This window comes from Actinacidiphila epipremni (assembly GCF_012034175.1).
Lineage (GTDB): Bacteria > Actinomycetota > Actinomycetes > Streptomycetales > Streptomycetaceae > Actinacidiphila > Actinacidiphila epipremni.
On sequence record NZ_JAATEJ010000001.1, the window covers coordinates 228,623 to 343,965 of the forward strand.

88 protein-coding genes and 3 tRNA genes (1 of these 91 cut by a window edge) are annotated in these 115,343 nt (G+C 73.8%); 51 read left to right on the forward strand and 40 right to left on the reverse strand.

Going from position 1 to position 115,343, the window contains the following annotated elements; all coding sequences use genetic code 11:
• Positions 1-35: 35 nt before the first annotated feature.
• From HCN08_RS00910 to HCN08_RS00925, 4 genes are all read right to left on the reverse strand, one after another.
• Positions 36-938 (reverse strand): LysR family transcriptional regulator, encoded by a 903-nt coding sequence (locus HCN08_RS00910; protein ID WP_167980851.1) that lies wholly within the window; start codon positions 936-938, stop codon positions 36-38.
• A 52-nt stretch (positions 939-990) separates the two neighbouring features.
• A complete protein-coding gene (locus tag HCN08_RS00915; RefSeq protein ID WP_167980852.1) occupies positions 991-1,788 on the reverse strand; it encodes a sugar phosphate isomerase/epimerase family protein in 798 nt (265 codons plus the stop codon).
• Positions 1,789-2,126: 338 nt separating this feature from the next.
• Positions 2,127-3,062 carry a bifunctional helix-turn-helix transcriptional regulator/GNAT family N-acetyltransferase gene (locus HCN08_RS00920; protein ID WP_167980853.1) on the reverse strand — a complete coding sequence of 312 codons (936 nt, stop codon included), beginning with the start codon at positions 3,060-3,062 and terminating at the stop codon, positions 2,127-2,129.
• 108 nt (positions 3,063-3,170) lie between these two features.
• Positions 3,171-4,316, reverse strand: coding sequence for a LacI family DNA-binding transcriptional regulator (locus HCN08_RS00925; protein WP_167980854.1), 1,146 nt, complete (start codon positions 4,314-4,316; stop codon positions 3,171-3,173).
• Positions 4,317-4,637: 321 nt separating this feature from the next.
• On the opposite strand from HCN08_RS00925, the gene HCN08_RS00930 reads away from it, so the two are divergent.
• The 7 genes from HCN08_RS00930 (at position 4,638) to HCN08_RS00960 (ending at position 13,932) form a co-directional block, all read left to right on the forward strand.
• Positions 4,638-5,789 (forward strand): Gfo/Idh/MocA family protein, encoded by a 1,152-nt coding sequence (locus HCN08_RS00930; RefSeq protein WP_167980855.1) that lies wholly within the window; start codon positions 4,638-4,640, stop codon positions 5,787-5,789.
• Positions 5,786-6,940 (forward strand): dihydrodipicolinate synthase family protein, encoded by a 1,155-nt coding sequence (locus HCN08_RS00935; RefSeq protein WP_167980856.1) that lies wholly within the window; start codon positions 5,786-5,788, stop codon positions 6,938-6,940. Before HCN08_RS00930 ends, HCN08_RS00935 begins: the two co-directional genes overlap by 4 nt.
• The gene (locus HCN08_RS00940) at positions 6,937-7,782 is read left to right on the forward strand and encodes a sugar phosphate isomerase/epimerase family protein (protein ID WP_167980857.1); all 846 of its coding nucleotides are present in this window, start codon (positions 6,937-6,939) and stop codon (positions 7,780-7,782) included. Before HCN08_RS00935 ends, HCN08_RS00940 begins: the two co-directional genes overlap by 4 nt.
• Before the next feature lie 307 nt (positions 7,783-8,089).
• Positions 8,090-10,309, forward strand: a complete 2,220-nt coding sequence (gene recD2, locus HCN08_RS00945; RefSeq protein WP_167980858.1) for an SF1B family DNA helicase RecD2 — start codon at positions 8,090-8,092, stop codon at positions 10,307-10,309.
• Positions 10,310-10,433: 124 nt separating this feature from the next.
• Positions 10,434-11,723, forward strand: coding sequence for a citrate synthase (locus tag HCN08_RS00950; RefSeq protein WP_167980859.1), 1,290 nt, complete (start codon positions 10,434-10,436; stop codon positions 11,721-11,723).
• A 424-nt stretch (positions 11,724-12,147) separates the two neighbouring features.
• Positions 12,148-12,897 carry an SDR family NAD(P)-dependent oxidoreductase gene (locus HCN08_RS00955; protein ID WP_167980860.1) on the forward strand — a complete coding sequence of 250 codons (750 nt, stop codon included), beginning with the start codon at positions 12,148-12,150 and terminating at the stop codon, positions 12,895-12,897.
• A 216-nt stretch (positions 12,898-13,113) separates the two neighbouring features.
• Positions 13,114-13,932, forward strand: a complete 819-nt coding sequence (locus tag HCN08_RS00960; RefSeq protein ID WP_167980861.1) for a DedA family protein — start codon at positions 13,114-13,116, stop codon at positions 13,930-13,932.
• Here HCN08_RS00960 and HCN08_RS00965 read toward each other — a convergent pair.
• A complete protein-coding gene (locus tag HCN08_RS00965) occupies positions 13,901-14,659 on the reverse strand; it encodes a TetR/AcrR family transcriptional regulator (RefSeq protein ID WP_322974161.1) in 759 nt (252 codons plus the stop codon). The genes HCN08_RS00960 and HCN08_RS00965 overlap by 32 nt on opposite strands.
• Positions 14,660-14,772: 113 nt before the next feature.
• On the opposite strand from HCN08_RS00965, the gene HCN08_RS00970 reads away from it, so the two are divergent.
• Positions 14,773-17,010, forward strand: coding sequence for an MMPL family transporter (locus HCN08_RS00970; RefSeq protein ID WP_167980863.1), 2,238 nt, complete (start codon positions 14,773-14,775; stop codon positions 17,008-17,010).
• Positions 17,011-17,013: 3 nt separating this feature from the next.
• Here the strand turns inward: HCN08_RS00970 and HCN08_RS00975 are convergent, their stop codons facing one another.
• The 3 genes from HCN08_RS00975 to HCN08_RS00985 all read right to left on the reverse strand — a co-directional run bounded on the left by HCN08_RS00975 (position 17,014) and on the right by HCN08_RS00985 (position 19,263).
• Positions 17,014-17,214 carry a MarR family transcriptional regulator gene (locus HCN08_RS00975; RefSeq protein WP_167980864.1) on the reverse strand — a complete coding sequence of 67 codons (201 nt, stop codon included), beginning with the start codon at positions 17,212-17,214 and terminating at the stop codon, positions 17,014-17,016.
• Positions 17,215-17,419: 205 nt separating this feature from the next.
• Complete coding sequence (locus HCN08_RS00980; RefSeq protein WP_167980865.1) at positions 17,420-18,271, reverse strand: class II fructose-bisphosphate aldolase; 852 nt, start codon at positions 18,269-18,271, stop codon at positions 17,420-17,422.
• Positions 18,272-18,372: 101 nt separating this feature from the next.
• Positions 18,373-19,263 (reverse strand): SIS domain-containing protein, encoded by an 891-nt coding sequence (locus HCN08_RS00985; RefSeq protein WP_167980866.1) that lies wholly within the window; start codon positions 19,261-19,263, stop codon positions 18,373-18,375.
• A gap of 319 nt (positions 19,264-19,582) precedes the next feature.
• Here HCN08_RS00985 and HCN08_RS00990 point away from each other — a divergent pair, with 319 nt between their 5' ends.
• Complete coding sequence (locus tag HCN08_RS00990) at positions 19,583-20,440, forward strand: dienelactone hydrolase family protein (RefSeq protein ID WP_167980867.1); 858 nt, start codon at positions 19,583-19,585, stop codon at positions 20,438-20,440.
• On the opposite strand, the gene HCN08_RS00995 is transcribed toward HCN08_RS00990, so the two are convergent.
• The 3 genes from HCN08_RS00995 to HCN08_RS01005 all read right to left on the reverse strand — a co-directional run bounded on the left by HCN08_RS00995 (position 20,421) and on the right by HCN08_RS01005 (position 22,493).
• Positions 20,421-21,350 carry a sigma factor-like helix-turn-helix DNA-binding protein gene (locus tag HCN08_RS00995; protein ID WP_167980868.1) on the reverse strand — a complete coding sequence of 310 codons (930 nt, stop codon included), beginning with the start codon at positions 21,348-21,350 and terminating at the stop codon, positions 20,421-20,423. The genes HCN08_RS00990 and HCN08_RS00995 overlap by 20 nt on opposite strands.
• A 146-nt stretch (positions 21,351-21,496) precedes the next feature.
• Positions 21,497-21,997 (reverse strand): MarR family transcriptional regulator, encoded by a 501-nt coding sequence (locus tag HCN08_RS01000; protein ID WP_167980869.1) that lies wholly within the window; start codon positions 21,995-21,997, stop codon positions 21,497-21,499.
• 423 nt (positions 21,998-22,420) lie between these two features.
• Positions 22,421-22,493, reverse strand: a tRNA-Arg gene (locus tag HCN08_RS01005).
• Positions 22,494-22,937: 444 nt separating this feature from the next.
• On the opposite strand from HCN08_RS01005, the gene HCN08_RS01010 reads away from it, so the two are divergent.
• From HCN08_RS01010 to HCN08_RS01035, 6 genes are all read left to right on the forward strand, one after another.
• The gene (locus HCN08_RS01010; protein WP_167980870.1) at positions 22,938-24,563 is read left to right on the forward strand and encodes a dynamin family protein; all 1,626 of its coding nucleotides are present in this window, start codon (positions 22,938-22,940) and stop codon (positions 24,561-24,563) included.
• Positions 24,564-24,567: 4 nt separating this feature from the next.
• Positions 24,568-26,559: a P-loop NTPase family protein gene (locus HCN08_RS01015; protein ID WP_167980871.1), complete on the forward strand. Its 1,992-nt coding sequence runs from the start codon at positions 24,568-24,570 to the stop codon at positions 26,557-26,559.
• 142 nt (positions 26,560-26,701) lie between these two features.
• Positions 26,702-27,124, forward strand: a complete 423-nt coding sequence (gene ssb / locus HCN08_RS01020; RefSeq protein ID WP_167980872.1) for a single-stranded DNA-binding protein — start codon at positions 26,702-26,704, stop codon at positions 27,122-27,124.
• A gap of 285 nt (positions 27,125-27,409) precedes the next feature.
• Positions 27,410-29,074 (forward strand): energy-dependent translational throttle protein EttA, encoded by a 1,665-nt coding sequence (gene ettA / locus HCN08_RS01025; protein WP_167980873.1) that lies wholly within the window; start codon positions 27,410-27,412, stop codon positions 29,072-29,074.
• Positions 29,074-29,499 (forward strand): acyl-CoA thioesterase, encoded by a 426-nt coding sequence (locus HCN08_RS01030; RefSeq protein WP_167980874.1) that lies wholly within the window; start codon positions 29,074-29,076, stop codon positions 29,497-29,499. The genes ettA and HCN08_RS01030 overlap by 1 nt, the downstream gene beginning before the upstream one ends.
• A complete protein-coding gene (locus HCN08_RS01035; RefSeq protein WP_167980875.1) occupies positions 29,496-30,194 on the forward strand; it encodes a hypothetical protein in 699 nt (232 codons plus the stop codon). Before HCN08_RS01030 ends, HCN08_RS01035 begins: the two co-directional genes overlap by 4 nt.
• Positions 30,195-30,342: 148 nt before the next feature.
• Here HCN08_RS01035 and HCN08_RS01040 read toward each other — a convergent pair whose 3' ends face one another.
• From HCN08_RS01040 to HCN08_RS01055, 4 genes are all read right to left on the reverse strand, one after another.
• A complete protein-coding gene (locus tag HCN08_RS01040; protein ID WP_167980876.1) occupies positions 30,343-31,437 on the reverse strand; it encodes an ABC transporter ATP-binding protein in 1,095 nt (364 codons plus the stop codon).
• Positions 31,434-34,220 (reverse strand): ABC transporter permease, encoded by a 2,787-nt coding sequence (locus HCN08_RS01045; protein ID WP_167980877.1) that lies wholly within the window; start codon positions 34,218-34,220, stop codon positions 31,434-31,436. The genes HCN08_RS01040 and HCN08_RS01045 overlap by 4 nt, the downstream gene beginning before the upstream one ends.
• Positions 34,221-34,491: 271 nt before the next feature.
• Positions 34,492-37,854 (reverse strand): FtsX-like permease family protein, encoded by a 3,363-nt coding sequence (locus HCN08_RS01050; protein ID WP_167980878.1) that lies wholly within the window; start codon positions 37,852-37,854, stop codon positions 34,492-34,494.
• A gap of 248 nt (positions 37,855-38,102) precedes the next feature.
• Positions 38,103-38,507 carry a globin gene (locus HCN08_RS01055; RefSeq protein ID WP_167980879.1) on the reverse strand — a complete coding sequence of 135 codons (405 nt, stop codon included), beginning with the start codon at positions 38,505-38,507 and terminating at the stop codon, positions 38,103-38,105.
• A gap of 220 nt (positions 38,508-38,727) precedes the next feature.
• On the opposite strand from HCN08_RS01055, the gene HCN08_RS01060 reads away from it, so the two are divergent.
• The gene (locus tag HCN08_RS01060) at positions 38,728-39,648 is read left to right on the forward strand and encodes a methyltransferase domain-containing protein (RefSeq protein WP_167980880.1); all 921 of its coding nucleotides are present in this window, start codon (positions 38,728-38,730) and stop codon (positions 39,646-39,648) included.
• Between the two features lie 13 nt (positions 39,649-39,661).
• On the opposite strand, the gene HCN08_RS01065 is transcribed toward HCN08_RS01060, so the two are convergent.
• From HCN08_RS01065 to HCN08_RS01130, 14 genes are all read right to left on the reverse strand, one after another.
• Positions 39,662-40,684: an FHA domain-containing protein gene (locus HCN08_RS01065; RefSeq protein ID WP_167980881.1), complete on the reverse strand. Its 1,023-nt coding sequence runs from the start codon at positions 40,682-40,684 to the stop codon at positions 39,662-39,664.
• An 87-nt stretch (positions 40,685-40,771) separates the two neighbouring features.
• A complete protein-coding gene (locus HCN08_RS01070; RefSeq protein ID WP_167980882.1) occupies positions 40,772-42,124 on the reverse strand; it encodes a vWA domain-containing protein in 1,353 nt (450 codons plus the stop codon).
• A gap of 79 nt (positions 42,125-42,203) precedes the next feature.
• Positions 42,204-43,580 carry a protein phosphatase 2C domain-containing protein gene (locus HCN08_RS01075; protein ID WP_167980883.1) on the reverse strand — a complete coding sequence of 459 codons (1,377 nt, stop codon included), beginning with the start codon at positions 43,578-43,580 and terminating at the stop codon, positions 42,204-42,206.
• A gap of 4 nt (positions 43,581-43,584) precedes the next feature.
• The gene (locus tag HCN08_RS01080) at positions 43,585-46,383 is read right to left on the reverse strand and encodes a serine/threonine-protein kinase (RefSeq protein ID WP_167980884.1); all 2,799 of its coding nucleotides are present in this window, start codon (positions 46,381-46,383) and stop codon (positions 43,585-43,587) included.
• A gap of 176 nt (positions 46,384-46,559) precedes the next feature.
• Entirely contained in the window at positions 46,560-47,849 is a 1,290-nt protein-coding gene (locus HCN08_RS01085) for a hypothetical protein (protein WP_167981219.1), read from the reverse strand.
• A gap of 28 nt (positions 47,850-47,877) precedes the next feature.
• Entirely contained in the window at positions 47,878-48,798 is a 921-nt protein-coding gene (locus HCN08_RS01090) for a glutamate ABC transporter substrate-binding protein (protein ID WP_167981220.1), read from the reverse strand.
• Positions 48,799-48,866: 68 nt separating this feature from the next.
• Positions 48,867-50,318, reverse strand: coding sequence for a hypothetical protein (locus HCN08_RS01095; protein WP_322974163.1), 1,452 nt, complete (start codon positions 50,316-50,318; stop codon positions 48,867-48,869).
• 343 nt (positions 50,319-50,661) lie between these two features.
• On the reverse strand, positions 50,662-51,645 hold the full coding sequence (locus HCN08_RS01100; protein ID WP_167981222.1) for an N-acetylglucosamine kinase: 984 nt from the start codon (positions 51,643-51,645) through the stop codon (positions 50,662-50,664).
• Positions 51,646-51,728: 83 nt separating this feature from the next.
• Positions 51,729-52,997, reverse strand: coding sequence for a 6-phospho-beta-glucosidase (locus HCN08_RS01105; protein ID WP_167980885.1), 1,269 nt, complete (start codon positions 52,995-52,997; stop codon positions 51,729-51,731).
• Complete coding sequence (locus HCN08_RS01110; protein WP_167980886.1) at positions 52,994-53,899, reverse strand: carbohydrate ABC transporter permease; 906 nt, start codon at positions 53,897-53,899, stop codon at positions 52,994-52,996. Before HCN08_RS01110 ends, HCN08_RS01105 begins: the two co-directional genes overlap by 4 nt.
• Positions 53,900-53,990: 91 nt before the next feature.
• Entirely contained in the window at positions 53,991-54,944 is a 954-nt protein-coding gene (locus HCN08_RS01115; protein ID WP_167980887.1) for a carbohydrate ABC transporter permease, read from the reverse strand.
• A complete protein-coding gene (locus HCN08_RS01120; protein WP_167980888.1) occupies positions 54,944-56,275 on the reverse strand; it encodes an ABC transporter substrate-binding protein in 1,332 nt (443 codons plus the stop codon). Before HCN08_RS01120 ends, HCN08_RS01115 begins: the two co-directional genes overlap by 1 nt.
• Before the next feature lie 147 nt (positions 56,276-56,422).
• A complete protein-coding gene (locus HCN08_RS01125) occupies positions 56,423-57,649 on the reverse strand; it encodes an ROK family transcriptional regulator (protein WP_167980889.1) in 1,227 nt (408 codons plus the stop codon).
• 246 nt (positions 57,650-57,895) lie between these two features.
• Positions 57,896-58,978 (reverse strand): mechanosensitive ion channel family protein, encoded by a 1,083-nt coding sequence (locus HCN08_RS01130; protein ID WP_167980890.1) that lies wholly within the window; start codon positions 58,976-58,978, stop codon positions 57,896-57,898.
• A gap of 269 nt (positions 58,979-59,247) precedes the next feature.
• Here HCN08_RS01130 and HCN08_RS01135 point away from each other — a divergent pair, with 269 nt between their 5' ends.
• The 4 genes from HCN08_RS01135 to pepN (HCN08_RS01150) all read left to right on the forward strand — a co-directional run bounded on the left by HCN08_RS01135 (position 59,248) and on the right by pepN (HCN08_RS01150) (position 64,093).
• Positions 59,248-59,784 (forward strand): HNH endonuclease, encoded by a 537-nt coding sequence (locus HCN08_RS01135; protein ID WP_073493871.1) that lies wholly within the window; start codon positions 59,248-59,250, stop codon positions 59,782-59,784.
• Positions 59,785-59,965: 181 nt separating this feature from the next.
• On the forward strand, positions 59,966-60,559 hold the full coding sequence (locus HCN08_RS01140) for a TetR/AcrR family transcriptional regulator (RefSeq protein ID WP_167980891.1): 594 nt from the start codon (positions 59,966-59,968) through the stop codon (positions 60,557-60,559).
• Positions 60,556-61,428: an alpha/beta fold hydrolase gene (locus tag HCN08_RS01145; protein WP_167980892.1), complete on the forward strand. Its 873-nt coding sequence runs from the start codon at positions 60,556-60,558 to the stop codon at positions 61,426-61,428. The genes HCN08_RS01140 and HCN08_RS01145 overlap by 4 nt, the downstream gene beginning before the upstream one ends.
• Positions 61,429-61,516: 88 nt before the next feature.
• The gene (gene pepN, locus HCN08_RS01150; RefSeq protein WP_167981223.1) at positions 61,517-64,093 is read left to right on the forward strand and encodes an aminopeptidase N; all 2,577 of its coding nucleotides are present in this window, start codon (positions 61,517-61,519) and stop codon (positions 64,091-64,093) included.
• A gap of 83 nt (positions 64,094-64,176) precedes the next feature.
• Here pepN (HCN08_RS01150) and HCN08_RS01155 read toward each other — a convergent pair whose 3' ends face one another.
• Positions 64,177-65,871 carry an MFS transporter gene (locus tag HCN08_RS01155; RefSeq protein WP_167980893.1) on the reverse strand — a complete coding sequence of 565 codons (1,695 nt, stop codon included), beginning with the start codon at positions 65,869-65,871 and terminating at the stop codon, positions 64,177-64,179.
• Positions 65,872-66,055: 184 nt separating this feature from the next.
• Here HCN08_RS01155 and HCN08_RS01160 point away from each other — a divergent pair, with 184 nt between their 5' ends.
• Positions 66,056-66,592 carry a MarR family winged helix-turn-helix transcriptional regulator gene (locus tag HCN08_RS01160; protein ID WP_167980894.1) on the forward strand — a complete coding sequence of 179 codons (537 nt, stop codon included), beginning with the start codon at positions 66,056-66,058 and terminating at the stop codon, positions 66,590-66,592.
• A gap of 113 nt (positions 66,593-66,705) precedes the next feature.
• Here HCN08_RS01160 and HCN08_RS01165 read toward each other — a convergent pair whose 3' ends face one another.
• Together HCN08_RS01165 and malQ are read right to left on the reverse strand one after the other, a co-directional pair.
• Positions 66,706-66,942: a hypothetical protein gene (locus tag HCN08_RS01165; protein WP_407648639.1), complete on the reverse strand. Its 237-nt coding sequence runs from the start codon at positions 66,940-66,942 to the stop codon at positions 66,706-66,708.
• A 49-nt stretch (positions 66,943-66,991) separates the two neighbouring features.
• The gene (gene malQ / locus HCN08_RS01170; RefSeq protein ID WP_167980895.1) at positions 66,992-69,190 is read right to left on the reverse strand and encodes a 4-alpha-glucanotransferase; all 2,199 of its coding nucleotides are present in this window, start codon (positions 69,188-69,190) and stop codon (positions 66,992-66,994) included.
• A gap of 180 nt (positions 69,191-69,370) precedes the next feature.
• Between malQ and HCN08_RS01175 the strand changes: the two genes are divergently transcribed.
• Both HCN08_RS01175 and HCN08_RS01180 read left to right on the forward strand, forming a co-directional pair.
• Complete coding sequence (locus tag HCN08_RS01175) at positions 69,371-70,228, forward strand: ABC transporter ATP-binding protein (protein ID WP_167980896.1); 858 nt, start codon at positions 69,371-69,373, stop codon at positions 70,226-70,228.
• A 166-nt stretch (positions 70,229-70,394) separates the two neighbouring features.
• Positions 70,395-72,902 carry an FtsX-like permease family protein gene (locus tag HCN08_RS01180; RefSeq protein ID WP_167980897.1) on the forward strand — a complete coding sequence of 836 codons (2,508 nt, stop codon included), beginning with the start codon at positions 70,395-70,397 and terminating at the stop codon, positions 72,900-72,902.
• Between the two features lie 241 nt (positions 72,903-73,143).
• On the opposite strand, the gene HCN08_RS01185 is transcribed toward HCN08_RS01180, so the two are convergent.
• The 3 genes from HCN08_RS01185 to pepN (HCN08_RS01195) form a co-directional block, all read right to left on the reverse strand.
• Positions 73,144-76,503 (reverse strand): S8 family serine peptidase, encoded by a 3,360-nt coding sequence (locus tag HCN08_RS01185; protein ID WP_167980898.1) that lies wholly within the window; start codon positions 76,501-76,503, stop codon positions 73,144-73,146.
• 190 nt (positions 76,504-76,693) lie between these two features.
• On the reverse strand, positions 76,694-77,734 hold the full coding sequence (locus tag HCN08_RS01190) for a hypothetical protein (RefSeq protein ID WP_167980899.1): 1,041 nt from the start codon (positions 77,732-77,734) through the stop codon (positions 76,694-76,696).
• Positions 77,735-77,927: 193 nt separating this feature from the next.
• Positions 77,928-80,555, reverse strand: a complete 2,628-nt coding sequence (pepN, locus tag HCN08_RS01195) for an aminopeptidase N (RefSeq protein WP_167980900.1) — start codon at positions 80,553-80,555, stop codon at positions 77,928-77,930.
• A gap of 272 nt (positions 80,556-80,827) precedes the next feature.
• Between pepN (HCN08_RS01195) and HCN08_RS01200 the strand changes: the two genes are divergently transcribed.
• The 7 genes from HCN08_RS01200 (at position 80,828) to HCN08_RS01230 (ending at position 85,815) form a co-directional block, all read left to right on the forward strand.
• Entirely contained in the window at positions 80,828-81,502 is a 675-nt protein-coding gene (locus tag HCN08_RS01200; RefSeq protein WP_167980901.1) for a mycothiol-dependent nitroreductase Rv2466c family protein, read from the forward strand.
• Positions 81,503-81,517: 15 nt separating this feature from the next.
• The gene (locus tag HCN08_RS01205) at positions 81,518-81,904 is read left to right on the forward strand and encodes a VOC family protein (RefSeq protein ID WP_167980902.1); all 387 of its coding nucleotides are present in this window, start codon (positions 81,518-81,520) and stop codon (positions 81,902-81,904) included.
• Positions 81,905-82,172: 268 nt separating this feature from the next.
• Positions 82,173-82,769, forward strand: a complete 597-nt coding sequence (locus HCN08_RS01210; protein ID WP_167980903.1) for a biotin transporter BioY — start codon at positions 82,173-82,175, stop codon at positions 82,767-82,769.
• A 102-nt stretch (positions 82,770-82,871) separates the two neighbouring features.
• A complete protein-coding gene (locus HCN08_RS01215; RefSeq protein WP_167980904.1) occupies positions 82,872-83,360 on the forward strand; it encodes a ribose-5-phosphate isomerase in 489 nt (162 codons plus the stop codon).
• A 9-nt stretch (positions 83,361-83,369) separates the two neighbouring features.
• Positions 83,370-84,176: an Fpg/Nei family DNA glycosylase gene (locus tag HCN08_RS01220; RefSeq protein ID WP_167980905.1), complete on the forward strand. Its 807-nt coding sequence runs from the start codon at positions 83,370-83,372 to the stop codon at positions 84,174-84,176.
• Between the two features lie 160 nt (positions 84,177-84,336).
• Entirely contained in the window at positions 84,337-85,479 is a 1,143-nt protein-coding gene (locus tag HCN08_RS01225; protein WP_167980906.1) for a PP2C family protein-serine/threonine phosphatase, read from the forward strand.
• A gap of 141 nt (positions 85,480-85,620) precedes the next feature.
• Entirely contained in the window at positions 85,621-85,815 is a 195-nt protein-coding gene (locus tag HCN08_RS01230) for a hypothetical protein (protein WP_167980907.1), read from the forward strand.
• On the opposite strand, the gene HCN08_RS01235 is transcribed toward HCN08_RS01230, so the two are convergent.
• Positions 85,780-86,823 (reverse strand): asparaginase, encoded by a 1,044-nt coding sequence (locus tag HCN08_RS01235; protein WP_167980908.1) that lies wholly within the window; start codon positions 86,821-86,823, stop codon positions 85,780-85,782. The genes HCN08_RS01230 and HCN08_RS01235 overlap by 36 nt on opposite strands.
• A 114-nt stretch (positions 86,824-86,937) precedes the next feature.
• Here HCN08_RS01235 and HCN08_RS01240 point away from each other — a divergent pair, with 114 nt between their 5' ends.
• Positions 86,938-87,390 carry an Lrp/AsnC family transcriptional regulator gene (locus HCN08_RS01240; protein WP_167980909.1) on the forward strand — a complete coding sequence of 151 codons (453 nt, stop codon included), beginning with the start codon at positions 86,938-86,940 and terminating at the stop codon, positions 87,388-87,390.
• Between the two features lie 56 nt (positions 87,391-87,446).
• On the opposite strand, the gene HCN08_RS01245 is transcribed toward HCN08_RS01240, so the two are convergent.
• A tRNA-Gly gene (locus HCN08_RS01245) sits at positions 87,447-87,520 on the reverse strand.
• Positions 87,521-87,641: 121 nt separating this feature from the next.
• On the opposite strand from HCN08_RS01245, the gene HCN08_RS01250 reads away from it, so the two are divergent.
• The 5 genes from HCN08_RS01250 (at position 87,642) to clpX (ending at position 92,466) form a co-directional block, all read left to right on the forward strand.
• Positions 87,642-87,718, forward strand: a tRNA-Pro gene (locus HCN08_RS01250).
• Between the two features lie 194 nt (positions 87,719-87,912).
• Entirely contained in the window at positions 87,913-89,310 is a 1,398-nt protein-coding gene (gene tig, locus HCN08_RS01255) for a trigger factor (RefSeq protein WP_167980910.1), read from the forward strand.
• A gap of 254 nt (positions 89,311-89,564) precedes the next feature.
• Positions 89,565-90,179, forward strand: coding sequence for an ATP-dependent Clp protease proteolytic subunit (locus tag HCN08_RS01260; RefSeq protein ID WP_167981225.1), 615 nt, complete (start codon positions 89,565-89,567; stop codon positions 90,177-90,179).
• A gap of 130 nt (positions 90,180-90,309) precedes the next feature.
• Positions 90,310-90,993, forward strand: coding sequence for an ATP-dependent Clp protease proteolytic subunit (locus tag HCN08_RS01265; RefSeq protein ID WP_407648642.1), 684 nt, complete (start codon positions 90,310-90,312; stop codon positions 90,991-90,993).
• Between the two features lie 189 nt (positions 90,994-91,182).
• Positions 91,183-92,466, forward strand: coding sequence for an ATP-dependent Clp protease ATP-binding subunit ClpX (clpX, locus tag HCN08_RS01270; RefSeq protein ID WP_167980912.1), 1,284 nt, complete (start codon positions 91,183-91,185; stop codon positions 92,464-92,466).
• Between the two features lie 131 nt (positions 92,467-92,597).
• On the opposite strand, the gene HCN08_RS01275 is transcribed toward clpX, so the two are convergent.
• Positions 92,598-93,623, reverse strand: coding sequence for a hypothetical protein (locus HCN08_RS01275; RefSeq protein WP_167980913.1), 1,026 nt, complete (start codon positions 93,621-93,623; stop codon positions 92,598-92,600).
• A gap of 191 nt (positions 93,624-93,814) precedes the next feature.
• On the opposite strand from HCN08_RS01275, the gene HCN08_RS01280 reads away from it, so the two are divergent.
• The 12 genes from HCN08_RS01280 (at position 93,815) to HCN08_RS01335 (ending at position 109,590) form a co-directional block, all read left to right on the forward strand.
• Entirely contained in the window at positions 93,815-96,445 is a 2,631-nt protein-coding gene (locus HCN08_RS01280; protein WP_167980914.1) for a valine--tRNA ligase, read from the forward strand.
• Between the two features lie 55 nt (positions 96,446-96,500).
• Positions 96,501-98,114, forward strand: a complete 1,614-nt coding sequence (gene folC, locus HCN08_RS01285) for a bifunctional tetrahydrofolate synthase/dihydrofolate synthase (protein ID WP_322974164.1) — start codon at positions 96,501-96,503, stop codon at positions 98,112-98,114.
• Positions 98,115-98,134: 20 nt separating this feature from the next.
• Positions 98,135-98,470, forward strand: coding sequence for a DUF4233 domain-containing protein (locus HCN08_RS01290; RefSeq protein ID WP_167980915.1), 336 nt, complete (start codon positions 98,135-98,137; stop codon positions 98,468-98,470).
• A 67-nt stretch (positions 98,471-98,537) separates the two neighbouring features.
• Positions 98,538-98,951 (forward strand): nucleoside-diphosphate kinase, encoded by a 414-nt coding sequence (gene ndk, locus HCN08_RS01295; protein ID WP_167980916.1) that lies wholly within the window; start codon positions 98,538-98,540, stop codon positions 98,949-98,951.
• A 198-nt stretch (positions 98,952-99,149) separates the two neighbouring features.
• Positions 99,150-100,172: a rod shape-determining protein gene (locus tag HCN08_RS01300; protein ID WP_167981227.1), complete on the forward strand. Its 1,023-nt coding sequence runs from the start codon at positions 99,150-99,152 to the stop codon at positions 100,170-100,172.
• Between the two features lie 89 nt (positions 100,173-100,261).
• The gene (mreC, locus tag HCN08_RS01305; protein WP_167980917.1) at positions 100,262-101,260 is read left to right on the forward strand and encodes a rod shape-determining protein MreC; all 999 of its coding nucleotides are present in this window, start codon (positions 100,262-100,264) and stop codon (positions 101,258-101,260) included.
• A gap of 6 nt (positions 101,261-101,266) precedes the next feature.
• A complete protein-coding gene (mreD, locus tag HCN08_RS01310; RefSeq protein WP_167980918.1) occupies positions 101,267-101,917 on the forward strand; it encodes a rod shape-determining protein MreD in 651 nt (216 codons plus the stop codon).
• Complete coding sequence (gene mrdA / locus HCN08_RS01315; RefSeq protein ID WP_167980919.1) at positions 101,914-104,157, forward strand: penicillin-binding protein 2; 2,244 nt, start codon at positions 101,914-101,916, stop codon at positions 104,155-104,157. Before mreD ends, mrdA begins: the two co-directional genes overlap by 4 nt.
• Complete coding sequence (gene rodA / locus HCN08_RS01320; RefSeq protein ID WP_167980920.1) at positions 104,154-105,353, forward strand: rod shape-determining protein RodA; 1,200 nt, start codon at positions 104,154-104,156, stop codon at positions 105,351-105,353. The genes mrdA and rodA overlap by 4 nt, the downstream gene beginning before the upstream one ends.
• A gap of 37 nt (positions 105,354-105,390) precedes the next feature.
• The gene (locus HCN08_RS01325; RefSeq protein ID WP_167980921.1) at positions 105,391-106,887 is read left to right on the forward strand and encodes a CYTH and CHAD domain-containing protein; all 1,497 of its coding nucleotides are present in this window, start codon (positions 105,391-105,393) and stop codon (positions 106,885-106,887) included.
• A gap of 233 nt (positions 106,888-107,120) precedes the next feature.
• Positions 107,121-109,061 carry a TIGR03960 family B12-binding radical SAM protein gene (locus HCN08_RS01330; protein WP_167980922.1) on the forward strand — a complete coding sequence of 647 codons (1,941 nt, stop codon included), beginning with the start codon at positions 107,121-107,123 and terminating at the stop codon, positions 109,059-109,061.
• Positions 109,062-109,170: 109 nt separating this feature from the next.
• Positions 109,171-109,590: a hypothetical protein gene (locus HCN08_RS01335; RefSeq protein ID WP_167980923.1), complete on the forward strand. Its 420-nt coding sequence runs from the start codon at positions 109,171-109,173 to the stop codon at positions 109,588-109,590.
• A 39-nt stretch (positions 109,591-109,629) separates the two neighbouring features.
• On the opposite strand, the gene HCN08_RS01340 is transcribed toward HCN08_RS01335, so the two are convergent.
• A complete protein-coding gene (locus HCN08_RS01340) occupies positions 109,630-110,583 on the reverse strand; it encodes a collagen-like triple helix repeat-containing protein (protein WP_167980924.1) in 954 nt (317 codons plus the stop codon).
• Between the two features lie 78 nt (positions 110,584-110,661).
• A complete protein-coding gene (locus tag HCN08_RS01345; RefSeq protein ID WP_167980925.1) occupies positions 110,662-111,285 on the reverse strand; it encodes a LysE family translocator in 624 nt (207 codons plus the stop codon).
• Between the two features lie 179 nt (positions 111,286-111,464).
• Between HCN08_RS01345 and HCN08_RS01350 the strand changes: the two genes are divergently transcribed.
• The 3 genes from HCN08_RS01350 to HCN08_RS01360 form a co-directional block, all read left to right on the forward strand.
• A complete protein-coding gene (locus HCN08_RS01350; RefSeq protein WP_240969702.1) occupies positions 111,465-113,066 on the forward strand; it encodes an aminotransferase-like domain-containing protein in 1,602 nt (533 codons plus the stop codon).
• Positions 113,067-113,145: 79 nt separating this feature from the next.
• The gene (locus tag HCN08_RS01355) at positions 113,146-114,429 is read left to right on the forward strand and encodes a hypothetical protein (protein WP_167980927.1); all 1,284 of its coding nucleotides are present in this window, start codon (positions 113,146-113,148) and stop codon (positions 114,427-114,429) included.
• A gap of 140 nt (positions 114,430-114,569) precedes the next feature.
• Positions 114,570-115,343: the 5' portion of a TIGR03936 family radical SAM-associated protein gene (locus tag HCN08_RS01360; RefSeq protein WP_167980928.1), read on the forward strand. 21 nt of this gene lie beyond the right edge of the window; 774 of the gene's 795 nt are visible here — the first part of the coding sequence; its start codon is at positions 114,570-114,572; its stop codon lies beyond the right edge, outside the window.

Below are 115,343 nucleotides of genomic sequence, written 5' to 3' on the forward strand. Positions count from 1 at the left end.
CCCCACCGGTTCCGCCCAGGGGCAGCCCTCAGGCCTCAGCCGGCCGCCGGCCAGTGCGCCCGCAGGGTCTCCACGGCCACCCCGATCGCCGGCCGGCGTGACGCCCCCGCACGCCACAGCGCGTACAGCCGCCGCACCGGCGCCGGATCCAGCCGCAGCACCCGCACCCCCTCCGGTATCTCCCCGCGCCCGAGCCTGGGCACCAGCGCGATCCCCAGCCCGGCCGCCACCAGCGCCACCTGCGTGCGGTACTCACCCACCTGATACGCCATGTCCGGCTCCGTCCCCGCCTCGCGCAGCGTCCTGACCAGCCAGTCGTGGCACACCGAGCCGGCCGGCTGGCAGATCCACCGCTCCGCCGCCACGTCCGACCGCAGCAACCGCCCGCGACCCGCCAGCCGATGCCCCTCCGGCACCAGCACATCGCACGGGTCCTCCCCGATCAGCGAGCGCTCCACCCCTTCCGGCGCCGGCAGCGGCGCGATGTCCCAGTCGTGCGCCACCGCCAGGTCCACCACCCCGCGCGCCACCAGATCCACCGACAGGTGCGCGTCCACCTCCGTCAGCCGCAACTCCACCGCCGGATGCGTCGCCGCCAACTCCGCCAGCACACCCGGCAGCAGCCCGTACGCCGCGGTCGGGAACGCCGCCACCGTGAGTCGCCCGGACGGCTTGCCCCGCCGCTCCTCCAGCGCCACCTCCGCCTGCTCCACCAGCGACATCAACTGCTCGGCGGTCGACACCAGCAGCCGCGCCGCGTCCGTCAGCGTCACCCCGCGGCCCTGCCGCTCCAGCAGCACCGTCCGCGTCTCCCGCTCCAGCTTCGAGATCTGCTGCGACACCGCCGAGGGCGTATAGCCGAGCGCCGTCGCCGCGGCCCCGATGGAACCGTGCGCATGCACTGCGTGCAGCGCCTTCAACCGCCCCAGGTCAAGCACTCCGCCCTCCTTCCCGCCCGCCGGCCCGGGCCTCAGCCTCGCCCGGCCCGGCTCAGGCGGACTCGGTCAGCAGCCGCGTCAGATGCTCCCGCGCCGGCCCCAGCAGGCCCGGCAGCTCCGCCGCCTGCGGATACCACCGCTTCTCGTACTCCCAGCACAGCCAGCCGTCCCACTCCGCACGGCTCAGCACCTCCACCGTCTCCGCCAGCGGCAGCACACCCGCGCCCAACGGCAGCGGCGTGGTGTCGGACGCCGACGCGATGTCCTTGACCTGCACATAGCCGAGGTAGGGCGCCAGCGCCGCGAAACTCGTCGCCGGCTGCTCGCCCGCCAGCCATGTGTGCATCACGTCCCACAGCCCGCCGGCGCCCACATGCCCGACCGCACCGAGCACCCGCGCCACGTCCGCGCCGCCGCGGTGCGAGTCATGGGTCTCCAGCAGCACCCTGACCCCCTGGTCCGCGGCGACCGGCGCCGCCGCGGCGAGCCGCCGTGCCGCGAGCGCGTCGGCCTCCTCCGCCGGCAGGTCCGCCCCACCGGGGAAGACCCGCACGAAGGACGCCCCCAGGTCGTGCGCCAGTGTCACGGCCGCGGCGATCTCGTCGAGCACCGGCTCGTCGTCCCCGGCGGCAGCCACCTTGGCGTACGCGGCGACCGTCAGGATCTGGACGCCGGCCTTGCCGAACTGCGCCGCCACATCGGCCCGTTCGTCGGCCGACAGGCCCGTGTGCACCGGGCCCTCCGGGCTGGCACGCAACTCGACGCCGTGGAAGCCGTTGTCCGCAGCGAGCCGGGCGACCTGATCGGCGGGCAGTTCAGGGACACCGAGTGTGGAGAAGGCGAGTCTCATTCGCCGGACACTAGGCACCCGATCGACCCTGGTCAACCGCCTTCCGCGGCACACACGAGCCCCGCACCCGCCCGCCACCCCGTCGCTACGAACGTCGCACCCGCCTGCCATCCGGCTGCCGCGAACGCCGCACCCGCCCGCCGGGAACCCCGCACCCGCCTGCCATCTCGCTACGACGGGCCCCGCGCCCGCCCGCCGTTCGGCTGCCGCGAACGCCGCACCGCCCACCGTCCTCGCTGCGACCGGCCCCGCGCCCGCCCCGCTCTCCCACCGCTCCGCGCCCGTGCCGGCCGGCGACGGCACGGCCGGCGGCTCAGGCTGCGCCACCGTTCGGCGGACTACAGCTCCAGGTGCCAGTCCTGGCCCACCAGGTCCTTGCCGAAGCTGTGGTGCGGCTGCTCGGCGACCAGTTCGAAGCCGGCGCGCTGGTAGATCGAGCGGGCGTGGCCGAGGACGTCGTTGGTCCACAGAACGAGGTCGCGGTATTCGGCCGACCGGGCGAAGGCTATGCACTGCTCCACCAGCCGCCTGCCGATCCCGTGCCCGCGCGCCGGAGGGTCGACGAGCAGCAGCCGCAGCCGTGCCGTGCCCGGCTCCTTGTCGCGCACGCAGAAGACGCAGCCGGCCCGCCGCCCGTCCAACTCGGCGATCCACATCGCCTCGCGCTCCGGATCACGGGTGGCGGCGAAGTCCGCCACGATGCGCGCGACCAGCGTCTCGTACTCCTCGTTCCACCCGTATTCCTCGGCGTACACCGCCGCGTTGCGCTCCACCGACCAGCCCAGGTCGCCCGGCCCGGGCCCGCGCAGGGTGACGCGCTCCGCGGGACCGTCCGCCCTGGCGGTGCCCGCCACGCCGCTGTGCAGGACTTCCTGTACCGTCCGCAGCGCCTCGGTCAGCCGCGGGCGGTCCTCCGGCGCTATCCGGTCGACAAGGGTGCCCACCGCCTCCTGCGAGCGCTCCTCCAGCAGGCTCGCCGCCTCCCGCCCCCGCGCCGTCAGCTCTATCCGCTGCCGCCTGGCGTCCTCCGCGGACGGACCGCGCGTCACCAACTGCCGCTCCTCGAACCGGCCGAGCATCCGGCTGAGATACCCGGCGTCGAGCGAGAGCTCGAGCCGCAGGTCCGCCGCGTCCGTGCGCGGCGCGTGCGCGAGCTCGTACAGCACGCGCGCCTCGGTGAGAGTGAACGGTGTGTGCAGGTGGCGGCTGTAGTCGAGCGCGCCGATGAGGTTGGTGTAGAAGCGGTTGAACTCGCGGATCTCCTTGATGGCCATGATCCGTCCCCCGTTCCGTTGCTGCGAGTCGATCGTTCCTTGACTGAGTCAAAGGTAGGCCCGCGGAGGACCCGGAGGGAAGGGGGGTGTTCAGCCTGTGGATAACTTTCAGGAGCGGTCGGCCGACGGGGGCGCCGTCGACCCGCGGACCATCAGATCCGTCGCGATCGTGGCCACCCCGCCGGGCGGCGGCGCGAGCCGCCCCATCACGAGCCGCCCGGCCCGGGCGCCCGCGTCCTGCAAGGGGATCCGCACGGTCGTCAGGGCCGGCGAGGCGTCCGCGCTGAAGGGCAGGTCGTCGAAACCGGCCACCGACACGTCGGCCGGGATGCGCAGGCCGCGGTTCCGCAGCGCCGCGCACACGCCGAGCGCGACCGTGTCGTTGGCCGCCACGATCGCGGTCACGCCCGCGTCCCGCCGCAGCAGTTCGAGCGTCGCGTCGTAGCCGGCGTCCCGGTCGTAGCCGCCGTGCACGGTCAGCGGATCGCCGCCCGCGGCCGGGACCGGGACCGTGCCGTCCTTATTGTCTTGACGGCCTCCGCCCCCGCCCCCGGCGCCCGCGCCGCCCCGCGGCCACAGCCCGTGCGCCGCCAGCGCCGCGCGGTGCCCGGCCAGCCGGTCGCCGGTGGTGCTGCGCTCGGCCGGCCCCGTCACGTAACCGATCCTGCGGTGCCCCAGGGAGATCAGATGCTCCGTGAGCCGCCGGGCCCCGCCGAAGTTGTCGAAGGCCAGGGTGGTCAGCGGTCCGGGCGCGCCGGGCAGGGTGAGCGGGGGGCGCCCGCACAGCACGATGCGGGTGCCGGAGGCGGCGAGCCGGGACAGGCGCGCGGTGACCGAGTCGGTGTGGGCGGGGCTGTCCACGGCCCCGCCGGTGAGCACCACCCCCGCCGCACGCTGGCGCTCCAGCAGCGTCAGATAGGTGAGCTCGGCCTCGGGGGAGCCGCCGGTGTTGCAGACCACGGTCAGCTTCCCGCCCGGCTCGGCTGCGCCCACCCCGACCTCGGCCTGCAGGGCGCTGGCGATGATGCCGAAGAAGGGGTCGGCCACGTCGTTCACCAGCACGCCGACCAGATCCGAGGTGGCGGCGGCGAGCGCCCGCGCCTGGCCGTTGACGACGTAGTCGAGTTCGGCCACCGCGCGCTGCACGCGCTCGCGGGTGCTGCCGGCCACCGGGTAGTTGCCGTTGAGCACCCGGGAGACCGTCGCGGACGACACCCCGGCGCGTGCCGCCACGTCGGCCAGAGTCACTGCCATCGCGCTGCGGTCCTCCGTTCCCTGCGGATCCCGCTGCCGCGGAGCCCGGTGGATGTGGCGGGATCCCGACGTCCCCCCGCGGGTCATGTTCTCATCCCGCCCACCTCGGCGTCATGGTGAAGCGTGGTCCCGGCGAAGGCAGCAAGCGCTTTCCCCGCACATCCCCGACCCTTGCTCGACACGCGACCGAGGGGTTAGCGTGAGCAGGAGAGAAAGCGCTTGCTATGACGCGCACGCCTCGCTGCGGCGCTCGCCATCCGTTGCCGCCACACGGGCTCCGCACCGGCCGGGCCCGGCGAACCACCGAGAAGAGGACCCCACGTGACACGCAGGACCGTGCGGATCGCCATGAACGGCGTCACCGGGCGCATGGGATACCGCCAGCACCTGGTCCGCTCCATCCTCAGCCTGCAGGAGCAGGGCGGGCTCGACCTGGGCGACGGCAGCACGCTGTGGCCGGAGCCGGTACTGGTCGGCCGGCGCGAGCACGCGCTGCGCGCCATCGCCGAGGAGCACGGCATCGAGCACTGGACGACCGACCTCGACGCGGTGCTCGCCGACCCCTCGATCGACGTCTACTTCGACGCGCAGGTGACCGCGGCGCGCGAGGACGCCGTCAGGCAGGCCATCGCGGCCGGCAAGCACATCTACTGCGAGAAGCCCACCGCGACCTCGCTGGAGGGCGCGCTGGAACTGGCCAGACTCGCCACCGCCGCGGGCGTCAAGCACGGCGTGGTGCAGGACAAGATCTTCCTCCCCGGCCTGCTGAAGCTCAAACGCCTGGTCGACGGCGGGTTCTTCGGCCGCATCCTGTCCGTCCGCGGCGAGTTCGGCTACTGGGTCTTCGAGGGCGACTGGCAGAGCGCCCAGCGGCCCTCCTGGAACTACCGGGCCGAGGACGGCGGCGGCATCGTCGCGGACATGTTCCCGCACTGGGACTACGTCCTGCACGAGATCTTCGGCCGGGTGCGTACGGTCCAGGCGCTGACCGCCACCCACATCCCGCAGCGCTGGGACGAGCGCGGCAAGCCGTACGACGCCACCGCCGACGACGCCGCCTACGGCATCTTCGAGCTCGACGGCGGTGCCGTCGCGCAGATCAACTCCTCCTGGGCGGTCCGCGTCAACCGCGACGAACTGGTGGAGTTCCAGGTGGACGGCACGCACGGCTCGGCCGTCGCGGGCCTGCGCAACTGCCGGGTGCAGCACCGGTCGGCGACGCCCAAGCCGGTGTGGAACCCGGACCTGCCCGCCACCGAGGTGTTCCGCGAGCAGTGGCAGGAGGTGCCCGACAACGACGACTTCGGCAACGGCTTCAAGGCGCAGTGGGAGCTTTTCCTGCGCCATGTCGTCCTGGACGAGCCCTGGCGCTGGGACCTGCTGGCCGGCGCCCGCGGTGTGCAGCTCGCGGAGCTGGGCCTGCGCTCCTCCGCCGAGGGCCGCCGCTTCGACGTCCCGGAGCTGACGCTGTGACCATCCAGCTGCCCGACGCGTCCGGCGAAATGCGCGGCTATGTACCCCGGACCGAGCCGGTCGCACGCGCCGCCGACCTTCCGCTGCGCAGCCGGGTCGTCTACTCCGCCGCCCATGTGGTCGCCGATCCGCTGCGCGCTGCCGCGGACGCGCCCGCCGCGGTGGACTGGGAGGCGACCCTCGCTTTCCGGCGCCATTTGTGGGCGCACGGTCTCGGTGTCGCCGAGGCCATGGACACCGCGCAGCGCGGCATGGGCCTGGACTGGGCCGGTGCCGCCGAGCTGATCCGCCGTTCCGCGGCCGAGGCGCGGTCCGTCGGCGGCCGGATCGCCTGCGGGGTCGGCACCGACCAGCTCAGCGGGCCCGCGGCCACGCTGGAGGAGGTGGCCGCCGCCTACGAGGAGCAGTTGGCGCTGGTCGAGGCGGCCGGGGCGCAGGCCGTGCTGATGGCGTCGCGGGCGCTGGCCGCCGTCGCCAAGGGGCCCGAGGACTACCTGGAGGTGTACGGGCGGCTGCTGCGGCAGTCCGCCGACCGGGTGATCCTGCACTGGCTGGGCCCGATGTTCGACCCGGCGCTGGAGGGGTATTGGGGCAGCGCCGATCTCGACGCGGCCACGGAGACCTTCCTCGATGTGATCGCGGCGCACCCGGACAAGGTCGACGGCGTGAAGATCTCGCTGCTCGACGCCCGCCGCGAGGTGGAACTGCGCCGCAGGCTCCCCGACGGCGTGCGCTGCTACACCGGCGACGACTTCAACTACCCGGAGCTGATCGAGGGGGACGAGCGGGGCTTCAGCCACGCGCTGCTGGGCATCTTCGACCCGCTGGCGCCGCTGGCATCGGCTGCGGTCAGCACCCTGGACACCGGTGACACGGCGGGTTTCCGGCGGCTCCTGGACCCGACCGTGGAGCTGTCCCGGCATCTGTTCTGCGCCCCGACCCGCTTCTACAAGACCGGCGTCGTGCTGCTCGCCTGGCTGGCGGGACACCAGGACCACTTCACCATGGTGGGCGGCCTGCAGTCGGCGCGCTCGCTGCCGCACCTGGCCCGCGCGTACGAACTGGCCGACCGGGTCGGGCTCTTCCCCGATCCCGGGCTCGCCGAGGACCGGATGCGCCGGCTGCTGACCCTGCACGGAGTGGACGCATGACGGGCGCGGAGCCGTACGACCTGGCGCGACTGAGCATCAACCAGGAGACCGTCAAGCAGTGGTCGCTGCCCGAACTGGCCGCCGGCTGCGCGGCTGCGGGTATCAGCAAGGTCGGGCTGTGGCGCGCGCCCGTGCAGGAGTACGGCGTGGAACGCGCCGCGCGCCTGATGCGGGACAGCGGACTGACCGTCACGTCGCTGTGCCGCGGCGGGTTCTTCACCGCGGTGGACGCGGGGGAGCGGGCCGCGGCGCTGGACGACAACCGGGCGGCGATCGACGAGGCCGCGACGCTCGGCACGGGCACGCTCGTGCTGGTCTCCGGCGGTCTGCCGGCGGGCGACCGGGACATTGCCGCGGCCCGTGAGCGGGTCGCCGACGCGCTCGCGGTGCTCGCCCCTTATGCCGGCGAGCGCGGGGTGCGGCTGGCCATCGAGCCGCTGCATCCGATGTTCGCCTCAGACCGCTGTGTCGTCTCCACACTGGGTCAGGCTCTGGACATTGCCGAGCGTTTCCCCGCCGAGCAGGTGGGCGTCGTGGTCGACACGTACCACCTGTGGTGGGACGACCTCGCGCCGGCGCACATTGCGCGCGCCGGCGCGGCAGGCCGGATCGCCTGCTTCCAGGTGGCCGACTGGATCACCCCGCTGCCCGAGGGCGCCCTGCTGGGGCGCGGGCAGCTCGGCGACGGGTGCATCGACCTGCGCGGATGGCGGCGACGGGTGGAGGCGGCCGGTTACGACGGCCCGGTCGAGGTCGAGATCTTCAACCCGGCGCTGTGGGCGCGGGACGGCGCGGACGTCGTCGCGGAGCTCGCCGAGCGGTACGTACGGCACGTCAGCTGAAAAAATCTTGAGAAGTATGGCCCCCGTAGGACAACCCTTGGGGCGGGTGACCTGTCGTATAGGGCGTCACAGCTTCCGGAAAGGCTTACGGGAGCGGACGAGGTAATGCGCCCGAGGGGGGCTTCGGGGGTAGCAGGGGGGCACGAGAGGGGTCCGGCGACTGCCGGGCCCCTCTCGCGCATCTGCGGGTCTCGTGCGTCTGCGGGCGGCGCGCCGCGAGTTTTCCACAGGCCCGGAACGCCGTGTCCGTGCCGGCCGATACCGTCGGACCGATCGCATCGGATCGGCTCCGGGGAGGGAGGCCGGCATGACGGACAGGCCGCTCGCGGTGCTGGAGGGTGTCCTGGAAAGGATCACCTACGCCAACGAGGACAACGGGTACACGGTCGCCCGCGTGGACACCGGCCGCGGCTCCGGGGACCTGCTGACCGTCGTGGGCGCGCTGCTGGGTGCCCAGCCCGGCGAGTCCCTGCGCATGCACGGCCGTTGGGGCTCCCATCCGCAGTACGGCAAGCAGTTCACCGTCGAGAACTACACCACCGTGCTGCCGGCCACTGTGCAGGGCATACGGCGCTACCTCGGCTCGGGCCTGATCAAGGGCATCGGCCCGCGGATCGCCGAGCGGATCGTGGACCACTTCGGCGTCGCCACGCTCGACGTCATCGAGGGCGAGCCCAAGCGGCTGATCGAGGTGCCCGGCCTTGGCCCCAAGCGCACGAAGCGGATCGAGGCGGCGTGGGAGGAGCAGAAGGCGATCAAGGAGGTGATGGTCTTCCTCCAGGGCGTGGGCGTGTCCACCTCCATCGCGGTGCGCATCTACAAGTCGTACGGCGACGCGTCCGTCGACGTGGTGAAGGGCCAGCCGTACCGGCTGGCGGCCGAGGTGTGGGGCATCGGCTTCCTGACCGCCGACCGGATCGCCCAGGCCGTCGGGATCCCGCACGACAGCCCCGAAAGAGTGAAGGCCGGGCTGCAGTACGCGCTGTCGCAGGCCACCGACGGGGGGAACTGCTACCTGCCCCAGGAGCGGCTGATCGCCGACGCCGTGAAGCTGCTGCAGGTCGACACGGGCCTGGTGATCGACTGCCTGGGCGAGCTCGCCGCCGAGGAGGGCGTGGTGCGCGAGAGCGTGCCGGCGCCGGACGGTGACGGCGAGCCCGTCACGGCGGTGTATCTGGTGCCCTTCCACCGCGCCGAGATCTCGCTCGCCGCACAGGTGGTCCGGCTGCTGCGCGGCCCCGAGGAGCGGCTGCCGGCCTTCCGGGACGTGGACTGGGACAAGGCCCTCACCTGGCTCGCGGGCCACACCGGGGCCGACCTGGCAGCCGAGCAGCGCGAGGCGGTCCGGCTGGCGCTGACGGAGAAGGTCGCCGTGCTGACCGGCGGCCCGGGCTGCGGCAAGTCCTTCACGGTGCGGTCGGTGGTGGCGCTGGCCCGGGCCAAGAAGGCCAAGGTGGTGCTGGCGGCGCCCACCGGGCGGGCCGCGAAGCGGCTGTCGGAGCTGACCGGCGCCGAGGCGTCCACCGTGCACCGGCTGCTGGAGCTCAAGCCCGGCGGCGACGCCGCGTACGACCGCGACCGGCCGCTGGACGCCGACCTCGTGGTCGTCGACGAGGCGTCCATGCTGGACCTGCTGCTGGCCAACAAGCTGGTCAAGGCCGTCCCGCCCGGAGCGCACCTGCTCTTCGTGGGGGACGTCGACCAGTTGCCGAGCGTCGGCGCCGGCGAGGTGCTGCGCGACCTGCTGGCGCCGCAGAGCCCCGTGCCGGCCGTGCGGCTGACCCGGATCTTCCGGCAGGCCCAGCAGTCGGGGGTGGTCACCAACGCCCACCGCATCAATTCCGGGCTGCCCCCGGTGACGCAGGGGCTGCCGGACTTCTTCCTCTTCGCCGAGGAGGACTCCGAGGAGGCCGGCCGGCTCACCGTGGACGTGGTGGCCCGCCGGATCCCCGCCAGATTCGGCCTGGACCCCCGGCGCGACGTGCAGGTGCTCACCCCGATGCACCGCGGGCCCGCCGGAGCCGGCGCGCTCAACGGACTGCTCCAGCAGGCGGTGACGCCGGCCCGCCCGGACCTGCCCGAGCGCCGGTTCGGCGGCCGTACCTTCCGGGTCGGCGACAAGGTCACCCAGATCCGTAACAACTATGACAAAGGCGCCAACGGGGTCTTCAACGGCACGGTCGGCGTGGTCACCGCCCTGGATGCCGTCGAGCAGCGGCTCACAGTACGCACCGACGAGGACGAGGAGGTCGGCTACGACTTCGACGAGCTGGACGAGCTGGCGCACGCCTACGCCGTGACGATCCACCGCTCCCAGGGCAGCGAGTATCCGGCGGTGGTGATCCCCGTCACCACCGGTGCCTGGATGATGCTCCAGCGCAACCTGCTCTACACGGCCGTGACCAGGGCCAAACGCCTTGTGGTCCTGGTCGGCTCGCGGCGGGCGATCGGGCAGGCGGTGCGCACCGTCTCGGCGGGCCGACGCTTCACGGCTCTCGACCATCGGCTGTCCGGGGGCGCAAAATAGGCACTCCGTGCCACTTTTCGGCCCGATGGCCGACCCCGAGTGCACGCACCAGTGCCAAATGGGGGACAGTGGACGTAGTCAGGGCACCTCGAAGAAGAGGCAAAACCGTCGGTGAGGGAATGACGTGAGCGACAACTCTGTAGTACTGCGGTATGGGGACAGCGAGCACAGTTACCCGGTGGTTGACAGCACCGTCGGCGACAAGGGCTTCGACATCGGCAAGCTGCGCGCCGACACGGGTCTGGTCACGCTGGACAGCGGCTACGGCAACACCGCGGCCTACAAGTCCGCGATCACCTTTCTCGACGGCGAGCAGGGCATCCTGCGCTACCGCGGTTACCCGATCGAGCAGCTCGCCGAGCGCGGCACCTTCCTTGAGACCGCCTACCTGCTGATCAACGGCGAACTGCCGACGGTCGACGAGCTGGCGGAGTTCAAGGGGCAGATCACCCAGCACACCCTGCTCCACGAAGACGTCAAACGGTTCTACGACGGCTTCCCGCGCGACGCCCACCCGATGGCGATGCTGTCGTCGGTGGTCAGCGCGCTGTCGACGTTCTACCAGGACAGCCACAACCCGTTCGACCCCGAGCAGCGCTACCTGTCGACGATCCGGCTGCTCGCCAAGCTGCCGACGATCGCCGCCTACGCGTACAAGAAGTCCGTCGGCCAGCCGGTGGTCTACCCGCGCAACGACCTCGGCTACGTCGAGAACTTCCTGCGCATGACCTTCTCGGTGCCCGCCGAGGAGTACCAGCTCGACCCGGTCGTCGTCAGCGCGCTGGACAAGCTGTTCATCCTGCACGCCGACCACGAGCAGAACTGCTCGACCTCCACCGTGCGCCTGGTGGGCTCGTCGCAGGCGAACCTGTTCGCCTCGATCTCGGCCGGCATCAGCGCCCTGTGGGGCCCCCTGCACGGCGGCGCCAACCAGTCGGTGCTGGAGATGCTGGAGGGCATCCAGGCGGGCGGCGGCGACGTGGACTCCTTCATCCGCAAGGTGAAGAACAAGGAGGACGGCGTCAAGCTGATGGGCTTCGGCCACCGCGTCTACAAGAACTTCGACCCCCGGGCGAAGATCATCAAGGCGGCGGCGCACGACGTCCTGTCGGCCCTCGGCAAGTCCGACGAGCTGCTGGACATCGCCCTGAAGCTGGAGGAGCACGCGCTCAGCGACGACTACTTCGTCTCCCGCAAGCTCTACCCGAACGTCGACTTCTACACCGGCCTGATCTACCGCGCGATGGGCTTCCCGACCAGCATGTTCACCGTGCTGTTCGCCATCGGCCGGCTGCCGGGCTGGATCGCCCAGTGGCACGAGATGATCAAGGAGCCCGGTTCCCGGATCGGCCGCCCGCGGCAGATCTACACCGGCGTCGAGATCCGCGACTACGTCTCGGTCGAGGCCCGCTGACGCAGCAGGCGTCGTCCCCCGCGTAAAAGGAAGCGCCCCGCGCAGGATCCCCCCACGGGTCCGGCACGGGGCGCTCCCGTTCCCCGGAACGGATCCCCCCACGGGTCCGACCGGGCGTTTTTCGGCGGCTGTGCGCCGTTGCCGGGACGAAAACGGCCCGGGAGGGCCGCTCAAGCTCCCCGGGCGTCGCCCCGGCGACGCGTTCCGGACCGTCCCCCAAGACGGCCCGATCTACAGCCCCCCGACCGGCTCCGCCGGGAGCACGGTACTCAAGACATAAGACCCGCCAACCACTGTAATGGTTACGTTCTCCGCCGTGTGATCTACGTCTCTTCGCGAGGGCCGTTTTCGCAGGCTACCCCGCTCGCGGCCGGTTCGGGGGGATCCCGTAGCGTGCTGTCTCTCCTCGAGGGGCGGAAGTTTCATGGCACAGAGCGCTGCAGCGGTGCGCAACATCGTGGTGACCGGGGGCGGCACGGGCATCGGCCGGGCGGTCTCGGTGCGTTTCGCCGAGGACGGCCACCGGGTCACCATCGTCGGCCGCCGCCGCGAGGTCCTGCACGCCGCGGTCGAGGAGATCCGGGCCGAACGCGGACTGGACATCACCCCCGTGGTCTGCGACCTGGCCGACCCCGACGACGTCGAGGCCGCGCTGTCGCAGCTGCCCGAGCGGGTCGACGTCCTGGTCAACAACGCCGGCAGCCGGGAGCTGGCCGTGGGAGCGGGACCGCACGGGGTCCTGGCCCGCTGGCGCGGCGACTTCGAGCGCAACGTGCTCACCGCCGTCCTGCTCACCGAGTCGCTGCGCGACCGCTTCACCACCGACAGCGGCCGGGTGGTGACGGTGACGTCGGTGGCCGCGCTGCGCGGCGGCGGCTCGTACGGCGCCTCCAAGGCGGCCCTGCACGCGTGGAACCACTCGCTGGCCGCGCAGCTCGGCCCGCAGGGCGTGACGTGCAACATCGTGGCGCCCGGCACGGTCGCCGGCACCGAGTTCTTCGGCTCGCGGCTCAACGACGCCGAACTGACCCGGCGGGCGGGCCGCACCCTGGTCGGGCGGGTCGGCCGGCCGGCGGACGTCGCCTCGGCGGTGCTCTTTCTGGCCTCTCCCGAAGCGGGCTTCATCACCGGCGAGATCCTCCAGGTCAACGGCGGCGAACTGCTCGGCCGCTGAGACCCGCGCCGGTACGCGGCGGCGCCTGGCTGCCGCCGGCCTCGTGGATCCCCTGGGAGCAGTCCCTGACGGGCCCTACTACCTGAGGAGTACCCGGCCTGAAACCTCAGGATGAGCTTTCCTGGGAAACGGCTGAACCACGGGTAACCCGCTTGCCGAGGCCGCTCCGCGCTGTCAGCGTGGAGGCAGGGGAGCGGCGGGAAGAGGGGCGGCGGGATGGACGTTGCACTGAGTGTGTCGTCACTTGACTTCACCTCCGGACTCGCCGAGTACCTGCGCGGCGGGCACGTCATCTGGGCGTACCTGCTGCTGGCAGCGACGACGGCCCCGCCGTTGGTGCCCAACTCGGTGCTGCTGGTGACCGGCGGCGTCATGGCCGCCGAAGGCCATCTCAACCTCGCGCTGGTCCTGGCGGTCGTCGCCGGCAGCGCGGTCCTCGGCGACCTGGTGATGCACCGCACCGGGCGGGCGCTGAGCGGTCGGGTCGTGGAGCGCATGCACCGCAGGCCGCGCCGCGAGGCGCTGCTGCGCTGGGCGGCGCTGCGCATACAGCGGCACGGCATCCCCTTCGTGATCGGCGTGCGCTTCCTGCCCAGCGGCCGGGTGATCGGCGGCCTGGCGGCGGGCATCATGCGCTATCCGGTACGCCGTTACGCCGTCGGAGCGGGCGTGGCCGAGACGGTGTGGGCCTCGTATTCGGTGGGCGCCGGCTACGTGAGCGGGCGGGCCGCCTCGAACAGCTTCTACGCCCTCTCCCTGGGCCTGGGCATCTCCCTGCTGGTCGCCTCCGCCGGCGGCCTCGCGCAATGGGTCTCACGGGCCAGGGAGCGCCGTCAGCCGACCGGTACGGCACGCCCCTCCGCGGTCGTCGCGGCCTCGATCGCCCCGGCCGTCGAGGGGCCGCCGGGGCCGGACGCGCCCGGGACGCCGCCCGTGGCGGGCGGCGCCGTGATCATAGGACCGCCGGCCGGCTCCCCGGAGGACCGCGCGGCCAAGGGCACGTTCAGCTGCTCGTCGGCAGGGCGCCGGAAATAGGCGCGTCCGACGGCACGCCCATGCCCGTTTCGCCGTCGAACCACTGCGCGCCCTCGGCGGCGAGCGTGGCACGGGCCTGCGCCATCTCCTTCTCGCCGATCTCGACCGGGCCGGTGCCGACGTAGGGCGCGAGGTAGCGGTAGAGCATCGCCTTCAGCTCGCCCACATACCCGGCGCGCTCGGCTTCCCCGCTCTGCACCACGAGGTCGAGCGCGGCCTTGAACATCGCGAACGACATCTCGGCGATCAGCGTGCGCTCGACACGCGAGAGCGACGGGCTGCGCAGCGCCAGGACCCAGGTCACCCGGTCCAGCAGCGCGGCATGCAGCGTGTCGTGCTCCTCGGTGATCCTGCCCGGCGCGTCGGGGCCCTTGATCAGGGCGAGGAAGGCCGGGTTGGCGCAGTTGAACTCGACGAACGGGTCGGCGACCGCGTCGATCAGCCGGTCGAGCGGCAGCCGGGCGTTCTCCGCGGTGAAGACCCGGCCGTGGGTCTCCTCCATCTCCCTGATCAGCCGGCCCCCGAGCTCCACCGCGATGGCTTCCTTGTTCGGGAAGAACTGGTAGAGCGTGCCCGGTGACACGCCGGCCTCGCGCGCGATCGCGTTGGTGCTGGACGCCGTGTAGCCCACCGCGCAGAACACGCTGGCCGCCGCCTTGAGCAGCTGCGTGACGCGGCGCTCGCCGCGGGCCTGGCGCCGTCTCGGTCTCTCGTCCGCCTCGGACACGTGTACTCCCAGAGGGGATTGACAAACGCGAGCCATCGCTCGCATTCTAGTAATGCGAGCGATCATTCGTGTTTGCGATTCTAGTCGTTCTAGGGGGAGAGGACACCTCTGTCATGGCTGCTGTCAACCGTGCCGATCCGGTCGGGGGCTGGACGCGGCTGGTCACCGCCAGACCGCGGGTGACGCTGCTGCTCGCGCTGCTGTTCACCGCGCTCGCCGTGGTGGCCGGGAGCGGCGTGGGCGACCGGCTGTCCAGCGGGGGCTTCGAGGCACCCGGATCCCAGTCCTCGTACGCCACCAAGGCCCTCGCCGAGCACTTCCCGGGCTCCCAGCCCAACCTCGTGCTGCTGGTCGGCACCCGCGGCGCGGACCCGGACAGCCCCGCCGTCGCCGCCGAGGGGCGCGATCTGGCCCGCCGGCTCGCCGCGGATCCCGATGTCGCCGCGGTGACGTCCTACTGGGACACCCGCGCGCCGGTGCTCCGCGCCGAGGACGGCAGCTCGGCGATGATCGCCGCCCGGCTGCGCGGCGACGACGACGCGGTGGCCACCGAGGTCAAGCGCCTCGCCCCCGCGTACCGCGGCGACCACGGCCCCGTACGGGTGACGGTCGGCGGCCAGGCGGAGGTGCTGCACGAGATGCAGACCACCATCCAGGAGGACCTGGTGCGCGCCGAGGTGATCGCGCTGCCGATCACCCTGGTGCTGCTGGTCATGGTCTTCGGCAGCGCGGTGGCCGCACTGCTGCCGCTCGGCATCGGCGTCATCGCGATCCTCGGCACCAGCGCGGTACTGCGCGGCATCACCGGCTTCACCGACGTGTCGGTCTTCGCCGAGAACCTGACCACGGCCCTGGGCCTCGGCCTCGCCATCGACTACGCCCTGTTCATCGTGCGCCGCTTCCGCGAGGAGCTGGCCACGGGCGCGCCGCCGCGCACCGCGGTGGCGGCGACCTTGCGGACGGCCGGCCGCACCGTCCTGTTCTCCGCGCTGACGGTCGCCGCCGCGCTGTCGGCCATGCTGGTCTTCCCGCAGTACTTCCTGCGCTCCTTCGCCTACGCGGGCGTCGCCGTGGTGCTGCTGGCCGCCGCGGCGGCCCTGGTGGTGCTGCCGGCCGCGCTGGTGCTGCTGGGCGACCGCGTCAACGCGCTGGATTTGCGCCGCCTGCTGCGCCGCCGGGCGCGTACGGGGAGCGGCGCGGCGGAGCCCGGGGCGCGGTATGCCGCGCTGGCCCGGCTGGTGATGCGCCGGGCGCCGGTCTTCGCCGTCGGCGCGGTGGCGGTCCTGCTGCTGCTCGGCACCCCGTTCCTGAACGTGCACTTCGGGACCGCCGACGACCGGCAGCTGCCGGCGGGCGCGGAATCCCATGTGGTGCAGCAGCATCTGCGGCAGGACTACACCGGAAGCCCGGTCGGCGCGATCACCGTGCTCGCCGAGGGCGCCGACCCGGCCGCGCTCGCCGACTACCGCAGCCGGATCGCCGCGCTGCCCGGCGTGGTGCGGGTCGACGGCCCGGTCGGCGGCAAGGAGGCCGGCGCCGCCTATCTGACGGTCGTGCCCGAGGGTGCGGCCGTGGACGCCGGGACACAGGCCCTGGTCGGCGGGATCCGCGCGGTGCCGGCCGACTTCCGCGCCTCGGTCACCGGGCAGGCCGCGGTGCTGGTCGACAGCAAGCACGCCATAGCGCAGCGGCTGCCCTGGGCCGCGGCCATCGTCGGTGTGGTGACCTTGCTGCTGGTGTTCCTGCTGACCGGCAGCGTGATCGTCCCCGTCCAGGCGGTGCTGCTCAACGCCCTCAGCCTGACCGCGATGTTCGGGGCGGTGGTGTGGGTCTTCCAGGACGGCCACCTGTCCGGGCTGCTGGGCTTCACCGCCACGGGCAGTATCGAGACCAGCCTGCCGGTGCTGATGTTCTGCGTGGCCTTCGGGCTGTCCATGGACTACGGGGTGTTCCTGCTCTCCCGGATCAAGGAGGAGTACGACCGCACCGGCGACCACCAGGCGTCCGTCGTCTTCGGCCTGCGGCGGACCGGCGGGCTGATCACGGCCGCCGCGGTCATCCTGGCGGTGGTGATGGTGGGGATCGGCATGTCCCGGGTGACCAACACCAAGATGCTCGGCCTCGGCATCGCGCTGGCGGTGCTGATGGACGCGATGGTCATCCGCACCCTGCTGGTGCCGGCCGTGATGCGGCTGACCGGGCGGGCGACATGGTGGGCGCCGCGGCCACTGCGGGCCTTCCACGCCCGGTTCGGGATATCCGAGGGCGGCGGTGTGCCGCGGGCCGGGCACGAGGGCGGGGCCCCGCGCTCCGGCGAGCGGCGGGACCCCGAACCGGCGGGCAGGAACTGACGGTCAGTCCGGCCGGCGTCCCCGGTTCCCGGGGCGCCGGGAGCTCCAGGCCCTGATGGTGTCCGCGTACCAGTAGGGCTTGCCCCCTTCCACATGGTCCGGATCGGGCAGGTGCCCGTGTTTGCGGTAGGAGCGCACCGTGTCGACCTGCACTCGGATGTGCGCGGCGATGTCCGCGTATGACCACAGCGTCCGGTCCGTCATGTCGGATACCTCCGGGAGAGGGTGACGGTCTGTCAGCACACTCGCCGGGTCAACGGCACTTCAGGGAATGGCGCATGGGGCTGTTGATCATCTGTGACGTGGAACCCGCGTAACGGTGACAAACGGCGTCATCGGGTGACAGTCGGGTCAGGTCGGGTCGGGTCAGGTCGGGGCAGCGCGGCGCGGCGGAAGGAGGGCAGGGCGGTCAGGCGGTGGGGACGGGGTGCGAGACGACCTGGAGGAGATGCCGGGCGGTGGCGGTCATCGCGTCGCGGGCCGGGCGCAGATAGCGGCGCGGGTCGACCACGGCCGGGTCGGCGGTGAGGTGGTCGCGGACGGCCGAGGTGAAGGCGACGTTCAGGGCGGTGCCTATGTTGATCTTCACCATGCCGGCGGTGACGGCCTGCCGCAGCTCGTCGTCGGGCACGCCCGAGGAGCCGTGCAGCACCAGCGGGACGGCGACGCGGGAGCGCAGCCGGGCGATCAGGCCGTGGTCGAGCCGGGCGGTGCGCGCGGTCATGGCGTGCGAGCTGCCGACCGCGACGGCGAGGGCGTCGACACCGGTGGCGGCGGTGAAGGCCGCGGCCTCGCCGGGGTCGGTGCGCACACCCGGCGCGTGGGCGCCGTCCTTGCCGCCGACCTCGCCGAGTTCGGCCTCCACCCACAGCCCCCGCTCATGCGCCCAGGCGGCGACCCGGGCGGTGGCGCGGACGTTCTGCTCGTACGGCAGGGCGGAGGCGTCGTACATGACGGAGGAGACGCCGGCGGCGGCGCCGGCGTGCAGCAGGTCCTCCTCCGTCACATGGTCCAGGTGCACGGCCACCGGGACGGCCGCCGCGTCCGCGACGCCGACGGCGGCGGCGAGCAGCGGTGCCGCGCGCCCGCCGTGGAAGGCCACCGCGTTCTGGCTGATCTGCAGGATGACGGGCAGCCCGGCGGCCTCCGCGGCGGCGGCGATCGCCTCGGCGTGCTCCAGGGTGATGACGTTGAAGGCGGCGACACCGCGGCCCGCGGCACGGGCGGCGGTGACGAGGTCGGCGGTGGATGTGGCGGTCATCGGGCCCCTCGGGTCGGTGGCGGCGCGGCGGTCGTGTCGGGGCGCGGCGGATGGTGCCGGGCGGTGCCGGGGCATGCCGGGCAGTGCCGGGTCGTGTGGGGTCAGCCGAGGACGACCGAGCGGGTCAGATGGCGCGGGCGGTCCGGGTCGAGCCCCCGGCGCCCGGCCACCGCGACGGCCAGCCGCTGCGCGCGGACCAGGTCGGCCAGCGGGTCGAGGTCCGGCCGGGCCTCCAGATGTCCGCCGGTCGCCGCGATGGCGTCCGCCAGCCCCTCCGGCAGTTCACCGAAGGCCCATACGGCCCGGCCGGGACCGGTGATGCTGATCGGGCCGTGCCGGTACTCCATCGCCGGGTAGCTCTCCGTCCACGCCCCCGCGGCCTCCCGCATCTTCAGCGCAGCCTCCTGGGCCAGGCCGTAGGTCCAGCCGCTGCCGAGGAAGGTGGTCTGCTCGGCGGCGGGCAGCACGGCGGGGAGGTCCTCGGTGACGGCCGCGCGGGCGTCGGCGATCGCGCCGGTGAGGTCGTCGCCGAGGTGGGCGCGCAGCAGGGCGAGCGCGGTGGTGGCGAACCGGGTCTGCACGACGGAGCGTTCGTCGGCGAAGTCGAGCACCACCAGGTCGTCGGCCGCCTCCGTCACCGGGGTGCGCGGGTCGGCGGTGACGGCCACCACCGGGACGCCGTCGGCGCGCAGCCGCCGGCCCGCCTGGAGCACCTCGGTGGTGGTGCCGGAGCGGGTGATGGCCAGCACCCGGTCGTAGCCGCGCCCGTAGGGGAAGGCGGAGGCGGCGAAGGCGTCGGTGAGCCCGTGCCCGGCCTGCTCGCGCAGCACTGCGTAGGACTGGGCCATGAACCAGGAGGTGCCGCAGCCGATCACCGCGACGCGCTCGCCGCGCCGGGGCAGCGAGCCGGCGGCGGCCGGGGCGAGCTCGACGGCGCGCAGCCAGCAGTCGGGCTGGGTGGCGATTTCCGCGGTGGTCAGGGACGCGGACATGAGGGCTCCTCGGGCTGGAGGCGGTGCCGGCCGGGCCCCGGCGAAGGGGCGCCGCGTGCAGTGTAGATGAGCGTAGTTGCGCGGAACCAGCGGCAAGTGAGCAAAAAAGTGCACGGACCGCGGGGGCCCCGCCGTCTGCGGGGGCGATGGGGCGGGTGAGGCGAATTCGCCGTTCCGTGCGTGCCCGGCCGGGCCTGGCGGCAGTATGGACTCGCGCGTACCACACCCGGCGCACCGGGCGGAGGGCCGTCCGCGGCCGGCCGCCCGGGGCTTCACGTGCTCGCACCGCGGGCGACCCGACCCCCGAGGAGAACCCCCGATGACCGGCTCGGCACGCACCTCCGCATCCGCACCCGCCTCCGCCCCCGTTTCCGATCTGACCGGCTGGCGGCGCGCCCCTTTCACCGCCGCGGACACCGCCGCGAAGACCACCCACGACGTGTACGAGAAGGGCGAGGGCCCCGGGGTGGTGCTGGTCCCCGAGGTGCCCGGCATGACACCCGAAGTGCTCGGCCTGGCCGACCACTTGGTGGACAGCGGCTTCCATGTCGCGATCCCGTCGCCCTTCGGGACGCCCGGCCGCGCGATGAGCGCGGGTTACGCGGCCGGCACGTTCGCCCGGCTGTGCGTGTCCGCGGAGTTCCGCGCCTTCGCCACCGGGGCGCACCGCCCCTTCGCCGACTACCTCAAGGCCCTGGCCCGCGACCTCGCCGCCCGCACCCCGGGCCCCGGGGTCGGCGTCATCGGGATGTGCTTCACCGGCGGTTTCGCGCTGGCCGCCGCCGTCGAGGACGTGGTGCTCGCCCCGGTGCTGAGCCAGCCCGCGCTGCCCTTCCCGGTGGGCGGCAGGAGGGCCGCCGACCCGGGGGTGTCGCCGCAGGAGCTGGCAGCGGTGGTGGACCGCACCAAGGAGTCGGGGCTGTGCCTGCTGGGGCTGCGTTTCAGCGAGGACAAGGGCTCCACCCGGGCGCGTTTCCAGACGCTGCGGCGCAGCCTCGGCGACGCCTTCGAGGTGATCGAGCTGGACTCGGCGAAGGGCAACGAGGGCGGGTTCAAGTCCACCGCGCACTCCGTGCTGACCGCCGAGGTCAGGGACGTCCCGGGCCATCCGGCGCTGGCCGCCCGCGCGCGGGTGGTGGAGTTCCTGCGCGAGCGGCTCAGCCCCGCGGCGCCTTGAGCGCGCCGGGGTTGGTGACCAGGTAGATGCCGGTGACCTGGTCACCGGCGCCGCTGAGGTCCATCACCAGGACGGCGTAGGGCGAGTCGGCGGAGAAGACCACCGCGGACGGGTCGCCGCCCACGTACCGGTGCCGTACGTCCGGCGACCGGTCGGCGTGCCGGGCCGCGTAACGGCCGAGGAAGCGGGCGACGCGCTCGCGGCCCGCCACCGGGCGCAGCGCCGCCCACCGCCCGCCGCCGTCGGTCCACAGCGTCACGTCGGGCGCGAGCAGGGCGAGCAGCGCCGGCAGGTCGCCGGCCGTCGCGGCGGCGATGAAGCGCTCGGTCAGGTCCCGGCGCGGGTGCGGCTCGGCGCCGTCCGCGGCGTGGGGCGGGCGGCGGGCCCGTACGTGCGCGCGGGCCCGGTGCGCGAGCTGCCGGACGGCGTCGGGGCGCCGGCCGAGGATGGCGGCGACATCGGCGTCGGCGTAGCCGAAGACCTCGGCCAGCACGAAGACCGCCCGCTCCAGCGGCGGCAGCGTCTCCAGCACCGTGTGCAGGGCCGTCGACACCGTCGCGGTCCGCCGGGCCAGCGCGCGGCCCACCGCGATCCGCAGCAGGCGCGCCCGGCCGCTCTCGTACGTCCCGGCGGCCGGCCCGCCCTCGCCGGCCCCCTGCGGACCGCCGTCCGCCCGTACACCGCCGTCCGGCTGCCCCTCGCCGTCCGGCGGTCCGTCGCCGTCCGGCCGCCCGTCGCCGTCCGCCCACGTCAGCCAGGTGTCCCGGAGTACGTCCTCGGTGTCGGAGACGCTGCCGAGCAGGCCGTAGACGACGGAGAAGAGCAGTTCACGGTGTCCCGCGAAATCCCGCGTGGCCCTGTCGGCCTCTTCGGCCCCGTCGCCGGGCCGCTCCGCGGGGTCGTGGGACATACCTGGCCTCCTCGACGGGCGCGCTCGTCCGGTGGACGCGCCCGCCACTGAGAGCGGGGGCCGAGGTGAGGTGTGACATCGTCACCGGCGCGGCTGCGCGCCGCACCGGTGCGGTCGTGGCCGCGCTGCCGTGGCGCGGGCCGGCGTCAGTTCTCCGCCAGCTCGTCCGTGGCGATCCGCCCGGCGCGCGCCGTCCGCAGCAGGAAGTCGGCGATCAGCACCAGCTCGTCGTCGTCGTACTCGGCGCAGATCCCGTCCACCGCCGTGTTCAACCCCGAGAAGAGGTACGTCACCTCGGCCGCGCGCTCCTTGACGACCTGGACCAGGACGGCCCGGCGGTCGGTCGGATTCGGGGTGCGCACCACCCAGTTGCCGCGCTCCAGCCGGTCCAGCACGCCGGTCAGCGTCGCCGGGTGCATCCCGGCGCGCTTGGCGAGCGCGGTCGGCCCGATCGGGCCGTGCCGGCTGATCAGGTCGAGGCATTCCAGGTCGGCGTCCCGCAGGTCGAGGTGCATGCCGACCTGGTGGTTGAGCAGTGCCATCTGGACGCTGAGGTCGCGCAGGCCGTCCCTGATCCGGTGGGTCAGCCGCCTCCGCCGCCGTGCTGCCGACGCGGCCGACGTGGCCCCGGGGAGTGTGGAATCCATACGCAAACGATCCTCGCATCGAGAGCACGCGGAGACATGAAAAGTACCCCATGGCCACGCCGCGACTGCCGGCCGGCCGTCGCTGCCGGCCCCCATATCTTCGGTGCGCCGGCGGGGACTTTGGCGCACACCATCTCACAACCCCATAAGCGACTCATACGACTTCGCTAAACGCCGCGCCACCCTCACTGACCAGTGTGGCGGGCGGTAATCGCGAGGCTAGCGGTGCTGTACATCTACTCCGCCGCCGCCCCGTCGCGGCCCTTGCGGGCGACCGGTACTTACGCGGCCACTACGCGCGGGCCGCTAGAGTCTGTGCGACATAACCCCACCGGTGTCACGACCGCGCGACGCCCCGCGATCCACGGGCGCCGGGGCCGTACGGCGGCGGCCGGCACCGCAAGGGCGCCGACCGCGCGTGAGCGCCCCCGGCAGGACTCGAACCTGCGGCCAAGTGCTTAGAAGGCACCTGCTCTATCCGCTGAGCTACGGGGGCCGGACAGTGGCCGTGGCTGTCTTTCGCCCCTGGCTGGTTCCGCGACCTGTACCGAGGTCAAGGATAGGGCGCCGCGTCCGTGCTGCCGTCTGCTTCACCCGCGTGACACGTTGTGGAGGTTCGGTGAAGCGGTCCGATAATCGCAGGCAGGCGCCCGAGCCGCATCGCTTTTGACGGGTCGCAACGCTGCTGTTGTGCACTCGTTATGCCGGTGGCTCATTCTGACTCCCGCGCCCCAGGCGACACCGCCGACCAGCGGTTCTGTCCCGTTTGTCGGGTCTTCCGGGGCCTGTTGCCGCGCCTTTGCGCCGGTCCCGGCCAGGTGTGCGACCTCGCCGCGGCGCTGCCGGCGGCCCCCCGCCGGTCGGGCGTTATCCCGGCTGATTGGGGCCAATTACCCGAAATGCGCTTCATAAACGGTCCAATATGGGGCATTCTGCCGATGTGGCGATCTTGGACGTACGGCCCGAGGTGATCGACGCGCTGTCCGCACTGCGTGACCGCGTCGACACCGCCTGCTTCCCCTTTCCGCTGCCCGACGCCGCACGGGCCCGCCGTACCCGGCAGGAACTCCTCGCCCAACTCGACGACTACCTGGTGCCCCGGCTCACCGCCCCGGAGGCACCGCTGCTCGCCGTCGTCGGCGGATCGACGGGAGCGGGCAAGTCCACTCTTGTCAACTCACTTATCAGCCGTCGTGTCAGCGAATCCGGCGTCCTGCGCCCGACGACCCGCACCCCGGTACTGGTCTGCCACCCCGAGGACCGCGCCTGGTTCGCCGACCCCCGCATCCTGCCGGGCCTGGCCCGCGCCTGGGCCGTACGGCAGCGGGTCCGCGGCGACGAGGACCCGCCCGACCGCGGCGAGCCCGCGCGGGCCGAACTACGGCTGGAATGCGACGACTCCCTGCCACGCGGCCTCGCCCTCCTCGACGCCCCCGACATCGACTCCCTGGTCGCCCGCAACCGCGAGCTCGCCGCCGAACTCATCTGCGCCGCCGACATCTGGATCCTGGTCACCACCGCCTCCCGGTACGCCGACGCCCTGCCCTGGCACCTGCTGCGGACCGCCAAGGAATACGACGTCACGCTCGCCACCGTCCTCGACCGCGTCCCGCACCAGATCGCCGACGACGTCAGCCGCCACTACGCCGCCCTGCTCACCAAGGCCGGCCTCGGCGACGTACCGCGCTTCACCGTCCCCGAACTGCCCGAATCCGCGGGCGGCGGCGGGCTGCTGCCGCAGACCACCGTCGCGGCGCTGCGCGACTGGCTCACGCACTGCGCCCAGGACCCCGCCGCCCGGCAGCACGCCGCCCGCCGCACGTACGAGGGCGCCCTCGACTCGCTGCGCAGCCGGCTGCCCGCGCTCGCCGCCGCCTCCGCCGCCCAGCACGCCGCGGCGCTGCGGCTCGCCCGCGCCGCCGAGGAGTCCTACGAACTGGCCGCCCAGCGGATCGACTCCGCCGTGCTCGCCGGCGCCCCCCTCGCGGGCGAGGCGCTGGCCCACTGGCAGGGCTACCCCGCCTGCGGCCCCGACACCCTGCAGGGCGCCCTCGCGGAGGAACTGGCCGCGCTGCTGCGCACCGAGACCGACGCCGCCGACGAGCGCATCACCGACGCATGGCAGCGCGACCCGGCCGGCGCCGCGCTGCTCGACGACCCCGCCTCCCGGCCCGACCGCGACCGGGTGGCGGTCGCCGCCCGTATCGACAAGGGCGTACGCCGCTGGCGCCGCGCCCTCACCGACCTCGCCTACGCCCACCTGCGCGCCCACCGCGACGGCGAACGGCCGGCCGCCGACCCCGAGGACGTCGCGGCACTGTTGGCCACCGCCCTGCTCGGCGCGCGGCGCGGTCGCACCGCGGGGGAGCGGCTCGCCGAGACCGTCGGCGCCCAGGCCGCCCTGCGGATGCGCGACGAGGCCCGGGACCGGCTCGCCGACGCCGTGGCCGGGCTGCTCGACGGCGAACGCGACCGCAGGCTCGCGCCCGTCGACGCCCACGATGTCACCGCGGGGCAGCAGGCCTCGCTGATCTCCGCGCTGTCCCTACTGCAAAAGGAGAGGTGAGCCGGTGCGCCCGACCAGCACCGACCTGTCGTCCACGGCTCCCGAACCGGCCCGCACCCTCCCGGGCCCGGCCGGCGGCACCCCCGCGCAGCCGGGAGCCGAGACCGCCGAACGGGCCGCGGGCGGGGCGGCGCCCGCCGGCACCGCGGCCGACCCGCTCGGCGAACGGGTCGACGCGCTCGGCGAACTGCTCGGCCTGTCCAGGACCCGGATCAGCCCCGAGGCACTCGCCGAGACAAGCGAACTGCTGGAGCGCATCGGCGAGCGGCGCCGGCTCTTCCACGACCACACCGTGGTGGCGCTCGCCGGCGCCACCGGCAGCGGCAAGTCCGCGCTCTTCAACGCGCTGACCGACCTTCCGCTGTCCGCGACCGGCGTACGCAGGCCGACGACCGCCCGCCCCGTCTCCTGCGCCTGGCACCCCGAGCGGGCCGCCGGGCTGCTGGACCGGCTGGGCATCGCCCCCCAGGACCGCTACACCCGCCGCCCCCGCATCCCCGCCCCCGCGGGCGGCCCCCGCCGCCCCGAGCCGGACGGCGGCCCGCCGGCGCAGCCCGGCATCCCGGCCGGCGACGACTTCCTCTTCCCCGTCGAGGCCGACGCGTGCGGTGCGCTCGACGGTACGGCCGGTGGCGGTACGGCGCGGTGGGGCGGTGAACCGGCCGACGAGGTGAGCCTGGACGGGCTCGTCCTCATCGACCTGCCCGACCACGACTCCGCCGCGCCGGGCCACCGGGAGCAGGTGGACCGGCTGCTGCGGCTCGTCGATGTCGTCGTCTGGGTGCTCGATCCCGAGAAATACGCCGATGCGGCGCTGCATGAACGCTATCTGCGCCCCCTTTCCGGGCATGCGGATGTGACGGTGCTGGTGCTCAACCAGGTCGACCGGCTGCCGGGGGACTCGGCCGACCTGGTCCTCGACGATCTGCGCAGGCTGCTCGACGAGGACGGCCTCGCGGTGGGCGAGCACGGCGAGGCCGGCGCGGTGGTGCTGGCCGCTTCCGCCCTGACCGGTCAGGGCGTCGGCGACCTGCGCGCGGTGCTCGCGCAGATCGTCGCCGAGCGGGCCGCCGCCGGCCGCCGGCTGGCGGCCGACCTGGACCGTGCGGCAGCACGGCTGCACCCCCTTTACGTGGCGGACGGCATCTATGTCGCGGAGGGAAGCGCCGGGCTGACGGACCAGGCGCGCGAGGAGTTCGTCGACCGGCTGGCCGACGCGGTGGGAGCGGTCGGAGCCGGTCAGTCGGCGGAACGGGACTGGGCGAGGGCCGCACGTGCGGAGTGCGGGACGCCGTGGGGGCGTCTGAGGGGAGAACGGCCCGCGACCAGCCCCGGATCCCGTGCGACGCAGACTTCACCCGTCCGGCGCAGCGATCCGCATTCCGCGGCCCGTGAGACGGGGCTGGTGGCCTCCCGGCCGCTGGTGGAGGAAGCCGTACGGGGACTGGCCGCCGACGCCGCCCGGGGGCTGCCCGCGCCCTGGGGGCAGGCGGTACGGGACGCCGCCCGCCGGGGCGGCGAGGGCCTGCCCGCGGCACTCGACGCGGCGGCCCGGCGGGCCCGCCCTGGACCGCCGGAGCGCCCCGGGTGGTGGGCGGCCGTCCGCGGCGTGCAGTGGCTGCTGATGGCGCTCGCGGTCGCGGGCGCGGTGTGCCTCAGCACGCTCGCGGTGGGCTCGCTGGAGCTGGCCTGGTGGCCGCCGGTGGTGATGATCGCGACCGGCGGGGCCGGCGGACCGCTGGTGACGGCCGGCTGCCGGGTGGCCGCGCGCGGCCCGGCCCGCCGGTACGGGCAGGCCGCCGAGCGGCGGCTGCGGGACGCGGCGGCCGACTGTGGACGGGCGAGGGTGCTGGAGCCGGTCGCGGCCGAGCTCATGCGCTACCGGGAGGTCCGCGAGCAGTTCGCGGTCGTGGCAGCCGCCTCTCCCTCTTCTGCGCGCGCGGCGCGCATGCGCGATTCCCACTCCGCCGGGACTTCACGCCACTCGTCCGAGTGACGGGCGCGAGTGGGGAGTTATCCACAGATGACAGGTTATCCACAGATTTAAAAAGGTCTGGATTCGACTGTCCGATCCGGGGGGCAGGATGTTCTCAGCGGGTCCCACACGGGGGCGCCGCCGAGAACGGGAGGACCGTGCGATGAACGAGACCCTGGTGACCGTCGTCGGAAACGTGGCGACGGAGCCCGAGATGCGCACCACCGAGGCGGGCGTGGGCTTCACGAGGTTCCGGCTGGCCACGACCGCCAGGCGCTGGGACGCCCAGCGCGGCTCCTGGGCGGACGGGCCGACGAGCTTCTACACGGTGCGCGCCTGGCGCACGCTCGCCGGCCACGTCAAGGAGTCGGTGGGCCTCGGCGAACCGCTCGTCGTCCAGGGGCGGTTGAAGATCCGGGACGACGAGCGCGACGGGCGCCGCTATACGGACGCGGAGATCGAGGCGGTGGCCGTCGGGCACGACCTGGCGCGCGGCGTCTCGCGCTTCAGCCGGAGTTCGCTGCAGCCGATGGCCCCCCGCCCCGAACCCGCGACCTCTCCCCAGGCCGACCCGGTCCTCACCTGAGCACGGGCCGGGAGGCGGCGCCGGTCACGGCGGGTTCCTCTCGTGCGCTCGGGTCTTACGTGGGAGAAGACCCGGCGCCGAGCGGAGATCACCGCTCACGGCCGGCCCGCCGTACCGGCCGCCGTGCCGACGGCCGCGCGGGAGCCGTACCGGAGCCGTACCGGGGCGGCGGTCCTCGACGTACCCGTTCGCCCCGTGGGGTGGACGTACGGCAAGATGGGGTGTATCTGCCCTCACGCGGCGGAGCCGCACATTGGCCCTTCTCGATCTGCCGGACGGTTTCTCTTGGCTGAGTACATCTACACGATGCGCAAGACGCGCAAGGCGCACGGCGACAAGGTCATCCTCGATGATGTGACGCTGAGCTTCCTGCCGGGCGCGAAGATCGGTGTGGTCGGTCCGAACGGCGCCGGTAAGTCCACCGTGCTCAAGATCATGGCCGGTCTTGAGCAGCCCTCGAACGGTGACGCGTTCCTGTCGCCCGGCTACAGCGTCGGCATGCTGCTGCAGGAGCCGCCGCTGGACGAGTCCAAGACCGTGCTGGAGAACGTGCAGGACGGTGTGGCCGAGGTCAAGGCGCAGCTGGACCGGTTCAACGAGATCGCCGAGCTGATGGCGACCGACTACTCCGACGCGCTGCTCGACGAGATGGGCAAGCTCCAGGAGAAGCTCGACCACGCCGACGCCTGGGACCTGGACGCGCAGCTGGAGCAGGCGATGGACGCGCTGGGCTGCCCGCCCGGCGACTGGCCGGTCACGACGCTGTCCGGTGGCGAGAAGCGCCGGGTGGCGCTGTGCAAGCTGCTGCTGGAGGCGCCCGACCTGCTGCTGCTGGACGAGCCGACCAACCACCTGGACGCCGAGTCCGTGCAGTGGCTGGAGCAGCACCTGGCCAAGTACGCGGGCACCGTCGTGGCCGTCACCCACGACCGGTACTTCCTGGACAACGTGGCCCAGTGGATCCTGGAGCTGGACCGCGGCCGGGCGATCCCCTACGAGGGCAACTACTCCACCTACCTGGAGAACAAGGCGTCGCGGCTGAAGGTCGAGGGCCAGAAGGACGCCAAGCGGCAGAAGCGGCTCAAGGAAGAGCTGGAGTGGGTCCGCTCCAACGCCAAGGGGCGGCAGGCCAAGTCCAAGGCGCGCCTGGCGCGCTACGAGGAGATGGCGGCCGAGGCCGACAAGGTCCGCAAGCTGGACTTCGAGGAGATCCAGATCCCGCCGGGCCCGCGGCTGGGCTCCGTCGTGGTCGAGGTGCAGCACCTGTCGAAGGCCTTCGGCGAGAAGGTGCTCATCGACGACCTGTCGTTCACGCTGCCGCGCAACGGCATCGTGGGCGTCATCGGCCCCAACGGCGCCGGCAAGACGACGCTGTTCAAGATGCTCCAGGGGCTGGAGGAGGCCGACTCCGGCAGCATCAAGGTCGGCGAGACGGTGCGGATCTCGTACGTCGACCAGGGCCGGTCCAACATCGACCCGAAGAAGACGCTGTGGGAGGTCGTCTCGGACGGCCTGGACTACATCAACGTGGGCCAGGTCGAGATGCCGTCGCGGGCCTATGTGTCGGCGTTCGGCTTCAAGGGGCCGGACCAGCAGAAGCCGTCCGGGGTGCTGTCCGGCGGTGAGCGCAACCGGCTGAACCTCGCGCTGACCCTCAAGCAGGGCGGCAACCTGCTGCTGCTGGACGAGCCGACCAACGACCTCGACGTCGAGACGCTGTCCTCGCTGGAGAACGCGCTGCTGGACTTCCCCGGTGCGGCCGTGGTCGTCTCCCACGACCGGTGGTTCCTGGACCGGGTGGCCACGCACATCCTGGCCTACGAGGGCAACTCGAAGTGGTTCTGGTTCGAGGGCAACTTCGAGTCGTACGAGAAGAACAAGGTGGAGCGGCTCGGCCCGGACGCCGCGCGTCCGCACCGCGCCACCTACAAGAAGCTGACACGCGGCTGATGGCACGGCACATCTTCCGCTGCCCCCTGCGCTGGGCGGACATGGACGCCTTCGGGCACGTCAACAACGTGGCCTTCCTGAGGTATCTGGAAGAGGCGCGTATCGACTTCATGTTCCGCCTGGCGCCGGGGGAGGGGAGTGCGTCGTTCACCGGCGGGTCGGTGGTGGCACGGCACGAGATCGACTATCTGCGCCCGCTGGTGCACCGGCACGAGCCGGTGGTCGTGGAGACGTGGGTGACCGACATATCGGCGGCGTCCATGACCGTCCGCTACGAGGTCAAGGACGAGCAGGCGCTCTACGCCCGGGCCTCGACGGTCGTGGTGCCGTACAACCTGGAGCTGGGGCGGCCCCGGCGGATCACGCCGGAGGAGCGGGCCTTCCTGGAGAAGTACCGCGACGAGGACGGGACCGTCGCCGTATGACCGCGGTCCGGCTGGCTCTGGGGCACGGCGCCGCCGGCTCCGGGGACGCCGAGCGGGAGGCGGCGGACCTCGCCGCTTTCCTCGGGCGGCTGGTGCGCTGGGACAAGGCCGCGGTGGTGCGGCTGCGTTCCGCGGCGGGCGAGCCGGCGCTCGGGGTCTTCGGGCATCCGCCGTTCGGCGGTGTGCTCGCGGTGCGCAGTGCGGCGCTGCGGGGTGCCGGGGCGGTGGCGGCGGCGGTCGACGCGACGGTGTCGGCCGGGCAGCTGCTGGAGGCGGTCTCGGCGGACGAGGCGGGCTTCGCGCTGCCGCCGTCGGTGACCGGGCCCGCGTGGGCCGGGCTGCTGCCGCCGCGGTCGGGCTGGCAGCGGGTGGCGCACCTGGACGCGGTGCGGGTGCGCAAGGCCGCGGCGGAGACGGTCGCGGAGTTCCGCGCCCGTACCGAGGGGCTGCCTCCCGAGGGCCGGACGCGGGCGGCGCTGGACGCGTTGGCCGAGGAGCTGTGGGCCCGCCCGTACCAGGGCACGACGCTGCGGGTGGTGCATGCCGCCCATGCGCTGGGCTTCCTGCGCGGTGACGGCGACGAGGCGCCGGCGCTGCTGGCGGCCGGGCCGTGGTCGCGGCTGCGGACGCCGTACGGCTCGGTGGCCGTGCGCCGCGAGTCGCCTGCGGCGGGGCTCAGCGTCTCCCCGGCCTGAGGCGTTCGGCTCCGCCGGGGGCCAGGGGCGGCACCGCCGCACGGAGGCCCGGCGGCATGGGAGGCCCCAGGCCCGGCGGCGCGGTGGCCGGGGCCGGGGCCGGGCTTACCGGCGCCGGAGGGCCGGGGTGCGGCGCCGGGGGTGGTGGCTAGTCCTGCGGCGGGTGGTCGTCGGGGCGGACGGTGATGTGGTCGGGCTGGAGTTCCAGCAGGACGCGGCGGCGGATCTCCAGGGCCTCGGTGTAGTCGTGGGGGAGCTGGAGGCGGCCGGCGCGGTCGACGGTGGCGTACTCGCGGGCGACGACGGACTCCCGGCCGTGCTCGTCGATCTCGGTGCGGCGCACGACCTCGGAGGCAGTGCGGCCGTCGCGGATGGCGACGGTGCGGTGGACGGCGTCGGCGACGGACTGGTCGTGGGTGACGACCACGACGGTGGTGCCGAGCTGCTCGTTGGCGGTGCGGAAGGAGCCGAAGACCTGTTCGGCGGTGGTGGAGTCCAGCTCCCCGGTGGGCTCGTCGGCGAGGACGACGGCCGGGTTGTTGGCCAGGGCGACGGCGATCGCGGCGCGCTGCTGCTCGCCGCCGGACATCTGGCCGGGGTGCCGGTCGTGGCAGTGGGCGACGCCGAGCATACCGAGCAGGTCGGCGGCGCGGGTGGCGCGGCGCCGCCGGTGGCGCAGGCCGCCGCTGCCGGAGAGCTGCATGGGGAGCATGACGTTCTGGGCGGCGGTCAGGTAGGGCAGCAGGTTGCGTGAGGTCTGCTGCCAGATGAAGCCGACGACCTCCCGGCGGTAGCGCAGCCGGGCCTTGGCGTCCATGGCGAGCAGGTCGTAGCCGCCGACGGAGGCCGCGCCGGCGGTGGGCACGTCGAGGCCGGCGAGGATGTTGAGCAGGGTGGACTTGCCGCTGCCCGACGCGCCGACCAGGGCCATCAGCTCGCCCCGGGCGACGAGCAGGTCCAGGCCCTGGAGGGCCTGCACCTCGACGCCGTCCGCGGTGAAGATGCGTACGAGGCGGTCGCAGCTGATCAGGGCGTCCTTGCCGTACGCGGGCCGGTCGCGGCGCTCGGCGGCCTGCCGCTCCAGCTCGGCGAGGCTCACGGGCCCCGCCGCCCGGCCCCCGCCGGCCACGTCCGCCGGAGCCGCCGGGCCCGGTGCCGAGTCCGGAGTCGCGCCGTCCTGGGCTGCCGGGGCGGCGGGGGCCGGCGCGGAATTGCTTGCGGGGGTGGGGGAGTCGGCGGTCATGTGGTGCGGTCACCCGCTCTCAGCTCGGTGCTTTCGTGTCGTCGCGCGCCCGCCCAGACCTGCGCCAGCAGGACCGCGCAGGCCAGGAGGAGCAGCCCCGTCGAGGGCAGGGCGAGGGACCAGGGGTCGGCGCGCAGCGTGACGGCCAGGGTGGACGGCGGGGTCACCGTGGCGGAACCCGCGCCGGTACCGAAGGCGAGAGCGGCGAGGTCGACGCCGGGGCGCAGCAGCGGGATGACGGCCAGGCCCACCAGGACGCCGCCGGCCGCGGCGAGCAGCACCTGCGGCAGCATCTCCAGCAGCACCAGCCGCCGGGACTGCCGCCGCGTCAGGCCCATCGTGCGCAGCCGCGCCAGCAGCGCGGTACGGCCGGGGGCCGCGGCCATCAGCGACAGCAGCAGGGCCAGCGCGCTGTATCCGGCGCCGGCCGCGACGGCGGCCAGGTAGAGGGTACGGGTGCCGTGCTGGAGCGGGCTGTCGGTGAGGGCGGCGCGCTGCTCGGAGCGCAGCAGTACGGCCGCCGGGGTGGCGGCGCGGGCGGCGACCCGGCGCAGCGCGGCGGCGTCGATGTGCTGCCCGGGCGCCGCGTCGGCCAGCACCGTCGTCGGGCCGCCGTACGGCGTCAGGGCACCCAGTTGCGGGTGCTGGGCGTGCAGCTGCCGCGCGGAGACGATGACGAAGTCGCCCTCGGCGGCGGCCGGGGTGGAGGTCAGGGTCGCGACGGGGCGGATGTCGCTGTTGCCGACGTCCGTGGCCAGCGGCGTCCTGCGGCCGGCCAGCAGCTCGGCGATCCGCGGCGAGACCACGGCGGGCAGCGGGCCGTGCGCGCCGGCCGCGGCGCCCGGGCCGAGGGCGTCGAGCGGGAAGGCCGGCATGCCCGCCGCGCGGGTGATCCGGGCGTACGCGGCCGGGTCGTCGACGACCAGCAGCTCGAAGTTCTGCGGGATGTCCTGGTTCGCGGCGTGCGGCTCGACCCGGACCGAGACGTGGTCGCCGATCCCCGGCACCTTCGCGACCTGGCCCGGGAGCGCCGGGTCGAGCGGGAAGACGGAGTCGACCCGGGCGTCGGCGCCGACGGTCATGGCGGCGGCGCGGTCCCTGCCGTGGCCGATCCCGGCGAGGACGGAGCCGCCGAAGGACGCCACGGTGAGCGCCACCAGCATCGCCAGCAGCGGCAGTTGCCCGCCGCTCGGGGCGCGCCCCGCCCGGGCCAGGCCCAGATGCGTGACCGCCCCGCGCAACCGGGCGGCGGGCCGGGCCAGATGGCGCAGCGGCAGCGGGTAGACCCGCAGCAGCACCAGCGCGGCGGCCACCGCCACCAGCACCGGGGCCGCCGCGAGGAACGGGTCGGAGCCGTCGGCGGTGCCCCGCCGGCGCAGTGCGGCCACCGCCGCGGCCACCAGCACGGCCACCGTCAGCTCCAGCACGAGCCGCCGCCGCGAGGGCTTCGCGGCGACCAGGTCCTCCCGCTCGGCGGGCCGCGGCCGGCGTACGGCGAGGGTGGCCCGCAGCGGCATGGCGAGCGCGCCCGCCGCCGTCACGGCCGCGCCCAGCGCCAGCGCGAGGCCGTACCGCGCGGTCGGCAGCGCCAGCAGGGCCAGCGCGGTCCCGGCCGCCCCCGCGGGCAGCGCGGCGGCGGCGGATTCGGCCAGCAGCCGGCGGAAGATGCCGGCCAGCGAACCGCCCCGCGAGCGCAGCAGCGCGACCTCGCGCCGCCGGCGGTCGGCGGCCAGCCCGGCGGCCATCAGCAGCACCGCCAGCGCGGTCGTGCCCACGCCCACCGCCGCGATGAGCACCAGCGGGTGGGCGGCGTCCCGGTCGGCGCCGAAGGCGGCCAGCACGGTGGCGATCCCGGCGACGGCGTGCAGCGAGGAGGAGCCGGTGGACTGCGCGAGCCGGGTGGCGAGCGGGCCGTTGCCCAGCGAGGCGAGTTCGGCGCGCAGCGCGGGCACGTCGTGCGCGGTCAGCCGCGAGGTGTCGAGCGGGTGGTGCCAGTAGAGGGCGGCGCCCGTGCCCAGCAGCGGGATGGAGCGGGCGGCGGTGCCGTCGACGAGGACGGTGAAGTGCCAGTACGTCTTCGGCGGGTCGATCATCGCGTGCGGCGGGAAGCTGACGAGCGGCGCGAGCAGGTCGTCGTCCATCGTCCAGAAGCCGGCGCGCGGGTCGGTCGGCGCGAGGATGCCGCTGATGCGCACGGTCAGGGGTGTGGCGCCGAATTTCTGCAGGTGGATGGTCTGGCCGACCTTCAGGTGCAGCACCTGCGCGGTCTTCTCGGTGACGGCGCCCTCGAAGGAGAGCGCGGCGGTGTCGCCGGTCTCCGGCCGCGGCAGCCGCCCGGCGACCACCCGGGCGTGGTCGGCCAGGCCCGCCTGGGCGACCAGGTCGGCGCCGGGCGCGTGCTCGGAGGTCCGGGGCAGCTCCTTGTCCGGCACCTCCGCCTCGGCGCCGGACCGTATGCCCTGCACGACCCCGCCCGGCGCGAGCCGCAGCGGCGGGCGCAGCAGCGCGCGGAAGTCCTGCTCGACGCGGTCCAGCGCGGCGGGCGCGAGCGGATCCCCGCCGGTGGCGTCCCCGGCGGTCCGGAAGTCGTCGGCGAGCGAGACGCCGTGGTCCCGCGGCGCCGCTCCCGCGACGGCGTGCCGCAGCGCGGAGTCCTCGTACCGGTCGACCGCCCGCGGCAGCGCCGCCGCGAGGAATGCCGTGACCAGCACGAGCGCGGCGAGCGCCACCGCACTCCCGGGCGCGGCCCGCAACCGCAGCGACAGCCACGACCCGCCGAACAACCCGGCGGACCCGGGGGTTACGGCCCCGTCACCCGGCGCGGACGGCACCGGCACCGGGTGGGCCGGCTCCGACGGGCCGGACGCCTCGGGGGATACGGGAGCCCCGGCCGGCCCGGGGGAGCCGGAACGCGGCGGCGTCCCGGGCGGCTGCGGCGACGGCTCGGGTGCCGGCGAGCCGGGCTCCTGCGGCGTACCCGGCGGCACTGCGGACGGCTCCGGGGCCGAGGGGTTCGGCTCTTGCGGGGGTGTGCCGGGGGGAGGGAGCGGCATGTCAGTCCTCCGGCTGGTGGCGAAGGGAGGTGGCCGGGTTGCCGCGGCGGGCGGCGGTGGCGGCGAGGACGGCGACCGGGGCGGCCAGGAGGGCGGCGAGGAGCTCGGCGAGGCGGGTCGGGGGGAGCTCGACGACCAGCGGTGGCACCGGGCGGGCGGCCTGGCCGGTCAGCACGATCAGCGGCGTGATCAGGCGGGTCAGGAACGCGCCGAGGGCGAGGCCCACCGCGAGGGAGACCAGCACCAGCAGGGCCTGCTCGGCGGCGAGCATCCGGGCCAGTTGCCGGCGCGGCGCGCCCAGCGCCCGCAGCACCGCGAACTCGCCGCGCCGCTCGCGTGCCGCCCCCGCCGCGCCGACGGCGAAGCCCACCGCCGCCAGCACCGCCGCCGCGACGACCGCCGCGGGCAGCGCGGACTGCGGGCCCGCGCCGAGCGGGTCGGCCCGCAGGTCGGCCGCGGTCCGCGCGCGGTCCAGGACGGTGTCGACGTCGTCCCGGGCCCGCAGCGCGGCGGCGGTACGGGCCGCGGCGCCGGGCCGGGCGGCCAGCCACCACTCGGTGGGCTGCACCGGCAGCGCCGCGGCGGCGGTCAGCACCTGGTCGACCGCCTGCAGGTCCAGCAGCAGCGCCGCGCCCGAGCCCGCCGGACCCGCCGCGGAACCCGCCGCCGCGCCCGGGTCCGTAGCACCCGAGCCCGTCGAGGAGGACGCCGGGCCCGGCAGGGAGGACGCCGTGCCCGGCAGGGCGCGCACCGCCGAGGTGATCCGTACCGGCGAGGTGACGTTGCCGATCTGCACCTGCACGGTGTCGCCCACCTTCGCGCCCACCGCCCGCAGGTAGTCGTCCGTGGCGACCGCCGCGAGCTGCGGCGGGGCGGGCGTCGCGGCCCCGACCCGTACCGTCGCGCCGCTCTGCTGGAAGGCGTCGGTGTCGGCGGAAAAGGTCCCCGTGCGGTAGGAGAAGGACAGCAGCGCCCCGCCCCCGGCGCGGACGGCCTCGGCGGAGGGGCGGACGGCGCCCTGGAGGCCGCCGAGCGAGGTGTCGTCGAAGTCGGCGGCGCCCTGCCAGCGCGACCCGGCCGGCGCGCTCAGCGCCCGTACGGTGCCGTCCGGGCCGGTCACGCGCGCCGCGGAGAGGGTGAGCGTACGGTCCTGCGCGCCGGCCGGCACGGTGTAGGAGGACTCGAAGCGCACCACCCGCAGCGGCCCCGCCGGGGCACCCTTGCCTGCCGCAGTGGCCAGGTCGAGGGTGAGGGTGTGCGGGCGGCCGTCCGGCGGCAGCTCGCCGAGCGAGAAGTCGTACGGCACGCCCTCCGCGTCCACGACGACCGCGCTGACGTGATCCGGCTCGTCGCCCGCGCCCCGCCGCGCGCCGGAGGAGTCCGCGGCGGTCAGCGTCGCGGTGAAGTCCACCCGCCGGGCCGCCGCGTCGAGCGTGATGCCCTGCCGGTCGGGTGCGGTCCGCAGCGGCTCCAGCAGCTGCGCGAGCGAGCGCCCGCCGCTCAGGTCGGACCGCAGCAGCATCGCCTGCGACGCCTTCTCGGTGTCGATGACCAGCGCGTCCGCGGTCTTCCCATCGGGCAGGACCAGCGTCTCGCGCCCGGCGGGCGCGGCCGTCGCGAGCCCGGGCACGGCGGCGAAGATGCCCGCCTGGCCGAAGGGCGGCGTCGTCATGCCCGTCACCCGCAGGTCCGCGCCGACCGCGAAATCCGCCTGGTCGCGCTGCGAGCGGTCCCAGCTCGCGCCCTGCCCGATCGCGAACATGCCCATCGCGACCGCCAGCACCAGCAGCAGCGCCACCCCGGAGCCGCGCCGCGGCCGGCGCGACAGCTGCCACCCGGCGAGCGCGAGCGCCAGCCCCCTGCCGCGCGCGGCCCGCCGCTCGCCGAGCCGGGCCAGCGGCGGCAGCAGCCGCAGCACCAGCACCGTGCCGGCCAGCAGGCACAGCGCGGGCGCCGCGACCAGCACCGGGTCGATGCCGAGCCCGCCGGACCGGTCGGCGCTCAGCGCCCCACCGCCGGAGGCCCGGCGCTGCAACTGCCAGTACGCGACGCCCGCGACGACCAGCAGCGCCACGTCCGCCCCCGCCTGGAGCACCCCGGGCAACCCCGCGCGCCGCCCCGGCCGGGACCCGGCGGTGGGCCGCAGCGCGGGCAGCACCACCGCGAGCGCGCACGCCAGCGCCGCCGCCCCGGCCACCAGCCACGCCCCGCCCGCGCCCGTGCCGCCCAGCGTCACGCCGGTACGGGCCATCGCGCCGGTCCCCGCCAGCAGCCGGGTGACGGGCCCGGCGAGCAGCGGCGCGACGACCGCCGCCGGCAGCGCGAGCAGCAGCGCCTCCCCGGCGGCGAGCCGGGCCACCCGGCCGCGCGAGCCGCCGCGGGCCCGCAGCAGCGCGGTCTCGCCGGCCCGCTCCTCCGCGAGCAGTTGCGCCACCAGCAGCAGCGCGAAGCCCGCGAGGATGACGAGCTGGAGGGCGCCGATGAGCAGCGTGGAGCGGGTCACGAGCAGGCTGCGGCGCAGGCCCTCCAGCAGGTCGGGTAGGCCGGTGCTGGTCTGGGCGGAGCCGAGCGAGGCGGTGGCGTCCTTCACCGCGGCCTCCAGCGCGCCGATCCGGGCGGTGGAGGCGCCGCCGAAGTCCGCGGTGGCCTGCCAGGACGCCTCGTCGGCCGCGACCCGCCCGGAGGTGAAGGTGCCGGGCGCGGCGAGCAGCGGCCCGTAGGTGGTGAAGGCCAGCGTGTGGATGCCGCGCCCGCCGAGCGGGTCGAGCTGCCAGTACGGCGAGCCCGGGTCGGCCGGCCGGTAGACGCCGGTGACGGTGACCTGGAGCGGCGGCCCGCCGAGCCGGTCGCCGAGGGTGAGCTGCCGCCCCGCGGCCAGGTGCAGGGCGCGCGCGACGGCGTCCGGCACCGCGACCTCGACGGTGCCCGCGCCCTTGGCGGCCGGGCGCGGCCAGTTCCCGGCGGTGAGCGTGAGCCGCGCCCGGTCGAAGGTGGCCAGCAGCGTGAGGTCGGGGTCGGCGGATTTCGGTACGCCCGCGGGCCGCAGCGCGAACGGCAGCGCGTACGGCCCCGAGCGGGTGCTGGCGGTGACATGCGTGGGCAGCCCGTCGAAGGCGCCGCCGAGCGTGCCGCGGACGCTGCGGTCGAGCGCCGCCGCGTCCTTGCCGGTCAGCGACGCCTTGACGTTCACGGTGGAGCGGTCGGCGGCCTGGTGCTGGAGGGTGCGGCGTACGGCGGCGTCGCCGATCGCGCCGGTGTACGCGGCGAGCGCGGCCAGTACGCAGGTCGTCAGCAGCACGGTGAGCAGGGCGGCGGCCAGCAGCAACCGGTGCGCGCGGACGCGCAGCAGTACGAAACCGGTCACGCGTGCGCCCCCCATCCGTTGCTGATCGGATGCTCTCAACGAGAGGGGGCCGGACGAAACATGTCGCGGATGGTCGGAATGCGATCGTGACCGACCGCCGAACGGACGCGGGGCCGGACCCGGCTGCGGAACCGCCGGGTCCGGCGGCAAGCGGAACCCGCAGTTCAGGGCCCTGCGAGGGCCCAGCGGCGACCCTGCGGGGGCCCCGCGAGGGCAGCGAGGGTCAGCTCACGGGCCGCCTCGCCGGGTCAGCCCGGGGTGTTGACCATGGAGGCCGCGGCATAGACCAGGTAATCCCACAACTGCCGCTCGTGCTCGGGCGCGAGCCCCAGATCGTCGACCGCCGCCCGCATGTGCCGCAGCCACGCGTCGTGCGCGGCCCGGTCGACCTGGAAGGGCGCGTGCCGCATCCGCAGCCGCGGGTGGCCGCGCTCGTCGCTGTACGTCCGCGGGCCGCCCCAGTACTGGATCAGGAACAGCCGCAGCCGCTCCTCGGCGGGCCCCAGGTCCTCCTCCGGATACATCGCCCGCAGGTCCGGGTCGCCCGCGACGCCCTCGTAGAAGCGGTGCACCAGCCGGCGGAAGGTCTCCTCGCCGCCGACCTGCTCGTAGAACGTCTGCTGCTCGACGCTGCCGCGCGGGATGTCAGTCACCCCTCCATGGTCGCAGACGCCCCGGACGAGGACTCGGGGCGTAGGCCCTTGCCGGGCGGGCACGAAGCGGGCGCGAAACCGGCGGGGAGCCGGCCCGGCGCTGGACGGGTAGCCGGCCCGGAGCCGGCGGGGCTCAGGCGCGAAGAGGGCGGCGCCGCCCGGCCGTCCGGCGCGCACGCGGACCCGCCGCGTACCCCGGTCGCGGAGGCAGGATGGAAGCATGGCCGGGCAGGTGGAGGACGTGGAGGACCCGCGGGTGCGGGCCGCCGGGGCCGCGCTGCGGCACCGCATGGTGCGCCGTATCGTCGCGGGCGGCGGGCTCGCCGACCCCGCGTGGCGGTCCGCCTTCGAGGAGGTCCCGCGGCATCTGTTCGTGCCCGAATACCGCCGGGGCGCGTGCGGCGAGGGCCGCTACCGCGCCGACGACCCGGACCTGCGGCGCCGGCTGGCGTGGGTGGCCGGCGTGTACGCCGACGAGCCGATCGCCACCCACCTCGCCGGCGGTGAGCCGGTCTCCGCCGGCAGCCAGCCCTCCCTCATGGCGCTGATGTGCGAGGCCCTGGACATCCGCCCCGGCCACCGGGTCCTGGAGATCGGCACCGGCACCGGCTACAACGCGGCGCTGATCGCGCACCGGCTCGCCGGCAGCGGCGCGGTCACCACCGTCGACCTGGACGCGGCGATCACCGGGCCCGCCCGCGCGCACCTGGCCGCGTACGGCACGCCGGAGGCGCTGGCGGTGGAGGTGGTGACGGGCGACGGGGCGTTCGGCCACCCGCCGGGCGCGCCGTACGACCGGGTGATGGCGACATGCGAGCTGCCGGCGGTGCCGCCGGCCTGGCTGGAGCAGTGCGGGGCCGGCGCGCTGATCCTCGCGCCGCTCGCGTCCGGGCTCGTGCTGCTCACGGTGCTGGGGCCGCGCCGGGCGGAGGGCCGCTTCCTGGCCACGCCCGCGTATTTCGTGCCCCTGCGCGGCGCGGGCGCCGGGACCGCGCCGCCCGAGCTGGGCGCCGAGCCGTCCCCGGCGGGCCGGCCGGCCCGTACCCGCTACGGCCTGAGCGTGGACGGCGACCGCCAGTGGATCTGGCTCGACACCCCAGGCGGCCCCGTCACCCGGCCACTCCCACCGGCCCGGACCTGACCCCGGGCAGGGCTCACACCCGCCGCAGGGTGATCGTCGTCCACGCCCCCACGTGCACCCGGTCGCCCTCGGCCAGCGGGATCGGCGTGTACGCCGGGATCGGGTCCTCCGCGAGGTTGACGGTCGTGCCGTTCGTCGAGTCCTGGTCCACCACCGACCACGAGCCGTCCGGCTGCTGCACGAGCACCGCGTGCTTGTGGGAGACGCCCGGGTCCTCCGGGGCGCGGGACAGGTCGATGTCGGGCGCCTCGCCCGTGCTGTGCCGCTGCCGGCCGATCGTGACCTGGTTGCCGGTCAGCGGCAGTTGCAGCTCGGGGGAGTACGCGGGGAAGTACAGGCCGCCGGCCTCGGGGCCGCTGCGGGCCATCATCGCCGTGAAGTATTCGCGGTCCGCGGCGATCACCGCGAGCCAGCCGCCCCCGGTGCCGCCGCCCGCGCCCGGCCCGGACGGCACGACGGTCGGCGAGGTGGCGGCGGGCACGCCCGGCGCGACGGTCGGCGAGCTCGGCGGGTCGAGCAGGAAGTCGCCCGAGCCCGAGGTCACCGTGACCGACTCCGAGGGCAGCGGCTCGGCGGGCCGGTTGACGCGCGAGGGCCGCGACAGCTGCGAGTCGTAGCGCTGGTACGGGGGTCGCTCCGGCGCCGCCGGCGGCACCGGCCCCGCACCGACGGGCCCCTGCCCCGGCACCCCGGGCACCCCGGGCGGCGCCCCCGGCGCCACCCCGTGCGGCGACGGCGGCACGAACGTCGTCGCCGAGTGCGTCTGGAAGTTGTACCGGCACTCCTCGCAGAAGGGCGCGTTCCCCTCCCGCGGCGTCCCGCACGCCGGGCACAGCTGCACCGGCCCCGCCGGGCCCGACCCGGCCGGGTCGTGGCCGAAGGACGGGCGCGGCGAGACCGGCGGCGTCGAGGAGGACGACGCCGCCGACGACGGCGGACGCGACCCGTACGAACCGGCGGGCGGCGACCCCATCCGCATGCCGCAGGAATCGCACCAGTCGGTGGCGGCGGACTCGTGGCCGTTAGGACAAAGCATCGTGCCGACTCCCCCTCCGCCTTCCGGGGCGGATCCACAGGTTGTGCGCGAAGCTGCGGGATGCCGTCCCGGGGCCTCCCGCGTGCGCTATTTCTTCACCTGAACGGTCTTCGTCGACCGTGTGTCCAGGGTCATCTCGTCGGCCTCGGCGACGCGGGCCTTCAGCCGCACAGTACCGCTCGCCGCGTCGACCACGTCCACCACCTTCGCCAGCAGCTTGGCCGTGTCCTCGTTGCCCGAGGCGCTGGCCAGCTGCACCGCGCGGCCGAGCTTGGCCGTGGCGCCGTCCATGTCGCCGGCCTTGCGGGCCTCCAGGCCCTGCTGGATGACCTGCGCCAGCTCCGCCTGGCCGGTGTAGTGCGCGACCTGCGCGTTGATCCGGGTGGACATCGCCATGTCGTCGGTCCACACCGCCCGCACCAGGCCCTGGCCGAGCACCTGCGCGGTGCCGTCCGGCTGCGGCAGCACCAGCGACACGCGCGCGGCCAGCATCTCCTGGCCTATCTGCGCGCTCGGCACCCGGACGCACACGTGGTAGTCGCGCGACTCGTCGCCCCACGACCCGGTCGGGTAGTCGCCGGCCCGCGGGCCGGCCTCGACGCGGCGGGCGGTGATGTCCTCCACCGTCGGCGCGACCTGCTTGACGAAGGCGATCTCCGAGCCCAGCGGCGTCCACAGCCGCAGCTGGACGTCGGCGACCTCCTTGCCCATCGTCTTCTCCATCATCGACTGGAAGTCCGCGGCCAGGCCGGCCGGGTCCGCGACGATGTCGACCGAGCCGAGCATCGCCGAGGCGATCCCGGTCAGCTCCTTGACCTCCCAGTCCGTCCCGACGCCGCGCGCGTCGCACGTGAAGCGGCCGGCGCAGGAGTCCAGCGCGGACTGCAGCTCCTCGGGCTTCTCGTGCTCGTTGCGCCCGTCGGTCAGCAGGATGCCGTGGCGTATCGGGGCGTCACCCGACGACAGCAGCTTGTCGGCGAGCCGCAGCCAGGTGCCGATCGCGGTGCCGCCGCCCGCCGACAGCCGGCGCAGCGCCTGCTTGGCCTGCGCGCGGGTGCCAGGATCGGCCACCGCGAGGCCGCCGTTGGCCGGGTAGACCTCGCGCGCCACATGCGTGCCGGCCACGACCGCGAAGGACACCCCGTCGCGTATGGCGTCGATCGCGACGGCCGTGGCGTCCCGCGCGTTGCGCATCTTCGTCGGCGGATACTCCATCGAGCCCGAGCAGTCCACCATGATGACCACCGCCGCGGCCGGCGCGGCGGCGCTGCCCGCGGGGCCGGGGCCGGGGCCGGGCAGCGGGTGGCCGCCGGTCGTGCCGCCGCCGGTCGAGGTGACCGTGACCACGGCGTTGACCTCCCGGCCGCCGTCCGGCAGGAATTCGTTCTGGTAGACGTCGACGGTGAACTGCGGCACGTTCGGCTTCGAAAGAATCGCCATCGTTTCCTCGTAACTCCTCAAGGCCCTCAAAGGCCCGTTCAGCCCCGCCCAGCCCGCCGGAAAACCCGGGAAACCGGAACTACGCGGGTGGGAATCCTGCCCGTGACACGGTCGCCGGGAACGGCAGCACCGCGACCGTTACGTTGTCGTGGCCGCCGCCGTCCAGTGCCACACCCAGCAGGGTGCGGGCGCTGTGCAGCGGGCGGCTGCGGGCGTCGGGCGGCACGGCCTGCGCCATCTCCGCGGCCGACTCCGCGTAGTTCCACAGCCCGTCGGTGCACACCACGACCACCCCGGGGCCCTCCGGCTGGAAGGCCGCCACATGCGGGTCGACCTCCACGGCGTCCGCGCCGAGCCAGCCGGTGATGGCGTGCGCGCGGTGGTCGGCGTACGCCTCGGCCTCCGACATCAGGCCCGCCGAGACCATCCGGGCCGCCCACGAGTCGTCCTCGGTGAGCCGCGCGGCCGGCAGCGTACGGTCGTCGGGGATCCAGTACGCGCGGCTGTCGCCGATCCAGCCCACCGTGAAGACCGGGCCGGTCACGACGGCGCTTACGCACGTGCAGGCCGGCGCGTTGTGCCGCGGCGGGGCGCCGGGCGGCTCCTTCTCCTCGGCCAGCGCCGTGACCGCGTCGAAGGCCGACATCAGGGCGGTACGCATCGCGTCCTCGGCCGCCGTGCCGTGCTCCAGGGCGCCGAGCAGCGCGTCCCGGCCGGCCGCGCAGGCGGCGGCGGAGGCGTCGTCGGGGCGGTGCGCGGTCGAGACGCCGTCGCAGACCACGGCGGCGACCGCCGGGGTGCCGTCGGGCAGCGAGGCGGTGGCGACGGCGAAGGCGTCCTCGTTGCGATGGTGCCGCAGACCCCGGTCGCTGACCGCCGCGACGCCCTCCAACTCCTGCTCCTGGTGGTCGCGTTGCCGCGGCTGGGCGTGGCCGCAGTGCTCGCAGTAGCCGTCGTCGTCCACGCCGCCGAGGCCGCACGCCACGCACACCGGGCCCTCCGGCGCGGGCGCCTCCTCGCGCGGGTCGGACAGCCGGGCGCCGGGCAGCGCGACGCCGAAGGCCAGCGTGTCGTCGTCCCCGGCCGCATTCCCCGCCGCGTCTCTGGGCGCGTCCCCGGGCGCGCCCTTCGCCGCATCCGCCGCCGCGTCCCCGGGCGCCTCCGCGGGCGACTTGGGCGGCGCGAGCACGAAGGAGTCGGTGGCGTGCTCCTCGTCGCCCGCGCTCGCGCCCGCGCCGTTACGTGCCGGGTCCGCGCCGGTGCGCCGCGGGGCGGGCGCGGCGGGGGCCGGCGGCGGGGCCGGGGCAGGCGGGGGCGGGGGCGGCGGCGGGGCGCTCAGGTCGAGGCCGCAGCGCCCGCAGAAGCGGTCGTCCGCGTCCAGCGGATCGGCGCAGTTGGGGCAGACCGCCGGTGCGGGCGACTGCGCCGCCCGCGCCGACTCGGGGAGTGGTGGCATCTGGTTACACCCACGTCCTGGGGCGGAAACGGTTGGCCCGCTCCACCAGTTCGATCCTCGTACCGCCCTGCTGGGCGAGCCTGGCAAGGACCCGGTACGAGCGCTCAAGGCCGAACCGCAGCCCCCGCTCGGTCAGTTCGGCCCCCAGCAGCCCGGCGGAGCCGGACACCGACGACGGTACGCCCGCGGGCGCCGCCGCGCGGTCCCCGACACGGCCGGCCAGCACCCAGTCCAGCGCGCTGCCCAGCACCTCGGTGGCCAGCTGCTCGCGCCGGTCGGAGTCCAGGCCCTGCCGTTGCAGCGCCTCCACCTGCGCGCCCGCCGCGTGCAGGTCGGCCAGCAGCGGCTCGTGCGGCGAGCGGTCGCGCAGCCGGGCGCGGATCGCGGCGACCCGCGCGGCGGTGTAGTGGATGGACGACTCCGGCACCGACTCCAGCGCGGCCACCGCGCCGGCCCGGTCGCCGGCGGCCAGCAGCACCCGGGCCAGGCCGAAGGCGGCGCTGACGTAGCTGTGGTCGGTCGTCCACACCAGGCGGTAGTACTCGGCGGCGTTGTCGAGCTGCCGCAGCACCTCCGCGCACACCCCGAGCGCCAGCTTCGGCGCGGGCTCGCCCGGGAAGGCGTCGTAGACCGCGTCGAAGCTGAGCGCCGCGGTCTCCTGGTCGCTGGTGCACAGCGCCGTCATGCCGCGGTGCCACACCACCCGCCAGTCGGCGTTGTCGTCGGGGTCGGCGAGCGCGCCGAGCACCTGCCGGGCGCCGCGCGCGTCGCCCAGCTCCAGCCGGGCCCGCACCTCGCGCAGCCGCCGCTCCACCGAGTCGACCGGTGCCGACTGCAGCGCGGCGACCAGCTCGGCGGGTGCGGCGGCCGAAAGGCCGGCCAGGAAGCCCGCGTTGGGGTCGCCCGGGTCCACATGCGGCACCGGCAGCGCCAGGACGGCCGCGGTCGTCTCCAGCCGCGCCACCACCGGCAGCGGCGGCGGCGCCGTCCAGCCCGCCGCGCCCTGCACCGCCGGATACCCGCCGCCGTGGCCGGCCGTGAGCTGCCCGGGGACCGCGCCGGGCGGCAGCTGCTGCCCCGGCACCTGCCCCGGTGCCTGCGCCCCCGCCCCCGCCCCCGTCCCCGTCCCGGCGGCCTTCGCGGCCTTGTCGCGGCGTCTGGACGCCTTCTCCAGCGCCCGGTCGGCGCCCAGCGCGGAGGTGTCGCCGGCCACCGGGCGTACCAGCTCGGTGTCCACCACCCGCAGCTCGGGACCGAACAGCGTGGACAGCGCCGGCCGCTGCACCCCGGTCTCCAGCGCCACGATCTCCCGCAGCACGCCCAGCAGTTGCTCCGACATCTCCTCGGCGGACGCGAAGCGCTTGTCCGGGTCGGGGTCGGTGGCCCGCACCAGCAGCCGGTAGAAGGACTCGTAGCGGGAGAAGACCTCGATGTTCGCCGGGTCCGGCAGGCTGTCGACGTAGACGTTGGTGTAGCCCTGGAAGTCGAACGTCAGCACCGCGAGGGTGCGGGCGACGGTGTAGAGGTCGGAGGCGACCGACGGGCCGACCTCGGCGACCTCGGGCGCCTGGTAGCCGACCGTGCCGTAGATCGCCGACTCGGCGTCGTCCATCCGGCGGACCGCGCCCATGTCGATGAGTTCCAGCCGGTCCTCGGTCTGGATGGCGTTGTCGACCTTGAAGTCGCAGTAGAGCAGGTTGCGGCTGTGCAGATGGCCGAGCGCCTCCAGCGCCTCGATCGCGAACGCGATGGCCTGCGTCACCGGCAGCGGCTCGCGCCTGCCGTCGGGTGTGCGGCGCTCGTTGGCGATCTCCTTGAGGGACTTGCCGCCGACGTACGCCATCACGATGTAGCCGTCGAGGGTGCCGGTGCGCTGGTCCAGGTGCTCGACGAAGTTGTAGATCCGCACGATGTTGGGGTGCTCGATCTCGGCGAGGAAGCGCCGCTCGGAGACGGCCGCGGCCAGCGCGTCCTCGTCGCCGGTGTCCAGCAGGCCCTTGAGCACCACCCAGCGGTCGGAGACCGCGCGGTCCACCGCCAGGTAGATCCAGCCGAGCCCGCCGTGCGCCAGGCACCCCACCACGTGGTACTGCCCGTGCACCACGTCACCGGGGCGCAGCTTGGGCGTGAAGCTGTACGGGTGGCCGCACTTGGTGCAGAAGCCCTCGGTACGGCCCGGGCGGTCGCCGCGGCTGCGGCCCACCGGCGCCCCGCAGTCGCTCTTGCTGCAGTAGCGCTTGCGCTCGGGCACCTCGGGGTCGGCCAGCACCGCCGCCGCGGGGTCGGGGCGCGGCACCGGCGGCACGGTGACCAGGCCCGCGCCGAGCTTGCCGCGGGTCGGCCCGGAGGGGCCCGAGCGGCTGCTGCGCACCGACACCGAGCGGCCGGTGGCCGAGCCCGCCAGGGTCTGCGACAGCCGGCCGGACACCGAGCGCCGGGAGGCGCGCGAGGAGGACCTGGACGACCGCGAGGAGGTCGAGCCGGACGTACGGCCCGAGTCACCGCCGGGGGCGCCCGGGGCGCCCGGGGCGCCCGCGGTGGCCGGGGCGTGCGCCGGGGGCGCGGGGACGCCGGGCGCGGCGGGACCGGGGGTGGCGGAGACCCCGGAGATCGCGGAGACGCCCGGCGCCCCGGCGGGCGCGGCAGGTCCGGCAGGTTGAGCAGGTCCGAAAACCCCGGCGATTCCGGCCCGGGACGCGGGCGGCGCGGCGACCGGCGCGAGCCCGCAGGTGTCGCAGTACAGCTCGCCGCCGCCCACGTCCTCCAAAGTCCCGCCGCAGCCCGGACGTTGGCACTTGCTCACGGTCTCCCCCTCAGCCTTTCCCCTGGTGTGCCCGCAGCCGGCGCGCCCGCCGCGGAGCCTCGGCCCGGCCGCCGGCGGCGGTACCCGCACCCCCTACGACGGCCGTACCCTACGCGCCGGTTGCGAATGCCGAGCCAACTCGAATGGACGCAGGGGAATTCTCCCGCCGCTCCGGGTCACCGGCGGTCCTGCGGCGGACCCTGCGGGCGCTGCGCGCCCGACTCCGCGACGGCGTCCTGGTAGCGGCGCACCGCCCGGTCCGCGGCGGCCAGGTCGCACGGCGCGCTCCACAGCAGCCGCCGCGCCTGGTCGTACCGCTCGATCAGCAGCGGGTCCTCGGCCAGCCCCAGCCGCGCCACCTTCGCGCGGTAGGCGTCCAGCCGGCCGCGCAGCTCGGCCCGTACCGCCAGCGGCGCGGTCACCGCGGTCAGCGACTCCCTGGCCCGCAGCAGCTCGTCGTCGGCGTGCTGCTCCAGGCTGTCCAGCAGCGGCGAGAGCCGGTGCCATTGCGTGGTCCTGGCGAAGTCCTCGGCCGCCGCGAGCTGTTCGTGCAGCGCCGAGGCCGGGCCGCTGACCGCGGGCACGTCGGAGGCGAGGATCTTCGAGAGCACCTCGACGCGGGCGCTGCGCGCCTCGGTGAGGGTGCGGTCGGCGCGCGAGAGGACGTCGCGCAGCCGGGCGAGCCGGTGCTCGGCGTCGTCCCTGACGTGCAGCACCGCCTCGACCTCGCGGCGGATGTCCTCCAGGCGCCGCCCGGCCTGCTCGTAGCGCGAGGTGTCGGGGCGGCCGGGCGGGGGCGTCGCGGCCCAGAAGGACAGCGGGTCGGACACCGCCTGCGCCCGCAGCTCGGTGAGGTCGGCGACCAGCGCCTCCAGGTCGTCGCCGGCCGGGTGGGCGCCGGGCCGTACTCCTATCGAGTGGGCAAGCGAGCGCACCCGCTGGGTCTCCGCGGCCAGTAAATCGATCCTGGCCGGCAGCGCGGACCACACCGAGTCGGCCGCGGCGACGGTCTCCATCGCCTGGTCGTACCAGGCGTTCATCCGGCCCAGGATCTGCTCCAGGCTGAGCCGTTCGGTCAGCCGGGCGGGGCCGGTCAGCGAGCGGGCGTGGTCGGGCAGGGCGGCGCCGGTCACGGTGACGCCCTCGTCGCGCAGCAGCTCGGTCAGCTCGCGCAGCTCGGTCTGCGTCGGCCAGCGGCGCCGGGCGCGCAGCTCGCGGGCGGTGCCCAAGGCGTCGGTGTACGCCTCGAAGTGCGTCCACAGCGCGGTGATCGCGGCATCGGTGGCGGCCCACCGCTCCTTGGTCACGCCGGTCAGCTCGGCGCCCTCCAGCAGCCGGCGGCCCGAGTGGTCCTGGAGCGACAGCAGCGAGGACTCGATCGCCTCGTGCTCGGCGGCGAGCCGCACGAGGGCGCGGTCGACGTCCTCCCGCCCCATCACCGGCCCGGAACGTCCCGCGACCGCCATCACGCCCTCTCTCTCCACCTGCCCCGGCCTACTGGTACAGCGGCGCCGGCGGCTTCATCCCCGGCAGGTGCGGCTGGAGCCAGTGGTTGTACGACGCCGTCCACCTGCCGTCGGTGCGGTAGGCGGCGAGCACCTTGTTGACCCGCCGCACCAGGTCGGTGTCGGCGAGGTTCATGGCCACACCGTACGGCTCCGAGGTGACCGGGTGCCCGGCCAGGTGCACGTTCGGGTCCTGGGCGGCCTGTCCGGCACCGAGCGCGTTGTCGGTGAACACCGCGTCGGCCTCGCGCAGTTGCAGCAGCACCAGGCAGTCGAGCTGGTTGTCCACCGGGACCACCGTGGCTCCGTGCGCGCCCTTCTTGAGCTCGTCGTCGCCGGTGGAACCGGTCGCGGTGCAGACCCTCTTGCCGTTGAGCGAGTCGTCGAAGCCGGTGATCGCCGGGTCGGCGGTGAGTATCTGCTGGCCGGCGGTGAAGTAGGCGGTGGAGAAGGCGACGTCGGCGGCCCGCTCGCAGTTGACGGTCATGGTGCGGACGACCATGTCGACCTTGTGGCTCTTTATCGCGTCGATACGGCCGGCGGTGGGCACGGTCAGATACTGCACCGCGTTCTCGTCGCCGAGGATGTCCTTGGCGATGGCCTTGACGATGTCGATGTCGAAGCCGGCGAAGTCGCCGGTCGCCGGGTCGCGGAAGCCCCACAGGTAGCTGTTCTGGTCGACGCCGACGACGAGCTTGCCGTGCGCCTTGATACGGGCCACGGCGGCGCCGTCGACGCTGCCCTTCGCGGGGTCGAGGCTGCGGACCGGCCCGGTGCACGCGGCGTCGTCCGTCGCGGCGGCGTAGCCGGCCCGGGCGGCGGGGCCGCGGTCCGTCGCGGCGGAGGACGCCGCGTCGTCGCCCAGCGGGACGAGGGTGCCCAGGACGGCCAGCGTGCAGGCCGCCACCATTCCCGCGACCCCGCCCCATCCGCGCCGATGCCGTCTCACCGTCCGTCTCCCTTCCGCCCTCGCCGCCCTCACCGGTACTCCGACAGCCGGCGGCCGATGCCGAACAGCGCGGCCAGCGCGCCGAGCACCGCCAGCACCGCCGCGCCCAGCGGCAGCAGCGTCAGGGCGTCCCGGCCGCTGTTCGCCGCGTCGTTGAACTCCTGCTGCTCGTGGTCGATGGCCTTGCCGAGGCTGTCGTCGACCGCGTCGAAGGAGCTGCCGGTCGTCGCCGACGCCGGCACTGCCTTGCCGCTGCTGTCCTTGCCGCCGATGACCTCGGCGACCGCCGTGGTGTAGTCGCCGTCGTCGTCGCTCTTGCGCTCCGCGGTGTGCCGGGCGCGCCATGTCCGCACGTCGGCGATCGCGTCCTGGACGGGGGCGCGGCCCGCGTCGTTGTCGGCGAGCCGCAGCGCCTGCGCCAGTTCGCCGCCGACGCCCTTGGGGTCCGCGCCGGCCAGCGTCGTCATGCCCTGGTCGTAGCTCTTGATGTACTTGTCGCCCGAGCCGCGGGCCACCAGCGTCAGGTTCTCGTCGCCGCGGGCCTGGAGCACCAGGATGCGGGCGTTGTTGAGCACCTGCACCGAGCGTGCGCCATGGGCCGAGGAGTTCTTCAGCTCCATCCGCGCCACGGTGTGCCCGGCCGCCAGCCACAGCAGCACCACCGCGGAGGCGGCGGTCGCGGCGAGCATGCCGCGGTTGAACACCCGGTTGGTGCGCCGGTAGTGGCGGCGCTGCGCCCACACCAGCACGCCGAGCGCGACCACGCCCAGCGCCCAGGAGGCGTACGGCAGCGCCTTGGCGTGCTCGTAGTCGCTGGCCAGCCGGGCGTTCTCGATCGTGTACAGCTTGTCGGCGGTGTCGAGCAGGCCGCCTTCCTTGCGCATCTGGGTGTTGGCGTAGCGCAGATAGGCGCCGCCGACCGGCAGGCCCACCCGGTTGTCGGCCTGCGCCGTCGCCACCAGCGAGACGTACTGCGGCAGTTGCTTGTTGAGCGCGGCGATCTGGGCGCGGGCCTGCGCGGAGCCGCCACTGGTGGCCGCGGCCTGGGTGATCAGCTTGGTGGCGTTGTCGATGTCGCGCTGGTACTGCTCCGACACGCTCTGGGGCGGCTGGCCGCCGACCAGGAAGCCGCCGGTGACGGTCGCGTCGGCGTCGGCGAGGGAGCGGTGGATCTCGGCGGCGGTCGCGCTGAGCGGCGCGCTGTGCTCGACCACGTTGTCCGCGGCCCGGGCGCGGTTGTCGACCTGCCAGGCGGTGACGGCGCCGAAGGCGATCACCAGCAGCGCGAGGGCGGCGCCGATGATCCGCAGCCGGCCCGGCTCGGTCGTCGCGGCGGCGCGCAGCCGCGCGCTCTGCTCGGCCCAGGCGCTGCGTCCGGCGGGCGTGACGGAGGTGGGCTGCGGCGCGGTGCCGCGCGGCGCGGGGATGCCCGCGCCGGAACGCACGTCGGGGACCTGATGGCCCGTCGGTGTGTGCGTCACGTACCCTCCCCCGAGTCCGGCGTGCCGCGGTCACGGCACGTCACGCTGTAGGCGCCAGTATGGCGGCAGCCCGCGGCATACCTCCAGCGACCGTGTGATCTTGTTCCGGTCACTACCCGCCCCCGACCGAACACACGCGCCCCGTACGGGTTCGGTTCCCGCACCACCCGACTGGCCGCGCCCGCGGCGGTGTTCATCCCGTTTACCTATCAGACGCCACCCGTTCGCCCACCCGCACCCTCCCCGCCACGCACCGGCGCCCGGCCCGTACCGCCCCCGGGGGAGCGGGCGGTACGGGCCGGGCGCGGGGCCGGCGGGCGGGCGCCGGGGCACTGACGCCAGGTCAGGCGTAGTGGGCGCGCAGGGCCGCGTGCGCGGCCGGCGGGGCCGCCACGTGGTCCAGGCCCAGCAGGGCCGCGCCCAGCACCGGCGGGGCGGTCACCACGCGGGTACGCGCCTTGGGCGCCCGGGCGGTGAGCCGCTCGGCGAGGGTGTCCATCAGGTACGGGTTCCGGGCGGCCATCACGCCGCCGCCCAGCACCACGTCGGCCTCCTCGTCGAGCAGGCCGAGCCGGCGCAGCGCCACCACCGCGAGCGCGGTGATCTCGTCGGCCTGCCGGGCCAGGATCGCCCGGGCCACCGGGTCGCCGGCGTCGGAGGTCGCGAACAGCACGGGCGTCAGCTCGTACTTGCGCTCGGCCGGCAGCGTCTCCAGGTGCAGCGCCTCGATGAGCGCGTACATCGACCCCAGGCCGAAGTGCGCCGGCAGCGTACGGGCCAGCTCCGTCGGCTCGCCGCGGCCGTCCTCGGCCCTGGCCGCGTACCACAGCGCCTCGTCGGCCAGGCCCGAACCGCCGCCCCAGTCACCGGAAATCTTGCCGATGGCCGGGAAGCGGGCGGTGCGGCCGTCCGGCAGCATCCCCACGCAGTTGATGCCGGCCCCGCACACCACGGCCACCCCGCGCGGCTCGTCGACGCCCGCGCGCAGGATGGCGAAGGTGTCGTTGGCGACCTGCGTGGTCAGCGCCCAGCCGCGGGCGTGCACGGCCGCCTCCAGGCGCTGCTCCTCCACCGGCAGGTCGGCGTTGGCCAGGCACGCCGAGGTGAACGCGGCCAGCGGGCGTCCGGTGTGCGCGCCGCCCGGGCCGGTGTCGAACCCGGCGTCCGCCGCCGCGCGCGCCACGATCTCGGCGAGCGCGGCGACGGCGGGCCCGACGCCGACCACCGGCGGCTGGAAGCCGCCGCCCCGGGCGGCCCCCAGGACCCGCCCGTCGGCGGCGACCAGGGCCACGTCGGTCTTGCTGTTGCCCGCGTCCACGGCGAGCACCCCGCCGGGCACGAGCGGCTGCGGACGCACCGCCTGCTGCCCCGCGGGGGAGTCCCTGCCGGCCGGCACGTTCCCGGGGAGGTTCACGCCCACGCGAAGTGCTCCCGGTTGTGCGCGATCAGACGGTCGGTCAGCTGCTCGGCGAGGTCGTACTGCCCCACCAGCGGGTGGGAGAGCAGCGCAGTGAAGACCCGGTCCCGGCCGCCGCGCAGGGCGGCCTCCAGCGCCAGGTCCTCGTACGCCGTCACGTTCGCCACCAGCCCGGCGAACAGCGGCTCCAGCGGCGGCACCGGCAGCGGCTGCGCGCCCTCGCCGGTCACCGTCGCCGGCACCTCGACGACCGCGTCGTCCGGCAGGAAGGGCAGCGTGCCGTTGTTGTACGTGTTGACGACCTGGACGTCCCCGCCGGCGGTCGGCCGCAGCAGCGAGGCGGCGAGCGCGACGGCGGCCTCGGAGTAGAAGGCGCCGCCGCGCTTGGCCAGCAGCGCCGGCTTCTCGTCCAGCGCCGGGTCGCCGTACATCTCCAGCAGTTCCTTCTCCATCGCCGCGACCTGCGAGGCCCGCGAGGGGGCGGTGCGCAGCTCGCGCACCACCTCGTCGTGGGCGTAGTAGTACCGCAGGTAGTACGACGGGACGACGCCGAGCCGGTCCAGGACCGGGCGCGGCAGGTGCAGGTCGGCGGCGATGTCGTCGCCGTGCTCGGTGAGCAGCTTGGGCAGGACGTCCTCGCCGCCGGGCCCGCCGACACGCACCGCCCGCTCCCACGTCAGGTGGTTGAGCCCGACGTGGTCCAGGTGCACCTGCTCGGGCGCGACGCCCAGGCGTGCGGCGAAGCGGCGCTGGAAGCCGATCGCCACATTGCACAGCCCCACCGCGCGGTGGCCGGCCTGCAGCAGCGCCCGGGTGACGATGCCGACCGGGTTGGTGAAGTCGATGATCCAGGCGTCCGGCGCCAGCTGCCGTACCTGCTCGGCGATGTCCAGCACCACCGGCACCGTGCGCATCGCCTTGGCCAGGCCGCCCGCGCCGGTGGTCTCCTGCCCGACGCAGCCGCACTCCAGCGGCCAGGTCTCGTCCTGGTTGCGCGCGGCCTGGCCGCCGACCCGCAGTTGCAGCAGCACCGCGTCGGCGCCCTCGACGCCCGCCGCGAGGTCGGAGGTGGTGACGATACGGCCGGGGTGGCCCTGCTTGGCGAAGATGCGCCGGGCGAGCCCGCCGACCAGGTCGAGCCGGTGGCCGTCCGGGTCGACGAGCGTGAGCTCCTCGACGGGCAGGGTGTCGCGCAGCCGCGCGAACCCGTCGATCAACTCCGGGGTGTACGTGGACCCGCCGCCCACGACTGCCAGTTTCATCCCTTGACTCCCGTCAGGGTCACGCCTTCGATGAAGGCCTTTTGCGCGAAGAAGAAGACCACGATCACCGGCGCCATCACGAGAACGGTGGCCGCCATGGTCAGGTTCCAGTTGGTGTGGTGCGCCCCCTTGAAGGACTCCAGGCCGTAACTGAGCGTCCAGGCGGCCGGGTTGGAGCTGGCGTAGATCTGCGGGCCGAAGTAGTCGTTCCAGCAGTAGAAGAACTGGAAGAGCGCGACCGCCGCGATCGCCGGGCGGATCATCGGCACGATGACGGTGACCAGGGTGCGCAGTTCGCCGCAGCCGTCGACCCGGGCCGCCTCGGTGTATTCCTTCGGGATGGTCAGCAGGAACTGCCGCAGCAGGAAGATGGTGAAGGCGTCACCGAAGGCCATCGGGATGATGAGCGGCCACAGGGTGCCGTCCATGCCCAGCTGCTTGGTCCAGAACAGGTACATCGGGATGATGATCACCTGGGGCGGCAGCATCATCGTCGAGATGACCAGCACCATCACCAGATTGCGCCCGCGGAAGCGGAACTTGGCGAGCGCGTACGCCACCGGCAGCGACGACACGACGGTCAGCGCGGTGCCGGCGACGGCGTAGATGAGGGTGTTGCGCCACCAGGTGAGGAAGCCCGGCGCGTCCCACACCGTGCGGAAGTTGGACCACTGCCAGGTGTGCGGCCACAGGTCCCGGGTGAGGGCCTGGTTGTCGGTCATCACCGCGGTGAGGAAGACGAAGACGAACGGCAGCACGAAGAAGGCGGCGGCGGCAAGGCCGAGCGCGTGCACGGCGATCCAGTTCAGCCGCGCCTTGCGGCGTGCGGTGCGCCGGGCCCGTATGTCGGCGGGGTGCTCGGGCGCCTGGGCGGCGGGAGCGGTCAGCGTCGCATGGGTCATCGTTCTCAGTCCTCCCTTTCTGTCGGCCTTCCTTCTCGCTCCCTGCGCGGACGGCCTCGTGCCTCGGCCGGCCACTCCGGGAGTTCGCGCGTCAGTCCTCATGAGCCGACAGGAATCCGTTGCGTCTGCGCATCAGGAGCGCGGTGAAGGCCATCGCCAGCACGAAGAGCACCAGGGCGATGACGCACGCGGAGCCGTAGTCGAAGCGCTGGAAGCCGCGCTCGTAGACCAGTTGGGGCAGCGTCAGGGTCGACTTGTCCGGGTAGCCGGGCTCGAACTGCTGCCCGGAGTTGCCGATGATGCCCGAGGCGACCTTTCCGGCCACCAATGGCTGCGTGTAGTACTGCATGGTCTGGATGACCCCGGTGACCACCGCGAACATCACGATGGGCGAGATGTTCGGCAGCGTCACGTAGCGGAACCGCGCCCATGCGCCGGCGCCGTCCAGCTCGGCGGCCTCGTACTGCTCCCTGGGCACGTCGAGCAGCGCGGCCATGAAGATGACCATCAGGTCGCCGATGCCCCACACCGCGAGGATCGTCAGGGCCGGCTTGGACCAGTGCGGGTCGGTGAACCATCCGGGCGTCGGGATGCCGATGTCGCCGAGGATGTGGTTGACCGGGCCCGTACCGGGGTTGAGCAGGAAGACGAACGCCATGGTCGCGGCGACCGGCGGTGCGAGGTAGGGCAGGTAGAAGGCGGTGCGGAAGAAGCCGGCGCCGGTCTTGATCTTGGTGATGAGCAGGCCGACGCCCAGGCCGAAGACCACCCGCAGCGTCACCATCACGACGACGAGCCACAGCGTATTGCGCAGTGCCGGCCAGAAGAGCGGGTAGTCCTTGAAGACGTATGTCCAGTTCTTCGTGCCGGTCCACGTCGGCGGGTTGACGCCGTTGTAGTGCATGAAGGAGAAGTAGACGGTGGAGACCAGCGGGTAGGCGAAGAAGACGCTGAAACCGATGATCCAGGGGGACAGGAAGGCGAGGTTGCGCAGCGCCGCCTTGCGGCGCCTGGCTCGCAGCAGGGGATGGACGGCGGCGCTCATCACTGGGCCTGCGCGATGTCCTTGTCGACCTGCGTGTCGACGCCCTTGAGCCCTGCCGCCAGGTCCTTGGACTTGCCCGACTCGTAGGCGTAGCCGAAGTCCTGGAGCGTCACCTGGTAGGCGCCGCCGTTGACGCTGGGCGGGGTGGTGGTGCTGTTCGGGTTCTGCGCGATGTCGATGAAGGTCTTGAAGCCCGGGTCCTGGTCGAGCTCGGGCGACTGCAGGGCGGCGAGCGTCGAGGGCACATTGTGGATGGCGTTGGCGAAGGAGACGACCGCGTCGGTGTCGGTGGTCATGAACTTCACCAGTTCCCACGCCGCGTTCTTCTTGGCGCTGGTGTTGGCGATGCCGATGACGGTGCCGCTGAGGTAGCCCTTGCCGTACGTGCCGGCCTGGTCGTCGGGCACTGGGAAGGGGGCCACGGCGAGGTCGTTCATGCCGGCGTCCTTGGCCATGCCGAGCCGCCACTCGCCGTCGATGCCCATGGCGACCTGGCCGGTGTGCAGCGGGTTCTTCGCGCCGAACTCGTCACCGAAGCCGGCGCGGTACTTCTCCAGCTTGGAGAAGCCGCCGAGCGCCTTGACCATGTCCTGCTGCCAGTCGAACATCGCGGCGAAGCCGGGGTCCTTGGCGACCTGCGACTTGCCGTCCGCGTCGAAGTACTTCACGCCCCACTGCGCGGCGAAGTGGCCGGGCGTGGACTCGTATCCGTGGAAGTCCGGCATGAAACCGAGCTGCGAGTAGCTGTCGCCTGAGGACTTGGTGAGCTTGACCGCGTCGGCCTTGAACTCGCTGAGGGTCTTCGGCGGGGCGGTGATGCCGGCCGCGGCGAATTCCTTCTTGTTGTAGTAGAGGCCGTAGGCGTCGCCGAGCAGCGGCAATGTACAGCGCTTGCCCTGGTACTGGGTGTATTCGAGCATCGGCTTGGGGAATGTCGCCGCCGGGTCGATGCCCGACTTCTGCAGGAAGGGCGCGAGGTCGGCGAAGGTGCCCGACGAGCAGAACTGGCCGACGTTGTCGGTGGTGAAGGACGACACCACGTCCGGTGCCTTCGAACCGCCCGCGCGCAGCGCCTGGTTGATCTTGTCGTCGGTGATGTTGCCCTGCACCTTGACGTGGATGTTCGGGTGCGCCTTCTCGAACCGGGCGACGTTGTCGTTGATCGCCTTCAGCTCGTTGGGCGCCGACCAGCCGTGCCAGAAGGTGATGGTCACGTCCTTGCCGGCGTCGTCGTTCGCCGCCGAGGTGCTCTGACCGGTGCACGCGCTCGCGAGCAGGGCTATCGCCGCGCTCGCCGCCGCCGCGGCGGCTGCCTTACGGATACGGGTCACTGCTCTTGCCTTTCGAGGGTGCGAGAGGGGACGAGGGTGTGCGGTGCCGTCGGGACGGCGGGGGTGCCGTTCCGCTGGCGGGTGGGTCGGGGAACCGCGGGTTCGGAGGAGTGCGGTTCCCGGGGTACGGGCGGGGGTTCCGGGGCGTCAGCGGGAGGTGTCGAACACCTCGTCGCGGGTGGTGGCGAGCGCGCTCTCCAGCGCGCCGCTGAGGACGGGGTGCAGGTCGACGGTGCCGAGCACCAGCCGCGGCCGGGGCACGGCCAGCTCGGCCAGCTCCGACTGGATCAGGGCGCGCAGCGGCTCGCCGCCGGCGGTCGCGACGTTGCCGGCCAGCACGATCAGCTCCGGGTCCAGCACGGCCACCATCGAGGCGAGGCCCACGGCCATGCCCGTGGCGCAGCGCGCGAGCAGCTCGCCGTACGGTCCGGGGGCGCCCTGTACGGGCTCCTGGTGGGCCTGCGCGGCCCGGCACAGCACCTGGGTGGCCGCGTCCGGGAGCGGGGCGTCCGGGATCTCCAGACCCAGCTCGCGGGCGTGCCGCAGCACCGCGTTGCAGCCGGCGAGCTCCTGGAAGCCGCCGTTGTTGGCGCGGGTGACGTTGCGGACCAGCGGGGTGCCGGGCACCGGCAGGAAGCCGACCTCGCCGGCGCCGCCGGTCCAGCCGCGGTGCAGCCGGCCGCCGATCATCAGGGCGGCGCCGATGCCCTCCTCGTTCCACAGCAGCACGAAGTCGTCGTGGCCCCGTGCCGCGCCGAGCCGCTGCTCGGCGATCGCGGCGAGGTTCACGTCGTTGTCGTACGCGAGCGGCATCGGCAGGGCCGCGGCCATCTCGTCCAGCAGTGCGGGGGAGTGCCAGCCGGGCAGGTGGCTGGCGTAGCGCAGCCGCCCGGTGCTGGGGTCGAAGGCGCCGGGGGTGCCGATGACCGCGCGGTGCAGGTCCGCGCGGCTGAGCCCGGCGGCCTTGACCGCGCCGTCCAGCGCCCTGACGACCTGCTCGACCGCGCCGCCGGCCCGCCGCCGCGGGGTGGGCAGCCGGAACGAGCCGACGGTGCGGCCGGTGATGTCGGCGACCGCGGCCCTGATCCGCTCGGTGGTCACGTCGAGGCCGGCGACGTAGGCTGCCGCCGGGTTCACCGAGTACAGCTGCGCGTTCGGCCCCGGGCGGCCCGCGGTGGTGCCGGTGGCCAGCACCAGCCCGGCCGCTTCCAGCCGGGCCAGCAGTTGCGAGGCGGTGGGCTTGGACAGCCCCGTGAGCTTGCCGATCCGGGTGCGGGAGAGCGTGCCGTGCTCCAGCAGGAGGTCGAGCGCGGCGCGGTCGTTCATGGCGCGCAATACGCGCGGCGTACCAGGAGTGCCAGCCATGCGCGCCATCCTCCCTCAGTTCACTGTTAGGAAACTTTCCTATTGGCGAACGTCAAGGTAGGCCCGGCGTCGGCGGACCGTCAAGGGATGAGCAGGGGAGTGGGCCAACTCGTTATCTCGCCCTTGCACGGCAATAGGCGCAGCCGCCGCGCGGGAGGCCGCCGGCGTGCGCACAGGGCGCCGGAAAACCTGCGGCGCGGGAAATGGCGAAGCCGCCCCCGGGAGGGCGGCTTCGGTGCTCTGGCGCGGCGGCGGTCAGCCCTCGCCGGAGGTCTGCGGCGGTACGGACCCGGAGGGCTGCGCCTGTTGTGCCTGCTGCGCCTGTTGTGTCGCCGGGGCCGGCCCGTTCTCGTCCGCGCCGGGCGGCACCGGGGCGCCCTCGGCCGCCGCCGCGGCCGGGTCGCTGACCGTGGTGGCGGGGGCGCCGCCGCTCAGCGGGATCCCCCGGCGGTCGAACGCCTGCTTGATCCGCCAGCGCAGCTCGCGCGCCACCGGGGCGGCCTGCCCCGGCATCGTCTTGGCCTGCACCTGGATCACGGCGAAGTCCGAGCCGACCGACTCCAGGCCCAGCACCCGCACCGGCTCCCACAGCGCCTCGTCCCAGGGGTCCTCCTTGCCCATGATGTCCGCGGTCTCCATGATCGCGGCCCGCGCCCGGTCCAGGTCCGCGCCGACGCCCACCTGGACGTCCACCACGGCCGTCGCCCAGCCCTGGCTGAGGTTGCCGATCCGCTTGACCTCGCCGTTGCGTACGTACCAGATCTCGCCGTTGTCGCCGCGCAGCTTGGTCACCCGCAGCCCCACCTCGACGACGGTGCCGGTGGCCACGCCCGCGTCGATGACGTCGCCGACGCCGTACTGGTCCTCCAGGATCATGAAGACGCCCGACAGGAAGTCCGTCACCAGGTTGCGGGCGCCGAAGCCGATCGCGACGCCGGCGACACCCGCGCTGGCCAGCAGCGGGGCCAGGTCGATACGCAGCACGGACAGCACCGTCAGCGCGGCCGTGCCGAGGATCAGGAAGGACGCCACGCTGCGCAGGACCGAGCCGATCGCCTCGCTGCGCTGCTTGCGGCGCTCCGCGTTGACCAGCAGCCCGCCCAGCGCGGTGGCCGCCGCCGCGTCCGCGCTGCGGTTCATCCGCTCGATGAGCTTGCTGATGGTGCGCCGCACCACTGTGCGCAGTGCGAACGCGATCACCAGGATCAGCGCGATCCGCAGCCCGGCGCTCAGCCATCCGGCCCAGTTGTCGTCCACCCAGTTCCCGGCCTGAGCGGCGGAGCGGGAGACGCTGTCAAGAGGGGCGGCGGGGGGTGTCTGGGGTGTCGGGGTGGACACGGGCGGAAAACCTCCGGAGTGTGCGAAGCCTCCACAGTAACCAAGGACCGATGCCGTTCCGTTGTCCTGTCCGAGGCGCGGAAGCCGCTCCTGCGGGGGAGTAAAAGGGCAAGGGCGCCTGGCGAGCAGCAGACGAGGAGCAGTGGTGTGGTCCAAAACACTCCGGGTCCGTTACCCGGGCATGGTGGCGCGGCGCCCCGCCTTCCGGAGAGACTGAGACAGATCGTCCCGGCGCGAGCCACGCGCCGCCGGCGTTAAAGGAGGCATCCGTGCCGCATGTCCTGGTCCTGAACGCGTCGTACGAGCCGCTCGGCGTCGTACCGCTCCGCCGTGCGCTTGTCCTCGTGCTCAACAACAAGGCGGTCTGCCTTGAGGAATCCGGCGCCTATCTGCACAGCGAGACACAGGCCCTGCCCGCGCCCAGTGTCGTGAAGCTCACCAAATTCGTCCGTGTCCCTTTCCGCGGCACCGTTCCGCTGACCCGCCGGGCCCTCTTCGCCCGTGACGGCGGCCGGTGCGCCTATTGCGGGGCCGCCGCCACCAGCGTCGACCATGTCATCCCGCGCAGCCGCGGGGGCCAGCACGCCTGGGAGAATGTGGTCGCGGCGTGCAGACGCTGCAACCACGTCAAGGCCGACCGCCATGTCGCGGAGCTCGGCTGGCGGCTGCGCCATCAACCGGCCCCACCGTCCGGTCTCGCCTGGCGGATCATCGGGACCGGACACCGCGACCCGCGCTGGCTGCCATATCTGCAACCTTTCGGCGCGGACGACGCCCTGGCCCGGATCGACGGCATATCAGCCTGAGATCCGGGCCTTCGTGCGTCACGGGGTGCCCGCCCCGCGCGGGACCGGGCCACCCCGTGACGCCGCATGCCGTGCCGCGCCACCGGCGGTGACCGCGCGGGGGTGCCTCCTGCGATTGCTTCCTAGGGGCCATAGGTTCTAGCCTAGGGCCCCTAGGAATGCTCAGGAGGGGGGCGGGCGCATGGTGCGGGCCGGGTTGACGGTCGAGCGGGTCACGCTCGCGGGCGCGGAGCTGGCCGACGAGGCCGGCTTCGCACAGGTGACCATGGCGCAGGTCGCCCGGCGCCTCGGGGTGCGGGACGCCAGCCTGTACGCGCACGTACGCAACCTGGAGGATCTGCGCGGCCGGATCGCGCTGCTCGCGGCGGACGAGAAGACGCTGCTCATTGCCGAGGCGACCACCGGGCGGGCCGGCAAGGACGCGCTGGTGGCGTACGCGAACGCCTGGCGGGCGTACGCGCACGCGCACCCGGGCCGCTACACCGCGACGCAGACCCCGATCCCGATCGACCCCGCGCTGGCCGCGGCGGCGCCCGGGCCGCGGCGCGCGGTCGAGCTCAGCTACGGCATGCTGCGCGGCTACGGCCTGGCCGAGCCCGACCTCACCGACGCGGTGCGGCTGCTGCGCAGCACTTTCCACGGCTTCGTCGCCCTGGAGGCGGCGGGCTCCTTCGCCCACGCCCGGCCGCCCGAGGACACCTGGTCCCGCGCCCTCGACGCCCTGCACGTCCTCCTGGAGCACTGGCCCACGTCCCGAGCGGGAGACTCCTCATGACCACCCGGCCCACCACCGGCACCCTGCGGGCGCCCGGCGCGACGCTCCACTACGAGGTGCGGGGCCGCGGCCCGCTGCTGCTCCTCATCCCCGGCGGCACGGGCGGCGCCGCCGCCCTCGACGCCGTCGCCGGCGTGCTCGCCGCCGACTACCGCGTCGCCGCCTACGACCCGCGCGGCCTCGCCCGCAGCCCGCTGGACGCCCCCGACGCCGAGCAGACCGTCGCCGAGCACGCCACGGACGCCGCCCGGCTGATCGACCTGCTCTCCCCGGACGAGCCCGCCCGCGTCTTCGGCGCGAGCTCCGGCGCGATCGCCGCGCTGCACCTGCTCACCACCCGCCCGGAACGCGTCACCCTCGCCGTCGCCCACGAGCCCCCGCTGCTCGCCGCCCTGCCCGACGCGCAGGCCCGGCGCGCCGAGCTGGCCCGCGTGCAGCACCTCTTCCGCACCGAGGGCCTGGCACCGGCGCTGTCCGCCTTCACCGCCATGCTCCTCGGCACCCCCGGACAGCCCGCCACCCTGACCCTGCCCCCGCAGGCCGCCGCCCGCGCCGAGCAAACCCTCGCCGGCCTCCCCTACTTCCTCGGCCGCATCGTCCCGCCCTTCATGACCTACCCCCCCGACCTCCCCCACCTGCGCACCCTCACCCCCCACCTCGTCCTCGCCCACGGCACGGACTCCACCTCCGAACTCCCCCACCGCGCCACCACCCACCTCGCTGCCCTCCTCCCCACCGCCCCCACCCCCTTCCCCGGCGGCCACACCGGCTCGACCACCCACCCGGCCGCATTCGCGGAGGCGCTGCTCCGCGCTCTCGCCGCCGGGCCGCGGGACCGGCATCGGCAGGCGGTGTCGCAGCCGTCCTGACGCGCGGAGTTATCCACAGGGCTTCCGCGGGGTGAACGGGATGCGTGCGAGGATGGCTGTCTCACCTGACGAGAAGGAGTGGGCCACCGTGCCTGGTACGAACCTCACGCGCGAGGAGGCGCAGCAGCGGGCGGGGCTGCTGGCTGTGGACGGCTATGAGATCGAGCTGGATCTGAGTGGGGCCCAGGAGGGGGGCACCTTCGCGTCGCGGACGAAGGTGGTCTTCGACGTCGCGGGGGAGGGAGGCGCGAGCTTCATCGACCTGGTGGCGCCTTCCGTGCGCGAAGTGGTGCTGAACGGGACGCCGCTGGACCCGGCCGAGGTGTTCGCCGACTCCCGGATCGCGCTGGACGCCCTGCCCGCGGGGCGCAACGAGCTGGTGGTCGTCGCGGACTGCGCCTACACCAACACCGGTGAGGGCCTGCACCGCTTCGTCGACCCGGTCGACAAGCAGGCGTACCTCTACACGCAGTTCGAGGTGCCGGACTCCCGCCGCGTCTTCGCCGTCTTCGAGCAGCCCGACCTGAAGGCGACCTTCACCTTCACCGTGAAGGCCCCGCAGGGCTGGACGGTCGTGTCCAACTCCCCGACGCCCGAACCGTCCGCCGACGGCGTGTGGTCCTTCGAGCCGACACCCCGCATCTCCTCGTACATCACCGCGCTGATCGTCGGCCCCTACACCTCCGTGCACGGCAGCTGGGAGGGCAACGGCCGCAGCGTCCCGCTCGGCATCTACTGCCGCCCCTCACTCGCCGAGCACCTCGACGCCGAGGCTGTCTTCGAGGTCACCCGGCAGGGCTTCGACTGGTTCCACGAGAAGTTCGACTACGCCTACCCGTTCGCCAAGTACGACCAGCTGTTCGTGCCGGAGTTCAACGCCGGCGCGATGGAGAACGCCGGCGCGGTCACCATCCGCGACCAGTACGTCTTCCGCTCCAAGGTCACCGACGCCGCGTACGAGATGCGCGCCGAGACGATCCTGCACGAGCTGGCCCACATGTGGTTCGGCGACCTGGTCACCATGGAGTGGTGGAACGACCTGTGGCTGAACGAGTCGTTCGCCACCTACACCTCGATCGCCTGCCAGGCGCACGCCGAGGGCTCCCGCTGGCCCCACGCGTGGACGACGTTCGCCAACACCATGAAGACCTGGGCCTACCGGCAGGACCAGCTGCCGTCCACCCACCCGATCATGGCGGAGATCAACGACCTCCAGGACGTGCAGGTCAACTTCGACGGGATCACGTACGCCAAGGGCGCCTCGGTCCTCAAGCAGCTCGTGTCGTACGTCGGCATGGACGAGTTCTTCACCGGCGTCCAGGCGTACTTCAAGCGGCACGCCTGGAGCAACACCCGGCTGACCGACCTGCTCACCGCGCTGGAGGAGACCTCGGGCCGGGACCTGAAGGCCTGGTCCAAGGCATGGCTGGAGACCGCCGGCATCAATGTGCTGCGCCCGGAGATCGCCGTGGACGGCGACGGCGTCGTGACGTCCTTCGCGGTCCGCCAGGAGGCCCCCGCGCTGCCCGCCGGCGCCAAGGGCGAGCCGGTGCTGCGCCCGCACCGTATCGCCGTCGGCGCGTACGACCTGCGGGACGGCGTGCTGGTGCGCACCCAGCGCATCGAGCTGGACGTGGACGGCGAGCTGACCGAGGTGCCCGCGCTGGCCGGCGCCCGGCGGCCGGACGTGGTGCTGCTCAACGACGACGACCTGTCGTACGCCAAGATCCGGCTGGACGAGCAGTCGCTCGCGGTGGTCCGCGACCATGTCGGCGACTTCACCGAGTCGCTGCCGCGCGCCCTGATCTGGGCCTCGGCGTGGGACATGACGCGCGACGGCGAACTGGCCGCCCGCGACTACCTGGAGCTGGTGCTGCACGGCATCGGCAAGGAGACCGACATCGGCGTGGTGCAGTCCCTGCACCGCCAGGTCAAGCTCGCCCTCGACCTCTACGCCGACCCGGCGTGGCGGGAGACGGGCCTGGCCCGCTGGACCGCCGCCGCCCAGGAGCACCTGGCCGCCGCCGCGCCCGGCAGCGACCACCAGCTCGCCTGGGCCCGCGCCTTCGCCGCGACCGCCCGTACGCCCGGGCAGCTGGACGTGCTCGCGGGCCTGCTCGACGGCTCGGCGAGCTACGAGGGCCTGGCCGTCGACACCGACCTGCGCTGGGCGCTGCTGCTGCGGCTCGCCGCGACCGGCCGCGCCGACGACAAGGCGATCGAGGCCGAGCTGGCCCGGGACGCCACGTCGGCCGGCGAGCAGCACGCCGCCGCGGCCCGCGCCGCCCGGCCCGACGCCGGCGCCAAGGCCGAGGTGTGGGCGGCGGTCGTCGAGGCCGACACCCTGCCGAACGCGATGCAGGAGTCGGTGATCGGCGGCTTCGTGCAGGTCGACCAGCGTGAGCTGCTGGCGCCGTACGTGGAGAAGTACTTCGCGGCGATCAAGCGGGTGTGGGCCGAGCGCAGCAACGAGATGGGCCAGCAGATCGTGGTCGGTCTCTACCCCGCGCTCCAGGTCTCCCAGGCGACGCTGGACGCGACCGACGCATGGCTCGCGAGCGCGGACCCGGCTCCGGCGCTGCGCCGGCTGGTCGTCGAGAGCCGCTCGGGCGTGGAACGCGCCCTGAAGGCCCAGGCGGCCGACGCGGCAGCCGCGGCGAGCTGACCCCGCCTCGGCGCCCTGGGCGGGTTGCCGCCCGGGGCGCGGAGGAGGGCCCGACGGTCCGGCCCCCCCGGCGCCCGCTGCCGTCAGCGGGTGGCCGGGAGGCGGTGCGCGGTCGGCTTCACGGTGGGGCCGCGGAAGGTGCGGGGCGGCGTCGTGAGGTGGACCGCCGCGGGCGGGAGGGCGCGTTCCGTGCGGAGCAGCAGGGCCGCGGCGAGCAGGCCGGTGCCGGTGAGCAGCAGCCACGGCAGGCGCGGGTCGGCCCCGGACAGCGCGGTGAAGAGGGACGGCGCGACGATCGCCGCGAGCGACCAGGAGAGCTGGTAGGCGGCCAGGTAACGGCCGCGCAGCGCCTCGGGTGCCGCCGCGACGGCGAGCGAGCCGGCCGAGGGGCTGTGGACGAGCTCGGCGGCGGTGTAGAGGGTCACCAGGGCGAGCAGCAGGGCGCCGGTGAGCCATCCGGCGGCCGGCCGTACCGTCGCGAGCAGGGCGAGCCCGGCGAAGGACACGGCGAAGAGCGCCGCGCCGAGCGCCGCCGCCCGGGTGCGCCGGGTGCCGCCCCGCCGGGTGAGCCGAGCGATGTGCACACCGCCCACCGCGCAGAGCACGGTGTTGACGGTGAACGCCGCCCCGGTCAGCGCCTCCGGCCCGTGCAGTGGGCCGGCGATGAAGAGCGGAAAGAGCACGCCGAGCGCCGAATAGCCCAGCGCGGTGAGGAAGTTCGCCCCGGCGAGCACCAGGAACGGCCGATCCCCGGCGACCGCCCGATAGCCCGCCTTCCCGGCCGCTGCCGCGTCCGTACCACCCCCGGCGCCGGCGGGCGCCTTCCCCGCACCGGCCTGGCCGGCGCGACTGCAACCGCCGCCCGGCACCGTCGCCGGCCCGGGCCGAGCGGCGGCCGGGTGCGGTGCGACGGGGTGCCCCGTAGCCGCTGAGCCGGTGGTGCGCGCCGCCGCCTGCGGCGGGCCTGAAAGAGCGGAGGCCACCGCGCCCGCCCCGCCGACCCCCTGCGCCGCCGTGGCCGCCGCCCGCGTCCGGGCGGCACCCCCTGCCCCCGCCCGGGCGGCACCCGGCGCCTCCGCCCGCATGGCACCGTGCGCCCCGGCCTGCGCGGCGCCGGGCACCCCCGCCCCGATCTGGGCACCCGGCGTCCCCACCCCGGCCGGGCTCGGCGGCGTTGCGTGCGGGGAGGGCATTGCGTGGACTCGGCGCATCAGGGCGAAGGCCAGGGCGAAGCTTGTTGCGTTGAGCCAGGCGGCGAGGGTGAAGCCGTGGTTGCCGGTGAGGCTGAGGAGGAGGGAGGCGAGGAGTGCGCCCGCGCCGAGTCCGGCGTTGCGGAGGGCGCGGGAGGCGGCCTGGAGGCGGTCGCGGTCGGCGCCGCCGGCCACCTCGCCGATCCATGACTGCTGCACCGCCGGGAACGCCCGGTCGCCGAGCGCCGTCACGAGGGCGACCGCGGCGAAGGCGGGCAGCGCCGAGGCGAAGGGGTAGAGGGCGAAGCCCGTGCCGCGTACGGCGTAGAGGAGCAGCTGGACGCGGCGGGCGCCGTAGCGGTCGACGGCCGCGCCGGCCAGCGGCAGCCCCGCCATGCCGGCCAGCCCCACCGCGCTCAGCACCGCCCCGACGACGGCGAAGGAGTGCCCCGTCAGGTGGTGGAAGAAGAGCAGCGTGAAGGGCACGTACATGCCCGAGCCGACGGCGTCGACGGCCATCGCGCCGAGCATGGCCCGCTCACCGGGCAGACGGGCGCCCGGCCGGCCGGGCAGCGGGGACGTGGGCATGGCGGGGCTCCAGGCGATGAGGCGGAGGGGTGGCTGCGGGGCGGCGCGGCGGTCGGGCGGCAGGGCGATGAGCCGGCGAACCGGCGGTCAGCAGTTCGCTCAATTCTAATTAGCTTAGCGCTAAGCTAGTGAGCGTCAAGCAAGTTTCTTGCCGCCGAGCGACAACCGCCCGATACTGGGCCCCATGGATTCCGCCCCCGCACATGCCACGCCGCAGCCCACCGCCGAAGCGGACGCCGTCGACGCGATCAGGGAGCAGTGGGCCGTCGAGCGCCCCGACCTCGACACGCTCGCGATGGCCGTCTACGGCCGCGTCTACCGCGTCGCGCGGGTGATGGGGGACCGGATGGAGGCCGAATACCAGCGCTTCGGGATCGGCCGCGGCGAGTTCGACGTACTGGGTACGTTGCGGCGGGCAGGCGCGCCCTACACGCTGTCGCCGCGCGAGCTCTCGGCGACGCTCATGCTCACGACCGGCGGGATGACGGGACGGCTCGACAAGCTGGAGCGGGCCGGCCTGCTGGTGCGGGCCCCCGACCCCAACGACCGGCGGGGCCTGCGCGTTTCGCTCACCGAGCGGGGGGTCGAGCTCGTCGACCAGGCGCTGGCCGCGGGGCTTGCCGTCCAGCAGGACGCGCTCGCGGCGCTGGGGGAGAAGGACGCCGAGACACTGGCCGGGCTGCTGCGCCGGCTGCTCGCCGCGTCACAGGAGGCGCCGTAGCCGCGAAAGCCGTAGCCGTGAAAGGAGAAACGGCCACGGAGACGCCGAAGGAGCCGCCCCCTCGCATGGGCTCGCATGAGCAGGAGAGGGGCGGCTGCCCGGACGCCGGGAGGTCAGTCCTGCTTGCGGGACTTGTCCGTCACGATGACGAGGCCGGCGATCACCAGGAACGCCAGGATCGGGATCGCGACGTAGAGGCCCAGGGTCTGGGCCACGCTCAGACCGGAGCCCGGGTCGTCGCCGTCGTCGCGGGAGAGGGCGAACGCCGGGGACGACAGCAGCATCAGCACCGTGGTGCTGGCGGTGAGCACGCCGGCGCGCATGACCTTCTTGTTGAGCTTCTTGTCCACGCGCCCAAATGTAGTGACCGCGGCTGCGGACCGCGCGCCCGGGGGTGCCTTACGGCGCGGCGGGCGGCCGGTGCGCGGCCAGCGCCCGGCGGACCTCGTCGGCCAGGGCGTGCAGCCGGCGGGAGGCGGCAAGCTGCTCCAGGGCGAGCGGGTTGCCCTCGGGATCGGCGATGGGCAGCCGCCAGTTCGGGTACTGGTCCCACGTGCCCGGCAGGTTCTGCGGGCGGCGGTCGCCCACGCCGTCCGGCAGCCACACGCCGACCATCCGGGCCGGCGTCGCCGCGAGGAAGCGGTGCACCGCCTTGACCACGGCCTCCTCCTCGGCCGCGCCCTCCGGCAGCATGCCGAGCCGGCCGAGCAGCGCGATCCACTCGGCGACCTCCGCCGCGTCCTCGGCCTCCTCCTCTTCCAGCGGGCGGGTGAGCAGCCCCAGCCGGTGCCGCAGCCCGACGTGCTCGCCGGTGAGCCGGGCGGCGGTGCTGGGCAGGTCGTGCGTGGTCGCCGTCGCCAGGCACGCCTCACGCCACGCCCCGGGCGGCAACGGCCGCCGGTCACCGCCCACGCCCTCCGCCGAGCCGGCGCCCTCCGCGCCGGAAGCGCCCTCCGCAGACCCCCCGGCCTCCCCGCCGGACCCGCCCTCCGCCGAGCCCGTACCCTCCCCGCCGGAAGCGCCCTCGCCCGAGCCCGCGCCCCCCGCCCCCTCGTAATCCCGCTCGAACCACAGCACCGACGTCCCCAGAATCCCCCGGTCCGCGAGCTCCCGCCGTACGCCGGGCTCCACCGTCCCCAGGTCCTCGCCGATGACGACGGCGCCCGCCTCGTACGCCTCCAGGGCCAGCAGCCCGAGCAGCGCGCCGGCGTCGTAGCGGACGTACGTGCCCTCGGTCGGCGGCCGGCCCTCGGGCACCCACCACAGCCGGAACAGGCCCATGACGTGGTCGATGCGCAGCCCCCCGGCGTGCCGCAGCATGCGGGCGACGAGATCGCGGTAAGGGGCGAAGCCGGTCGCGGCGAGGGCGTCCGGGCGCCACGGGGGCAGGCCCCAGTCCTGGCCGCGGGCGTTGAAGGCGTCCGGCGGGGCGCCCGTCGACATGCCCGTGGCCAGCACGTCCTGCATCGACCAGGCGTCGGACCCGGCCGGGTGCACCCCGACCGCGAGGTCGTGCACGACGCCCACCGCCATCCCGGCGTCCCGCGCGGCCCGTTGCGCCGCCGCGAGCTGGCCGTCCGTCAGCCAGCTGAGCCAGCAGTGGAAGTCGACCCGGTCCTGGTGCTCGCTGCGGGCCCTGGCCACCGCCGGCGAGCGCGGGTCGCGCAGGCCCGCCGGCCACGACCGCCAGTCGGGGCCGTGCAGTTCCGCCAGCGTGCACCAGGTGGCGTGGTCGTCGAGCGCCTGCCCCTGCGCGGCCAGGAAGTCGGCGTACGCGGCCCGCCGGCCGGGGCTGAGCGGCACCTCGCGCAGCAGCGCGAGCGCCTGCGCCTTGAGCTCCCACACCGCGTCCCGGTCGATGAGGCTGTCCTTGAGCAGCACCGTGTCGCGCAGCGCCGCCGCCTTGGCCAGCAGCCGCGCCGCGTGCGCCCGCGCCTGCGGCGGCAGGTACGCGTACTCCGGGACCTCCTCGATCCGCAGGTAGACCGGGTCGGGGAAGCGCCGCGAGGACGGGCGGTACGGCGAGGGGTCCGTGGGGTGTCCGGGGACGGCGGCGTGCAGCGGGTTGATCTGCACGAACCCGGCGCCCAGCGCCCGGCCCGACCACGAGGCCAGCTCCGCGAGGTCACCGAGGTCGCCCATGCCCCACGAGCGGCGCGAGAGCACCGAGTAGAGCTGGGCCATGAAGCCGAACGTACGGCCCCGCGGCCCCGGCAGCCGGGCCGGCGCGATCACCAGGTCGCCGCGTGCCGACCGGCCGTCGGGCGCCGCCGCCCGCAGCCCGTACCGCCCGGGGCGCTCCGGCAGGCGGCTCAGCGGCTCGCCCGCCGCGCTCTCCACGAGGACCTCGGTGCCGGCCGGCAGCCCGGTCAGCGGCTCGCCCGCCCGCAGCACCGTGCACGGCGGCAGCAGGCGGTGCGCGGCCCGGGCCTCGTACTCGGCGAGCGCGCCGCGCACCGCGTCCGGCGTCGAGGCGTCCACGCCGAGTGCGGCGAGCACGGCCACGACCGTCTCCTGCGCGACCGCGACCTCCTGCCCGGGCGCGGGGGAGTACGTCACGTCCACACCGTGCAGCGCGGCCAGCCGTGCCCGGTCCATCGGCCCTCCGTCGTCGTGCCTGCCGTCCACCTGCCGGGTTTTCCGGCCGATCTCCTCCAGCCCTACCCCCTCCGGGGTGTGCCACACCCGTCGCGGTCGGTGACGGTGGGGTTCTCCCCACCCCGGGGAGGCGGGCGAGCGCCATGGTTCAGCGGGTCGGCGCTCCGTAGCGTCGAGGACATGGCTGCATACGGCATTGCTGCAAACGGAGACGGCGCGCCCGGCGCCCACGGAGCCCACGGGCCGCACGGACACGGCACCCCGGCGCCCGCGCCGCCCGCGGTGGAGTTGCGCTCCGTGACGCGCACGTACGGTCGCGGCGACGCCGCCGTGCACGCGCTGCGCGGCATCGACCTCGCGCTGCCGCGCGGCAGCTTCACCGCCGTCATGGGGCCGTCCGGGTCCGGCAAGAGCACGTTCCTGCAATGTGCGGCGGGCCTCGACCGGCCCAGCAAGGGGGAGGTGCTGCTGGGCGGCGAGCCGATCACCGAGCTCAGCGAGAACCGGCTCACCAAGCTGCGCCGCAGCCGTATCGGCTTCGTCTTCCAGTCCTTCAACCTGCTGCCGTCGCTGACGGTGCAGCAGAACGTGCTGCTGCCGCTGCGGCTGGCCGGCCGTCGCGCCGACCGCCGCCGCGCGCAGGCGCTGCTCGCCGAGGTGGGGCTCGACGGGCACGCGCGGCGCCGGCCCGGGCAGCTGTCCGGCGGGCAGCAGCAGCGGGTGGCGATCGCCCGGGCGCTCATCACCGACCCCGAGGTGGTCTTCGCCGACGAGCCGACCGGCGCGCTGGACACCGGCACCGCCCGGGAGATCCTGGCGCTGCTGCGCCGCGCGGTCGACTCGATGGGCGCGACGGTCGTGATGGTCACCCACGACCCGGTCGCCGCCTCGCACTCCGACCGCGTCCTTTTCCTCGCGGACGGCCTTTTCGCCGGTGAATTGCGCAGCCCTTCGCCGACCCAGGTCGCCGACCGGATGGTCGCCCTGACCTCCGCCGGCCGCCCGCGCGGCGGCGAGCCCATGGGCGCGGCGGCGTGAACGGCGCGGCATTTACCCACGACCGGCCGCCCGTACGCCCCCGGCAAGGCGCCCGCCCCGCCGCCCGTCCTGCCGCCCGCCCCCGGTCCGGCGCCCGGTCCGCCGCCCGGCGCCTTGTCCGCAACCGTGCCCGTACCCGTACCCGCCGCTTCGAAGGAGACCTCGCGTGAACGGCCTCGCCCGGGCGTCCGTCCGCTTCCGGCCCGCGTCGTTCGTCGGGACGTTCGTCGCGCTGCTGTTCGCGTCCGTCGTCGTCACCGCGTGCGGGGCGCTGCTCCAGACGGGCATCACCGCGCATGTCGCGCCCGTGCGGTACGCCCATGTGCCCGTCGTCGTCGCACCGCATCCGGACGCGAGCATCCACGTCAGGAGCGGCGGGGACGACGAGACGGAGTCGGAACCGCTCACCGACACCCCGCGGCTGCCCGCCGGGACCGCCGCGCGGGTCGCGGCGCAGCCGGGCGTGGCCGCGGCCGTCGCGGACGTGGCCTTCCCCGTCCAGGGCGCGGGCCTGCCCGCGGTGACCGGGCGGAACTGGGACGCCCGGCTCATCGACGGCGCCGCCGCCGTCCAGGGCCGCGCGCCCGGCGCCGGCGAGGTCGTCCTCGACCCCGCGACCGCGCGCGCCGCGCACACCGCCCCCGGACGGACCGTCACCCTCACCACGCCCGCCGGCTCTGCCCTTTACCGCGTCGCGGGCCTCACCGCGAGCAGCGCCGCCACCGCGTACTTCGCCGACGACGCCGCCGGCCGGCTGTCCGGCCACCCCGGCCTGGTGGACGCCGTCGCCGTGCTGCCCGAGCCCGGCGTGAGCACGCAGCAGCTCGCCGACCGGGCCCGGCACGCGGTCGGGTCGGCCGCGGTCGTCCGCACCGGGGACGGCCGCGGCGCCGCCGAGCAGCCGCAGCTCGCCGAGGCCAGGGAGATGCTGACCGCGCTCGGCGGCTCCTTCGGCGGTGTCGCCACCGCCACGGCCGTCTTCGTCGTCATGGGCACCGTCTCGCTCGCGATCGGCCAGCGGGCCCGGGAGATCGCCCTGCTGCGGGCGATCGGCGCGACCCCGCGGCAGATCCGCCGCACCGTCGCCACCGAGGCGCTGCTGGTCGCCCCGCTCGCCGGCGCGGCCGGCATCCTGCCCGGCGTCGGGCTGGCCCGCTGGTGGCTCGGCCAGCTCGTGCACAAGGGCGCGGTGCCGCACGGCGTCCGGCTGGAGGCCGGCTGGATCCCGATGGTGGTGTCGGTCGGCGCGGGCCTGCTCGCGGCGCTGACGGCGGGTCTGCTCGCCGCCCGGCGGCCGTCGAAGGCCCGGCCCAGCGCGGCGCTCGGCGAGGCCGCGGTGGAGCGGCGGCGGCCCGGCGTGATCCGTACGGTGCTCGGGGTCGCGGCGATCGCCGGCGGCATCGTGCTGTCGGTCGTCGCCGCGCACACCACGGGGGACGACGCGGCGTCCGTCGCCCTCGGCATCGTCTTCAGCTTCATGGTCGGCGTGGCGCTGCTCGGGCCCGTCGTGGCGTGGCTGGCGTCCGCGCTGCTCGGGGTGCCGCTCCGGGCGGCGGGCGGCGCGCCCGGCGAGCTGGCCGCGGCCAACACCCGCGCCAACGCGCGCCGGCTGGCGTCCGCGATCACGCCGATCGTGCTGGTCACCGCGTTCGCGGGGACGCTGCTGTGCATGCAGAGCTCGGTGGCGCACGCGTCGTCCCGGCAGGTCAGGGACGGGGTCGTCGCCGATCAGATCATCGGCTCGGCGGGGGCGGGGCTGCCCGCCGGGACCGCCGGACGCGCCGCCGCGACGCCCGGCGTGGGCTCGGCGGTGGAGGTGCTGCGCAGCGGCGCGCTCTACCGGGCGAGCGGTTCGCTCAACTCCACGAACGTGCTGGGCGTCGGCGGCGACCCCGCGGCGCTGCCCGCCGTCCTCGACCTCGACGTCCGCGCCGGCTCCCTGGCCCGCCTCACCGGCGACGGCCGCACCGTCGCACTCGACACGCTGCTCGCCGGTACGGTCAAGGCGCACGTCGGCGACCGGGTGCAGCTGTGGCTCGGCGACGGTACGACGCTGCGGCCGACGGTCGTCGCGGTCTACGGCCGCGGGCTCGGCCTCGGCTCGGTGCTGCTGCCGCGTACCGTTGTCGCCCCGCACGCGAGCAGCGCCCTCGCGACGCAGGTGCTGGTCCACGACGCCCCCGGCGCCGACCACGACGCCGTACGGCACGCGCTCGCCCGCCTCGACGTGCCCGGCCTCACGGTCACCGACCGGGCCGGCTACCGCGCCCAAGCCGACCGCGACCTCGAACTCAACGGCTGGGCCAACCGGGTCATGACCGGCGTCCTCGGCGGCTTTGCGGCGGTCGCCGCGGCGAACACCCTCGTGATGACGGTCCTCGACCGCCGCCGCGAGGTCGCCCTCCTCCGCCTGGCCGGCACCACCCGCGGCCAAGTGCTGCGCATGCTGCGGGCCGAGGCCCTCCTGGTCGCCGCGGCCGGCCTCGGCATCGGCGCGCTGATCGCCTGGATCACCCTCATCCCCATCGCCCGCGGCCTGACCGGCACGCACCCCTACGTCTCCCCCCTGACCGCCCTCGCCCTCACCACCGCCACCCTGGCCCTCACCCTGACCTCGACCTCCCTCCCCGCCCGCACCCTCCTCCACCACCCCCCAACCTCCCCGACCCCTTGAGCCCGCCGGAGGGAGGACGAGCGCTTTTCAGGGCCGGGCCACCACCCAGGGGCTGCGTGGGGGCACCCCCAGGCGAAGCTCTGGGGGAGAACGGAGCGCCCAACTGAGACGGACCGGCACTCGGCAGCGTCCCGCCGAGGGGCACCCCGGATGCCGTCGCCGGGTAAGAAAACCGCCGGGGGCGCGGCATAAGAGCCACGCCCCCGGCGTAAGAGGGCCGCCTTCCGGCGGAGGGAGATCGTCAGCCCACGGTTGACGAAATGAGCACGCTCCCCGTCCCCGCCACCGTTCCGCCCGCCGTCAGCAGAGTGACCTGGCCGAACAGGCGGCGGCCCGCCGGCGCCTGTGCCGCCGCGAGGACGGTCGCCGTGACCTGGGACGTCGCCCCGTGCGGCAGGTTCACCGGCGCGGTGGAGCCGACCGTCACCTGGCCGAGCGCGGCGGAGTAGTAGACGTCCTCGTACGAGTACGTCGTGGAGCCCGACGGCACCGAGTAGCCGTCCACCTCGAAGGTGTACGTGCCCGGCGCCGGGTTCGTCAGGCTCACGGACTCCTCCGCGTCGCCGTCCGCGGACTGCGCGACGAGCACGCCGTCACGGTAGACGTACAGGTCGAGGTCGGACTGCGGGTCGGCCGGCGAGCCGATGCTGACGTCGAGCCGCGAGACGCCCGCCCCGACGTCCAGCGTCGTCGTCTGCGTCTCGCCTTCCGCGATCGTCGGCGTACCGGTGAGCGCGGAGCCCAGCGGCCCGCCGGCCAGCGAACCGCCGCTGATCGGCGCGAAGCCGTTGCTGACCGTCCAGTTCACCGGCGTCGGCTGCCCGACCGTCGCCGTCGGCAGCGTCTGCACCGCCGGGTCGAACGCGGCGCCGAGCACGGCGACCTTCAGCTGGTACGGGTTGTCCAGCTGCGGCGAGGTCCTGCGCGCCTCGACCTCGATCTCCCACACGCCCGGCAGCGGCTGGGCGTACGAGCGCAGGTCGGGCCGGCAGGTGTTCGCCGGGTTGTCGTAGTTCGGGTAGCAGTCCGGCGTCTGCGTGGAGTCCAGCGGCACACCGTACGGGTGCATCGTGATGAAGCGGGTCTGGCTGCCTGCCTTCAGCCCGCCCATGGACACCTCAAGCGACGTCGCGCCCGCCGGCACCGTGACGAAGTACGAGCGCGTGCTGTCCCGCTCGATCGTCCCGGACCGGGTGAGCGTGTACGACGGGCCCGCGACCGGCGTGGAGACGATGACCGTCGCCGCGACCTGCGTGTCCGTGCCCGGCGTCAGCGGGTCGTCGATGTCCAGCAGCGCACTGTGCGCGCCCACCGAGCGCGGCTTCGCCGTGACCTTCACCGTCACCGGCTCGTTCAGCGGCAGCGCCACCAGCGGGCTCGCCACCGAGAAGGTCCCGTCGTTGTACGCCCACCGCAGCGTGTGCAGCAGCGCGTACGCCGGCCCGCCGGTACGCGTCACCGTCACGTTGTACGTACGCTTCTGGCCGGTCGTCAGGCCGCCCTCGCGGTCGTAGACGCCGGTGCCGGAGCCGGGCGTCGCCAGGAAGCCCGACAGCGTCGTGTCGACGGGCGCGCTGACGGTGTACGTGTCGGCGGTGCCGCCGCGCCGCAGCAGGTTCCACGCGGGCTGCACGGCGATCAGTCCCGCGCCCTGGTCGGCGGTCTGGAAGCCGGGGATGTTCTTCGCGGTGCTGATCAGCGCGGTGCGCAACTGCGCCGGGGTGACCTTCAGATGCTGCGCCTTGGCCGCGGACAGCAGCAGCGCGGCTGCGCCGGTGGCCTGCGGGGAGGCCATCGAGGTGCCCTGGAGCATCGCGTAGCCGGGCGGCAGGTCGTAGCCGGCCTCGGCGACGGGCGCGCCCTCTTCCCACGTCGGCACGGAGTTGATCGCGGCGCCGGGCGCGGTGACGACCGGCGCGAGGCCGCCGTCCTCGCGCGGGCCGCGGGCGGAGAAGGGCAGCAGCGAGTACGGCACGGTGGTTTGCGAGCCGTAGTTGGCCGCCCATGTCTCACGGGAGATGGACGCGCCGACGCTCAGCACATGGTCGGCCAGGCCCGGGTCGCTGATGGTGTTGACGCCGGGGCCGTCGTTGCCCGCGGAGATCACCAGCTGCACACCGTAGGTGTCGATGAGCTGCTTGTAGAGCAGGTCGCGCGCGCTCGCGCCGTCGTTGAGCGCGCCGAGGCCGCCGATCGACATGTTGACGACGTCCACGTGGTGGTTGACCACCAGGTCCGTCATGCCCTCGGTGAGCGCGATGTTGGTGCAGCCGCCGCTCCAGGTGCAGGCGCGCGAGGAGACAATCTTCGCGCCGGGCGCGGCGCCGTCCATCTTCCCGCCGAACAGCCCGTTGGCCGCGGTGATGCCGGCGACGTGCGTACCGTGCTCGGACTGCACGACGCCGATGTTGACGAAGTCCGCCTTCTTGCCCACCCATGTGCCGCCGTAGGGGTCCATCGGGACGTCCTTGCGGATCTCGATGGTGAAGGGGATTGACTCCGAGATCGCGGTCGCCGGGTCGTCGGTGCCGAAGTGGCCGATCTGGTAGGCGTCCTTGTACGGCTTCAGCGCCGTCTCGTCGCGGAAGTCGCCGTCGTTGTCGAGGTCGACCCGCACGGTGCCGGCGGCCTGGTCGTACAGCACGCCCCATACGTCGGTGGTGTCGCCGTCGCGGTTGAGGTCGCCCTGCATGTCGCCGCCCTTGGTGGCGGACTCGGCGAAGGTGCTGAAGTAGTAGCTGCCGGCGGGCGCGCTCCAGGTGCGGCCCGAGGCGGTGAAGGACGGGCCGGACACCGCGGTGACCATGGGGCGCCAGGTGGCGTCGCCGTCCAGGATCGGGTCGGTGGAGGTGACCCAGTCGACGATCTTGCGCTCGCCGGTCGTGGTCTTCTGCAGCGCCGGGTGGCCGACGTCCACGCCCGAGTCGAGGATGCCGATGGTGATGCCGCGCCCGTCGGCGTTGGGGTGGTCCTTGACGAAGTCCACCGCGCCGGTCTCGAACGCCGGCTGGTACGGGTTCTTCGCCGGGGTGTTCTTGCCGGGCCCGGGGTAGGTCTTGGCGGGCTTGCCCTGGTGGCGGGCCGAGGCGGTGGTGTCGGCGGCCGGCGTCGGGTCGTCGAGCTTCACCTCCTGCTTGAGGTCGATCGCGAGCACCTGGGGCAGCTTCTGGGCCGCGCCGAGGGCCGCGTCCGCCTTCGCGGTCGGCACGGTCGCCCGTACATAGCCGAGCCGGTCGTACGTCTGGCCGACGCTGGCGCCCTGCGCGTGCAGCTTGGCGCTGATCTCGGCGGTGCTGCCGGGCTTGCCCGCGACCATGAACGTGACGTTCTTGTCGCCGTCCGCCTTGGCCTTGGCCAGCAGCCCGGCGTCGGAGGAGCCGAGCTTGTCGGCGGGGGCGGTGTCCTTGGCCGGTGCGCCGGTGGCGTCGGAGCCGGCCGTGCCGGTGCCGGTCGCGGGCGCGGACGGGGCGGTCGCGGGGGAGGTCGGGGCGGGGGCCGCAGCCGCGAGCACGGGGCTCGCGGCCGTCAGCGCGGCCACCAGTCCCGCGGCCAGCGCGAGCCGGGCCGTGCGTCTGGAGCCGGGTATGTGAGCGAGTGGCATGGGCATCCCTGTTCGGGCCGTCGTGACGGTGTTCGGAAAACGCTGCCGTACGGTTCGTCACCATGCCGGGAAAACCTGCTCTTTGTGGTGCGTTGACTTCTCCTTGGTGCGCGGGTGACGTGTTTCCGCCACTCGCTTATCCGGCGAACCCGGGCAAGCTGCGCGGGCCCGGTGCCGGGGCGGGCCGCGCTCAGCGGGGGAGCACGACGATGTACGCGGCAGGCAGGTGCTCGACCGCGTCGACCAGCGCGGTGCGCACCACCGCGGCCTGCTGCTCGCCCGCCTCGCGCAGCTCGGCCGGCGTCAGGTGGATCAGCGTGATGCCCAGCGCGTCCAGCCGTTCGGGCTGCCGGGCCGTACGCGACCAGGTCGCGTCGTCCGCCACGTCCGCGGGCAGCTCGACGGCGACGGCGACCGCGTGCTCGGGCCAGTACGCGTCCACGCCACCCAGCGGCGGGCCGCCGGGCAGCCGCAGCTCCACGTTCCACACCGGGTCCGGCAGCCCGTGGTCGCGCACCATGGCGTAGAGCCGCTCCTCGGCCATGGCGCGATCGGCGCCGTGCAGCGCCCCGACGGCCGCGGCGACCTGCGGGCGCTCCAGCAGCCCGGCGTCGGCCAGCTCGCCCAGGACCGCCGCGGCGTCGCAGTGCCCGCCGCGTACCGCCTCGGTCAGCAGCCGCCGTACGGACTCGGCGTCGTCCAGGCCCGCGACGGCGTCGGCCAGGGCGCGCGGCACGGGCGCGCAGGGCACGCCCATGACGTCCTGCGGGTGCGGCAGCGCGGCCGTGGCGCGGTGGACGGTCACCTCGCCGGCGTCCCGCAGCCGCCGCTGCCGCGGCACGAGCACGTCGATGCGGGTGAGCCCGGCCAGCGGCGGCACGCACCGGAAGCGGTGCAGCGCGAGGGCGGCGAGCCCGGTGACCATGGCCTCGCGCCCGCCGCCGAGCGTGCCCTGCGCTTCCGGGCTGTGCGCCTGCGGGTCGCCCGCCCGCGGGTCGCGCCCGGCGTAGAGCAGCGCGGCCTGCAGCCGCTCCCGGCTGGTGGGCGCGCCGGAGTGCAGCAGATAGACCTGCGGCAGCAGTTGCCGCCAGGGCCCGCCGGCCCGGCACCGGCGCGCGACGACGGCGGCCGGCACGCCCTGCTCGCGCAACTGGCGCAGCGTCATGACCCGCTCGGCGGCGGGCACATGGCGGCGGGGGGCGGTGTGGGGGATGCGGGGGTTCGCGTTCATGGCCACGTCGTTCCCATGGGCCGCACCGTCACTAACCGCTGTTACACGCCCGTCGACAAAGCGGGACAACACCGGGCTAAAGGTCAGGTGTTCGGATGCCGATCAGCCCCTTTCCCCCGTGAGAGTGACGACCCCGACCCCACCAGCCAGGACGCGCCCGGCCGGCGCAAGCCCCCGGCCCGCTGCCCCGCCGTCAGAGCGCCGCGCCGCCGCGGGCCGCCTCGGCGGCGCGCGCGTCGCACTGCTGGGCCCGCAGCGCCCGCGCCAGGTCGTCGCGGCCTTCGAGCACCAGGCGGCGCAGGGCGGGCGCGGCGGCCTCGTGGGCCGCCAGCCACGCCTCGGTGGCCGCGAGGGTCCCGGCGGGGTCCTGGAGGGCCGGGAAGAGGCCGCTGACGACCGCCATCGCGATCTCGATCGAGCGGGACGCCCACACCCCCTCCAGCGCCGCGAAGTAGGCGTCCGTGAACGGCTCCAGCAGCTCGCGCTGCCCGGCCTGCACGAAGCCCGCGATGCTCGCCTCCACCAGCGCGTTGGACAGCGCGTCGGACTCCACCACGTCCGCCCACACCCGCGCCTTGACGCCCGCGTCCGGCCGCGCCGCCAGGCAGCGCACCTCGTGCCGGTGCCCGGAGGCCGTGTCGTCCCGGGCCCGCTCGGCGGCGATCTCCTCGGCGCCGGCGGCACCCCGCGCGGTCAGCGCGCCCAGCAGCGTCCAGCGCAGCTCCTGGTCCACCGTCAGGCCGTCGATGCGGGCGGTGCCCGCCAGCAGCCCGCGCAGCAGTTGCAGGTCCGCCGGGGAGGAGGCCACGGAGGCGAAGAAGCGCGCCCACGCCAACTGGTGGCCGCTGCCCGGCTCGGCCAGCCGCAGCTCCTGCACCGCGCCCTGCGCCAGCTCCGCCGCGGCCAGGTCGCGCCGCTCGGGCGCCACGTAGTGCGTGAGCGCGGTGCGCGCCTGCACGTGCAGCGACTGGAGCACCCCGATGTCGGTCTCGCGGCCGGCGAACAGCAGCACCAGGCCCAGGTAGTCGCCGGCCGGCATCAGCGCGTCCCGGGTCATGCTCCACACCGCCGACCACGCCAGCGCCCGCGCCAGCGGGTCGGACAGGTCGCCCAGATGCCCGCGCAGCGTCTCCAGCGAGGCGGCGTCGAACCGCACCTTGCAATACGTCAGGTCGTCGTCGTTGACCAGCACCAGGTCGGGCTGCGGCTGCCCGGCCAGCTCCGGCACCACGCTCACCGAGCCCGCGACATCCGCCTCGGCCCGGGCGTACCGCTCCAGCGCGCCGCCCGGCATCCGCTTGTACAGCCCCACCGCCACCCGGTGCGGGCGCAGCTGCGGGTGCGCCGGGTCGTCGGCGCCCTGGAGCACCGTCAGCTCCTCGATCGTGCCCTGCGCCGTACAGGTCAGGTGCGGCGTCAGCGAGTTGACGCCCGCGGTCTCCAGCCAGGCCCGCGACCACGCCGGCATGTCGCGGCCCGAGGTCTCGCTGAGCACCGACAGCAGGTCGGCCAGCTCGGTGCTGCCGTAGGCGTGCCGGCGGAAATAGCGCCGGGCCGCCTCGAAGAAGGCGTCCTGCCCCACATAGGCCACGAGCTGCTTGAGCACCGCCGCGCCCTTGGAGTACGTGATGCCGTCGAAGTTGAGCTTGGCGTCCTCCAGGTCGCGGATGTCGGCGACGACCGGGTGCGTGGAGGACAGCTGGTCGGCGCGGTAGGCCCACGCCTTGCGGCGGTTGGCGAAGGTGATCCAGCCCTCCTTGTACCGCGTCGCCGCGACCTGGGAGAAGGCCGCCATGAAGTCCGCGAAGGACTCCTTGAGCCACAGGTCGTCCCACCAGCGCATCGTCACCAGGTCGCCGAACCACATGTGCGCCATCTCGTGCAGCACCACGCTCGCCCGGTGCTCGTACGACGCCCGCGTCACCTTGCCGCGGAAGACGAACTCCTCCCGGAAGGTCACCAGCCCCGGGTTCTCCATCGCGCCGATGTTGTACTCCGGCACGAACGCCTGGTCGTACTTCCCCCACGGATACGGGTAGCCGAACGTCTCGTGGTAGAAGTCCAGGCCCTGCTTGGTGACGGTGAAGATCTCGTCGGCGTCGAAATGCTTGGCAAGAGAGCGCCGGCACAGCGCCCGCAGCGGAATGTCCAGCGTCGACCGGTCGTCCAGTGCCCGCGCGTAATGGTCGCGCTCCACGTGGTACGGGCCGGCGACGACCGCGGTGATGTACGTGGCAATGGGCAGCGTCGGACGGAAGCGCGTCGTCGTGCCGCCGCCGCCCGCCGCGGCGGGCTCGCCGTCCGGCTCGGCGTTGGACAGCACCGTCCAGCCCTCGGGCGCGGTCACCTGGAAGGTGAACGGCGCCTTGAGGTCGGGCTGTTCGAAGTTCGCGAAGACCCGGCGCGCGTCGGCCGGCTCGTACTGCGTGTAGAGGTAGACCTCGCCGTCCTCGGGGTCCTCGAAGCGGTGCAGGCCCTCGCCCGTGCGGCTGTACGCGCAGTGCGCGTCGACCACCAGCGTGTTGCGCTCGGCGAGGCCGTCCAGCGCGATCCTGGCCCCGTCGTAGACCGCCGCCGGGTCCAGCTCCCGGCCGTTGAGCCGCACCGAGACCACCTCGGTCGCCACCAGGTCGGCGAACGACGACCCGCCGGGCTGCGCGCACCGGAAGTCGACGACCGTGGTGGAGCGGAAGGCCCGCTCGCCGCCCTGCGGCGCGGCCCCGACCGCGGACCGCACGTCCAGCGCGACGTCGTAGCGCTCCACGGACAGGGCGGCGGCCCGCTCGCGGGCCTCCTCACGGCTGAGGTTCTCGCCGGGCACGGGCGACTCCTTCGTTTACCGGATGCGTTTCACCGGATGTGTACACCGGACGGTTTCGTTTACCGGACGGCGCCGTTCACTGACAGCGACACCCGGCATCCTTCCACGGGGAACCGACAGGACGGCGCCGACCTGCGCGTACGGCCCCGGCGGCGGTCCGGGAATGCCGCCGCGCCGGCGCCTGTTGTCCCGTCGAGGTGTGCGCTGTGCAGCGCCCAGCCCGACCGTGCCCGGCTCCGCCCGGGACGCCACCCCCGTACGAGGAGTACGCAGTGACTGCGACCGCCCCCGAGAGCACGACCACCCACCCCTCGACTCCGTCAGGGGCAACCCCGGCCGACTTCTGGTTCGATCCGCTGTGCCCCTGGGCATGGATGACCTCCCGCTGGATGCTGGAGGTCGAGAAGGTGCGCCCCGTCCAGGTGCGCTGGCACGTGATGAGCCTGGCGGTGCTCAACGAGGACAAGCTCGACACCCTCCCCGAGCAGTACGCCACGTTCCTGCGCGAGGCGTGGGGCCCGGTCCGCGTCGTGATCGCCGCCCAGCAGCTGCACGGCGACGACGTCGTCGGCCCGCTCTACACCGCGCTCGGCACCCGCTTCCACAACCGCGCCCTGCCCAAGACGCGCGAGACGATCGTCGAGGCCCTGGAGGAAGTCGGCCTGCCCGCCGACCTCGCCGACTACGCCGACAAGGACACGTACGACACCGAGCTGCGCGCCTCCCACAAGGAGGGCATCGACAAGGTCGGCCAGGAGGTCGGCACCCCGGTCATCGCCGTGCCCGGCTCCGACGGCGAGCAGATCGCCTTCTTCGGCCCCGTCGTCACCCCCGCGCCCAAGGGCGAGGAGGCCGCCAAGCTGTGGGACGGCACGCTCATGGTGGCGTCCATCCCCGGCTTCTACGAGATCAAGCGCACCCGTACCGCCGGGCCCAGCTTCGAGTAGGACGGTCGGCGCGTCATGGCACACCTGGGCCTGGTGAGCGTCGTCGTACGCGACTACGACGAGGCCATCGCCTTCTACACCCGCGCGCTCGGCTTCGAGCTGCGCGAGGACACCCCGCGCGAGGACGGCGGCCGGTGGGTCGTCGTCGCCCCGCCCGGCTCCCGCGAGACCGGCCTGCTGCTGGCCCGGGCCGCCACCCCCGAGCAGTCCGCGCGGATCGGCGACCAGACCGGCGGGCGGGTCGGGCTGTTCCTCACCACCGAGGACTTCGACGGCGACTACAAGCGCATGGTCGCCGAGGGCGTGGTCTTCGAGGAGGAGCCGCGCTACGAGCCGTACGGCGCGGTCGTCGTCTTCCGCGACCTGTACGGCAACCGCTGGGACCTCATCCAGCCGGCGTGACGCGGGTACCGCCCGCCCGCCGTGACTTGGTGGAAACCCACAGCGCCGGGCGGCCCCGGCGGGCGGCCTCCGCCCGCCCCGGCCGCCCGCCGCCGCGTGACGTACATCACGGGACCTGCGTAAACATCCCAGCCGAAACGCAACCGGCGGGAGCAGGAGTCTCCAAGCCGGCGACCGGGGCTTTGTCGCAGTCCGACGATGATCGGCTCTCCCGCGCTGGGCTAGCGTCTGAGGAGCCCTGACCGCCCCCTCACCCGCGGAGAACCGAATGAGCGCCTCCTCCCTCGCCACCGGCCGGGCCGGAACCGTCCTCGCCGACCTGCTCCCCGCCTCCTCCGCCTCCCGCGCCCGGCTGCGCGACGCCGCGCTGGTGGCCGGCGGCGCCGCCCTCACCGGCCTGGCCGCCCAGCTGTCGGTGCCCGTGCCGGGCTCCCCGGTGCCGGTGACCGGGCAGACCTTCGCCGCGCTGCTGGTCGGCACCGCGCTCGGCGCCCGCCGCGGCGTCGCCTCGCTCGGCCTGTACGCGCTCGCGGGCGTCGCGGGCCTGCCGTGGTTCGCCGGCGGCGCGTCCGGCTGGTCCATGCCGAGCTTCGGCTACATCCTCGGCATGCTGCTGGCCTCCGGCGTGGTCGGCTTCCTCGCCCGCCGCGGCGGCGACCGCACGGTGCTGCGCACCGCAGGCGTCATGGTCGTCGGCTCCGCGCTCATCTACGCCGTGGGGGTGCCCTACCTGGCCGTCTCCGCCCATCTGACGGCCCACCAGGCGGTCGTCATGGGCCTGCGCCCCTACCTGGTCGGCGACGCCCTCAAGGCCGCCCTGGCGATGGGCGCGCTGCCCGCCGCGTGGCGCCTGGTCCGCCGCTGACGCCCCGCCGGGCCCGCCGCCCGCAGCCGGCCCCCGTACGCCCGCCGCGGCGCGCGGGGTGCGGTGCGGGCGGCGGGGCGCCGGGGTGGAAGACTGGGCTCCATGCGCGTGTACCTCGGCTCGGACCATGCCGGCTTTGAACTGAAGAACCACCTCGTCGAGTGGCTGACCGCCGGCGGGCACGAGCCCGTCGACTGCGGCCCGCACATCTACGACGCGGAGGACGACTACCCGCCCTTCTGCCTGCGCGCGGCCGAGCGCACCGCCGCCGACCCCGGCAGCCTCGGCATCGTCATCGGCGGCTCCGGCAACGGCGAGCAGATCGCCGCCAACAAGGTCCGCGGTGTGCGCGCGGCCCTGGCCTGGAGCGAGCAGACCGCGACGCTGGCCCGCGAGCACAACGACGCCAATGTGCTGAGCATCGGCGGCCGTATGCACACCCAGGACGAGGCCCAGAAGTTCGTCGAGCTGTTCCTGGCCACGCCGTACTCGCACGCCGAGCGGCACCAGCGCCGTATCGACATGCTCTCCGCGTACGAGGCCACCGGCGAACTGCCGCCGGTCCCGGCGCACCACCCGCGGCAGGACTGACCCCGAGCGATGCCCGAAGGCCACACCATCCACCGGCTCGCCGCCGACCACCGGGAGCGGTTCGGCGGCCTGGCGGTACGGGCCGGCAGCCCGCAGGGCAAGTTCTCCGACGGCGCCGCCCTGCTCGACGGCCGCGTCATGGAGACCGCCGAGGCGCACGGCAAGCACCTCTTCCTCGGCTTCGGGGCCACCGGCTGGGTCCACGTCCACCTCGGCCTGATCGGCACCTACCGCTTCGGTACGGGCCTCGCGCCGCTGCCCGCCGACACCGTACGGCTGCGCATCGCCACGCCGGAGCACTACGCGGACCTGCGCGGGCCCGCCGCGTGCGCGCTCGTCACCGAGCCGGAGAAGCAGGCCATACACGACCGGCTCGGCCCCGACCCGCTGCGCCCCGGCGACGACCCCGGCCGCGTCCACGCCCGGCTCGCCCGGTCGCGGATCAGCGTCGCCGCGCTGCTGCTGGACCAGAAGGTCATCGCGGGCGTCGGCAACGTCTACCGCGCCGAAGTGCTCTTCCGCCACCACGTGGACCCGTTCCTGCCCGGCCGCGACCTGCCACGGCCGGTGTGGGACGCGATGTGGGCCGACCTGGTGGCGCTGATGCGGCAGGGCGTGCGGAACAACCGCATCGACACCGTCCGCCCCGAGTACGAGCCCGAGGCCATGGGCCGCCCGCCGCGCGTCGACGACCACGGCGGCGAGGTCTACGTCTACCGCCGCACCGGGCAGCCCTGCCTGGTGTGCGGGACGCCGGTACGCACCCAGGTCCTGGCCGCGCGCAACCTCTTCTGGTGCCCCACCTGCCAGAGTTGAGCCACGCCCCGGGCCGCGGCCCGGCGACCGGCCCCGCCGCGGCGAGCGTGCGCCGAACGTGCTTTCCGGCGCGAAAGGCGCACGCCCGCGCCTCACCCGTACGGCTCACACCCCGGCGGGCCTGCGCGGAAGGGCCGCCGCTAGGTAGGGTCGCGGAGGCATGGCGAAACAGACGGCGGCGGAGACGGCGGGGCTCAGGTGGCGCAGGCGGTGGCACCGGGCCCGGCTCGGCGTGCGCCGGTCCGCCGTCGACTACTTCCGCGGCGGCGCCTCCGACTGGGCGGGACTGGCCGTCCTGGTCGCCGCGGTGCCGGTGCTCGCGTACATCTCCGTCGTCACGCCCGAGTGGTGCCCGCCCAGCGCCCTGGTGCTGCCGATCCTGGCCGGCGGGCTGCTGCTGCGCCCGGCGAGCCTGCTGCTGGTGTACGCGGCCTCCGCCGTCGCGCTGATCGCCGAGTCCGCCGCCCTCGGCCCGTACCGCGAGGGCCCGGCGCGGGTCACGCCCGGCATGGTGCTGGAGGTGACCGCGGTCGCGCTCGCGGGCCTGGTCATCGCGCAGTTCAGGGCCCGGGTCGGGGTGCCCTGGCGGGGCGGGCACACCATGCTGTTCGACCTCCGGGAACGTATCCGGGTGCAGAGCAGGCTGCCGCGGCTGCCCGGCGGCTGGCACGCCGAGATGTCGCTGCGGCCGGCCGGCGGGCAGTCCTTCTCCGGCGACTTCGTGGTGGCCACCCGCAGTTCGGGCGGGCGGGTCCTGGAGGCGGTGCTCACCGACGTGTCCGGCAAGGGCATGGACGCCGCCTCCCGCTCCCTGCTGCTGTCCGGCGCCTTCGGCGGCCTGCTCGGCTCGCTGCCCCCGCACTCCTTCCTGCCCGCCGCCAACGGCTACCTGCTGCGGCAGAACTGGGAAGAGGGCTTCGCCACGTCCGTGCACCTGGTGCTGGACCTGGAGACCGGCGACTACGAACTGCTGTCCGCCGGGCACCCGCCGGGCGTCCAACTGCACGCCGGCAGCGGCCGGTGGGAGCACAAGGCGGCCGAGGGGCCGCTGCTAGGCGTCTACGACGGGGCCGAATTCGACGGCGTCAAGGGCACGTTGCGCTCCGGCGACGTGTTGATGCTGTTCACCGACGGGCTGGTGGAGACCGCCGAGCGGGACATCGCCGAGGGCATGGACCGGCTGATCGGCGAGGCCGACCGCTTCGTGACCACCGGATTCCGCGGCTCGGCCTGGCGGTTGATCGAGGCGGTCGCCAAGGACGTCAACGACGACCGGGCGCTGCTCATAGTGTGCCGGGACTAGCGGTGGGGAATGCACCCAGTGGCCGTTCGCCGTACGGGCGTTGATTGTCGGTCAGGGATGGCACCATGGAGGCGGGCGAGGCGGGGGGCGCGGCGCGGTTCCCCGGACCGGCAAGGAACCCGAAAGAGGAAGTGATCCGCTGTGGTTATCTCCCTGTCCGCCGCACTGCTTCTGGCGATCGTGCTGTTCGTCATGATCCGGTCGAAGCAGATAAAGGTGGGCCCCGCGATCGTCGCCGCCCTCTTCGGCTTCTTCCTGGCCTCGACGAACATGGCGCCGGACATCAACCGGTTCCTGAACTCAGTGGCCGACACCATCAACCAGATAAAGATCTGACGCCTGCCGCGCCGGCGGCTGCGGGTCCAGGACGCCGCGCAGCAGCGTGCCCGCGTCCGGGCCGTCGCCGGCGGGCCCGCGGGCGGCCAGCAGCGCCGCCAGCACCGCGATCCGGGCCTGGCCCGGCTTGAGCGCCCCGGCCAGCAGCGCGCCGGCCGCCGCCAGGTCCACCGCGCCGCCGCCGGTGTAGAGCGGGGCGACCGCGCCGGCGGCCACCCGGGTGCTGACGGCGACGTGCACGCCGGAGGAGACCGCGCGGCGCACCGCGTCGGCGACCTCGGGGTTGGCGTTGCCCGCGCCGGTGCCGACCAGCACGATGCCGCGGGCGCCGGCGGCGACGGCCGCGTCGAAGAGGACCGAGTCGCCGTCGCTGTGGTGCATGACGATGTCCACCCGCGGCGTGCTGCCGGTGCGCTCGGGCAGCGGCAGCGCCTCGCGCCGCGGCTGCCGGCGCGCCCACCGCACCCGGCCGAACTCGACCCGGCCCAGCGGCTGCCCGTCGGGGCTGCCGAAGGCCCGGGCGTCCACCGTGTGCTGCTTGACGGTGCCGCGGGCGGCGAAGACCTGCCCGGCGAAGACGATCACCGCGCCGATGTCGCGGCCGGAGACGGCCGTCAGCAGCGCGTCGTAGAGGTTGCCGGCCGCGTCGCCGTCCGGGGCGTCCAGCGGCTGCTGGGCGCCGGTGAAGACCACCGGGCGCGGGTCGTGGTGGAAGAGGTCCACGAAGAAGGCGGACTCCTCCAGGGTGTCCGTGCCGTGCGTGACGACCACGCCGTCCACCTCGGGGTCGGCCAGCGCCTCGTGGACCGCGTACAGCAGCCGCAGCTGGTGGTCGGTGGTCAGCCGCGAGCTGTTGACGGTGAACAGGTCCACCACCCGCACCTCGACGCCTTCGGGGACGGCGCCGGCCTCCAGGACCTCGCGCCCGGCGGCCTCGGCCGCGTATCCGTCGCCCTGCCACCGGCTGGCGATGGTGCCTCCGGTGCTGATGACCACGACGTGTCGCACGTTGCCTCCGCCTCCCACTGCTGCCGCTGTGAGTGCAATGATATGCGCGTAGACCCGCCATATGATTGCTAATACCGGCCGGTACTCCAGTGAAATATGGGGGATAATGCTGCGATGGACGCCATCGACAGAAGCATCTTGCGCGAACTCCAGGCGGACGGCCGGCTGACGAACCAGGAGCTCGCCCAGCGGGTCGGTCTCACCCCTTCCCCCTGCCTGCGCCGGGTACGCCAACTGGAGGACGACGGGGTCATCCAGACCTACCGCGCGGTCGTCGACCCGGCAGCCGTCGGCCGCGGCTTCGAGGTCTTCGCCTCCGTCGAGGTCCAGCGCGACCGCGCCTCCGTCGCCGCCTTCGAGGCCGAGGTCCAGTCCACCACCGACGTCGTCGAGGCCTACCGCCTCTACGGCGCCCCCGGCTGCCTGCTGCGCATCGCCGTGACCGACTCCGACGCCTACGAGCGCTTCTGGACCGAGAAACTCATCGGCATGCCCGGCGTCACCGACGTCAACTCCCAGATGATCATGCGCCGCATCAAATCCCCCCAGGGCATCCCCGTCGACTGACCCCCCCCACACCGACGGCCCGGAGCGGACACATCCGCCGACCGGGCCGTGACAAGTGGAGCGGGCGACGGGAATCGAACCCGCGTAGCTAGTTTGGAAGACTAGGGCTCTACCATTGAGCTACGCCCGCAGCGGGTCAGATTCTGGCACACCTGGTGGTTGGCGGTCGAATGGGATCGGCGCGCAGGTGTCGCGGGTGGATACTTGGCTGCCCACGGTCGAGGGGGCATGTACTCTACGTGTCGCACCAGCGGGGTGTGGCGCAGCTTGGTAGCGCGTCCGCTTTGGGAGCGGAAGGCCGTCGGTTCGAATCCGGCCACCCCGACCAGCAGTTCTCCGTATGAGGGGCCGCCGGGGGCGGCGGGCGGCGGACCGCCGGGCGACCCCGCCCGGCGGGGATTGCGGTACCGGTAGGATGGGCCGCCGGCGGGCCGGGTACGTGGCCACGGCCGAGTGCCGGACACGCGAGCAGCGCACCGGCAGGTCCGCCCCCATCAACGTAAAGCCCAAGGAGACCCAACCGTGAAGAGCGCCGTCGAGACTCTGAACCCGACCCGGGTTCGACTCACTGTCGAGGTGCCCTTCGAGGAGCTCAAGCCCAGCCTCGACGCGGCGTACAAGAAGATCAACGACCAGGTCACGGTGCCGGGCTTCCGCAAGGGCAAGATCCCTGCGCGCGTCATCGACCAGCGGTTCGGCCGGGGCGCGGTTCTCGAAGAGGCCATCAACGACGCGCTGCCGAAGTTCTACACGGAGGCGGTCAACGAGACCGAGCTCAACGTGCTCGGCCAGCCGGACGTCGACATCACCGAGTTCGACGACGGCAATGAGCTGAAGTTCACCGCCGAGGTGGACATCCGCCCGGCCATCGAGATCCCGGACTACTCCGGCATCGAGGTGACCGTCGACGCGATCGAGGTCACCGACGAGGACGTCGAGAAGTCGCTGGAGCAGCTGCGCGACCGCTTCGCCACCACCTCCGCCGTCGAGCGGGCCGCCGCCGAGGGCGACGTCGTCGTGGTCGACCTGGAGGCGTCGGTGGACGGCGAGGTGCTCGGCGACGGCATCGCCGAGGGCGTCAGCTACACCATCGGCTCGGGCCAGCTGCTCGACGGCATCGACGAGGCCGTCACGGGCCTGTCCGCCGGCGACACCGCGACCTTCGCCTCGCAGCTCAAGGGCGGCTCCGCCGCCGGCAAGGACGCCGAGGTCAAGGTCAAGGTCTCCGAGGTCCAGGAGCGCGAACTGCCGGCGCTGGACGACGAGTTCGCCCAGCTGGCCAGCGAGTTCGACACGCTGGAGGAGCTGCGCGCGGACAGCCGCAAGCGTCTGGAGTCGATGAAGCAGTACGACCAGGCCACCTCCGCGCAGGAGAAGGTCCTCGACGCGCTCATCGAGCTCACCGAGGTCGCGATCCCGGAGAAGCTGCTCAAGGACGAGATCGAGACCCGGACCCACAACCTGGAGCACCACCAGTTCCCGCAGATGGGTCTGACCTGGGAGTCCTTCCTGGAGCGCGAGGGCAAGACGCGCGAGGAGTACGACGCCGAGCTGGAGGCCCAGGCCGTCAAGGGCATCAAGACCCAGTTCATCCTGGACGAGCTCGTCACCAAGGAGAAGCTGTCGGTCAACCAGGAGGAGCTCACCGAGCACCTGGTGCGCCGCGCCGCGTCCTCCGGCATGAGCCCGGACCAGTTCGCGCAGGCCGTCGTCGAGGGCGGCCAGGTACCGCTGCTGGTCGGCGAGGTCGCCCGCGGCAAGGCCCTCGCGGTCGTCGTCGAGGCGGCGAAGGTCACCGACTCCAACGGCGAGGTCGTCGACCTCTCCGACGAGGACGAGGACGCACCCGCGGAGGCCGCCGAGGAGACCACCGAGGCCGCCGCGCCCGCCGACGCCGACGCCGAGTCCGACAAGGCCTGACGCAGCCCAGGGCGGCAAGCCACAGGGGCGCACGGGACCATCCCCGGCGCCCCTGAATGCGCTCACCCGGCGCGGAGCGCCATGCGCTCAGAGCGAACAGGTGGCCGTACAGGATTTACGGCCACCACCCGCGCGTTAGGGTCCGTAAGGAGAAGGGCGCAGTCCCCCCGCGGGAAGGCGTCCGGCTCAAGTGAAGACCCTGTGACGGCCTGTCTACCGTCCGACAACGAGCAGGTGGATACGTGACGACTCCGATGCCTTCCGCCGCCGGCGAGCCCAACCCCGGTGGCCTCGGCGACCAGGTCTACAACCGACTGCTCGGCGAGCGAATCATCTTCCTCGGCCAAGCGGTCGACGACGACATCGCCAACAAGATCACCGCGCAGCTGCTGCTGCTGGCCGCCGAGCCGGACAAGGACATCTTCCTTTACATCAACAGCCCCGGCGGCTCGGTGACCGCAGGCATGGCGATCTACGACACGATGCAGTTCATCCAGAACGACGTCGTGACGATCGCGATGGGCATGGCCGCCTCGATGGGCCAGTTCCTGCTCACCGCCGGCGCCCCCGGCAAGCGCTTCGCGCTGCCGAACACCCGCATCCTCATGCACCAGCCGTCCGCCGGCCTCGGCGGCTCCGCCACCGACATCAAGATCCAGGCGGAGCAGCTGCTGCACACCAAGCGCCGGATGGCCGAGCTGATCGCCCAGCACTCCGGCCAGACCTTCGAGCAGATCACCAAGGACTCCGACCGCGACCGCTGGTTCTCCGCCGAGGAGGCCAAGGAGTACGGCCTGCTGGACGGGGTCATGCTCTCCGCCGCGCACGTGCCCGGCGGCGGCGGCACCGGCGCGGGCTCCAGCTCCTGAGCCGGCGGGCCCGTGCGGGCCCGCCCCAGGACGCCCGGCGGCCACGCGACCAGGCGGCCCGGCAGCAGCCGAACGGCCCGGCAGCCCCGACGACGATCACTCGAAGCTCGATCTCACCAGGACGGTGGACGTGAACACTCAGAATTTCCCCGGCAGCGGCCTGTACGACCGCACGAGGGCCGAGCGGCCCGGCCTGCTCGGCGCCGAGGCCCGCTACCTCGTTCCGCAGTTCGAGGAGCGCACCTCCCAGGGGTACAAGCGCTACGACCCGTACTCGAAGCTGTTCGAGGAGCGGGTGATCTTCCTCGGCGTGCAGATCGACGACACCTCGGCCAACGACGTGATGTCGCAGCTGCTGTGCCTGGAGTCGATGGACCCCGACCGTGACATCTCGGTCTACATCAACAGCCCCGGCGGCTCGTTCACCGCGCTCACCGCGATCTACGACACGATGCAGTTCGTGAAGCCGGACATCCAGACGGTCTGCATGGGCCAGGCGGCCTCCGCCGCCGCCGTCCTGCTGGCCGCCGGCACGCCCGGCAAGCGCATGGCGCTGCCCAACGCCCGGGTGCTGATCCACCAGCCGTACACCGAGACCGGCCGCGGCCAGGTGTCCGACCTGGAGATCGCGGCCAACGAGATCATCCGGATGCGGCAGCAGCTGGAGGAGATGCTGGCCAAGCACTCCACCACGCCGATCGAGCAGATCCGGGACGACATCGAGCGGGACAAGATCCTCACCGCCGAGGAGGCGCTGGCCTACGGCCTCGTCGACCAGATCGTCTCCACCCGCAAGACCTCAGTGAACGTCTGATCCACCCGGGCGGCGGACGCCCCCGTGCGGCCCCCCTGGACCCGGAGCGCACCCGGAGCCCCTCTGGACCCGGATGAGCGAGTACGTCCAAGGGGGGCCCACACGGGGGGCACGGCAAGGTACCGTCGATGAGAGAAGCACCAGGCTCCGTTGAAGGCCGGCGGAACCCAGGCGAAGGGGAAAGACCTCGTGGCACGCATCGGTGACGGCGGAGACCTGCTGAAGTGCTCGTTCTGCGGAAAGAGCCAGAAGCAGGTGAAGAAGCTCATCGCAGGCCCCGGTGTGTACATCTGCGACGAGTGCATCGACCTCTGCAACGAGATCATCGAGGAGGAGCTCGCCGAGTCCTCCGAGGTGCGCTGGGAGGACCTGCCCAAGCCCCGGGAGATCTACGAGTTCCTGGAGAGCTACGTGGTCGGGCAGACGCCCGCCAAGAAGGCCCTCTCGGTCGCGGTCTACAACCACTACAAGCGCGTCCAGGCCGGGGAGAACGGCCGCCCGGGGCACGAGGACGCGATCGAGCTGGCGAAGTCCAACATCCTGCTGCTCGGCCCGACCGGCTCGGGCAAGACGCTGCTGGCCCAGACCCTGGCCCGGATGCTGAACGTGCCGTTCGCCATCGCCGACGCCACCGCCCTCACCGAGGCCGGCTACGTCGGCGAGGACGTCGAGAACATCCTGCTCAAGCTCATCCAGGCGGCCGACTACGACGTCAAGAAGGCCGAGACCGGGATCATCTACATCGACGAGATCGACAAGGTGGCCCGCAAGAGCGAGAACCCCTCGATCACCCGGGACGTGTCGGGCGAGGGCGTGCAGCAGGCGCTGCTGAAGATCCTGGAGGGCACGACGGCCAGCGTGCCGCCGCAGGGCGGGCGCAAGCACCCGCACCAGGAGTTCATCCAGATCGACACGACGAACGTGCTGTTCATCGTGGGCGGCGCGTTCGCCGGCCTGGAGAAGATCATCGAGTCGCGGGCCGGCGCGAAGGGCATCGGCTTCGGGGCGACGATCCGCTCCAAGCGCGAACTGCAGGCGGCCGACCTCTTCCAGGAGATCATGCCGGAGGACCTGGTGAAGTTCGGGATGATCCCGGAGTTCATCGGCCGCCTCCCGGTCATCACCAGCGTGCACAACCTGGACCGCGAGGCGCTGCTGCAGATCCTCGTCGAGCCGCGCAACGCGCTCGTCAAGCAGTACCAGAAGCTCTTCGAACTCGACGGCGTGGAGCTGGAGTTCGAGCGCGGCGCGCTGGAGGCCATCGCCGACCAGGCGATCCTCCGGCAGACCGGCGCGCGCGGCCTGCGGGCCATCATGGAGGAGGTGCTGATGTCGGTGATGTACGAGGTGCCGTCCCGCAAGGACGTCGCCCGCGTCGTCATCACCGCGGACGTCGTGCACTCCAACGTCAACCCGACGCTCGTCCCGCGCGAGCCCCGCATCATCGGCAAGGGCGAGCAGAAGAGCGCGTAGCCGCTGCGCGGCAGCGTTACCGCGCCGAGGCCGCGAGGCCCGCGCCGGCTGCGCCGCGCGGCCTGCCGGACCCGCAACGCCAGAGGGCGCCCGGTCCACCGACCGGGCGCCCTCTCGCGTGTGAGCCGGGATCAGCTCAGCGGTACGCGGACGTCCTTGCGGACCTTCGACAGCAGGTCGGACGCGTCCTGCGTCGACATCGCCTGGCCGCCGCCCCCGCCCAGGATCGCGCTCGCGTCGATCGGGATGATCGCGCCCAGCGTGGTGTAGTCCGCCCACAGGCAGATGGTCACGTTGGTGGCCTTGCCGCTGGTGTCGCTGTCCGACGACGTGTCGGTGATCTTCGCCTGCTGGCACTCCACGACCGCGTCGTCGGCGCCCGCCGGGTGCATCGTCTGGACGTCGCCGACCAGTTCGGTCTTCGTGTCCTCGTCACCGTCGTCGTCGGCGACGTGCTTGCGCATGTCGCTCATCATGCCGTCGGCGAGCTTCTTCGGGTCCTTGATGGAGCCGTACGCGCCGCTGAACTCCAGCAGCGTGCCGCCGCCGGCGAGCGAGCCCTTGACGTAGCCGCCCTGGACGGCCGTCGGGTCGGTCATGCCGAGCGACTTCATCAGCGCGAGGTCGTCGTCGTCGAACCCGTCGTCGTCGCTGTCCTCGTCCGTGCTCTTCTTGAAGTCCGTCGCGACGGTGTCCGGCGTGACCAGTTTGTACTTCTTGCCGTCGTTCTTCAGGCCGCCGCTGTCGCCGGAGCCCTTGGTGACGAAGAAGATGCCGGCGCCCACCGCGACCAGTGCCACCACGACGCCGACGATGATGCCGGTGCGCTTGCCGTTGCCGCCCTGCTGCGGTCCGGCCGGCGGCTGCCCGTAGCCGTAGCCCTGCTGCGGGACCTGGCCGTACGCCGGCGGCGCCGGGGGCTGCTGGCCCTGCTGCGGGTAGCCGTAGCCGGGCTGCGGCTGGCCGTAACCGCCCTGCTGCGGCTGCCCGTAACCCGGCTGCGCCGGCGGGGCCGGCGGGGTCGGCGGCTGCTGGCCCTGCTGCGGGTAGCCGTAGCCCGGCTGGGGCTGGCCGTAACCGCCCTGCTGGGGCTGGCCGTACGGGTTCTGCGGCGGCTGCTGCCCGTAAGGGTTGGGCGGCGGCTGGTTGTTGCTCATGGAACGAGGGTCCCCTCCGTTGACGTCGTCGGGACATCCTTGCCGACTCCGGGCGGACCGGCGACCGGTGGGGGGCTCCCCGACGGTGAACTCCCGGCCTGCAAGCCATCTTGACCGATCCCTTATGCGCTGCTTACCCCTGGGGTGCAACTGATTCGTAACAGCCCGGCACGCCCCCGTAGAATTGCCGCGTGACCGACAACACTCAGCGCCCCGCCAGCGGGCCGGACAGCACCCAGGACCTGCCGACGACCTACACGCCGGCCGAGGTAGAAGGGCCGCTGTACGAGCGCTGGGTGGAGCGCGGCTACTTCGAGGCCGACGCCAAGAGCGACAAGCCCGCGTACACCATCGTCATCCCGCCGCCCAACGTCACCGGCAGCCTGCACCTGGGCCACGCCTTCGAGCACACGCTGATCGACTCCCTCACCCGCCGCAAGCGCATGCAGGGCCACGAGACGCTGTGGCAGCCCGGCATGGACCACGCCGGCATCGCCACGCAGAACGTCGTCGAGCGCGAACTGGCCAAGGAGGGCAAGTCGCGGCACGACCTCGGGCGCGAGGCGTTCGTCGAGCGGGTGTGGAAGTGGAAGGCGGAGTCCGGCGGGCAGATCGCCGGCCAGATGCGCCGCCTCGGCGACGGCGTGGCCTGGAGCCGCGACCGCTTCACGATGGACGAGGGCCTGTCCCGCGCGGTCCGCAGCATCTTCAAGAAGCTCTACGACGACAAGCTGATCTACCGCGCCGAGCGCATCATCAACTGGTGCCCGCGCTGCCTGACCGCCATCTCCGACATCGAGGTGGACTACCAGGACGACGAGGGCGAGCTGGTCTCGCTGAAGTACGGCGAGGGTGACGACACCGTCGTCGTCGCGACCACCCGGGTCGAGACGATGCTCGGCGACACCGCCGTCGCCGTCCACCCCGACGACGCGCGCTACGCGCACCTGATCGGCCGGCGCATCAAGCTGCCGCTCACCGACCGTACGATCCCGGTCGTCGCCGACGCGCACGTCGACCCGGAGTTCGGCACCGGCGCGGTCAAGGTGACGCCCGCGCACGACCCGAACGACTTCGCGATCGGCCAGCGGCACGGCCTGGAGTCGCTGACGATCATGGACGAGCGCGCGGTCATCACCGTGCCCGGCCCGTTCGAGGGCCTGGACCGCTTCGAGGCCCGCTCGGCGATTGTCGCCGCGCTGCGCGCGCAGGGCCGGATCGTCGCCGAGAAGCGCCCGTACGTCCACTCCGTCGGCCACTGCTCGCGCTGCGGTACGACGCTGGAGCCGCGGCTGTCGCTGCAGTGGTGGGTCCGGGTCGAGACGCTGGCCAGGGCCGCGGGCGACGCGGTCCGCGACGGGCGGGTCCGTATCCACCCGGCCGAGATGTCGCAGCGCTACTTCGACTGGGTCGACAACCTCAACGACTGGTGCATCTCGCGGCAGTTGTGGTGGGGCCACCGCATCCCCGTCTGGCACGGCCCGGACGGCGAGATGGTGTGCGTCGGCCCCGACGAGCAGCCGCCCGCCGGCGAGGGCTGGACGCAGGACACCGACGTCCTGGACACCTGGTTCTCCTCGGCGCTGTGGCCCTTCTCCACCCTCGGCTGGCCCGACAAGACCCCCGACCTGGCGAAGTTCTACCCCAACTCGGCCATGGTGACCGGCTACGACCTGATGTTCTTCTGGGTCGCCCGGATGATGATGTTCGGCCTGTACGCCATGGACGGCGCCGTCCCGTTCCACACCATCGCCTTCCACGGCATGGTGCGCGACGAGAACGGCAAGAAGATGTCGAAGTCCTTCGGCAACGCGGTCAACCCGCTGGACTGGATGGACAAGTACGGCTCCGACGCGCTGCGCTTCACGCTCGCCCGCGGCGCCAACCCCGGCATCGACGTGCCGATCGGCGAGGACTGGGTCCAGGCGTCCCGCAACTTCGCCAACAAGATCTGGAACGCCACCCGGTTCGCCCTGATGAACGGCGCGAGCGTCCAGGGCCCGCTGCCGGCGCCCGAGCAGCTGTCGGCCGCCGACCGGTGGATCCTGTCCCGGCTCGGCCGGGTCGTCGCCGAGGTCGACGCCTACTACGACGACTACCAGTTCGCGAAGCTGTCGGACGCGCTCTACCACTTCGCGTGGGACGAGGTCTTCGACTGGTACGTGGAGCTGTCCAAGACGTCGTTCTTCCGGGGCGGCGAGAGCGCCCGGGTCTCCGGGCGGGTCCTCGGCGAGGTGCTCGACACGCTGCTGCGGCTGCTGCACCCGATCGTGCCGTTCCTGACCGAGACGCTGTGGACGACGCTGACCGGCGGCGAGTCGCTGGTCGTCGCCGACTGGCCGGCCGACAGCGGCTTCCGCGACGCCGCGGCCGAGGCGGAGATCGCCGAGGTGCAGCGGGTCGTCACCGAGGTCCGCCGCTTCCGCACCAACCAGGGCCTCCAGGACGGCCAGAAGGTCCCCGCCCGGCTCACCCTGGACGGTACGGTCCTCGGCCCGCACGAGGACGCCATCCGGCAGCTGCTGCGGCTGCAGCCGGTCGGCGAGGGCTTCCACGCCACCGCCTCGCTGCCGGTCGGCGGCGCCACCGTCGAGCTGGACCTGTCCGGCGCGATCGACGTGGCCGCCGAGCGCAAGCGGCTCACCAAGGACCTGGCGGCGGCGCAGAAGGAGAAGTCCGACGCGGAGCGCAAGCTCGGCAACGAGGGCTTCCTCGCCAAGGCCCCGGAGAAGGTCGTGACCGGCATCCGCGGCCGGCTCGCGACCGCCGAGAGCGACATCGCGCGGATCACCGCGCAGCTCGCCGCGCTCCCGCAGGCGTGAGGGCACCGGTGGCCCTGGCCGAGAGGCCGGGGCCGCCTTCCGTAGACTGGACGGCGTGAACGACCTCCCCCGCGGCGCCGACCCCGCGGACCGCGACCCGGACGACGCCGGCTTCGACGACGCCGGCTTCGACGGCCCCGACGACGCAGGCCGCCTCGTCGGCGACGCCCACGCCGGTGACGCCGACTACGCCGCCCTCGACGGCGAGCGCCCCGTCGAGGGCCCGCGCGAGGCCGACATGGCCGTCATCGAGGCCGGCAGCCGTACGCTGCGGGCCGGCGTCGGCGCCCCGTCCGCCGCCGACGACATGCCCGGCCGGCCCGCCGACCCGGCCGTCGACCGCGAGCTGCGCGAGGTCGAGGCGGAGCTGCTGGGCCGCTGGCCCGAGACCAAGCTCGACCCCTCCCTGGTCCGGATGCGGGCCATGATGGACGTGCTCGGCGAGCCGCAGCGCGGCTACCCCTCGATCCACATCACCGGCACCAACGGCAAGACCACCACCGCCCGGATGATCGAGCGGCTGCTGCTCGCCTTCGAGCTGCGGGTCGGCCGCTACACCAGCCCGCACGTGCAGGCCATCACCGAGCGCATCAGCCTGGACGGCAGCCCGATCGCCGCCGAGCGGTTCATCGAGACCTACCGCGACCTCCAGCCGTACGTCGAGATGGTCGACGCCGCCCAGGAGCACCGGCTGTCCTTCTTCGAGGTGATCACCTCGATGGCGTACGCGGCGTTCGCCGACGCGCCCGTGGACGTCGCCGTCGTCGAGGTCGGCATGGGCGGCAGCTGGGACGCCACCAACGTCATCGACGCCCAGGTCGCCGTCGTCACCCCGATCGCGCTGGACCACACCGACCGGCTCGGCACCACCCCCGGCGAGATCGCCGTCGAGAAGTCCGGCATCGTCAAGAAGGGCGCGACCGCCGTGCTGGCCGCCCAGCCGGCCGACGCCGCCCACACCCTGCTCAAGCGGGCCGTCGAGGTGGACGCCACCATCGCCCGCGAGGGCGCGGAGTTCGGCGTCACCGCCCGCGAGGTCGCCGTCGGCGGGCAGCTGCTCACGCTGCGCGGCCTCGGCGGCGCGTACGACCAGGTCTTCCTCCCGCTGCACGGCGAGCACCAGGCGCAGAACGCCGCGGTCGCGCTCGCGGCGGTCGAGGCGTTCTTCGGCATCGGCCAGGTCCACCAGCGCACCCTCGACATCGACACCGTACGGGCCGCGTTCGCCGCGGTCACCTCGCCCGGCCGGCTGGAGGTGATGCGGCGCAGCCCCACCGTGGTGCTGGACGCCGCGCACAACCCGGCCGGCGCCCTGGCGACGGCCGCCGCGGTGCGCGAGGCGTTCGACTTCACCCACCTGGTCGGCGTGATCGGCCCGAGCCGGGAGAAGGACGTCCGCGGGCTGCTGGAGGCGTTCGAGCCGGTCCTCGCCGAGGTCGTGGTGACACGCAACTCCACCACCCGCGCCATGGACGTCGACGACCTGGCGGCGCTGGCCGTCGAGGTCTTCGGCGAGGACCGGGTGCAGGTCGAACCGCGGCTGGACGACGCCCTGGAGGCGGCCATCACGCTCGCGGAGGACGAGGGCGCGTACTCCGGCGCCGGTGTGCTGGTCACCGGGTCGGTCTTCACCGTGGGAGAGGCCCGGCTGCTGCTGGGCCGCGGATAGGGCATCGAGGGGCTGGACTCATGCGGACGCTGTGTTCGAGCACGCTGATCGGCGAGTTCTTCGTCATCGGCTTCGCCGGTCTGGTCGCCATGAAGGACCCGGACCTGACGATGGCCACCGTGTGGACGGTGTCGGGCATCGCCATGGCGCTGTGCGTGCTGCTGTGCGCGGTGGTGACCAGGCCCGGCGGGCTCGCGGTCGGCTGGGCGCTGCAGATCGGGCTGATCGTCAGCGGTGTCGAGGTAGGTACCATGTACTTCCTCGGCGCGGTCTTCGCCGCCCTGTGGTGGGCGTCGATCCACTTCGGGCGCAAGATCGACGAGGCCAAGGCCAGGCACGCGGCGCAGACCGCTTGACGGCCGCCTTGTAGGCTCATCGCACCACCACCCACACGTCTTCACAGACATCGGCAGGAGCCGCACCGTGTCCCAGCGCACCCTCGTCCTCCTCAAGCCCGACGCGGTCCGCCGTGGCCTGGTCGGCGAGATCCTCGGCCGGATCGAACGCAAGGCCGGCTGGACGATCGGCGCGCTGGAGCTGCGCACCCTCGACCGCGCCACCCTGGAGCAGCACTACGCCGAGCACGTCGGCCGCCCGTTCTACGAGCCGCTCATGGAGTTCATGGCGTCCGGCCCGTCGGTGGCGCTGGTCGTCGAGGGCGAGCGGGTCGTCGAGGGACTGCGTACGCTCGCCGGCCCGACCGACCCGATCGCCGCACAGCCCGGGTCCATCCGGGGGGATTTCGGCACCATCGTGCGGGAGAACCTGGTGCACGCCTCGGACTCGCCCGAGTCGGCCGAACGGGAAATCAAGCTGTTCTTCCCCCCTCTGGCCTAAGCGCCGCCCCGAAGGGGGCATATGCGGTGCCCGAACGGGAACCAAACATCCCGACACGGCGTCACCATTACAAAGGTCAGCTGTGTGTTCTGATGACAATGACGTCGGAGCCCCGACCCGCGCGCCCCACCGGTCGCGACTACGATGGAATCTCCGCTCACGCTCGGGAAGGCCAGACGTATCCTCATGGCGAACAACATGTCGTTCATCGGTCGTGACATGGCTGTCGACCTCGGCACCGCCAACACGCTGGTGTACGTCAGGGGTCGCGGGATCGTGCTGAACGAGCCGTCCGTCGTGGCCGTGAACACCAACACCGGTGGCATTCTCGCGGTCGGCGCCGAGGCCAAGAAGATGATCGGCCGGACCCCGGGCAACATCGTCGCGGTGCGGCCCCTGAAGGACGGCGTCATCGCCGACTTCGAGATCACCGAGCGGATGCTGCGCTATTTCATCCTCAAGGTGCACAAGCGCCGTTACCTCGCCCGCCCGCGGATGGTCATCTGCGTACCGTCGGGGATCACCGGTGTCGAGCGCCGCGCGGTCATCGACGCGGCCAACCAGGCCGGCGCGCGTACCGTGCACATCATCGAGGAGCCGATGGCCGCCGCGATCGGCGCGGGCCTGCCGGTGCACGAGGCGACGGGCAACATGGTCGTCGACATCGGCGGCGGCACCACCGAGGTCGCGGTCATCAGCCTGGGCGGCATCGTCACCGCGCAGTCCATCCGAGTCGCCGGCGACGAGCTGGACAACGCGATCATCCAGCACATCAAGAAGGAGTACAGCCTGCTGCTCGGCGAGCGCACCGCCGAGCAGATCAAGCTGACCGTGGGCTCCGCGTTCGCCAACAAGGACGACGACGAGCACACCGAGATCCGCGGGCGCGACCTGGTCAGCGGGCTGCCGAAGACCGTCGTCATCTCCGCGGCCGAGGTGCGCAAGGCCATCGAGGAACCCGTCAACGCGATCGTCGACGCGGTCAAGACCACCCTGGACAAGTGCCCGCCCGAGCTGTCGGGCGACATCATGGACCGCGGCATCGTCCTGGCCGGCGGCGGCGCGCTGCTGCGCGGCCTGGACGAGCGGCTGCGGCACGAGACGGGCATGCCGATCCACATCGCCGAGACGCCGCTGGACTGCGTGGCGCTCGGCGCGGGCAAGTGCGTCGAGGAGTTCGAGGCGCTGCAGCGCGTCCTGGACGCCGCGCCCCGCAGATGACACGCGGCCCGCACCCCAGCACAGTAGCTCCGACCGGCCGCTTGCCTTATCGGCGGCGGGTCCGATGAGGAAGGCACGGACTGGCGCCCGTGAGGGACACAAAGGAGAGCCGGCTGCTGCTGGTGCTGCTGGTGGTGATCGCCTTCGCGCTGATCACCGTGGACATCAGGGGCGGTGAGAACTCGCCGCTGGACCGGCCCCGGCAGGCCGCCGAATCCGTCTTCGGACCCGTCGAGAACGCCGTGTCCGGTGTCGTCGACCCGGTGGGCAACGCGGTGGACGCGGTGCGCGACTCGGGCGACCGCAGCAGCACCATCACCCGACTGGAACGCGAGAACGCCGCGCTCAAGCAGCAGCTCGGCAGCAAGGACATCACCCGCAACCGCGCGCAGGAGCTCGACAAGCTGCTGAAGACCGCGGGCGCCGGGCAGTACGCCATCAAGGGCGCCCAGGTCATCGCGATAGGAGCGGCGCAGGGCTTCTCCTGGACGGTCACCATCGACGCGGGCAGCCGGGACGGCATCACCCGCGACATGACGGTCATCAACGGCGACGGCCTGGTCGGCCGGGTCACCACGGTCGGCACCGGCACCGCGACCGTACTGCTCGCCAACGACCCGGACTTCACCGTCGGCACCCGCCTCGAAGGCTCCATGGAGCTGGGCCTGGCCAGCGGCCAGGGCGAGCGCCCGATGCGCGTCCAGCTGCTCAACGGCAAGGCCGCCGTCCACAAGGGCGACCGGCTGGTGACGTTCGGCTCGGAGAAGGGCAAGCCGTTCGTGCCGGGCGTACCGGTCGGCAAGGTCATCGCCGTGGACCCCTCCGGCGGCAACCTCACCAAGACCCTCCAGGTGCAGCCGTTCGTCGGCTTCACCCGGCTGGACGTCGTCGGCGTGGTCGTGGTCGGCCCGCGCACCGACCCGCGCGACAGCGTGCTGCCGCCCCGGCCCACCACGCCGCCGCCCCCCAAGCCCACGACGTCGACCACCCCGACGGCCCCGGCCTCGCCCGGCAGCACCCAGACCGACGGGGCACTGCCGCCCGCGAGCGCCACCACCACGACGTCCACGAGCAGCAGCAGGGACTGAACCACCATGCGACTCAACCGCTTCCTGCTTCCCACCGTGCTGGTCGTCATCGCCATGGTCGTCCAGGTCAGCGTGCTGGCCCGGCTGCACCTGCCCGGCGCGGTGCCCGACCTGCTGCTGCTGACCGTGCTGGGCCTGGCCATCAGCTACGGCCATGTCGCCGGCTGCCTGATCGGCTTCTTCGCCGGCCTGCTCGCCGACCTCGCGCCACCGGCCGACCACGCGGTGGGCCGCTACGCGCTCGTCCTGTGCGTCGTCGGCTACGCGGCGGGCCTGGCCAAGCCGGAGAGCGGCCGGCTGCGTACCGCCGCCGGGCCCATGCTGGTCGTCATCGGCGCCTCCGTCGCCACCACGCTGCTGTACGCCGGCGTCGGCAACATCGTCGGCGACACCGCGGGCGCCCATGTGGGCCTGGGCAAGCTGCTGTTCACCGCGACGGTCTACGACCTGCTGCTCGCGCCGTTCGTCGTGCCGCTCGTCATGGCGACGGCCCGGCACTTCGACCACGACCCGATGTCCGAGGACGTCTCCGGCGGCTACGGCGGCGGCAGCCGCGGCCGGATCAGAACCGGTATCAGCGCGCCACGCGGCGGCCTGTTCAGCCGCAGCGGCAGGATGGTCAGAGTCGGCTCGATGGCCAGGGGGGCCAGGCGATGAGCAGCAACATCCCGGAGACCGGGCGCACCACCAGGGTCACCATCCGCCTGGTGATCCTGCAGATCCTGGTGGTCTCGCTGCTGCTGACCCTGGGCGGCCGGCTGTGGTTCCTGCAGATCCGCAACGGCAAGCAGTACGAGCAGAAGGCCGCCAACAACCACATCCAGCAGGTCGTCACGCCCGCCGTGCGCGGCGCGATCCTCGACGACCGCGGGGTGCCGCTCGCCGACAACCAGACCCGCCTGGTGGTCTCCGCCAGCCGCACCGACCTGCTCAAGCAGGCCGACGACGGCACCGCCGTCCTCACCCGGCTGGCCGGCGTGCTCGGCATGAAGCCGCAGGACGTCATGGACAAGGTACGGCTGTGCGACGCCAAGACACCCAAGCCGTGCTGGAACGGCTCGCCCTACCAGCCCATCCCGATCACCGACACCGCCACCACCGAGCAGGCGCTCACCATCATGGAGCGCCGCGAGGACTTCCCCGGCATCACTGCCGAGCCCACCGCGGTGCGCCGCTACGCCTCGCCCAGCAAGGCCAACGCCGCCCAGGTGCTCGGCTACCTCGGCCCGGTCACCGACGACGAGGTCAGCGCGTCGGAGAAGACCGACACCCCGCTGCTGCGCTCGGACCAGATCGGCCGCTCCGGCCTGGAGAGCGCCTACGACAAGCAGCTGCGCGGCACCGCCGGCGTCACCCGCTACGAGGTCGACAACCTCGGCCGGGTCATCGGCAAGGCCGGCGACACTCCCGCCCAGCCGGGCTCCAACCTCGTGACCAGCATTGACGCCCGCGTCCAGGCGGTCACCGAGAAGGAGCTCAACGACGCGATGGTGGCCGCGCGCAAGACGTACGACACCGTCACCCACGAGAACTACAAGGCCGATTCCGGCGCCGCGGTCGTCATGGACAACCGCACCGGGCGGATCATCGCCATGGCGAGCCTGCCGACGTACGACCCCAACGAGTGGGTCGGCGGCATCTCCGCGAAGTCCTACGCGCAGCTGATCGACAAGAAGTCGGACTACCCGCTGCTCAACCGCGCCACCCAGGGCCAGTCCGCGCCCGGTTCGACGTTCAAGGTGATCTCCACCTCGGCCGCCATCAACGCCGGCTACGACCCGGACGGCAACTACCTGTGCTCGTCGTCGATGAGGATCGGCGACCGGGACTTCAAGAACTTCGAGAACGAGGACTTCGGCAACATCACGCTGGGCCGCGCGCTGGAGGTCTCCTGCGACACCGTCTTCTACGGCGTGGCCTACAAGGAGTGGCTGAAGGACGGCGGCACCAACCCCAAGCACCCCAAGGACTGGTTCTTCAAGACCGCCCACCAGTTCGGCCTGGGCACCAAGACCGGGGTGGACCTGCCCGGCGAGGTCACCGGCCGGGTGCCGGACCGGCAGTGGGCCGCCGAGTACAACGACGAGATGCACGACTACTGGTGCCGCATGGCGGCGCAGCACAAGAACGACAAGAAGAAGAGCCTCGCCGTCGAGAACTCCATCGAGAAGTGTGCCGACCACAACATCATCCGCGCCGGTGACTCCGTCAACTACGCCATCGGCCAGGGCGACACGCTCGTCACCCCGGTGCAGATGGCCCGGATCTACGCGGCGCTCGCCAACGGCGGCACCCTCTACCAGCCGACCATCGGCAAGGCCGTGATAAGCGCCGACGGAAAGACCGTCACACCGATCCAGCCCAAGGTCGCCGGCAAGCTGCCCGACACCAAGGCCACCTTGAAGTACATCGACAACGCGCTGGCCGGTGTGGTCACCGAGGGCACCGCCGACTGGAAGTTCGGCGGCTGGCCGCAGGACAAGATCCCGCTGCACGCCAAGACCGGTACTGCCGAGGTCTACGGCAAGCAGACCACGTCCTGGTTCGACACCTACACCAAGGACTACACGATCGTCATGACGATCTCCCAGGGCGGCACCGGCTCCGGCGCCTCCGGTGAGGCGGTCCGCCGCATCTACGAGGCGATGTACGGCATCACCAAGGACAGCGCCACGATCGACCCCAAGAAGGGGATCATGCCGCAGCCGCTCACCACGCTGCCGAAGATCTCCGACGACGGCGTCGTCAGCCAGGCGTCCTTCACGCTCCCCGCCACCGACCAGCTGTACGTGCCGGCCGGCGGCCCGCAGAGCGCCGACGGCCCCGCCGAGGCGGTCGCCGCGCTCGCCCCTGGCCGCCCGGACAAGCTGCTGCTGGGCAGGCGGTACTGGTCATGAGCGCCTCCGGATACGTCAGCATCCCCCGCTACAGCCCCGAGAAGTCCACGCTCGGCAAGATCTTCGCGCGTGACTCGGTCGTCCGCCGGATGGACTGGGTGCTGCTGTTCGCGGCGCTGCTGCTCACCGGCATCGGCACCCTGCTGGTCTACTCCGCGACCCGCAACCGCACCAACCTCACCCACGGCGACCAGTACTACTTCCTGGTCCGCCATCTGATGAACGCCGGTATCGGCTCCGCCCTCGGCATCGGCGCGGTCGTCATCGGCCACCGCCGGATGCGCGATGTCGTGCCCTTCTACTACGGCCTGGCGATCCTCGGCATCCTCGCGGTGCTCAGCCCGCTCGGCTCGACCGTCAACGGCGCGCACTCCTGGATCGTGCTCGGCGGCGGCTTCTCGCTGCAGCCGTCGGAGTTCGTGAAGGTTGCGATCATCGTCGGGATGGCGGTGGTGCTGTCGGCCCGGGTCGACGCGGGTGACCGCGAGACCCCCGACCACCGCACCGTCCTGCAGGCCCTGGGCCTGGCGCTGCTGCCCATCGCGATCATCATGCTGATGCCGGACCTCGGCTCGGTCATGGTGCTCGGCGCGATCGTGCTCGGCGTGCTGCTCGCCTCCGGCGCGTCCAACCGCTGGGTCTTCGGCCTCATCGGCTCCGGCGTCCTCGGCGCCATCGCGGTGTGGCAGCTCGGCATCCTCGACAAGTACCAGATCGACCGCTTCGCGGCCTTCGCCAACCCCGCGCTCGACCCGTCCGGCGTCGGCTACAACACCAGCCAGGCACGTATCGCCATCGGCTCGGGCGGGCTGCTCGGCAAGGGCCTCTTCCACGGCGGGCAGACCACCGGGCAGTTCGTGCCCGAGCAGCAGACGGACTTCGTCTTCTCCGTCGCCGGCGAGGAGCTGGGCTTCGTCGGCGCGGCGCTCATCATCCTGCTGGTCGGCGTCATCCTGTGGCGGGCGTGCGCGATCGCCCGCGGCGCCACCGACCTCTACGGCACGATCGTCGCCGCCGGCATCGTCGCGTGGTTCGCCTTCCAGTCCTTCGAGAACATCGGCATGACGCTCGGCATCATGCCGGTGGCCGGTATCCCCTTGCCCTTCGTGTCCTATGGCGGATCGTCGATGTTCGCCAACTGCATCGCCATAGGACTGCTGCAGTCGGTCAAGATGCAAAGACCCCTGTCCGCCTGACGCCCGGCCGGCGTACGCCGGAGGTACGGTCGAAGGCATGGCCAAGCGCGTACAGGAGACGGAACGCAAGTACGACGGCGGCGCCGGGACGGGGCACCCGGACTTCGTGGGGCTCGCCCCCGGCGCCCGGGCGACCGGCACCGTGGACCTCGAAGCGGTGTACTACGACACCGCGGGACTCGCCCTCGCCGCGCACAAGGTGACGCTGCGCCGGCGCACCGGCGGGGACGACGCCGGATGGCACCTCAAGCTGCCGGCCGCGCAGGCCGACACCCGCACCGAGGTGCGGGCCCCGCTCAGCCCCGCCGCCGACGGCCCACCGGGTGAACTCGCCGCCGAGGTCGCCGCGCTGGCCCGCGGCCGGGAGCTGGAGCCCGTGGTGCGGCTGCGCACCGCCCGCCGCCGGGTGCTGCTCCAGGACGGCCGCGGGCGCACGCTCGCCGAGGTGGCCTACGACAAGGTCCGGGCGAAGGTGCTGGCCTCCGGCGAGGAGCGCGCGTGGTCCGAGGTCGAGGTGGAGCTGGGGCCGGCCGGCGAGCCCGGCCTGCTGGACGCGGTCGAGGAGCGGCTCGCCGACGCGGGGCTGCACCGCTCGGCCTCGCCGTCGAAGCTGGCCCGGGCGCTCGGCGGGCTGCTGGTCGCGCCGCCGGCCCGGGACGCCTCCGCGGTGCCGACGACGGCCGGCGAGACCGCGACCGGCTATCTGCGCGAGCAGCTCACCGCCCTGCTGGCGCTCGACCCGCAGGTGCGCCGGGGCGAGGAGGACGCCGTCCACCGGATGCGGGTCGCGACCCGCAGGGCGCGCAGCGCCCTCAAGAGCTTCCGCAAGGAGCTGGACCGCGCGGTCACCGACCCGGTCGGCGACGAGCTGAAGTGGCTGGCCGCGGTGCTCGGCGCGGAGCGCGACCGGGAGGTGCTGGCGGCGCGGCTCGCCGACCGGTTCGCCGAGCTGGAGCCGGGGCTGCGGACCGCCGACGTACGCCTGCGGCTGGACGCGCAGGCCGGCCCGTCCGCCGAGCAGCACGCGGCGATCGTCCGCGCCCTGGACGGCGCGCGCTACTTCGCCCTGCTCGACGCGCTGGAGGCGCTGACCACCGCGCCGCCCTTCCGCAAGGGCGCGCACAAGCCCGCCGCGAAGGGCGCGGCCCGTACCGTACGGCGGGACCTGGCGCGGGTGCGGTCCCGCGTCGAGGCGGCGCTCGCGGCGGAGGCCGGGACGGCGAAGGACGTGGCGCTGCACGAGGCCCGCAAGGCCGCCAAGCGGGCCCGCTACTCCGCGGAGGCGGTACGGCCGGTGCTGGGGGAGCCGGCGAAGGAGCACAAGGCGCGCATGAAGCACCTCCAGCAGTTGCTGGGCGAGCACCAGGACGGGGTGCTCGCCCGGGAGGCGCTGGAGCGGGCCGCCGCCGCGGCCAGGCCGGCGGGCGAGGACCTGGCGCCGTACGAGGCGATGCTGGCCGCGGAGGCGGCGCGGGCCCGGAAGGCGGAGGAGGCCCTGCCGGGCGCGTGGGCGGAGGCGGACCGGGAGCTGTGAGCGGTGGCTCCTACGGGTGAGCTGCCTGCGGCCTCCCCGGCCCGGGGGTGCGGGGCGCCGCCCGGCTCGGGGCGCGGTCCCGGTCGGAGGCGCCGGGTGCCGTCCGCGCCCCCGGGGTGCGGGTGCCGTCCGGGCGTGGTCGGGGGGTCTTCGGGGCCGGGTACTCTTGAGGGTCACCCAGCCGCGGGCCATGGCCCGCCGGTGCCCACCGTCAGCTGATGAAAGTCGCCGAGATGCCTGTCGAGTCGGTCTTCCCGCGCTTGGAAGCACTTCTCCCGCACGTCCAGAAGCCGATCCAGTACGTCGGCGGTGAGCTGAACTCCACCGTCAAGGAGTGGGACGCCACCGATGTGCGCTGGGCGCTGATGTACCCGGACGCGTACGAGGTCGGGCTGCCGAACCAGGGCGTCATGATCCTCTACGAGGTGCTCAACGAGCGCGAGGGCGTCCTGGCCGAGCGCACGTACAGCGTGTGGCCGGACCTGGAAGCGCTCATGCGCGAGCACGGCGTGCCGCAGTTCACGGTGGACGCGCACCGCCCGGTGCGGGCCTTCGACGTCTTCGGCCTCAGCTTCTCCACGGAGCTGGGCTACACCAACATGCTCACCGCCCTCGACCTCGCCGGCATCCCGCTGGACGCCGCCGAGCGCACCCTCGACGACCCGATCGTGGTGGCCGGCGGCCACGCCGCCTTCAACCCCGAGCCGATCGCCGACTTCGTCGACGCGGCCGTCATCGGCGACGGCGAGCAGGCCGTCCTGGAGATGACCGACGTCATCCGCGCCTGGAAGGCCGAGGGCCGCCCCGGCGGGCGCGACGAGGTGCTGCTGCGGCTGGCGAGGACCGGCGGGGTGTACGTGCCGCGCTTCTACGACGTCGAGTACCTGCCCGACGGCCGGATCGCCCGCGTCGTGCCCAACCGCTCCGGCGTGCCGTGGCGGGTGTCCAAGCACACCGTGATGGACCTCGACGAGTGGCCGTACCCCAAGCAGCCCCTGGTGCCGCTCGCCGAGACCGTCCACGAGCGGATGTCGGTGGAGATCTTCCGCGGCTGCACGCGCGGCTGCCGCTTCTGCCAGGCCGGCATGATCACCCGGCCGGTGCGCGAGCGGTCCATCACCGGCATCGGCGAGATGGTCGAGGCGGGCCTGAAGGCGACCGGCTTCGAGGAGGTCGGCCTGCTGTCGCTGTCGTCGGCCGACCACACCGAGATCGCCGACGTCGCCAAGGGCCTGGCCGACCGCTACGAGGCCGACAAGATCGGCCTGTCGCTGCCGTCCACCCGGGTCGACGCCTTCAACATCGACCTCGCCAACGAGCTGACCCGCAACGGCCGCCGCTCCGGCCTGACGTTCGCGCCCGAGGGCGGCTCGGAGCGGATCCGCAAGGTCATCAACAAGATGGTCTCCGAGGACGACCTGATCCGTACCGTCGCGACCGCGTACGGCAACGGGTGGCGGCAGGTGAAGCTCTACTTCATGTGCGGGCTGCCGACCGAGACCGACGAGGACGTGCTGCAGATCGCGGAGATGGCCAAGAAGGTCATCCAGAAGGGCCGCGAGGTCACCGGCCAGAACGACATCCGCTGCACCGTCTCGATCGGCGGCTTCGTGCCCAAGCCGCACACGCCCTTCCAGTGGGCGCCGCAGCTCGGCGTCGAGGAGACCGACGCGCGGCTGGAGAAGCTGCGCGACGCGATCCGCGGCGACCGCAAGTACGGCCGCAACATCGGCTTCCGCTACCACGACGGCAAGCCCGGCATCATCGAGGGCCTGCTCTCCCGCGGCGACCGCCGCGTGGGCGCCGTCATCCGCGCCGTCTACCAGGACGGCGGACGGTTCGACGGCTGGCGCGAGCACTTCTCCTACGACCGCTGGGTGCGCGCCTGCGAGACCGTCCTGCCCGCCCTCGGTGTCGACCTCCCCTGGTACACCACCCGCGAGCGCACCGCCGAGGAGGTCCTCCCCTGGGACCACCTCGACTCCGGCCTCGACAAGGACTGGCTCTGGGAGGACTGGCAGGACGCCCTCGACGAGACCGAGGTCGACGACTGCCGCTGGACCCCCTGCTTCGACTGCGGCGTGTGCCCCCAGATGGACACCCACATCCAGATCGGCCCCACGGGCCAGAAGCTGCTGCCGCTGTCGGTGGTGAACTCCGGCACGTCCTCCTGACGCGGGCGGCCCCCGTTTCCCGTGCCCGAGTGCCCGGGTGCCCGAGTGGCGGGAACGGGGGCTGCGGGGATCATGGGGAGGGGGATCCTCGACGTGGGGAGTGCTCGTCATGAAGCTGCGGCAGATCCCGCCCCGGGTGGCCACGGGGGCGTTCATCCTGCATTCCGGCCTGCAGAAGTGGAAGGCCGACGACGCGACGGCCGAGGGGCTGCACGGGTTCGCGTGCGGGGCGTATCCGGTCTTCCACAAGCTCACCCCGCAGAAGTTCACCCGGCTGCTGTCGTGCGCCGAGATCACCACGGGCTCCCTGCTGCTGGCCCCCTTCGTCCCCGGCGCGGTCGCCGGCGCCTTCCTCAGCGGCTTCTCCGCCGCCCTCGTCGGCCTCTACGGCCGCACCCCCGGCCTCCGCGAGCCCGGCAGCGTCTGGCCGACCCAGAACGGCATCCCCCTGGCCAAGGACTCCTGGATGCTCGGCATCGGCCTCGGCCTGGTCACCGACGACCTCACCGACGCCTGCCGCCACCGCTGACCGTCGGTTCCGCCGTACGCGCCCGGCGGGTGACGGGGGTCAGGAGGGGTCCGGGGCCGGGTGGGTGAGGGCGGACATCACCTGGCGCATGGTGGGGACGAGGTCCTTGGCGTAGGGGGTGGTGTCGACGTACGTCGGGCGGGCGTTGCTGCCGTCGGAGTTGCGGGGGGTGTCGCCGCGGCGGATGTCCCAGTCGTTGCGGCCGGTGAGGGTCAGGGAGAAGACGGCGCCGCCGTGGCGGACGTCGAGGGACTGGCGGTATTTCTCGCTGCTCAGGTCGGCGCGGTCGCCGATGCCGCGCGGGTGGGTCGTCCACTCGATGTCGGACGTGTAGACGTACGCCACGCCCGAGCCGGGCGGCGGGGTGCGCACGCTCGTGCTGCTCACCGCGTCGAACTCCGCCGCCGGGTCGGTCTTCTTGTGCAGGTCGACGCTCACGGACACCGTGTACGTCGTCCACCAGCCGTCGCCGTTGCTGACGGTCGCGGTCAGGTCGCACGTGAGGTGGTCCAGGGCCGTGCTCCGGCTCACGGTGGGCGGTCCGGCGTCGAAGGAGCCGACGCCCAGGTCGTCGGCGAGGGGCCTGAGGTCGCGGTCGGTGCAGGGGTTGCCGGCGATGTCGTAGCCGTGCAGGTCGGGCGGGGCGACCCGGCCGTATCCGGTGCCCTGGAGCACTGCCGCCCACACCGCGGACGTCACGACGACCGCGCCGAGCGCCCACGCCCATGGGCGGTCCTTGAGGCGGTGCAGCAGCGGGGGCGGGTGGTTGTCGTCGCTCAGGACGTCGAAGCCGAGGGGTCCGGCGGGGCCTGGGATGCCGGCTGTGCCGGGCGGGCCGGCCGGGCTGTCGAAGCCGATGGAGCCGATGGAGCCGGCGCGGCCGGTGCGGCCGTCGAAGGGCGTGGCGTCGGGCGGGCCCGCCGTGACCGCGGCCCCGAGCAACTCGGGCCGGCCGGCGTCCTCGTCGCCCACCATCTCCGGTTCACCGATCACGCCGGTTCCACCCCCTGCGTCTCCCTCTCACCCTAGGCGGTGGCGGACGGTGCGTCACCGGGGCGTCGGGCGGTCGCCTCAGCGCGCGGCGAGGGCGAGTTTCGCGCCGAGCGTGACGAAGGAGCCGGCGAACACCCGCCGCAGCCAGGTCATCACCCGCGGGCGCGCGGCGATCTGCCGGCGTACGGACGCGGCGACCAGTCCGTACGCGGCGAAGACCGCGAACGTCATGAGCATGAAGACGCCGCTGAGCGCGAGCATGTGCGCCGCCGGGTGCGGGTCGCCGTCGCGGACGAACTGGGGGAGGAAGGCGAAGAAGAAGATGGTCAGCTTGGGGTTGAGGAGGTTGAGCAGCACGGCGGAACGCACGACGCGCAGTGCGGGGCGGGGCGCGGTGCTGCCCTCCTGCGCGTCCGGTACGGGGAGCGCGTCCTTGTCGCGCAGGGTGGACCAGGCCATGTACAGCAGCCAGGCGGCGCCGCCGTACGTGAGCAGCCGGAAGGCGAGCGGGCTGGCGTGCAGCAGCGCGGCGGCGCCGGTCACGGTGGCCAGTACGTGCGGCACGATCCCGAGCGTGCACCCGGCCGCCGCGACGACCCCGGCCCTGCGGCCGTCCGCGAGCGCGACGGACAGCGTGTAGACGACGCCGGTGCCGGGGGTGAGGCACATGACGAGGGTGGTGAGGAGGAAGGCGAGGGTCATTCCGGGGACTCCTGGCGGGGTGGGTTGCGTGCGGGGTGACCGCCGGGCGGGCCCGGCGAGCACCACACTGGTGCGACCATGGCCTGGTGAACAGGTCCAAAGGGGAGGGCTCCGAGGGGTCCATAACGCATCCGGTGACTGAGTCGGACAGCGCGGCCGGTGGGGGTGGGGCGGATTTTCTGCAACTGGACCTTGCCGACGCGCCCGGCGGCAGGCTCGCGGAGTGGCTGGCGGGGCAGGTGCGGGGGGCGGTGTCGGACGGCCGGCTTCCCGTCGGGGCGCGGCTGCCGGCCACGCGGGTGCTCGCCGCGGACCTCGGGGTGTCGCGCGGGGTCGTGACGGAGGCGTACCGCCGGCTCGCGGAGGACGGGCACGTCGCCGGGCGGCGGCGCGGCGGCACGGTGGTGGTCGCGGGGCCGCTCGGCGGGGAGCGCGCGGGGCCCGGGGCGGACCCGGCGGCGGGCGGGGCGGCTTCGCCCGGCTCCGGCCTCGGCTTCGGCCTCGGCTCCGCGTCCGGCGCCGGCGTTCGGGCCGCGGGCGACCGGCGTACGGCGTCCGCAACGGACCGGGCTGCGGGTCGGGCGGCGGACCGGGCTGCGGGTCCGGCGGCCTCGGGGCCGCAACTCACCGCGGGCGGCGGGCTCTTCGACGGCGAGCCCGGGCACGACGTCTTCGACCGGCTCCAGAAAGCGCCGGCCAGGTTCGACCTCTCGCCCGGCGCGCCCGACCTCGCCGCCTTCCCGCGCAGCGCCTGGCTGCGGGCCGAGCGCGCGGTGCTCGGCGGGCTGCCGGCCGCGGAGCTGGGGTACGGGGACCCGCGGGGCACGCCCGCGCTGCGGGGCGCCGTCGCCGACTGGCTGGCCCGCAACCGCGGCATCCCCGCCGCGCCGGAGGACGTCGTCGTGGTCGCCGGCACCGCGCAGGCGCTCGGCCTGCTCGCGCAGGTGCTGCGCGCCGAGGGCACCTCCACCGTCGCGTTCGAGGAGCCCGGCTCGCTCGGCGTGCGGCTGCACCTGCGGCGGGCCGGCCTGGCGACGCCCCCCGTCCCCGTCGACGCCCACGGCGTACGCGTCGACGCGCTGCGGGCGACCGGCGCGCCCGCCGTACTGCTCACGCCCGCGCACCAGTTCCCGACCGGCGTGGTGCTCGGCGGGGACCGGCGGCGGGCGCTCATGGCGTGGGCGCGCGAGGGCGGGCTGGTCGTCGAGGACGACTACGACGCCGAGCACCGCTACGACCGCCCGCCGGTGGCCGCGCTGCGCGCGCTCATGCCCGACCGGGTCGTCTACGCCGGCAGCGTGTCGAAGCTGCTCGCGCCCGCCCTGCGGATCGGCTGGATGCTCGTGCCGCCGCACTACCGCGACGCGTTCGTCGAGGCCAAGCGCTACACCGACCTCGGCAACGCCACGCTGCCGCAGCTCACCCTCGCCGCGCTGATGCGCAGCGGCGCCCTGGAGCGGCAGTTGCGGCTGCTGCGCCGCCGGCACCGGCAGCGCAGGGACGCGATGATCGCCGCGGTCCGGGAGCAGTTGCCCGGCGCGGTCGTGCACGGCGCCGCCGCCGGACTGCACCTGACGGTCACCTTCAGCCGGCTGCCCGGCGCGGTCGGCGACACCGCGCTGGCCGCCGCCGCGCTCGCGCACGGCGTCAAGCTCCATCCCCTGTCCTGGCACCGGCAGTTGCCGGGCCCGCCGGGCCTGGTGCTGGGGTACGCCGCCCGTACGCCCACCGAGATCGTCGGCGCGGTCGCCGTCGTCGGCCGCCTGCTGCGGACGACCTGACGGGCTGCCAGGAGCCGTACGGCACTTGACCGGTGCCGGAAGGGTGGGCGCTGTCAGAGGCGGCTGTTACGTTCGAGGGGTGGCTCACGAGGGGGAGGCCCGGCGGCAGGAACCGCCGGGGGACGGCTGTGTGGTGATCGCGGTACGGATTCCGGTCCGCGTCGTCACCTTCGCCGTCGTGCTGCCCGTGCGCCTGGTGTGGGACCTGCTCGCCGCCGCGGTCCGCGCATGCCGTACGGCGTGGCGGTGGACGTGGCGCCGGGTGCTCGGCCCTGTGCTCGTATTCGTCTGGAGGTATCTGGTCGCGGCGCCGGTCCGCGCGCTGTTCCGTCACGTGCTGGTGCCGCTCGTGGAGCGCGTCCTGATACCCGCGCTGCGGGCGCTGTGGCGCTGGGGCGTCGTGCCGGCCGTACGGGGCATGGCCGCGCTGGGGTCCGCGGTGTGGCGCGGGCTGGTCCTGCTGGGCAGGGGAGCGGTCCTGGCCGGGCGCGGGCTGGCGTATCTGTGGCGGGTGCTGGTCGTCATACCCCTGACGTGGCTGGGGCGCGCCCTCGCCGCGCTGTGGCGGGTGCTCGCGGTGCTGCCGGCGGGCTGGCTGTGGCGCCGGGTCGTGCTCCCGGCGGCACGGGCGGGGCGCGAGGTCGTGCTCGTCCTCGTGGGGCTCCTGCTGGTGCTGCCGGCGGTGTTCCTGTGGCGCCGGGTGCTCCTGCCACTCGTCCGGGGGATCGGCGCGGGCTTCGGGCTGGGCGGGCGCGCCGCCGGCCGGGCGCTCGGCTGGACCTGGCGGTGGCTGGTCGCCGCCCCGGTGGCCTTCCTGTGGCGCCGGGCGGTCGTACCGCTCGCCCGCGAGACCTGGGTGGCGCTGGGCTTCGCGTGGCGCGGCACGGCGTTCGTCTCCCGCGCGCTCGGACGCGCCCTGGCGTGGGCCGCCCGCCGGCTCATCGCGGCGCCGCTGGTGTGGGCCGCGCGCGTGCTGGTCGCGGCCCCGGTGACCTGGGCGGCCCGCGTACTCGTCGCCGCCCCCGCAGCATGGGCATGGCGCACCGCCGGCGCCCCCACGCTGCGGGCGATACGGGCGACCGGCCGCTGGTACCGCAAGGCGGTCTGGCAACCGGTCGCCGAAGCGGCGTCCGAGGCCCGCCGGACACTGCGCTACGTCCTGCTCGGCAACCGCCCCCGAACCGACCGCCTGCCCCCACCGCCGAAGAGCGCAACCGGCTACGCCGCCGTGCCCGCCCCGAACGCCGACCCCGAACCGGGCGCCGGGCCGGTCGCGGCGCGGGCCGAGGAGCCGGTGGGGTACGACACGGAGTACGGCGTGCCGCTGCCCGGGAGCGTGCCGCCGGGCGGCGAGGTCCGCTGAGCCCGGCGCTCGCGGGGAAGCGCGGCGACGGTGGTGCGGTGCGCGGCGTAACCTTGGGGGTGACGACGTACGCCGACTTCTGTAGGGACTGAACGACACTGGGCAAGCGACAGCCCGAAGGCCCGCCGCCCGCGCCGACCGTGCAGCGCATCCGGTTGCGCTACACCAAGCGAGGCCGCCTCCGGTTCACCAGCCACCGTGACTTCCAGCGCGCCTTCGAGCGGGCCCTTCGCCGGGCCGAGGTGCCGATGGCGTACTCCGCGGGCTTCACCCCGCACCCCAAGGTGTCCTACGCCAACGCCGCACCCACCGGCGTCGGCAGCGAGGCGGAGTATCTGGAGATCGGCCTGGCGCAGTTCCGCGACCCGGAGCAGCTGCGGGCCCGGCTGGACGAGTCGCTGCCCGACGGCCTCGACATCACCGAGGCGGTGGAGGCCCGCACCTCGGGTCTCGTCGAGCGCCTGGAGGTGTCGGTGTGGCAGCTCCGGCTGGACGGCGTGGACCCCGCCGACGCCCGGCGGGCGGTCGCGGCGTTCCTCGCGGCCGACACCGTGGAAGTACAGCGCAGCACGAAGAACGGCGTCCGCACCTTCGACTGCCGGGCCGCCGTCACGCGGTTCGAGGTCGTCGAGGGTGGGGAGGACTCCGGAAGCGGGAACGCGCCCGCGGGTACGGATGCGGCGACGCACCCGGCCACCGATACGCCGCAGGACCGCGCCTGTGCGATACTGCGGCTGGTTGTGCGGCACCTGACACCTGCCGTACGGCCCGACGACGTACTGTCCGGCCTCCGAACGACGGCCGACCTCGCGCCGCCGGTCCCCGCAGCGGTGACCAGGCTGGCGCAGGGGCCGCTCGACGGGGACACCGGCACGGTCACCGACCCGCTCGCGCCCGATCGCGACGCCGTGGCG

What these genes read in the sequence shown, in the direction of transcription:
- HCN08_RS00915 (WP_167980852.1), bottom strand. Translation starts at nt 1,788, where the DNA reads ATGAGACTCGCCTTCTCCACACTCGGTGTCCCTGAACTGCCCGCCGAT.
- HCN08_RS00920 (WP_167980853.1), bottom strand. Translation starts at nt 3,062, where the DNA reads ATGGCCATCAAGGAGATCCGCGAGTTCAACCGCTTCTACACCAACCTC.
- HCN08_RS00925 (WP_167980854.1), bottom strand. Translation starts at nt 4,316, where the DNA reads ATGGCAGTGACTCTGGCCGACGTGGCGGCACGCGCCGGGGTGTCGTCC.
- HCN08_RS00940 (WP_167980857.1), top strand. Translation starts at nt 6,937, where the DNA reads ATGACGGGCGCGGAGCCGTACGACCTGGCGCGACTGAGCATCAACCAG.
- recD2 (WP_167980858.1), top strand. Translation starts at nt 8,090, where the DNA reads ATGACGGACAGGCCGCTCGCGGTGCTGGAGGGTGTCCTGGAAAGGATC.
- HCN08_RS00955 (WP_167980860.1), top strand. Translation starts at nt 12,148, where the DNA reads ATGGCACAGAGCGCTGCAGCGGTGCGCAACATCGTGGTGACCGGGGGC.
- HCN08_RS00960 (WP_167980861.1), top strand. Translation starts at nt 13,114, where the DNA reads ATGGACGTTGCACTGAGTGTGTCGTCACTTGACTTCACCTCCGGACTC.
- HCN08_RS00970 (WP_167980863.1), top strand. Translation starts at nt 14,773, where the DNA reads ATGGCTGCTGTCAACCGTGCCGATCCGGTCGGGGGCTGGACGCGGCTG.
- HCN08_RS00975 (WP_167980864.1), bottom strand. Translation starts at nt 17,214, where the DNA reads ATGACGGACCGGACGCTGTGGTCATACGCGGACATCGCCGCGCACATC.
- HCN08_RS00980 (WP_167980865.1), bottom strand. Translation starts at nt 18,271, where the DNA reads ATGACCGCCACATCCACCGCCGACCTCGTCACCGCCGCCCGTGCCGCG.
- HCN08_RS00985 (WP_167980866.1), bottom strand. Translation starts at nt 19,263, where the DNA reads ATGTCCGCGTCCCTGACCACCGCGGAAATCGCCACCCAGCCCGACTGC.
- HCN08_RS00990 (WP_167980867.1), top strand. Translation starts at nt 19,583, where the DNA reads ATGACCGGCTCGGCACGCACCTCCGCATCCGCACCCGCCTCCGCCCCC.
- HCN08_RS00995 (WP_167980868.1), bottom strand. Translation starts at nt 21,350, where the DNA reads ATGTCCCACGACCCCGCGGAGCGGCCCGGCGACGGGGCCGAAGAGGCC.
- HCN08_RS01000 (WP_167980869.1), bottom strand. Translation starts at nt 21,997, where the DNA reads ATGGATTCCACACTCCCCGGGGCCACGTCGGCCGCGTCGGCAGCACGG.
- ssb (WP_167980872.1), top strand. Translation starts at nt 26,702, where the DNA reads ATGAACGAGACCCTGGTGACCGTCGTCGGAAACGTGGCGACGGAGCCC.
- HCN08_RS01030 (WP_167980874.1), top strand. Translation starts at nt 29,074, where the DNA reads ATGGCACGGCACATCTTCCGCTGCCCCCTGCGCTGGGCGGACATGGAC.
- HCN08_RS01035 (WP_167980875.1), top strand. Translation starts at nt 29,496, where the DNA reads ATGACCGCGGTCCGGCTGGCTCTGGGGCACGGCGCCGCCGGCTCCGGG.
- HCN08_RS01040 (WP_167980876.1), bottom strand. Translation starts at nt 31,437, where the DNA reads ATGACCGCCGACTCCCCCACCCCCGCAAGCAATTCCGCGCCGGCCCCC.
- HCN08_RS01060 (WP_167980880.1), top strand. Translation starts at nt 38,728, where the DNA reads ATGGCCGGGCAGGTGGAGGACGTGGAGGACCCGCGGGTGCGGGCCGCC.
- HCN08_RS01065 (WP_167980881.1), bottom strand. Translation starts at nt 40,684, where the DNA reads ATGCTTTGTCCTAACGGCCACGAGTCCGCCGCCACCGACTGGTGCGAT.
- HCN08_RS01070 (WP_167980882.1), bottom strand. Translation starts at nt 42,124, where the DNA reads ATGGCGATTCTTTCGAAGCCGAACGTGCCGCAGTTCACCGTCGACGTC.
- HCN08_RS01075 (WP_167980883.1), bottom strand. Translation starts at nt 43,580, where the DNA reads ATGCCACCACTCCCCGAGTCGGCGCGGGCGGCGCAGTCGCCCGCACCG.
- HCN08_RS01085 (WP_167981219.1), bottom strand. Translation starts at nt 47,849, where the DNA reads ATGGCGGTCGCGGGACGTTCCGGGCCGGTGATGGGGCGGGAGGACGTC.
- HCN08_RS01090 (WP_167981220.1), bottom strand. Translation starts at nt 48,798, where the DNA reads ATGGTGGCGGCCTGCACGCTGGCCGTCCTGGGCACCCTCGTCCCGCTG.
- HCN08_RS01105 (WP_167980885.1), bottom strand. Translation starts at nt 52,997, where the DNA reads ATGAAACTGGCAGTCGTGGGCGGCGGGTCCACGTACACCCCGGAGTTG.
- HCN08_RS01110 (WP_167980886.1), bottom strand. Translation starts at nt 53,899, where the DNA reads ATGACCCATGCGACGCTGACCGCTCCCGCCGCCCAGGCGCCCGAGCAC.
- HCN08_RS01115 (WP_167980887.1), bottom strand. Translation starts at nt 54,944, where the DNA reads ATGAGCGCCGCCGTCCATCCCCTGCTGCGAGCCAGGCGCCGCAAGGCG.
- HCN08_RS01125 (WP_167980889.1), bottom strand. Translation starts at nt 57,649, where the DNA reads ATGGCGCGCATGGCTGGCACTCCTGGTACGCCGCGCGTATTGCGCGCC.
- HCN08_RS01140 (WP_167980891.1), top strand. Translation starts at nt 59,966, where the DNA reads ATGGTGCGGGCCGGGTTGACGGTCGAGCGGGTCACGCTCGCGGGCGCG.
- HCN08_RS01145 (WP_167980892.1), top strand. Translation starts at nt 60,556, where the DNA reads ATGACCACCCGGCCCACCACCGGCACCCTGCGGGCGCCCGGCGCGACG.
- HCN08_RS01155 (WP_167980893.1), bottom strand. Translation starts at nt 65,871, where the DNA reads ATGCCCACGTCCCCGCTGCCCGGCCGGCCGGGCGCCCGTCTGCCCGGT.
- HCN08_RS01160 (WP_167980894.1), top strand. Translation starts at nt 66,056, where the DNA reads ATGGATTCCGCCCCCGCACATGCCACGCCGCAGCCCACCGCCGAAGCG.
- malQ (WP_167980895.1), bottom strand. Translation starts at nt 69,190, where the DNA reads ATGGACCGGGCACGGCTGGCCGCGCTGCACGGTGTGGACGTGACGTAC.
- HCN08_RS01175 (WP_167980896.1), top strand. Translation starts at nt 69,371, where the DNA reads ATGGCTGCATACGGCATTGCTGCAAACGGAGACGGCGCGCCCGGCGCC.
- HCN08_RS01185 (WP_167980898.1), bottom strand. Translation starts at nt 76,503, where the DNA reads ATGCCACTCGCTCACATACCCGGCTCCAGACGCACGGCCCGGCTCGCG.
- HCN08_RS01190 (WP_167980899.1), bottom strand. Translation starts at nt 77,734, where the DNA reads ATGAACGCGAACCCCCGCATCCCCCACACCGCCCCCCGCCGCCATGTG.
- HCN08_RS01205 (WP_167980902.1), top strand. Translation starts at nt 81,518, where the DNA reads ATGGCACACCTGGGCCTGGTGAGCGTCGTCGTACGCGACTACGACGAG.
- HCN08_RS01210 (WP_167980903.1), top strand. Translation starts at nt 82,173, where the DNA reads ATGAGCGCCTCCTCCCTCGCCACCGGCCGGGCCGGAACCGTCCTCGCC.
- HCN08_RS01215 (WP_167980904.1), top strand. Translation starts at nt 82,872, where the DNA reads ATGCGCGTGTACCTCGGCTCGGACCATGCCGGCTTTGAACTGAAGAAC.
- HCN08_RS01220 (WP_167980905.1), top strand. Translation starts at nt 83,370, where the DNA reads ATGCCCGAAGGCCACACCATCCACCGGCTCGCCGCCGACCACCGGGAG.
- HCN08_RS01225 (WP_167980906.1), top strand. Translation starts at nt 84,337, where the DNA reads ATGGCGAAACAGACGGCGGCGGAGACGGCGGGGCTCAGGTGGCGCAGG.
- HCN08_RS01240 (WP_167980909.1), top strand. Translation starts at nt 86,938, where the DNA reads ATGGACGCCATCGACAGAAGCATCTTGCGCGAACTCCAGGCGGACGGC.
- HCN08_RS01260 (WP_167981225.1), top strand. Translation starts at nt 89,565, where the DNA reads ATGCCTTCCGCCGCCGGCGAGCCCAACCCCGGTGGCCTCGGCGACCAG.
- HCN08_RS01275 (WP_167980913.1), bottom strand. Translation starts at nt 93,623, where the DNA reads ATGAGCAACAACCAGCCGCCGCCCAACCCTTACGGGCAGCAGCCGCCG.
- HCN08_RS01290 (WP_167980915.1), top strand. Translation starts at nt 98,135, where the DNA reads ATGCGGACGCTGTGTTCGAGCACGCTGATCGGCGAGTTCTTCGTCATC.
- HCN08_RS01300 (WP_167981227.1), top strand. Translation starts at nt 99,150, where the DNA reads ATGTCGTTCATCGGTCGTGACATGGCTGTCGACCTCGGCACCGCCAAC.
- mreD (WP_167980918.1), top strand. Translation starts at nt 101,267, where the DNA reads ATGCGACTCAACCGCTTCCTGCTTCCCACCGTGCTGGTCGTCATCGCC.
- mrdA (WP_167980919.1), top strand. Translation starts at nt 101,914, where the DNA reads ATGAGCAGCAACATCCCGGAGACCGGGCGCACCACCAGGGTCACCATC.
- rodA (WP_167980920.1), top strand. Translation starts at nt 104,154, where the DNA reads ATGAGCGCCTCCGGATACGTCAGCATCCCCCGCTACAGCCCCGAGAAG.
- HCN08_RS01325 (WP_167980921.1), top strand. Translation starts at nt 105,391, where the DNA reads ATGGCCAAGCGCGTACAGGAGACGGAACGCAAGTACGACGGCGGCGCC.
- HCN08_RS01330 (WP_167980922.1), top strand. Translation starts at nt 107,121, where the DNA reads ATGCCTGTCGAGTCGGTCTTCCCGCGCTTGGAAGCACTTCTCCCGCAC.
- HCN08_RS01335 (WP_167980923.1), top strand. Translation starts at nt 109,171, where the DNA reads ATGAAGCTGCGGCAGATCCCGCCCCGGGTGGCCACGGGGGCGTTCATC.
- HCN08_RS01345 (WP_167980925.1), bottom strand. Translation starts at nt 111,285, where the DNA reads ATGACCCTCGCCTTCCTCCTCACCACCCTCGTCATGTGCCTCACCCCC.